Origin of the sequence: Micromonospora sp. NPDC047812 (assembly GCF_040704175.1) — a bacterium.
Classification (GTDB): domain Bacteria; phylum Actinomycetota; class Actinomycetes; order Mycobacteriales; family Micromonosporaceae; genus Micromonospora.
The window spans coordinates 216,368-330,395 of record NZ_JBEYRY010000004.1 but is presented as its reverse complement, the minus strand read 5'-3'; the positions used below and the strand labels follow the sequence as shown (position 1 = coordinate 330,395).

Here is a 114,028-nt window from a genome sequence, read left to right as displayed (position 1 = left end):
GTCGGCGCAGCGGAAGGCGAGACCGGCCCCGCCACCGCCGCCCGGCCGCCAGCCGGGGTCGAAGGAGCGGACGGTCTCGGCGGTGTCCCAGGCCAGCCGGAGCCCGCCGGGCAGGGTGATCTCCACGTGCGGGTCGGCTTCGGCGTCGGCCGGGATGTCGAGGCCGAGCCGCCGGTAGAAGGCGAGGGAACGGGGCAGGTCGCTGCTGACCATGCCGATGAGATCGAGTGTGGGTGCCATGGCCGTCACGGTAGGACGTCCCCCGGCGCTCGTCTTGAACGAAACGGACAACCGGGCGGAGTGCCGGGTGTGCCCCTCACGATCGGGACGATCGGCGTAGCGTGTCAGACAAGTCCGGCTTTCCGGGCAAATCCCTCAGGGATCCTGCCCGCGTACGCCGATCTCGAGACGCGACGGAAGGAGCGGTCGGTGGAACACCTGGCCTACCTGGACGCGGGGTCCGGCAGCCTGATCGTGCAGGCGGTGGTCGGCGGGGTGGCCGGCGCCGCGGTGGCGGCCAAGCTCTACTGGCGGCGACTGGTCGACCGGTTCCGCCGCCAGCCCACCGACCAGCGCTGACCCCGGCCGATGGCGAACTCCCGCACCGGCCTGCGCGCCGAGCCCGGCTCCTTCCGCGACCCCGCCAACCGGGTCTTCCACCTCGACGGCGACGTGCTTCGCGGGCTGGACGCGCAGGCCGCCGGGGAGTGGCGGGCGCTGACCGCCAGCGAGTTCTTCCCGCCGCTGCTCGCCGCCGGCAAGGTGTGCGGCACGGAGGCGGTCGAGTCGCCGGCCGTGCCGTCGGCCGACCGGTGGGCCGCCGTCCTCCGCCACGAGCGCATCCCGTTCGTCTCCCACCCGTACGAGTGGTCCTTCACCATGCTGCGCGACGCGGCGCTGCTGCACCTGGAGATCCTCCGCGAGGCCCTGCCGGCCGGGTTCACCACGAAGGACGGCTCGGCGTACAACCTCCAGTGGCGGGGCGCCGAGCCGGTGTTCATCGACGTCGGCTCGTTCACCCCGGCGCGCGACGGCGAGCCCTGGGCCGGCTACCGGCAGTTCTGCCAGACGCTGCTCTACCCGTTGCTGATCGGCGCCCACCTCGGGCTGGACTTCCAGCCCTGGCTACGCGCGCGGGTCGACGGCATCGAGCCCGACCAGATGCGCCGGCTGTTCGGCGGCGTCCGGCGGCTGCTGCCCGGCGTGCCCACCCACGTGCACCTGCACGACGCCATGCAGCGGCGCAACGCCCGGGCCAGCACCGCCGACGTCCGGTCCCAGCTGCGGGCCGCCGGCTACTCCCGGGAGCTGGCGCTGGCCACCGTACGCGGGATCGAGAAGCTCGTCCGGCGACTGGAACCCCGCCCGGCGGCCAGCCACTGGGTCGACTACCAGCGCACCTGCGCGTACACCGCCGAAGACCGGGCCGCGAAGGAACGCTTCGTCGCCGAGGCGCTGGCCGACGGGGCACGGCCCCGCCTGGCGCTGGACCTCGGCGCCAACGACGGCCGGTACGCCCGCCTCGCCGCCCGGCACGCCGACTACGTCGTCGCGGTCGAGCAGGACCCCGGCGTGCTGGACGGGCTCTACCGGGACCTGCGCGCGGCGGGGGAGCGGCGGATCCTGCCCCTGGTGATGGACCTCGCCGACCCGTCGCCGGGCGGCGGCTGGCGCGGCGTCGAGCGGGCCTCGTTCGCGGAGCGGGTCGAGGCGGACGCGGTCCTCGCCCTGGCCGTGGTGCACCACCTGGCGATCGGGCGCAACGTGCCGCTGCCCGAGGTGCTGGACTGGCTCGTCGGGCTCGCCGCCCCCGGCGCCCGGGTGGTGGTGGAGTTCGTCCACCCCGAGGACCCGATGGCCCGACGGCTGCTGGCCAACAAGCCCGAGGGGCTCTTCCCCGACTACCGGCCGGCCGAGTTCGAACGGCTGCTCGCCGCGCGCTGCCGGATCGCGCGGCGACTCGACCTGCCCTCGGGCACCCGGACGCTCTACGCGGCGGTCGTGGGTGGCTGAGCCGGCGCCCGCGCCGGACCGCGCGCCCGGCGACCGGGCCTCCGGTGGCCGGCCGTCCGGCGGCCGGGCCTCCGGTGGGCGGCCGGGCGGCTGGCGTACGGAGCTGGGTCGGCTGGCCGAGGTGGCGGGGCTGGTCGGGCTCGTGGTCACCCAGCCGCTGCTGGACGTCCTCGGGCGCAGCCCCGACTTCTTCCTGTTCCACCGCGCGGACCGCCGCGAGATCATGCTGCTGGTGGCGTTGGTAGCGCTGGTGCCCACCGCCGCCGTCGCGCTGCCCGGCGCGCTGTCCCGCCTGGCCGGACGCGCCGCCCGCTCCGCCACGCACACCCTCCTGGTGGGCCTGCTGCTCGCCGCGCTGGCCGTGCAGGTCGGCCGGCACGGTACGCCGCTGCGGGGCGTACCGCTGCTGCTGCTCGCCGCGGTGGTCGGGGCCGCCGGGGCCGCCGCGCACCGGCGCTGGCGCGCGCCCGGGCGGGTGCTGCGGCTGGCCGCGGCCGGGCCGCTGCTGTTCGTGGGGCTGTTCGTGTTCGCCTCGCCCACCTCCACGGTGGTGCTGCCCCGGGGCGAGGGCGGCGCCGCCGGGGTGGCCGGGCCCGGCAACCACCCGCCGGTGGTCGTGCTGGTCCTCGACGAGCTGCCCCTGGTGTCCCTGCTCGGCCCGGACGGGCGTGTCGACGCCGCCCGGTTCCCGCACTTCGCGGAGCTGGCCGGCGGCTCCACCTGGTACCGCAACGCCACCGGCGTCAGCGGCTGGACGCCCTACGCGCTGCCGGCCATGCTCACCGGCCGGTACCCGCAGCGTGAGGCGGCGCCGCACTACTCGCAGTACCCGGACAACCTCTTCACCGCCTTCGGCGGCCTGTACGACGTCCGCGCCGAGGAGAGCATCACCCGGCTCTGCCCGCCCAGCCGCTGCGAGCAGCCGGTCAGCCCCGAGCAGGGGATGGGTGTGCTGATCCGCCAGGCCGGCGGGCTGCTGCGCCAGGTCACCGCCCCGGTCGACAGCCGCGTCGACCCGGAGGACTCGTACCGCGAGCAGACCCGCGCGGAGGCGGGCATCGACGCCGCCGAGCCGGTGCCGGCGGACCCGAAGTTCCGTTGGGACAGCCTCGACGACAACCAGCCGGCCCGGTTCACCAGCTTCCTCGCCGGGCTCCGGCCGGCGCCCCGGCCCACCCTGCACTTCCTGCACCTGCTGATGCCGCACTCGCCGTGGGCGTACCTGCCGTCGGGGGCGCGCTACGACGCCCCGGCGGACCTGCCGAACGACGGCGACGGCTGGGCGGAACTGGCCCGCCGGCGGCACCTGGCGCAGCTCGGCTACACCGACCGGCTGATCGGCGAGACCCTGCGTACCCTGCGCTCCACCGGCCTCTACGACCAGGCCCTGCTGGTGGTCACCGCCGACCACGGCGTCAGCTTCACCCCCGGCGCCCAGGGCCGGGGCATGGACGCCATCCGGACCGCCCCCGGCGAGGTCGCCTGGGTGCCGACGTTCGTCAAGACACCGGGCCAGCGCGCCGGGCGGACCGACGACCGGAACTGGCAGCACGTCGACCTGCTGCCCACCATCGCCGACGAGGCGGCCATCCGGCTCCCGTGGCCCGTCGACGGCCGGTCCGCCCGGCAGGCCCCGCGCGCCGAGGCGGGCAAGGTCTTCTACGACCGCCCAGGCCAGCCGACCCCGATACCCGGCAGCGCGCCGGCCCCGATCGCGCCGCCCGCGCCCCATCCGCTGGTGGGCACCGCCGTCGGCGACCGCCCGACCGGCGGCACCGCCCGCCTCGCCGACCTGGCCGCGTTCGCCGAAGTGGACCCGGACACCGGGCGGCTGCCGGCCGCCGTCTGGGGCGACGTGCCGGACGACGTACCCGACGGCACGCGGCTGGCGATCGCCGTCAACGGCCGGGTCGGCGCGGTCGTCCCGGTGGTGCCCCGCGACCCCGGCGGACGCCGCTTCGCCGCCCTGCTCGCCGACGACCGGCTCTTCCACGCCGGCGCCAACCGCCTCACCGTCTACCGCGTCACCACCGACAACACCCTCCTCCACCTGACCCTCACCTGACCCGGCCCCCGGGCCCTCGCCCGGCCCCCCGCCCCGGGGGCGCTCGGCGCCGTCCCCGCGCCGGATGCTGGTGATCATGAGGTTTGCGCCCGAGAACGCGCTTACCTGAGACGCAAACCTCATGATCACCGCGCAAGGGACCGGGTGGAGGGCCGGGCGTGGTGGGCCGGCGCGGTAGCGTTCCCATGCCTCGTTGGCTCCGGCGCGTCCGGATTGCGCGGGTTTCCCGGCTCGCTGGTCGGGAAACGGGTGACGCATGCCTCACCGTCGAACCACGACGGGCGGTATCTCCTCGACCGTGATTACGGTAAAAGCGAAGGCAATTCAACGCAGATCTGCCGGCGAAGCGAGGGAACCATGACGGAAGTCAAGCTCGATCACCCCGGTGGGCAGCTTTCGATGCCGGTGCAATCCGCGGTCGAGGGCCCCGCCGGCATCGGGGTGGGCAAGCTGCTGAAGGAAACCGGGATGACGACGTACGACCCCGGTTTCGTCAACACCGCCGCCTGCTCGTCCGAAATCACCTACATCGACGGCGACGCGGGGATCCTGCGTTACCGTGGGTACCCGATCGAGCAGCTCGCGGAGAAGTCCTCGTTCCTGGAGGTCTCCTACCTGCTGATCTACGGTGAGCTGCCGACCCAGCAGCAGCTGACCGAGTTCACCGAGCGGATCCGCCGGCACTCGCTGCTGCACGAGGAGATGCGCCGCTTCTTCGACGGCTTCCCGCGCGACGCGCACCCGATGGCCGTGCTCTCGTCGGCCGTCAGCGCCATCTCCACCTTCTACCAGGACAGCCTGGACCCGTTCGACTCCACGCACGTCGAGATGTCCACGGTGCGGCTGATGGCGAAGGTGCCGACCATCGCCTCGTACGCCTACAAGAAGTCGATCGGCCAGCCGCTGCTGTACCCGGACAACTCGCTGGGCTACGTGGAGAACTTCCTGCGGATGACCTTCGGCGTGCCGGCGGAGCCGTACGAGGTCGACCCGGTGATGACCAAGGTGCTGGACATGCTGTTCATCCTGCACGCCGACCACGAGCAGAACTGCTCCACCTCGACCGTGCGACTGGTGGGCTCCAGCAACGCCAACCTCTTCGCCTCGGTCTCGGCGGGCGTGAACGCGCTCTTCGGCCCGCTGCACGGCGGCGCCAACCAGGCCGTGCTGGAGATGCTGGAGAAGATCCAGGCCGACGGCGGCGACGTCGGGTCCTTCGTACGCAAGGTGAAGGACAAGCAGGACGGCGTGAAGCTGATGGGCTTCGGCCACCGGGTCTACAAGAACTACGACCCGCGCGCGGCGATCGTGAAGAAGGCGGCCCAGGACGTGCTCGGCCGGATGTCCAAGCCCGATCCGCTGCTGGACATCGCCATGCAGCTGGAGGAGATCGCCCTCGCCGACGAGTTCTTCGTCTCCCGCAAGCTCTACCCGAACGTGGACTTCTACACCGGCCTGATCTACAAGGCCATGGGCTTCCCGACCAAGATGTTCACGGTGCTCTTCGCGCTGGGCCGGCTCCCCGGCTGGATCGCGCAGTGGCGCGAGATGATCAACGACCCGGAGACCAAGATCGGTCGCCCGCGGCAGATCTACACCGGTGCCCCCGAGCGGGCGTACGCCCCGTTCTCGGAGCGCTGAGCTCCGGCCGTACCGACGACGAAGGCCGCCGACCCGCACCGGGTCGGCGGCCTTCGTCGTGTCGTGCCTCCGGCCCCGTCAGCGCAGGCCGGCGGCGGCCAGCAGGTTGCCCTCGGCGATCGACGGCACGGCGCGAACCCGGGTCACCCGCTCGGCGGCGAACGACCCGGCGGTGGCGATCGCCGCCGCGTAGGCGGCGGCCGTACGCTGCGCGATGGCCGACCAGCCGTACCGCTCGTGCACCATGACGCGGGCCCGGCGGGCGAGCTGGCGGGCCCGCTCCCGGTCCGACAGCAGCGCGTCGACGGCCTCGGTCAGCCCGTCCGGGTCGTGTGGCCGGAAGGTCATCCCGGTCACCCCGGGCTCGACGATCTCGGCGAGCCCGCCGGTCGCGGCGACGGCCAGGGGCGCGCCGGCGGCGGCGCCCTCCAGGGCCACCATGCCGAACGGCTCGTAGATGCTCGGCACGGCGAAGCAGTCCGACGCGGCCATCACGGCGGGCAGGTCGGTGCCGCCGAGGAAACCGGGGAGGCTGACCGTGCCGCCGAGGCCCAGGCGGTGCACCTCGGCCTCCAGTTCGCCGCGGTACGGCCCGTCGCCGACGATGACCGCGCGCAGGCCGGGGTGCCGCTCGCGCAGCCGGGGCAGCCCGGCGATCAGGTGCTGCACGCCCTTCTCGTAGACCAGCCGGCCGGCGAAGGTGATCAGTGGCCCGTCCCCGGCGAAGCGGGCGCGGGCCTGCGCCACCGCGGCGGCCGGGACCCGCCAGCGGTGCGGCTCCACGCCGTTGGGCACCACGTCGACCCGCCCGGCCGGCACCCCGAACAGCCCGGTCACCTCGTCGCGCATGTAGCCGGAGCAGACGATCACCCGGCCCGACTCGCCGGCCAGCCAGTGCTCCACGCCGTGGATGGTGCGGTTCATCTCCTCGGGCAGCCAGCCCTGGTGCCGGCCGGCCTCGGTGGCGTGGATGGTGCTGACGAGCGGGATGTCGAGGTGTTCGCGCAGGGTCATGGCGGTGTGGGCGACGAGCCAGTCGTGGGCGTGGATGACGTCGTAGGTGCCGGCCTCGGTGGCGCGTAGTGCGGCGCGGGTGAGGGTGTGGTTGAAGGCCATGGTCCAGGCGAGCAGGGAGGAGGTGGCCAGGGGGAAGGTGACGGGGTCCTCGGCGGCGCGGACGATGCGGACGCCGTCGGCGTACTCCTCCAGGGGCGCGCCGTCGGTGTGCCGGGTGACGACGGTGACCTCGTGCCCGGCGGCGGCGAGGGCGACCGACAGGGCGTGCACGTGCCGGCCGAGGCCGCCGACGAGGACCGGCGGGTACTCCCAGGAGAGCATGAGGATGCGGCGGGTCTGCGGGGGCGTGCCCGTCGTCCCGGCGTGCGTCGGGACCTGGGGCCGGGAGGTGAGGGTGGGCCGGTGGACCCGGCCCGGGATGCTGGTGGGCTGCTCGCCGACCCGCAGGGTCGTCACATCGATCTCCGTCCATGCATGGTGGAACGCGCCGGCAGCGGTGGCGGCGGAACAGTGCTGAGGGATGGCCGAGGGGGCCGGGCGGGGGCGCGCGGGCGCGCCCCGCGAACAAGCAAAGGGCATCCCGACCGATCCCGCATCTCGAAAGGGGCCAAGGTGACGGAGGACACCCGAAAGTCCCGGGTCGTGTCAGTCGGGTGGATTCCGGTCATCGTCCGATCAGGCGAACGGACGGGCCTGGTCCGCCTCACGCACCCGTCCGCGCCGATCGACATGCTCTACACCGCGATCTCCACCGTCCGGCGGGCGTCGGCGTGGGAGCCACGAAGGACGCCGGCCGCCGACCCCGCGAAACGGGTCGGCGGCCGGCGTCGTCGGGCCCGCTCAGTGGTGGTGCTCCTCCTCGTGGGCGGTGTCCGGCAGGTCGCCGAGCACCTTGTCGATCACGTGGATCCGCGCGCCGGTCGCCAGGTAGTCGGCGCAGACCGTCTGGGCCCGGTCGGCCAGCCGAACCCCCGACCCGGCCGGGGTGACGGCGAGGGTGGTGCCCGCCAGGGTGGTGACGGTGCCGGCGGACGCCAGGTCGGCCACCGGGCGAGCCCCGGCGACCAGGTGCTCCCTCAGCAGCCCCCGCAGCGTCGCGGTGTCCTTGAGCAGCAGCTGGTCCACGTTGGCGGTGGAGAACTTGGTCCGGAAGGCGTCGTCGGTCGGGGCGAGGATGGTGAGCCCGCCGGCGGCGGACAGCTCCTCGGCCATCCCGGTGGCCCGCACCGCCGCCTCGAACGTGGTGAGCACGGGAATCCAGGTCAGGGCCTGGGCGGGGGACCGGTCCACCAGCGAGCCCGGGCTGCCCGGCTCGGTCCCCGAGGGCAGCACGTCGCACAGCGGTCCGGTGACCGCGACCGGTGTGCTGTCGCCGGTGCGCTCCGCCGTGGCGGGCCGCTCCGGCGAGTTGGTGCATCCGGTCGCCGCGACCAGGAGGGCCAGGGCCGCCCCGGCCACCGCCCGTCGGCGGCGGGCGGCCCGGGACGCGGGGCCGGGGATGAGGGTCTCGGACACGCTCTCTCCACTCCAGAACCGGTACGGGAGGCGCCGGCAGGTCGGCGGTGGGCCGACCTGCCGGCACCTCGGGCGGGACTCAGCAGGTCACAGCTGGGCGCACTGGCTGAACTTCGGACCACTCACGGAGTTGGCGACCTCCATGTTCGTCGGGGCGGGGGAGTTGCCGGTGCAGGTCAGCGGGCCGTTGACGGTGTTGCCGGCCACCAGCGGGGCGACGACCCCGCTGCCGACCACGCCGACCGGGCCGGTCACCTGGTTGCCGACCAGGACGACCGGGCCCTGGGTGCCGGTGGCGCGCACCGGGCCGTTGACCCGGCTGTCGGTCAGGACGAACCCGGCGGCGCCGTTGGCGTCGACGGGACCGTCGATCGAGCTGCCGTTGACGATCAGCGCGGCGCCGGGGCGCACCTGGACCGGACCCCGGACGGTGGCCCCGTCCAGGCAGGCGACGCCGGAGACGACCAGCGGGCCGTTGCGGGTGCCGGTCAGGGTGGGGGCGACCCGCTCGCCGGCGACCAGGCCCTCGACGGCCTGCTCGTCGAGCAGCAGCGGGATCAGGCCCCGCTGCGGCTGGGACAGCGGCACCAGGTAACTGTCGCCGACCTTGATCACCTTCCAGCCGTGGGCGGCGAGCCGCTGGGCCACGGTGGTGCGCTGGCCGGTCGGGCCGTCGGTGCGCTCGCCGTGGTACTGCTGCTCGGTCAGCCGGTAGGCGCACGGCGGCTGTTCGAGGATCCGCTCCGGCGTGGGGGCGTCCGCGGGCGGCGGGGCCTCACCCGGGTGCGGGGCCGGGTACGCCTCGATCTCGCGGGAGCCCCGGAACACGATCCGTCCCTCGTTGGCGGACTGCGACGTGATCGCCTCGGCGCGGGCCTTCGTGATGGCCTGGACGCTGGCGCCGTGGTAGCGCAGGAACTCGGTGAACGTCCACAGCGCGGAGTAGGTCTTGCGCCGGCGGTTGTTGGCGGTGTTGGACTCGTCGGGCCGCGTCGGGCCGCCGGAGCTGCGCAGCTCCAGCAGGGAGTTGACCACGTTCTTCAGACCGAGGGTGTTGCGCAGGATGGTCTCCTCGCTCAGGCCCACGGTGGCTCCGGCGGTGCACCCGTACGGGCAGGCCCACCAGCCGTCCCGGGCGCCCTGCGAGTACATGTGACCCTCGATCATCTTCTGCGACTCGTCGAAGATGCCCTGCGCCACGTTCTGGTGCCGCGGCGGCAGCATCGGCAGGTCACCGGTGTTGGCGTTGCCGTACTCGTGGCCGTCGTAACCGGCGATCGGCCGGTAGTCGCGGACCATCTCGGCCAGCGCGTGGGTCTCCGGCTGGCGGATCAGCGAGTGGTCCCGGTTGAGGTCCTGACCGGTGGAGTTGCCCCGGGTGTTGGCCGCCCGGCCGTCGCCGTTGAGCGTCGGGACGATCAGCATGGTGGTCTTCGACAGCAGGTCGAGGGTCCTGGCGTCCTTGGTGAAGGCGAGCTGCCGGGCCATGATCAGGCAGGCCTCGCGGTCGCCCGGCTCGTTGCCGTGCACGTTGCAGTTGACCATCAGCGGGTTGGTCGCGGCCACCGCCTCGGGCGTCGCCGCCGGCCGGGGGTAGCCGATGACCAGCATGTTGATCGGCCGGTTCTGCACCGTACGGCCGATCTCCACCACGCGGACCCGGTCGCTGGCCCCGTCGAGCGCGGCGGTGTACGCGTACTCGTTGACGTCGCTGGTGTACTGCGCGCCCAGCGTCTCCTCCCACTGGGTGCGCAGGTTCTCGCCCGGAGTGCCCGGGTCGCCCCAGTGGCCGCGGGTGGTGCCGCTGACCGGCGCCGAGTAGGGCTGGGCCTCGGTGCCGAGGCGGGCCCGCACCCGCCACTGGAAGCCGTTGCCCGGGGCGAAGCCGGCATCGGCGAAGGTCGGCTCGTCGTTGTTGACCTGCCGGTTCGGGCGCCACACGCCGACGATCACCGGCGTGCCGGGTGTGCCGTCCGCGGCGAGCGGGGTCCGCTCGATCTGGTAGTCGGTGGCCCCTTCCACCCGGGTCCACGCCAACGTGGCGTACCCGTCGCCCTGCACGACCGTGAGGCCCTGCACCTGGTTCGGCTCCGCCTGCTGCAGGGCCGCGCTCGGCCGCCCCTGCGCCTGAGCGGGAACCGCCGTCGCCACGAGGGCGGCGGCGAGCAGCGCGGAGAACACACCGGCCGTTGTCCGTCTGTATCTCAAAGGGATCTCCAAACAGGAGGGATGGCTGGGTGCGCCCAGCACACCCGCAGTCGGCCCACCGTAGGCGCACAACCTGCGATTCTTGAGGATCACCTGAGATTTCCGGGCCGGTCACCGGCCGGATGCGCGACGCCGCCGCGATCAGGACCGCGGCGGCCGGCACGCCGGTCGCCCGGCCGCTCACCGGCGGTCGTCAGCCCGCGCGCAGCCGGTAGCCGACGCCGCGTACGGTCTCGACCAGGCCGGCGTCGTCGAGCTTGCCCCGCAGGGCCGCGACGTGGACGTCGAGGTTGTGCCGGGTGCCCCAGGTGGTCTGCCAGACGTCCAGCTGCAACCGGTCCCGGGGCACCACCGTGCCGGCCTGCCGGGCCAGCGCCACCAGCAGGTCGAACTCCTTGCGGGCCAGGCCGACCTCCCGCTCGCCCAGCCAGACCTGCCGGGCGTGCACGTCGATGCGCAGCCTGCCGACCCGCAGCTCGCTCGTGCTCCGGACGCTGCGGGCGGTACGACGCATCACCGCCTCGATGCGGGCCTGCAACTCCACCATCGAGAACGGCTTGACGACGTAGTCGTCGGCGCCGGCCCGCAGGCCGGCCACCCGGTCGTGCTCCTCGGCGCGGGCGGTGACCGCGATGATGGCGACGTCCTCGTCGGCCTGCCGCAGCCGCCGGCACACCTCCAGGCCGTCGCCGTCGGGCAGGTTGAGGTCCAGCAGGACCAGGTCGACGGCGCCGGCGCGGACCGCCTCGGCGGCCGTCAGCGCCGACACCACCTCGTGTCCCCGGCGGCGCAGCGCCTTGCCGAGGGCAGACGCCACGCGTAGGTCGTCTTCGACCAGGAGCACCCGCACGCACATCCCCCCGGACCTCGTCACCGCCGGATCATGCGAGTCTTGCCGACGATCATCGACTTGACCAGTGCGGACGCAAGATCGTGACCGCAGCATGATCCGTTCCGGACCCGACAGCGGGGCCACGGTGACCGGGCGCGTCGAAACGTCCACCCGCTATCAGTCGGGTGCATTCCGGTCATCCACCGATCGGGTGGATTGACGGCGGAACGCGCGGGGCAATACCCGCACGCGCGCCACCGGCCCCGCCGTGTGGTGCGCTCATGGTGCGGTGCGCGCTCATGATCTTGCGCATAGGGAGCGACATGCAGGTCTGGCCGGGTGAGCGGTACCCCCTGGGGGCCACCTACGACGGGATGGGCACCAACTTCGCCATCTTCTCCGAGGTGGCCGAGCGGATCGAGCTGTGCCTGTTCGACGAGTGGGACACCGGGGCGGAGCGGCGGGTCGAGCTGCGTGAGGTCGACGCGTACGTCTGGCACGCGTACATCCCCGGCATCGAGCCGGGGCAGCGCTACGGCTACCGCGTGCACGGGCCGTACGACCCGGCGAACGGGGTGCGGTGCAACCCGGCCAAGCTGCTGATCGACCCGTACGCCAAGGCGGTCGACGGCGACGTGCGCTGGGACCCGGCCGTCTACGACTACGAGCACGGCGACCCGGAGCGGATGAACACCACCGACTCGGCGCCGTTCATGCCGAAGTCGGTGGTGGTGAACCCGTACTTCGACTGGGGCAACGACTCCCCGCCCCGCATCCCCTACCACCACTCGGTGATCTACGAGGCGCACGTGCGCGGCCTGACGATGCGCCACCCGGACATCCCCGACGAGCTGCGCGGCACGTACGCCGGCATCGCCTCCCCGCCGATGATCGAGCACCTGACGAAGCTCGGCGTGACCGCCATCGAGCTGATGCCGGTGCACCAGTTCGTGCACGACCACCGGCTGATCGACCTGGGGCTGCGCAACTACTGGGGCTACAACACCATCGGCTTCTTCGCCCCGCACCACGGCTACTCGGCGCTCGGGCACCTCGGCCAGCAGGTGCAGGAGTTCCGGGGCATGGTCAAGGCGCTGCACGCCGCCGGCATCGAGGTCATCCTCGACGTGGTCTACAACCACACCGCCGAGGGCAACCACCTCGGCCCGACGCTGAGCTTCAAGGGCGTCGACAACGCCAGCTACTACCGGCTCAGCGAGGAGGACCGCCGCTACTACGTCGACTACACCGGCACCGGCAACAGCCTCAACGTCCGCAGCCCCCACTCGCTCCAGCTGATCATGGACTCGCTGCGGTACTGGGTGACCGAGATGCACGTCGACGGGTTCCGCTTCGACCTCGCCGCCACCCTCGCCCGGGAGTTCTACGAGGTCGACCGCCTCTCCACCTTCTTCGAGGTGGTGCAGCAGGACCCGGTGGTCAGCCAGGTCAAGCTGATCGCCGAGCCGTGGGACGTCGGGCCGGGCGGCTACCAGGTGGGCAACTTCCCGCCGGTGTGGACCGAGTGGAACGGCAAGTACCGCGACACCGTGCGCGACTTCTGGCGCGGCGAGCCGGCCACCCTCGCCGAGTTCGCCTCCCGCATCTCCGGCTCCGCCGACCTCTACCAGGACGACGGGCGCCGCCCGTTCCACAGCATCAACTTCGTCACCTGCCACGACGGGTTCACACTGCGCGACCTGGTGTCGTACAACGACAAGCACAACGAGGCCAACGGCGAGGAGAACCGCGACGGCGAGAGCCACAACCGGTCCTGGAACTGCGGCGTCGAGGGCGACACCGACGACGGGGCCGTACGCGCCCTGCGGGCCCGGCAGCGGCGCAACTTCCTGGCCACCCTGGTGCTGTCGCAGGGCGTGCCGATGATCGGCCACGGCGACGAGCTGGGCCGCACCCAGCGCGGCAACAACAACGCCTACTGCCAGGACAGCGAGCTGGCCTGGGTCGACTGGGACGACGCCGACACCGAGCTGCTGGAGTTCACCCGCAAGCTGGTCGACTTCCGCCGCCGCCACCAGGTGTTCCGCCGGCGGCGCTTCTTCACCGGCCTGCCGGTGCGCTCCCGGCTGGTCGACGAGCCCCTGCCGGACCTGGCCTGGTACACCCCCGACGGGCGGGAGATGACCGGCGAGGACTGGGGCAACGACTTCGGCCGCGCCGTCGCGCTCTTCGTCAACGGCGAGGGCATCCGCGAACGCGGCCCGTACGGCCAGCGCCACGTGGACGCCTCCTTCCTGCTCTGCTTCAACGCGCACGACGCCCCACTGGACTTCACCGTGCCCGGCCCCGAGTTCGGGCAGCGCTGGGAACTGGTGATCAGCACCGCGGAACCGGAACCGGAGAAGACCACGGTGGTCGAGGCGGGCGGCACCCTCTGCGTGCCCGACCGGTGCGTGGTGGTGCTGGAGAGGAAGGCCTGACATGTCGACCACCCCTCGACCCGACGCGCCCCGGGTGGGCGCCACCTACCGGGTGCAGGTCCGCCCCGGCTTCGACCTGGACACCACCGCCGAGCTGGCCGACTACCTGGCCGGCCTCGGCGTCACCCACCTCTACAGCGCGCCCCTGCTCACCGCCACCCCCGGCTCGGCGCACGGCTACGACGTGGTCGACCACCGCGCCGTCAACCCCGAGCTGGGCGGCGAGGCGGCCCGGCAGCGGCTGCTGCGGGCGCTGCGCGCCGCCGGGCTCGGGCTGGTCGTCGACATCGTGCCCAACCACGCCGGGGTGGCCGTGCCCGCCGCGAACCCCGCCTGGTGGGACGTGCTGCGCCGGGGCCGGGACTCGGCGTACGCGGCCTGGTTCGACGTCGACTGGGACCGGGGTCGGCTGCTGCTGCCGGTGCTGGCCGACTCCCCGGACGCCCTCGACGACCTCAAGCTCGCCGACGGGGAGCTGCGCTACCACGAGCACCGCTTCCCGGTCGCCGACGGCACCGGCGACGGCACCCCCCGCGAGGTGCACGACCGGCAGCACTACGAGCTGGTCTCCTGGCGGCGCGGCGACACCGAACTCACGTACCGCCGGTTCTTCGCCGTCTCGGACCTGGCCGGGCTGCGGGTGGAGGACCCGGAGGTCTTCGCCGCCACCCACGAGCAGGTCCTGCGGTGGGCGGCGGCCGGCGAGGTCGACGGCATCCGCGTCGACCACCCGGACGGGCTGCGCGACCCCTCGGCCTACCTGGCCCGGCTGCGCGCCGCCGCGCCCGACGCGTGGCTGGTGGTGGAGAAGATCCTGGAGTACGGCGAGGAGCTGCCGGACTGGCCGGTGGACGGCACCACCGGCTACGACGCCCTCGCCGCCGTCTGCGGGCTCTTCGTCGACCCCGACGCGGAGGGCGACTTCACCGCCCTGGACACCCACCTCGTCGGCCGGCACACCTCCTGGCAGGACCTCACCCACGACACCAAGCTCGCCGCGGCCACCCGGCTGCTGTCGGCCGAGCTGACCCGCCTCGCCGCGCTCGCCCCCGACGTCGAGCACGACACCGCGCGGGCGGCGCTGGCCGAGCTGGCCGCCGCCTTCGCCGTCTACCGGGGCTATCCGCCGGAGGGCGCCCGGCACCTGGCCGCCGCCCGCGCCGAGGCCGGCCGCCGCCGCCCCGACCTGACCGGCGCGCTGGACGCGCTCACCCGCCGGCTGCGCGACCCGGACGACGAGCTGGCGAAGCGCTTCCCGCAGTTCACCGGCGCGGTCATGGCCAAGGGGGTGGAGGACACCGCCTTCTACCGGTGGAGCCGCTTCGTCGCGCTCAACGAGGTCGGCGGCAGCCCCGCGCACTTCGGCGTGCCGCCGGCCGAGTTCCACCGCTTCGCCGCCGCCCGGCAGGTGCGCTGGCCGGCGAGCATGACCACGCTCTCCACCCACGACACCAAGCGCTCCGAGGACGTGCGGGCCCGCCTCGCCGTCCTCAGCGAGCTGCCGGGGCGCTGGGCCGACCTCGTCGCCCGGTGGACGGCCCGCGCGCCGCTGCCCGACCCGGCCTTCGCGCACCTGCTGTGGCAGACCGCCGTGGGCGCCTGGCCGATCGAGCGGGAGCGGCTGCACGCGTACGCCGAGAAGGCCGCCCGGGAGGCGTCGGCCGCCACGAGCTGGGCCGACCCCGACCCGGTCTTCGAGCGGGCCATGCACGACGTGGTCGACGCGATGTACGACGACCCGCAGCTGCACGCCGAGCTGACCGCCTTCGCCGACGAGATCGCCCCCGCCGGTTGGTCCAACTCGCTCGGGCAGAAGCTCGTGCAGCTCGCCATGCCCGGGGTGCCCGACACCTACCAGGGCACCGAGCTGTGGGACAACTCGCTGGTGGACCCCGACAACCGCCGCCCGGTCGACTTCGCCGTACGCCGGGAGCTGCTGGCCCGCCTCGACGCCGGCCCGCCCCCGCCGGTCGACGCCGGCGGCGCGGCGAAGCTGCTCGTGGTGTCGCGGACCCTGCGGCTGCGCCGCGACCGCCCGGAGCTGTTCGGCGGCTACCGGCCGGTGCCGGCCCACGGGCGCGCCGGCCGGCACGCGCTCGCCTTCGACCGGGGCGGCGCTGTCGCGGTCGCCACCCGGCTGCCGCTCGGCCTGGCCCGCGCCGGCGGCTGGGGCGACACCACCCTGTCACTCCCCGTTCACGAGGTGACCGACCTGTTCACGGGCCGGTCCTACAGTGGCGGGCAGACCCCCCTGGCCGACCTGCTGGCCACCTATCCCGTCGCGCTGCTGGCTCCCACCACCGAGTCCGTGGAGGCTTCGTCATGACCGAGTTCACGGTGTGGGCGCCGGAGGCCGCCCGCGTCCGGCTGCGCCTGCCGGGCGTCGCCGACCACGAGATGCGCGCCGGCCCGGACGGCTGGTGGCGGGTCGAGGTGCCCGCCGCCGGCCCCGGCACCGACTACGCCTTCCTGCTCGACGACGACGAGCGGGCGCTGCCCGACCCCCGGTCGGCCTGGCAGCCGGCGGGCGTGCACGGGCCGAGCCGGCGCTACGACCACGCGGCGTTCGAGTGGACCGACCAGGCCTGGTCCGGCCGGCAGCTGCCCGGCGCCGTCCTCTACGAGCTGCACGTCGGCACGTTCACCCCCGAGGGCACCTTCGACGCCGCCATCGGCCGCCTCGACCACCTGGTCGACCTCGGCGTCGACATGATCGAGCTGCTGCCGGTCAACGCCTTCAACGGCGAGCACAACTGGGGCTACGACGGCGTCTGCTGGTATGCCCCGCACCAGTCCTACGGCGGGCCGGACGGCCTGAAACGGCTGGTCGACGCCGCCCACGCCAGGGGCCTGGGGGTGATCCTCGACGTCGTCTACAACCATTTCGGGCCCTCCGGGGCCTACGCGCCGATGTTCGCGCCGTACCTCACCGAGCAGAGCAACACCTGGGGCCGCACCGTCAACCTCGACGGCCCGCACTCCGACGGCGTGCGCCGCTACATCGTCGACAGCGTGCTGATGTGGCTGCGCGACTACCACGTCGACGGGCTGCGCCTCGACGCCGTGCACGCCATGCCCGACTCGCGCGCCACCCACCTGCTGGAGGAGGTGGCCGTCGAGGTCGAGGCGCTCTCCACCCACCTCGGCCGGCCGCTGTCGCTGATCGCCGAGTCCGACCTCAACGACCCCACGCTGATCACGCCCCGCGAGGCCGGCGGCTTCGGCCTGCACGCCCAGTGGAACGACGACGCCCACCACGCCCTGCACACCCTGCTCACCGGCGAGCGGCAGGGCTATTACGGCGACTTCGGCTCGCTCGAATGCCTCACCGACGTGCTGACCGGCGGGTTCTTCCACGCCGGCACCTGGTCCAGCTTCCGCAACCGTCACCACGGCCGGCCCGTGGACCGGCAGCGCACCCCAGGCCACCGGTTCGTCGCGTACCTGCAGAACCACGACCAGATCGGCAACCGGGCCACGGGCGACCGGATCTCCGCGACCCTCTCCCCGGGGCTGCTGCGCGTCGGCGCGACGCTGCTGTTCACCGCCCCGTTCACCCCGATGCTGTTCATGGGGGAGGAGTGGGCGGCCAGCACCCCGTGGCAGTTCTTCACCAGCCACCCCGAGCCGGAGCTGGCGACCGCCGTCGCCACCGGCCGCAAGCGGGAGTTCGCCGCGCACGGCTGGCCGGAGGGCGACGTGCCGGACCCGCAGGACCCGCAGACCTTCGTCCGCTCCCGGCTCGACTGGGCCGAGCTGGACAAACCCGAACACCGCGAGATGTACGAGTTCCACAAGCGGCTCATCGCGCTGCGCAAGAGCCGGGCCGACCTGTCCGACCCGAGGCTGCACGCCGTGGACGTACGCCCCGGCGACCAGTTCCTGGTGATGCGGCGCGGCGGGACGCTGGTGGCGGCGAACCTGGCCGCGAAGCCGCAGCGGATCACGCTGCCGGGGGTGGCGCGCCGGGTGCTGCTCGCGACGGGGGAGGGGGTCACGGTGATGCGCGACCGCATCGAGCTGCCGGCGGAGTCGGCGGCGATCGTGGCGCTCTGACGGCGCTCGGCGTCGCTTCGCCGCCGGCAGTGGTGCCGCTGCCGGCGGCGATCGGCCCGCCCCCGCCGGTGGTGGTCAGCCGGCGTCCAGCACCTCGCGCAGCGTGGCCGCGAACTCGGCGGGCTTGCCCGCGTAGCCGAACTCGCCGCCGAGGAAGCCGCCGTGGTGGCTCGGGAACACCACGGCCTCCTGGCCGAGCAGCGCAGCGGTGGCGACGGCCGTACGGGCCGTGTACGTCCCCGCCGTCTCCTCGCCGACCGCGATCACGATCCGGGTCGGCGCGGCCGTGAGAGCCTGCGCGTCGGGCCGGTAGTCGATGACCGCCTGGGAGGCCTTCGACAGCAGCGGGTCGTCGCGGGAGCCGTCGTCCTCGGTCGGCAGGCCGAACGCCGCCGGGTCGGGCGTCGGCTGGTCGAAGTAGGCGTCGGTGTACTCGCCCTGCCAGGACGTCATCGCGATGAACGCGGCCATGCCCGCGCCCTGGCCCTTCGCCTGGTAAGCCTCGTGGACGGCGGCCTGCGCGCGCTCGGCCGCCGCCGCGTCGGGGAGCACGGCGTTGATCGGCGGCTCGTGCGCCACCAGCGTGGCGACGTCGCCGGAGTGGGCCGCGACCAGCTCCAGCGCGGTCACCGCGCCGCCGCTGCTGGCGAACACGTCGACCGGGCCGCCGCCGAGCGCCTCGATCAGCAGGTGCAGGTCGGCCGCCTGCTGCTGCGGCGTGTGGTCCGACCGGCCGTCGCTGCGGACGCTGCGGCCCAGGCCGCGCGGGTCGTAGGTGACGACCGTCCGGTCGGTGAAGTGGGCGGCGAGCGCGTTGAAGCCCTCCGCCGTCATCGGCTGGCCGATCATGAGTAGCGTGCGGTGGTCACCGGAGGCCGACAGCGGACTGCGCACGTCGTAGACCAGGTCGACGCCGGGCGCGGCAAGGGTGTGGGTCTCCATTTTCGTCATGCCGGCGAGCCTACGACCGACGGGTGACATAGCAAGTGCCACACGCGGAGGCGGCATCCAGCTTCATGGTCACCGGCACCGACTCTAGGATCTGCCGTGTGGAGCTTGGCAGAAAGAGGCTGCGGCGCCTTCCGGCTGTGCAGCGGAGTCCATAGATCTCCTGGTAGGGAAGGGCTGCGCTCCGGTTCACGGACCGGGCGAGGATCGCAACGACGTCACCGATGGCAACCCCAACGGCGACCCGACCGGCCGCGTACGGCCACGGACGGGGCGAGGACCGCAACGTGGGCAAGCAGACCACGTCGCAGCAGGCATCGGCGGCGCTTGTCTAGCCGACCGGCTCGGCGTTCAACAGGTCCACTGCTTGTTCCAAAGTGGCGGCGAAGTCGTCTGGGAGGACCCTGGCGATGAAGAATTTGCCCAGGTCATCAGGAAAAGGATGCGCGGCCCGTTAGAACGCAAAGCCGATCACCAGATTGTCGCATAGGTATGAATAGCAGGACACGTTGTCGACGATTTCGCTCCAGCGCATGAACCAGTGCTGCTCGCGGAGGTCTGTATCGTCCGCCTCAAGGCGCCGGAAGACCTCCTCGGGCGGACGTTCCGGGATGGGCAGGGCGGAACGTCGCGCTGCCGCACTCGCGCGGCGGCTGCCAGCATGTAGTGGCAGAGGGACGGCACGTAGACCACGTTGTCGTCGGTTGTGAGCCGTTTGCCTGCGGCCCAAAGGTCGACGACGCGAAGGCTGGGGGACAGGGCCTCACCAACTTCAACGGCAAAGGTGTTCCGATCACCGAATCGTCGTGTCAGCAGCCCGGCAGGTTAGCAGCAAGCCAGCGCTGTTGTTGGCGACGTGATGGGCGAGGGGGCAGGTCATGCCTTGTGGCCGTCTTCCAGGGCCGGGCTTTGTGGAGGGCCAGGCTTTGTCGACGACGCGCGGGACTGCCGTGGCTCACGCGGCGGACCGTGCCGCTGGTCACCGCCCATCGGATCATCGCCTCGGCTTTCTGGCCGGGGGACGACAGAGTGGCTGGAGGCCGCGCGACCTCGCGGTGTTACTCAAAGGGGTGTAGACGTGTACGGTCCGACTGGGACGTAATCGGCGAAAGCTGATAGTCATTGCCCCAGCCGTCTACCTGGGAAGCAGACGAAACCATGGTCAAGAATGCCGACACCATCGGTGCGAGGATCCGGTACTGGCGGATGCGTCGCGGAGGTATGACACAGGCCGTTCTTGCTGGGCTCGCGGGTGTCAGCCAGTCCTACGTATCCCAGGTCGAGTCCGGTCGGAAGACCATCGACCGACGCTCCACACTGGTCGCCCTCGCCGCCGCCCTTCAGGTCACGGTGGCCGACCTGCTCGGGCAGGGCACCGAGCCTGGCGATCCTGCCCGCGACGGTGCCGCCGAATGTGTACCGGCGATCTGGTCCGCCCTGATCGAGATCGAGGACGGCGAGCGCCGTTCGTCGACCTGCACGAGGGAGCAGCTTGCCGCTGAGATCGCCCGCAGCGATCAACTCCGCACCAGCTGCAACTATCCGGCTATGGCCCGTCTGCTCCCCGGCCTGCTGTTGGAGGCTGCGGCCGCCGGGGGCGTCGTGCTCGCCCAAGTGGCCTACCAGGCCTCGACGTGCCTCCGGCATCTCGGATACCGGCATCTGGCCCTCAACGCGGCCCGGGTCGCTGTGTCGGCTGCGGAGGACGTGGGAGACCCGGCATGGACCGGGGCAGCCCGGTTCGCCTACGTGCAGAGTCTGCCGATCGAGTCCGCGCCGCTCGCCGCGAGAGCGGCGGACCGTTCACTGGCGGAACTTCAGGCTCACGCCGCCGACACCCGGGTCCGGCAGATGCTGGGTCAGCTGCATCTTTCGGCCGCGTTGACCTCCACGGTGAGCGGTCGTCCGGATGTCGCCCGCGATCACCTGACCGAGGCAGGGCGGGAGGCTGGGAGCCTCGGGGATCCGTCCGACGGGGCCGGCTTCAACGGCTGCTGTTTCGGGCCGACAAACGTGGGGCTCTGGGAGATGTCCATCGCGGCGGAGCAGGGTGAGGCTGGCCGCGTGATCGAGCTCTCCCGGCGAGTGCGCCCACAACTTCTTATGGCGTCGACTCGTCAGCTGTCCTACTGGCTCGACCTCGGCCGTGCCTTTGCGGACAACGGCCGCCGGGACGCCGAGGCGTTGGCGGCGTTCGTGCAGGCCGAGCGGGCGGCGCCGGTCCCGTTCGTGCTGAACCCCCTCGCCCGGGACGCAGTGGTCGCGCTGTCGCAGCGGGCGAAGCGTCGGGCTGTTCCTGACGAACTGCGGTCGCTTGCCAGCCGCATGGGCATCAACCTGGCCGTATAACTAGCGGTAATTACTCCATCACTGACTCGCTCTAGTGTCCGCTCTGAGGGGCGACCGCCTCTCGGAGTTCGGGCACGGCGATGAGATGTCGCCGCTGCGCCAGCGGAGGCAGAGTGGACGATCAGGGAAGCGGGTCGGCGAGCCGGGGCGAGCAGGTCGAGGCGGCGGAGCGGGAGGCGGCCAAGCGACGTCTCCTGGACCAGGCCGAGGCGGAGCGCGTACCGGTGGAGGAGACCACCCGGGCGGTGCCGGACCGGCGGTGGCGGCGTGACCAGCGTTGACGAGCCGATCGGTCGCCGCGTCGCCCGCTGGCGGGCGCGGCGGCGGATGACGCAGCAGATGCTCGCCGACCGGCTCGGCAGGTCGAAGAGCTGGGTGGACAAGACCGAGCGGGGCGTACGTCCGCTGGACCGGTACCCGGTGATCCAGGAGATCGCCCGGGTGCTGCGGGTCGACCCGCTGGTGCTGCTCGGCGAGCACCGCCCGCCGCCGGTCGGGGCCAGCCCGGTGGACGGGATCGACGGGATCCGGGCCGCCCTCGCCCGCTACGACGAGCACCGGGCGACGGCGTCCGTGGCGGAGACGGGTCGGCACGTCGCGCACGCCTGGCTGACCTACCAGCACGCGCACTACGCCCAGGTGGTGCGGCTGCTGCCGAGGCTGCTGCACGCCGCGCAGGGCGTGCGGGCGCAGGAACCGGGGCTGCTGGTGCAGGCGTACCGGATCACCTCGTCGGTGCTGGTGAAGCTCGGCGAGGCCGACCTCGGGTGGCTCGCCGCCGACCGGGCGGTGGCCGTGGCCGGCGGCGACGCGGCGCTGGCCGGGGCGGCGGCCGTGTCGGTCGGTCAGGCGCTGCGCGCGCTGGGTCGCGACCGGCTGGCGCTGGTGGCGACGCTGGCCGCCGCGCGTCGCGTCGCGCCCACGTCGGAGGCGGTGCACGGGACGCTGCTGATCCAGGCCGCGCTGGCCGCCGCCGGCTGCGGCGACGCCCACCGGACCGAGGAGCTTCTCGAGCGGGCCGCCGAGCTGACGGCGCGGCTCACCGGGGACGACCCGCACCGGACCGGCTTCGGGCCGGGCGCCGTCGAGGCGGCCCGGGTGGTGGCGGCTCTCGAGCGGGGGGACGCCGGGGAGGCGGTGCGCCGGCACGAGCAGGCGGTACGGGGGCAGGCGTGGCGGCGGCTGCCGGCCGAGCACCGGGCCGCCTACCTGGTGGACGCCGCGCGGGCGTACCTCCAGGTCGGCGACCTGCCCGGGGCGGGGCGGGCGCTCGTCGACGCGGACGGCGTCGCGCCCGCCGAGGTCCGGTGCCGGCCGTTGGCGCGTACGGTCGTCGCGGAGGTCGTCCGGGCCCAGCCGGCGCCGGCCGGCGTGGCGCGCCTGGCGACGCTGGTGGGCCTGATCCGCTGACCGGCCGGGCACTTCCGTTCGACGGACGACCGGCATGCCGCCGGCGGTGACGGCTCAGCCGTTGGTGAGAAGCTCGCGGATCGCGACGAGGCTGGCGCCGTCGCCGACGGCCACCAGCGAGTCACCGGACTGGAGGGTGAGGTCGGGACCCGGCGACGGGATCACGCGACCGTCGCGGACCACCGCGACGATCGACGCGCCGGTGCGGGTCCGTGCGCGCGTGTCACCGAGGTCGCGCCCGAGATACGGCGACCGGGCGGGGATCGGCATGCGTACGGTCTCGACGCCCTCCAGGGGCGGGACCAACTCCGTCAGGTTGTCCATGACCAGCGGAAGGCCGAGCAGGTCGGCGATCGTCCGCGCCTCCGTGCTCTCCAGCGTCAACGTGTGCTGGACGGCTTCGGGGTCGGCGGGGTCGTAGAGCACGACGTCGCGCCGGCCGTCGAAGTGCACGATGACCGCGCCTCGCTGACCCGTCCCCGTGACGAACGCGTACGACTCCCCGACACCGAACAGCCGGGTCCTCTCCAGGTCCACGTTTCCACCTTCCGAGGACGAGGCGCCGCGGTCGAACACCTTGCCGCCCAGACTAGTGCCCCCGCCGGGATCATGACGATGGCTCGGTGGAGGCGTGCCGGAGTGGTGGCGGTGCGGGCCCCGGCTCCGGTGACGGCACCGGCCGCGTGTCCGGTCACCCGGGGGCGTCAGGTGTTGACCGGGCGGCGGGCGACCAGGCGCACGTGGGTGACCGGCCAGTCCAGCGGCTCGCCGGCCGGGGTGCTGAGGGCGGCCACCGGGGCGAGACGGTTGGTGACGATCCAGTCGTTGCGGGACGTTCCGCTCGCGGCGTCGATCTCGAAGCCGACGTCGGTGAGCAACGACTTCCAGTCGGCGTACTCCAGGCCACAGAACTGTTCCTGGGTCTCCGACAGCCAGTTGTCGGTGTAGTCCTTGCGGGTGAGGAAGTCCATCGCCGCGCCGAGGGTCAGCTCGACCACGCCGTCCGCCCCGTCCACCGGGCGGTACGCGAACGGGAACCGGTAGTCGACCGCGAACTGGTCCAGCCGGGCCCGGGTCGACAGCGCCCCGACGTACGCCGCCACCTCACCGGGCGGCCCGGCCGCCAGGTCGGTACGCGGCCCGGGCGGGTTGACGCCGTCCGTCGTCGCCAGCCGCAGGTGCACCGTCCGGTCCTGACCGTCCGGCCCGCACACGTCACTGTTGATCCACACCCCGCCGGGCACGGTGTGGTCGTAGAGGGCCTGCACGAACCGGCGCAGCGAGGCCATCCGCTCGCCGTACGACCAGATCTCGTGGGTCAGCGCGAAGGTCATCGTGGTGTCCACCGAGCGCGGCGCGAACACCGCCCCGCCGAGAACGTTGCGCCGGTAGAAGAAGACGTTCGGGTTGCTGAACACGCCCTGCGCCTTCTTGTGGACGCACTCCTCGAACAGGTGCCGGGCCACCTCGACGCCGATCAGGTCGCTCTCCCGCAGGGCCGGCTCCCGGTCGGCCAGCTCCAGCACCGCGCCCGCGCCACAGCCGACGTCGACGATCCGCCCCGGCCGCACGTGCTCGCGCACCGCGTCCCACTTGCGCTGTGCGGCGTCGCTGAACGCCTCGGCGTACGTCCGGTAGTCGCGGGTGGCGGTCAGTCCGCCCTCGTCGCCGACCACCGGGTCGTTCACCACCGAACGGACCAGCTCGTCGAGCCGGTAGCGGCGGTACACGTCGACGGTCGCCGGGTGGGCGAGCTCACGCCACGACGGGTCGTCGTCCGCCAGCCGCAGCAGGACGTCCCACGGCCGGACCGGTGTCGGCTCGACATCGGCCTCCACGCCGGCGATCCGGAAACCGAGCCGCTCGTACATCGCGGCGACCTCCGGCGTCGAGCAGGCGACCACCGTGTCCGCCGGGGTCAGCTCCAACCCGGTGGACGCCGCGACGGTCTTGAGGGTCACCTCGGCGAACCTGTCCGTCGGTACGGTGTCGAAGACCGGTACCACCACGGACCGGAGCCCGGCGAGCACGCTGAACCGCTCGATCGCCGCCTCCCGCCGGTGGTACGGGACCGGGTTGCGCCGGGTGTTCTCGTGGTTGGCCGAGGTGACCGCCCACACCACGGTCGCCCCGCCGGCGTCCTCGCCTCCGGTCGCGCCGTCACCGTCGGCGAGCGGGGCGTCGCCCTGCGCCGCGAGCTGGCGGAGGTACGCGGCCTGGAAGCGGGTCAGCAGGTGGTGGCGGCCGGGAAAGAGCAGGTAGCGGGGCATGTCACGTTCCTAGCCGATGCCTGGCGGGCGGTGCGCGGCAGGGGTGGGTGCCACGACCGGCTGAGGGCCGGCCGTCGCACGTGGCCCCGCCTGCGCGTCAGTGCGGGTGGCGCCACCACCGGAGTCGCAGCGGGTTGGTGCGGCAGCCGTTCGAGACGGAACCGGCGGGCGGGTATAGACCCGATGGGGTATCCGCCTCTGTCGATGAGAGGGCGTCGCGGTCGCTGTTGTGTCGATGTGAGTTCGCCGAGAAGTGGCCGTGAGCGCCGGCCTGGCCGCACAGGTCTTGCCTGGCGACCGTACTTCTCGGCGATGTGCGGGTCTGCTGGCAGACGCTGATTGTCGGCGGGCTACAGGTTGTTGATTCGGGCCAGTAGGTCTGCCTCGGTCAGGTTTTCCAGGACCGCGTCCTGCTTGCGGGCCAGGACCGCCAGCAGCTTCTCCTTCTCCAGCTTCTTGGCCGCCGCCGCCTTTGCCGCCTGGTCCTCCGTGAGGCGGACGGCGATGACGTGCTTGACGACCTCCAGCTTGGTCTCCAAGGTTGCCTTGGCGGGATTGGCCTCGGTGGCCACGAACGACTCGGTGTCGACGGCCTTGAGCTCGGCGTTGACCGCCTTGGCCACATCATCGAGGCTGAAGCCGGACTTGGCGGTCAGCGGAAGCTCCCACAGCTGTTCAGTGGTCAGCAGTCCCTTGGCCGACGGATAGCGGAACTTCTCCCGTGTGGCCGTTTCGAAAATGGTCACGGTAGCCTCTCTGGAATATCTGGGTAGGGAATCAGAACTGGATGCTGATGAGGCGGCGCCGGCCGCCGGTCATGGTCACCTTGGCGACCACAGAGCTGCGGACCGTGGAGCTGAAGCCGAGGCCGGAAAGCTGATCCGGGGACGGCTCGCACTTGGTGCGGTCGCCGAGAACCTCGAACACCTTGCGGTGCGGTTGCAGGTCGCTGCGGAGGAACTCGTTGTAGATCCCCCGCGTGGGCTGGTCGTTCACGCACCCCTTCAGGATGAAGAAGTAGTGCCGGTTGCCGACCTCGTTGTCGTCGAAGTAGTTCGGCGAGTACATGATGGTGGACACCGGTACGAACTGTTCGGTGGTAATGCCCCACAACTCCTTGCCCGCACTGCCCGGCTGCACGTCCTTACCCGGCCGGAAAGCGGTGATCACCCCGCCGGCAACCGTCATCCGGCCCACCTCGACGGTCTCCTTGTGGCCGACCGCGCGCTCGTGGCTGTAATGCTCGATCTTCCCGTTGCTCTCGGTCTCGATCACGAAGCCGACCTGGGTGCTGTCCCGCTTGCGGTACTGGTTCACCTCGATGCGGTACTCACCGTCGGGGACACGGTCGGTCCAGGTGACGTTCTCCACCGGCTCGCGGGAGAGCGTCCCGCCGGCGTTCATGTCGACGTCCAGCTTGTTGCGCTTCTCCTGGTACCAGATGTGGTCGCCGTTGGGTTCGTACACGTGCAGGTCCAGGTCGTCGTGGTTGAACCAGGACAGGCTCACCCGCAGCTTGCCGGTGACGTTGCCGCCGGCCCGCTTGACCTTCTCCCTGATCGAGTCGGTGACGTTGCCGCCGTACGACCAGCCGAAATCGTTGTCCCACTTGAACAACCGCGGAGCAGCCGGGCACCTGCCGGTGGTGAGGCTGACGAGGTGCGGCTCGTGGGTGTTGGCGACCCACAGGTCGATGGTGGCGGCGCCGGGCAGGATGTCCTTCATGAAGGAGACCACGGGAATCTCCTCCGGCTTGGCGTCGCGTAGGAGCGCACCTGACGACCGGGTGGTGGCCGCCTGCATGAGCAGCCCTTCGATGCCGTCCTTCATCCGTGCCTGGGTGTCGTTGTCGACCCACAGCACGTTGGTGACCGACACGTCGGACAGCCGGGCGAACCGTCGCTGCAACGACTCCTCGATACCCAGCTCGGCAATGGTCCTCATGGCGGCCTTGACCATGCTCGGGGTGATCAACGCCGTGGGGCGCTGGTAATTCTGCGGCGCCACCTTCGCCTCGAACGACCGGACCGCCTGCTCCAGGTCGACGCCCGCGGAGAGATCCTGGACGAGGGTGCCGATCACCGTGTTGCGGAACCGGGCCGCCGGGTTCAAGGCGTTGGCGAAGACGAAGGCACGTCGGTCGGTCGCCTGGGTCCACCGGTTCTGCAGCGAGCGAAACTCGGTCACCGCCCGGCGATGCTCCGCGCCGCGGTAGAGGGCGTTGTCGTCGACGAGGTCGACGACGGTGTCCAGAGCGTGCCGGGTCAGCTCGGCCAGGCCACGCTGGAAGACCTGCACCGCGGCGTCAAAGTTGCCCTGTGCCGCGCCGACGTCCTCGACGCGATGCCGCTTCTCCACCCGGCCGTGCAGGTGGTGCCACACCTCGACCCGGCCATCGCGCAGCGTTCGGGTGGTCTTCGTCCCGTACTGCGCCTGAGTGGACCGGAAGATGGTGGACAACGGCAGCGAAAGAACGAACTCGTCCAGAGCGGCGGCGACGACGGAGAAGACCGGGTCGGATGCCGACACCCCGGACCAGACGGTACGGACCCGCCCGTCGTGGATCTCGACGACGTTGCCGAAGTGCTTGATGAAACCGCGGCAGGTCGAGCAGTCGTACTCGGATCGCTCACGGAACCGCAGATTGGTGCCGGCGGGGAAGGAATCGAGAAAGGTGAGCCAGAGTGAGTCCCGGTCGAGACCGTCGCCGACGGCGTACAACTCACCCCTGGACATCGTGGACAGACGCGAAGTCACATCCGTCACGAACTGCTGGAAATCGCCCACCGTTTCATCTCCCTTGATCGCCGGAGATCCTACGCAGCGAACGCCAACCGGAGAAACGCGGTTTCCGGCTGTCCGCACGGTCACAGACGGGCGCCGGTGGCCGGCGGTCAGTCGACCGGAGCGCGTACGGCGGTGGGGTGCCGGGCCGGCGGTCAGCAGTTCCCGTCAGTTGGCCGGTGGCGCCGTTGAGTACATCTTGACTCACGCTGTGGTTGCCTTCCCGGGCACCGACAAGCCTGGGTGGTCGAACAACTTCTCAGGCACGCCAGGCTCGCACCGAGGGACCGTGTGAACGCGCGCTCGATCAGGTGCTAGAACTCAGCGAGACTGATCGTGATCTTGACGCGCTCTAGCGGGTGGCCTTCGAACTCCGTGTTGACCGCCAGCGCCTCGGGATCACGCGGTGGCCTGGTACTCCAACGTCACCTGTGCGGGCTGGGCCAATGATCGGACCAGGCGCTCGCCGTCAGGCCACGCGCCGAACCCGGTCTTGGAGTCCAGGTGCCCGACTGCGCCCGCGTCGAACAGTTCCGAGCCCCAGTCTCGTGCGTACGCTTCGAATTGCTCGAACGTGGTAATTGGGTCGTTGTGACTGGCGACCAGGATCGAGCGAAAGGGCAGTGGCTCGCGTGGCACGTGGCCGATGAAGACATCGACGGTCTCGTGAGGGTCGGGAGTCCAGTCCGGATCCAGGTACGGTGGCGTGACCAGCAGGGCGGCACGGACGGGACCGACGTGCTGGCTGGCCCAGACGGCGACGGTCAGGCATCCCGCACTGTGCGCCACGAGGATCGCCGGCTCATCGTCGGCGCTTATGGCAGCGTGCAGCGCGGCGACCCGTTCGGCGGCGACGTACGGTGGCCCGGGCGGTTCGGGCGCCCACTGGTACTTCGGGTGATCCCTGACCCAACTGCGCGACCAATGGTCGGGGAATGGAACGCCTCGACCGGGCACGACAAGGTAACGCGTCATGCTGGGGAGGGTAGCGCGACGTTCCCCGGACTCGTGCGGTGCCAGACGCCGTGGTTGAGTCGAGGGCCGGAGTGTTGAGACGAATGCGAGCACGCTGATCACCACGATCATCCTGCGGCCGATGTGGGAGATAGATGCACGCTTCTGCCGCGGGCCGATCCTGCGCAATACCTCGGTGTTCGGATGGACCGGCATGCCGCCACCCTCCGGCTCAAGCACCTGGCCCCCACGGCGGGGATCCGGATGCCGAGGATGTACCCACATCCGCTGCGGCACAGGTTCGTGACGACGATGTTCGACGCCGGCGTCAGCCTGCGTGACGTGCGGATCGCCGCCCGTCACGCCGATCCGCGCACCACCATGCGCTACGACCGCGCCCGTAAGGACCTCGACCGGCACCCTAACTACATCCTGGCGACCCTACATGGCCTCCGGGGGACGTAGCCAGCGCTCGCGCCTTTGCCGAATCGGGTGCGGTCAGCGTCTTCGAGTCTCCCAGATCGGCCTCTGAGGCTCGTCGTTGTGCACGACGATGTCGGCGTGATCGGTCGGGCGGACCGTAGCGAAGTACAACTGCTGGGAGGGGAGGTAACGCTCGCGCCAGCGCCGTTCGATTTCAGCCCGGGACGACGCCCGGCGCTCTCGGGTCACGGCACGGTCCACGGTCTTCTCAGGCGCGGTCGACACGAAGACGCGCAGGTCCCACCTGTCGATCAGCTCCGGACGCATGAGGAAGACGCCGTCGAAGACCAGTACGGCGTCGACGGCGGCAGTGGTGACCGGCGGGGACAGCGCAGCATCCGCCGTGCGGTCGTAGACCGCGTGTTGAAAGCGTCGATCCCCGCCCGGGCCGAGCGGATCGAGCAGGACCCGGTTCAGCGCGTCGTAGTCGTGGGCGTCGAAGTAGCAGCCTTCGGCCGAGTACTCGCCGCGTGGATAGCGCTGTGCCCGGGGGAAGAGGAAATCGTCGATCGACGCGCGGATGACGTCGCGGCCCTGGTCGCGCAGGATGACGGCCAGTTCGTCGGCGAGGGTGGTCTTGCCGGCGGCGGGCGGCCCGTCGACGGCAACCCGCGTCGGGTGTGCGACGGTGATGGACCCGACCGCCTCAGCCAGGCGGCCGAGCACCTCGTTGCGGGTGCCTTGGTCCATGTGCTGTCCAGTCCTGTCCTCGCGAAGGCTGCCGGTCGAGCCGACCTTATGCGCGTCAGCCCTTCCGCGCCCGCCCCTGCCCGGGCGAGCGAGATTGCCGCGTGCGAAAGTGCTCGGGCGACCGACTGCGCGCCGTGCTGCTCGATCAACTACGCGCCGCTCCTCAGCAGCCGCTGCACGTCCCCACGCCCACCGCCCCTGCTGCGCGCCGTGTGCGCCCTCCTGCGCGCCGACCGGGCGACAAGCGCACGCTCGCCGACCTCGGCCGTGCGATCGGCGCCAGATGTACCGCCGACTGAACCTCGAACTCCAGTCGTGATCCCGAACGGCCGCTGTCGCACTGACGGGATTCAATCGCAATTCCCATCCGTTGACAGCGGCGAGCGTCCTCAAATCGAGAGTGCGAATTCGCGGCGATGGGATTTGCGAGTCTATTTCGAGGCTTCTGTTCCAGGTGGCGCGCTTTGTTGGGTCGCCGGCGGCGGACCTTTTCGGTCGCCGAAAAGTCAATGTCAACTACTTGTCATTCCATTACGTTGCGATCAAACCTCTTCGATCGCTACGTTTCGCTGGTCCACAAAGGAGTACCCGGAAAAGGGGGCAACTGTTGAGATCAACCCTACGCTGGTCGGCATCGGCCAGCCTGGCGCTCGCGCTGGTGCTGACCGCTCCGGCGGTGGCCCAGGCGAAGCCGACCCCGGTCGAGAAGAACGGCAACACCACCAGCGTCGCCCGCACCAGTGACGGTCGTGCGATCACCAACGAGGCGATCGCCCAGGAGGTCACCAGGTTCTGGACGCCGGAGCGGATGGCGAGCGCCGTCGACCTCGACCTCGCGAAGTCGCCGAAGGCCACCGAGTCGACGACCCGGGCGCCGAAGCCCGACGGGCCGGCGGGCTCGGTCGCGCCGGTGCGACCGAGCGTCGCCAGCGGCGCCGACGTCGGCATCCAGCTCAACGAGTCGGCGGTCGTCGGCAAGGTCTACTTCACCACCCCCAACGGCGGCGGCGCCTCCTGCTCCGCGAGCGCGGTCGCCAGCGGCAAGGCGCGACTGGTCATGACCGCCGGGCACTGCGTGCACCAGGGCGCCGGCGGGCAGTGGTACAGCAACTGGCAGTTCGTGCCGCGGTACCGCGACGGCGCGCGGCCGTTCGGCACGTTCGTGGCGTACCAGCTCGCTGCCCGCACCGCGTGGATCAACAGCAGCAGCTACGACGAGGACATGGCCATCGCCATCATGCACAACGGCGGTAACTGGGGCCTGAAGGTCGTGGAGACCGTCGGCGGCCACGGCATGCGCTGGAACTGGGGCTACAACATCTCCCTGATGACCGCCCTCGGCTACCCGTCCAACCTCGGCGGCGGCGAGAGCCAGTACTTCTGCCAGAGCGGCACCTGGCACGCCGGCAGCCAGCAGATCCGGATGTGGTGCAACATGACCTACGGTTCCAGCGGCGGACCGTGGTTGCAGGAGTACAACGACCAGAACGGCCTCGGGTTCATCAACAGCGTCGTGAGTCACGGCGACAACCCGGGCAACGGCCAGTTCGACGGCCCGTACTTCGACGACGACATCAAGAGCCTCTACGACTTCGCGGAGGGTCTCTCCCCGGCGTAAGGCACGTGACGGCAGAGCCCCGGCCACCGGCCGGGGCTCTGCGCGTGGTGGTGCTCCGTCACCGGCGGGAAGGCTCCCCTTCGGGATACGGAGTCACTTGAACCGGATGAACTTGGAGAACTGGTTGTTGGCGGTCCCCACCGACACCGTCCGGTGGCTGTACCTGTCGGCGGATACGTAGTTGTACTCGTCGATCTCGAACGTGCCGTTCGCGTTCACCCGGGTCACGAACGCGACGTGACCGTAGGTGCCGCCCAGGCGGACCGCGACGTCACCGGCCTTCGGGCTGTTGTACACCGGCACGCCGGCGCGTCCGGCGGCGGCGACCCACTCCTTGGCGTTGCCCCAGCGCGCCTGGCCCTTGTACTGGTTGTGGAAGGCGACGCCGACCCGGCTGCGCACCGCCCAGGTCGCGAAGCTGGTGCACTGTCCCTTGTAGAAGTTCCAGGGATCGATGCCGGAGGTCTGACCCTTGTAGGGGTAGTCGTCCCTGGCCGGATAGCTGGACCCGGCGGAGATCAGCTGGTGGGAGGCGTTGTTGTTCTTCAGCGTGGAGTTGAGGTTCTTCTTCGCCCCGGGCGCGAAGTCCTGGTACGCGTGGGAACCGTTGTAGCCGGTGTTGTAGTAGACGCGCACCGTCTTGCCGGTGCGGTTCCACGCCGAAGCGGCGTTGTTCTTGATGCACTGGCCCTTGCCGCCGCCGGCACCCTTGAACTCGTAGCAGCCCGGCTGGGTCGAGCCGTAGTCGGCCAGCGAGCCGGCGTGATCCGAGATTGAGCCCGCGTGGTCGCTGTTGTAGTAGTAACAGAACTCGCCGGTGTTGCACGCTCCGTCGCGGGAGGCGGCCTGGGCGGGCGCGGCGACCGCCAGGACGCCGAGAGTCGCACTCAGCACGCTCGCACTGAGGGCACCGAGGACGCGAACGGTGACCGTGGGCATGATCACTTCCCTCCTGGGGTGGGTGATGGGGCACTCACGCTATAAGCCATTGATCAACCGCCATACCCCTCAATCGCGGGCGGCGCGCGCACCGCCCGCGCCCAGCCGGTGCTCGTCGGCGCCGTCGTACCGGTAGGCGCGGACCCGGCGATGACGGGGGCGGGTTGTGTGCCGATTCGGGGTTCGTTAGGCGATTCTCGGGCATAGCGTCAGGCGTGGCGGCTTCCCGCCGCCGGGCCGACCGGGGGCGGGTCAGGACGATCTGACGGTGGTGCGACGTGGACGAGACCGATCCGATGATGCTGGATCAGCGGGGACGACGCGGGCAGGGCGCCGGGCTGCCCCGGCTGCTGGGCGCGGTCAGCCTCGCCCTCGGGGCCGGCAGCCTGCTCGCGCCGCGCGCGGTGGCCCGGCTGACCGGCGTGGACGACTCACCCGCCGCGGGCGGGGTGATCATGGCCGTGGGCGCCCGCGAGCTGGTCCACGCGGCGGGCCTGCTCGGTGGCCGCCGGCCAGCCGGCTGGGCGTGGACCCGGGTGGCCGGCGACGCGCTGGACCTCACCCTGCTCGGGCGGGCCTGGGTGGACCGGTGCGGCGAGCGGCGTCGGCGGCTCGGCCTCACCACCGCCGCCGTCGCCGGCATCGCCGCCGTCGACCTGGTCGCCGCCGTGCGTGCCGGACGGGCCCGGGCCGCGCGCCGACGGGTCATCGACATGGAGGTCGCGGTGACCGTGAACCGGTCCCCGGCCGAGGCGTACCGGTTCTGGCGTGACCTGGAGAACCTGCCCCGGTTCATGTCCCACCTGGAGTCGGTACGCGCCGACGACCTGCGCCGGTCGCACTGGACCGCGCGCGGCCCGGCCGGCCGCCGGGTCGAGTGGGACGCGGAGATCGTCGACGACCAGCCGAACCGGTCGCTCGCCTGGCGGTCGCTGCCCGGCACCCGCGTGCCCAACGCGGGCCGGGTCCGGTTCGTGCCCGCGCCGGGCGACCGCGGGACCGAGGTCCGGGTGCGGCTGCGCTACGCCCCGCCGGCCGGCGCGCTGGGCCGGGCCGTGGCGAAGCTCTTCGGCGAGGAACCCGAGCAGCAGGTCCGCGACGACCTGCGCCGCTTCAAGCAGGTCGTGGAGACCGGCGAGGTGGTCCGCTCCGAGGGCAGCCCGGACGGCATCTCCGTACGCCAGCAGGTCATGCAACGTCCCGCCCAGCCGCTGCCCATCGCCCGCCGCTGACCGCCGGCCACCCGAGAGGACGAACGATGAAGGCCACCGCCTGGATGGGCAAGGACAGCGTCAAGGTCGTCGACGTGCCCGACCCGACCATCATGAACGCGCGCGACGCGATCGTGCGGATCACCACGACCGCCATCTGCGGTTCCGACCTGCACCTCTACCACGGCTACATCCCCGCCATGCGCAAGGGCGACATCCTCGGCCACGAGTTCATGGGCGAGGTGGTGGAGGTCGGCCCGCAGGTACGCAACCTGCGCCCCGGCGACCGGGTGGTGGTGCCGTTCCCGATCGCCTGCGGGCACTGCTCCTCCTGTCAGCGCGGGCTCTTCTCGGTCTGCGAGAACTCCAACCCCAACGCCGGGGTGGCCGAGAAGATCATGGGGCACTCGCCGGCCGGCATCTTCGGCTACTCCCACCTGCTCGGCGGCTACGCCGGCGGCCAGGCCGAGTACGCCCGGGTGCCGTTCGCCGACGTCGGCCCGATCAAGGTTCCCGACGAGGTGCCCGACGACCAGGCCGTGATGCTCGCCGACGTGCTGCCCACCGGCTTCATGGGCGCGGAGATGTGCGACATCAAGCCGGGCGACGTGATCGCCGTGTGGGGAGCCGGCCCGGTGGGGCTGCTCGCCGCCGCCAGCGCCCGGATGCTCGGCGCGGAACGGGTGATCGTCATCGACCGGTACCCGTACCGGCTGCGGCTCGCCGAGGAGCACACCGGCGCGGAGACCATCAACTACGACGACACCGACGTGCTCGACGCGCTGAACGCGATGACCGCCGGCCGGGGGCCCGACGCCTGCATCGACGCCGTCGGCCTGGAGGGGCACCACGGCAACACCGCCGTCTACGCGTACGACCGGGCCAAGCAGGCCGCCCGGGTCGAGACGGAACGGCCGTTCGCGCTGCGCCAGGCCATCCTCGCCTGTCGCAGCGGCGGCGTCGTCTCGGTGGTCGGCGCGTACGGGGGATTCGTCGACAAGTTCCCGATGGGCGCGTTCATGAACCGGTCGTTGATCATGCGTACCGGTCAGTGTCACGTCCAGCGCTACACCCGTCCGCTGCTCAACCGCATCCAGCGCGGCGACATCGACCCCAGCTTCATCATCAGCCACCGCATGCGGCTCAAGGACGCGGCCAAGGGCTACAAGATCTTCCAGAAGAAGCAGGACGAGTGCACCAAGGTCGTCCTCAAGGTCTGAGCCGGAAGCGGTGGGCCCGGAGGCCGGCTCGGGTCCGGGGACGGCGGGGCGCCGCCGTCCCCGGACCTGGTCAGGGGCGGCTCAGGCCCAGGGGGCCGTCGGGTACCAGGGGATGATCTCGCGGCGGGCGAGCAGCCGCACGTCCCAGTAGAGGAACGTGAAGGCGCCGGCCACGATGAACGCGACCGCGGTCAGGACCGCCAGGCGGCTCGGCCGGGCGCTGAACCAGCGTTGCAGGCGGGAACCGGCGAGCCAGGCCAGCAGCAGGAACAGCACCGCCATGATGACGATGTTGCCGAGGGACTGCAGCGTGAACGCCGCCGCGCCGTAGAGCGGGTTGCCGCTCTCGGCGGCGTCGCGGAACATCTGCCGGAACAACGCGAAGGGCCGGCCGATCAGGAAGCCGGCGATCAGCGCGCCCATGAAGACCATCGGTGCGTTGGGGAACCGTCGGGCGATCCGGGCGAACGGGTCCGGCACGACGCCCAGCGCGGCCAGACCGAGATAGATCATGATGAGCCCGATCACGCCGAAGACCACCATGGACTGGATGCTCCTCGGCGACAGTCCGCCGGGGGCGTTGGGCGCGGTGGAGAACTGCGGCATCGACGTGCCGACCAGGCCGACGACCGCGCCGTAGGCGGCCGACACCGCCACCATGCCCACCGACATCCAGCCGAGCGGCTTCAGCGGCGCGACGATCCGGCTGAACCTGCCGCCCGTGGTGCCGGTCAGCGGGGCCAGGGCGCCGAACGCGGCGATGTTGCAGGCGGTGAACGTGCCCGCGATGCCGGAGACGAAGGCGAACATGATGCCGGCCGCGATGCCCTGGATGGGCGTCTCCTTGGCGTCGTGGCCGAGCAGCGTGTTGGCGACGTTGTCGCCGATGGTCCGGTCCACGAACTCCGCCGACCAGATGACGGTCAGCAGGAACCCACCGAGGACGCTGAGGAGGACGATCAGCCCTCGCCGCCGGGGAAAGTGCCCGTTGACGAACGCGGACGTCCCGCTCCGCGCGGTGTCGGGGCCGAGCCGGACGGGCGCGTCGGGTCGCTGGGGGGACCTCTGGGTCTGCGTCACATGCGCTCCTCTGGATGGGGGACGGACCGCCGGGGAGGGACCGGGGTGCCGCGTCGACGCTGGCGACGGCCTCCGCGACCGGCACCGGTGGGGACCGGTCGACGCGGACGAGACCGCCCGGGTCGCCGTGTGGTCGGCCAACCGCACGGCCATCCGGGCGGCTGCGCCGGAAGGCGATCGAGCTACGTGCGTCGATGTCCGTGCTTCATCATGGGATGGCCGTCGTTGGCCCGTTTCTTCCAGCGTGCGCAATCTGCCCGTCCGCTTCGGCCGGTTCAGCGTGTCGTCAACTCCGAGACCGGTCGATCGACCGTCTCCATGACAGCCCGGAGGCGTGCCGCTGCGGCTGCCAGGTTCACAGGCAACCTCCCGGGTGCGCGGGCAGCCTCCACGGCGCGGGCAGCCTCCCCGGTCGGGGCAGCCTCCCGCGTCACGCCAGCGCGGGATGTCGCCACCCACCGGCTATCCTGCGGCGGCACGCTGGGGCCGACTGGCGGCGAATGACGGCGGGCCGGCCGCCGCACCGGGTCTGGAGGGTCACGTGACCGTGGAGGAGGCGGGCGCCGAGGCGTGCCGGGTCGCCGTCCGGCAGCTGACGGCGGCGGCGGGCGCGCAGCGCGAGGGCGCCCTGCGGCGGTTGGCGGAACTCGGCTCGGCCGGTCCCGCGCTGCGCCAGAAGACGGCCGACGCGATTTGCGCCTACCTGCGTACACCGCCCGCCTCCGATGGCGCGGACGCAGAGGCGCGACGGACCGTGCTGCGGGCGCTCGCGGGGCTGCTGCGTCCCGCCGACGGGGCGGACGAGGGCGCGATGTCGTCGTGGCCGGACGTCTCGGTGGACCTGTCCGGGGCGACCCTCGTGGATGTCGACCTCGCTGGCCGCGTACTGGCCGGGGCTCGCTTCACCGACACCCGGTTCTTCGGGCCGACATCGTTCGTCGACGCGCGGTTCGTTGGCGACGCGGTCTTCGCCCGCGCGGTCTTCCACGGCGCGGCCAGCTTCGACGGCACCCGGTTCGCCGCCGACGCCGTGTTCGGGCGCACCCGTTTCCGGGGCCCGGCGACCTTCGAGCGGGTCGGCTTCGCCGGCCTGGCCTGGTTCGGGCGCGGCGAGGAGGAGCTGTGGGAGGACGACCCGGCCTGGGACGCGATCGAGGAGGTCGATCCCGCGCCGTGGGACGAACCGAATGAGGACGACCCGGACTGGCCGGTCGCGGTGCTCATGGGCGACTACCAGAGCTGGGAGGAGGGCGGGGACGGGGCCCGCTTCGTCGGGGTGGCGTCGTTCCGGCAGGCCTGCTTCGACGGTCCCGCCTGGTTCTGGAAGGCGCGGTTCGGTGCCGACGCGACGTTCCGCGACGCCCGGTTCGGCGGGCCTGTGCACCTCGACCAGACCGCCGTGGACCTCGCGGGTGCCCGGTGGACCGGCGCGGCCGAGGACGAGCCGGTGTGCTGGCCCCTCGGCTGGGCGCTGCAGCCCGGGCCGGACGGCACGAGCCGACTGGCACCGGACCGCTCCGTCGCGCCGTACGCTCGCCAGCTCGCCGATCCGGATCCCGAGGTCCGCCGTGCGGGACTGCGGGCCCTCGGCGAACTCGGTGACGCGAGGCTGGAGCTGCGCCAGCGGGTGATCGACACCGTGTGCGCGTACCTGCGGGTGCCGCTGGCGTTCGACGTGACCGGCACCCTGACCCCGGCCCGGGCCGGAGAGGTGCAGTTGCGGCGAGACGCCCAGCGGTTGCTCGCCGAGCGGCTGCGCCCGCTGCCCGCCACCCCCGACGGGCCGGGGCCACGGCACTGGCCGGACGCCCACCTGTCGCTCTGCGGCGCGACGCTGCTCGACCTCGACCTCAGCGGCTGCCGCATCGGTCACGCGGACTTCACCGGTGCCCAGTTCCACGGTGTCACCCGCTTCGACGACAGCACCTTCGACGGGGCCGCCTTCCGGCTCGGCGGATCGGAGGGGCGCGCCTCGTTCCACGGCGACGCCAGCTTCGCCGGGGCGCGGCTTGACCGTTGGCGCGGGGCTCGGGACGTCCTCGGCGGTGTCGTGTTCCACGCCGGGGTCGTGCTCGACGACGATTCCGCCGCCGCACCCGTGGAGGAATCGCTGAGCGCGGACGGTACGGGCCCACCGATGGCGGCCGGGTGAGACCCGCGGCGTCGGGTCAGATCATCCCGTAGCCGAGTTCCTCGGCGGCCAGCGACCAGAAGCGGTTCTCGTGCGCCACCGAGACGGCGTCGATCTCGCGGAAGCGGGCGGTGAGCCGCTCGCCGACCGCCTCGAGTTCGTCGTCGGTGTCCCCGGGCAGCGCAGCGGCGACCGCCTGCGCCTGCACGAACGCCTCCGCGCAGGCGGCGAACGCGTCCATTGTCGCGTTCACCGGCTCGGACCCGTCGTCGTCCACCAGGGCGACCATGCCCGTGGCGGGATCCACGACGAGGCGGGACAGCCCGTCGTCCTCGGCGAGGACGACCACTGCCGCCTCCGCGCGGGGGGACGGAAGCCAGACGCCGGGATAGGGCAGCCGCTCCCGCAGGGGAAGGATGCGGGCGAGGGCGGCGTCGATCGTCGCGTCGTCGGTCGGCACGGGTGCCACCCTAACCACTGCCTCGACGCCCGCGATCCCCGCCCGCCCTGCCCCGTCCCCGCCTGCCCCGTCTCGCCCTCGCGCGGGTCTGGGACGCGGGGCGGGCGTGGGGCAGGGGCGGGGGTGCGGTGGGTGGGGTCAGGGGATCGGCCACTCGTGGACCGGCCGGTTGCTGTGCATCAGCGTCACGTAGTGCCGCACCACCTCGCGCAGCGCCTCCGGCCGGTCGAGGTGGTCGGCGGACTCCAGCCGGTGCAGGGTCTCCACCTGCCAGCTCGCCCCGTTGCGCCCGGTCAGGCACCGTTGCTCGATGATGCCGAGCAGCCGGTCCCGCTCGCCCGGGTCCACTCCCCACCGGTCCAGCCCGTGGTGGGCCAGCGGCAGCAGCCGGCGCAGCACCAGCTCGGTGACCGGGAGGTAACCGAGGCCGGGCCAGAAGACCTGGGCGTCGATGCCGTGCCGGGCGCAGGCGTTGAAGTTCTCCTCTGCCGCGCTGAACGACATCTGCGACCACAGCGGCCGGTCGGCCTCGGCGAGCGCCCGGACGAGACCGAAGTAGAAGGCGCCGTTGGCCACGGTGTCGAGCACCGTCGGCCCGGCCGGCAGCACGCGGTTCTCCACCCGCAGGTGCGGACGGCCCTTCAGCACGTCGTACACGGGGCGGTTCCAGCGGTAGACGGTGCCGTTGTGCAGCCGCAGCTCGGCGAGCTTCGGCACGTCCCCCCGGGCCAGGGCCTCGGCCGGGTCCTCCGCGTCGCAGACGGGCAGCAGCGCCGGGAAGTAGCGCACGTTCTCCTCGAACAGGTCGAACACCGTGGTGATCCAACGCTCGCCGAACCACACCCGGGGACGTACGCCCTGGGCCTTGATCTCCTCCGGCCGGGTGTCGGTCGCCTGCTGGAACAGCGGGATGCGGGTCTCCCGCCACAACTCCCGGCCGAAGAGCAGCGGCGAGTTCGCCCCCAGGGCCACCTGGATGCCGGCGATCACCTGCGCGGCGTTCCAGTAGTCGGCGAACTGGGCCGGGCTGACCTGGAGGTGGAACTGGGTGCTCGTGCAGGCCGCCTCCGGGGTGATGGTGTCGGCGGTGACCGCGAGCCGCTCCACGCCGTTGATCGCGATCCGGAGGTCCTCGCCGCGGGCGGCGAAGATCTGCTCGTTGAGCAGCGCGTAGCGCGGGTTGGCCGACAGCGTCTCGGCGGTCAGGTGCTCCGGCCGCAGCGTCGGCAGGATGCCGATCATCATCATGTGCGCGCCGACGTCGCGCGCCCTGGTCTCGGCGGCGTTGAGGCTGGCCCGTACGGTCTCCTCGAACTCCAGGGTGCCGGTGCCGGCCAGCCGACGCGGCGCCACGTTGATCTCGACGTTGAACTGGCCCAGCTCCGTCTGGAAGCTCGGGTCGGCGATGGCGGCCAGCACGTCGGCGTTGCGCATGGTCGGCATCGAGTCGTCGTCGACCAGGTTCAGCTCGATCTCCAGCCCGGTCATCGGCCGTTCGACGTCGAACCGGGACTCCCGGAGCATCTCGGCGAAGACGTCCAGGCACCGCCGCACCTTCTCGCGATAGCGGGCCCGGTCCTCGCGACTGAAGGTCCGTACGCCGACGTCCTCGCCCATGGTCACCGCCCTGTCACCGTTGGTTCCCCTAACCTCGCACGTCCGGAGCGGGCCGGGGAAGACCCGAAGCTTCTTGTACGTACCCACCTCGGGCCCGCGTGATCCCCGTCGCCTCCACCGCTCGTGCGACCGAACGGGCCGGCGGGGTGGCTAGCATGTGCGGCAACCGGTGGGGGAGTGACGATGCGCGAGAAGATCACCAGGCTCTTCGTGGCGGCGGCGATCGCCGAGGCCTGCTCCTGGCTGGCCCTGCTGATCGGCATGGCGGTCAAGTACGGCCCCCCGGGCAACGAGATCGGCGTGAAGATCTTCGGCCCGATCCACGGCGCGCTCTTCGTCGCGTACGGCCTGCTGGTCCTCGCGGTGGCCCGGCTGCACCGGTGGCGGCTCTGGCCCACCCTCGTGGCCCTGGCCTGCGCCGTACCGCCGTTCGCCACCCTGGTCTTCGAGCGCTGGGCCGCCCGGCGCGGGATGCTGCGCGCCGCGGGCGAGCCGGACCGGCCGCTGACCCCCGTCGGCTGACCGGCTGCGCCCGCACGCCGGGGCGTCGGCCGGCAGCCGCGCGGTCAGCCCGCGAGGAAGTCGGCCAGCACGGCGGCGAGCTGCTCCGGGGCCTCCTCGGCCATGTGGTGGCCCGAGTCGACCGAGGCCACCCGCACGTCGTCGGCCCAGTCCCGCCAGATGGCCGCCGGGTCGCCGTACAGCTCGACCATGTCGTCGCGCTCCGACCAGCAGAACAGCACCGGGCAGGCGATCCGCCGCCCGGCGGCCCGGTCGGCGTCGTCGGCCGCCCGGTCCGGGCCGAGCCCGGCCCGGTAGTCCTCGCACATCGCGTGCACCGTCGCCGGGTCGTGGATGGCCCGACGGTAGTCGGCGTACGCCTCCTCGCCCATGCTCGCCGGCGACCCGCCGTACCAGGCGTCCGGATCGGCGGTGATCACCCGCTCCGCCGGCTTGTCCGACTGGCCGAGGAAGAACCAGTGCCACCAGCGGGCCGCGAACTTCGCGTCCGCGCGCGCCAGGGCCTCGCCGATCGGCACCCCGTCGAGCACGCCCAGCCGGCTGACCCGCTCCGGGTGGTCCAGCGCCGTGCGCATCGCCACGTAGCAGCCCCGGTCGTGCCCGACCACCGCCGCGCGGTCGTGTCCGAGCGCGTCGAGCAGGCCGACCACGTCGCGGGCCATCGCCCGCTTGGCGTACGCGGTGTGCCCGGGGTCGCTCGGCGGCTTCGACGAGCCGCCGTAGCCGCGCAGGTCCGGGCAGATGACCGTGTGCTCGCGGGCCAGCAGCGGCGCGACCCGGTGCCAGGTCGCGTGGGTGCGCGGATGCCCGTGCAGCAGCACCACGGGTGGGCCCGAACCGCCGTGTCGTACCCGCAGCCGGACCTCGCCGACGTCGATGCGCTCCAGCGTGAATCCCTCGAACATGCTCGCGACGGTGCCCGCCGGCGCGCCGGCGGAAACCGTGCCTGCCGTCAGGTCAGCGCGGACCAGGCCACCACGGCGGCGACCAGCAGCGCGCCCAGCACCGCCTGGAGCAGCAGCGGCGGCCCGAGGTGCGACCACAGGGTGGCGGTGCGCGGGGTGAGCAGCTGGCCCGTCGTCAGGTTCACGATCCGCTCGATCTTCGGCGGCAGGTCCGGGTCGCCCTGCCGCCGCAGTGTGAGCTGCACGTGGTCGGCGGGGTGCAGGGCGCTCTGCGGCAGGTGCCCGTGCAGCTCGACCTCGCAGAGCCGCCCGGCCGTGTCGCGCAGCCGCACCGGGGTCACCAGGTATTCCGGGCCCTTCTTCAGGTCCTTGAACCGCCGACGGGCGGCGCCGGAGCCGGCGGAGAACAGGGATCGGGCCAGCGCCATCAGCAGCCCGGCCACCCCGGCCGCCGCGAGCACCGCCACCAGCACCGGCTGGCCGATGCGCACCTCGCGCGGGTAACCGTCCATCAGCCGGACGATCCGCCCCGTCACGATCCGGTCGGTCGGGTGGACGATCCGCCGGATGTGCAGGTCGCTGTCCATTTCCACCACCCAGAGTCCGGTTGCGTTCACTCATGGTATCGGTCGTCCGGGTTGAACGACATGAATGAAATGCGGTCACGCGCTCGCGGCGGCCAGGTGACAACCGCAGCGGCGCGGGTAAGCGGGGGGCCGAGCTGGAAAGGGGTCGAGCATGCAGCTGTCCTTCCTGCGCCCGCTCTACGACCGGCCGGGACCGTGGGTCTCGGTGTACCTGGACGCGTCCGCCAACACCGAGGACGCCCACCCGGCGCTCGATCTGCGCTGGCGGGCCCTGCGTCAACAACTGCAACAGCAGCGCGCCGACGTGGACACCATCGACGCCGTCGAACGCGTCGTGCGGGGACACGACCCGATGCCGGGCGACTACGGCCTGGCGGTCTTCGGGGCCCGGGGCCGGGTGGTGCTGTCGGAGTACCTCTCCGCCCCGCCGCTGCGGGACCTGGCCGCGTACACCTCGTTGCCGCACGTGATGCCCATGCTGGCGCAGCGCGGCGAGCAGGTGGCGTGGGTGCGGGTGCTGGCCGACCGCACCGGCGCCGACGCCATGGCGATCAGCGCCGGCGGCGTGCCGCGCCGCGCCCACGTGACCGGCCGGGAGGACTTCCAGCTGCGTCGGGTGCAGCCCGGCGGCTGGTCGCAGTCGCACCACCAGCGGGCCGCGATGGAGGCCTGGCACCACAACGCGGGCGACGTCACCGCGGCCACCGTGGAGCTGGCCGAGAAGGTCGGCGCAGAGGTGGTGGTGGTCGCCGGCGACGTGCGCGCCACCGGCGTGATCGCCGCCCAGATGCCGGAACGCTGGCAGGACCTGATGGTGCGCACCGACGCCGGGTCCCGGGGCGGCGGCGCCGACCAGAGCCTGCTCGACGACCTCACCGTGCAGACCATCGCCGAGGTGGCCGACCAGCGGATCTCCGCCGTGCTGGACCGGTTCGGCATGCAGGAGGACGTCGGCGCCGGACTGGACGCCGTGGTGTCCGCCCTGCAACGCAACCAGGTCGAGACGATGCTCATCGTCGACGACCCGTCCGCCACCGGGGAACTCTGGATCGGGCCGGACCCGACCGAGATCGCCACCGACCCGGGGCAGCTCGCCGCCATGTCCGTACGCGACCCGGAGAAGGTCCGCGCCGACGCCGCCCTCGTGCGCGCGCTGGTCGGCACCGACGCCGAGCTGACCGTGCTGGGCCCGGACGAGGCGCCGGAGCTGACCGACGGCGTCGGCGCGGTGCTGCGGTACGTCGACGCCGGCACGCCGGGGCGTGGCGATGGCTGAGCGTACGGTGGCCGACCTGGTGGTCGAGCGACTGCGCGCCTGGCGGGTGCCACGGGTCTTCGGCTACCCCGGGGAGGCCATCGCCCCGGTGGTCGAGGCGTTGGACGCCTCGGGCGGGGACCCGGCGTTCGTGCCGGCCCGGCACGAGGAGACCGCCTCCTACATGGCCACCGGGCACGCCAAGTTCACCGGTGGGATCGGGGTCTGCCTGGCCACCCAGGGGCCGAGCGCCGTCCAGCTGCTCAACGGCCTCTACGACGCCAAGCTGGACAGCAAGCCGGTGGTGGCGATCGTCGGCGAGGACGTCTCGGGTCCGCTCGGCGCCGCCCACCAGGAGATCGGGCTGAGCCGGCTGTTCGCCGACGCGTGCAACCAGTTCGTCCGCTACGGCCGCGACCCCGACGGGGTGCCGGCCCTGCTCGACCAGGCGTTCCGCACCGCCGCCGCCACCCGCAGCCCGGTCTGCGTGGTGCTGCCGCGCCAGTTGCAGGAGGCCGCCGTGCCCGACCTGCAGTCGCACGCGGCCGGGGTGCTCTCGGCGACGCCGGGGGAGCCGCTGGCGCGGGTCCTGCCGCACGACGCCGACCTGGACGCCGCGGCCCAGCTGCTCGCCAACGGCCGGCGGACCGCGATCCTGGTCGGCCAGGGCGGCCGGGGCGCGGCCGGAGAGATCGTCGCCCTCGCCGACCGGCTCGGCGCCGGGGTGGCGGCCTCGCTGCTGGGCAAGCCGGTGCTCGACGAGCGGCTGCCCTTCCACGCCGGCGTGCTCGGCGAGGTCGGCACCCCGGCCGCCGCCGAGCTGATGGGCGGCTGCGACACGCTGCTGCTGGTCGGCACGAACGACCCGTGGACGGACTACTTCCCGATGCCGGGGCAGGCCCGCACGGTGCAGATCGACATCGACGGGCGTCGGATCGGCACCCGCTACCCGGTGGACGTGCCGCTGGTGGGCGACGCCCAGGAGACGCTGCGGGCGTTGCTGGCCCGCGTGCCCGACCGGCCGAACGCCCGGTGGCGGGAGACCGTCGAGGGCTCGGTGGACCGGTGGCGGGCCGAGCGGGCGGACCGGGCCGCCGCCCCCGCCGAGCCGGTGAACCCGCAGCTCGTGCTGCATGAACTCTCCACCCGGGTCCCGCGCCGCGGGGCGGTGGCGGTGGACGTCGGATCGGTCATGTACTGGTACGCCCGGCACCTGGAACTGCCCCCGGGCGTCACCGCGCAGCTCTGCGGCACGCTCGGCTCGATGGGCTGCGCCCTGCCGTACGCCGTGGCGGCCAAGCTCGCCGCCCCGGACCAGCCCGTGATCGCCCTGCTCGGCGACGGCGCGATGCAGCTCAACGGCCTGGCGGAGCTGATCACCGTGGCGCACCACTGGCGGGAGTGGCGCGATCCCCGCCTGGTGGTGCTGGTGCTCAACAACCGGGACCACTCCGGCATGGGCGGCGGCCGTACGCCCACCGACCCGACGCTGCGCCGGCCCGACGTGCCGTACGCCGGCTGGGCGCGCCTGCTCGGCCTGCACGGGGTGCGGGTCGACCGCCCGGAGCTGGTGGGGGCGGCCTGGGACGAGGCGCTGGCGGCCGACCGGCCCTGCGTACTGGAGGCGGTGGTGGACCCGGCGGTGCGGCTGGCGCCGCCCGAGCCCGCGTTCGCGGACCTGCGCGAGGTGTTCGCCGAGGGCGACGCCGCCCGGCGGGTGCGCGACCGGATGCTCGCCGCCGGGGTGGCCGTGGAGGTCGACGACCTCGTTTAACAGCCCACCCGACGGGCACTGAGGACGGGCAGTACGACGTTGGAGGTCACCTTGTCCGAGTCCCCGGATCGCCGGTACGGTCCCGCACCCCTGCCGCAGCCCCGTGGACCGGTCTCGGCGGCGCTGCTGGACGCGCTGCGGCGGGCGCCGCACGACCTCCCGGCGGGGCTCGGCGACGGGCTCGACCCGACCGACCCGCTCACCGACGAGGACCTGCAGCTCACCCTCTTCTGCTGCTACGAGCTGCACTACCGCGGCTGGCGGGGCGTCGACGAGGGCTGGGAGTGGCAGCCGTCCCTGCTCGCGCTGCGCGCGTACGCCGAACGCCACTTCGAGGCGGCGGTGCGCGCGCTGGTCGGGCCCCTGCCGGCGGCGCTGCCCGGCGGGGTGCCGGCGGCCCTGGCCGACGTGGTCGCCGCCGACGACGGGCCCTCGCTCGCCGGCCACCTGCAACGCCGGGCGTCGCTGGCCCAGTTCCGGGAGTTCGTCACCCACCGCTCGATCTACCACCTGCGCGAGGCCGACCCGCACAGCTGGGCCCTGCCGCGCCTCGGCGGGCCGGCGAAGGCCGCCCTGGTGGAGATCCAGATGGACGAGTACGGCAACGGGCGGCTGGACCGGATGCACGCCGAGCTGTTCCGGGTCACCCTGGGCGAGCTGGGCCTGGACACCGGCTACGCCGCCCACCTGGACGCCGTGCCGGCGGTCACCCTGGCCACCAACAACCTCATGTCGCTGTTCGGGCTGCACCGGCGGCTGCGCGGGGCGCTGCTGGGGCACCTCGCCGCGTACGAGATGACCTCCTCGCTGCCGAACCGCCGCTACGGCAACGGGCTGCGCCGCCTCGGCCTGGACGGGCCGGCCACCCGCTTCTACGACGAGCACGTGGAGGCCGACGCGGTGCACGAGCAGATCGCCGCGCACGACCTGTGCGGGGGACTGGTCCGGGTGGAGCCGGGGCTCGCCCCCGACGTCCTCTTCGGCGCCGCCGCCGCGCTGGCGGTGGACCGGCTCTTCGCCGCGCACCTGCTGGACGCCTGGACCGCCGGCCGCACCTCCCTGCGCGCCACCGCCGCACCGATCCGCATCGACCTGCGCGACCGCCCGCGCCCCGCCGACCTCCCCGCCGCCGTAGCCTGACCCCGCCCCGCCCCGCCCTTTGCCACCGCCCCCGGGGCGGTGACGGCCGTCGATTGCAGTTGTGGTGCCCCGCAAAGGCCGCACAGCGCTGCTTTCCGCCCACCACAACTGCATGATCGACGCGCAGGGGCGGGGGAACGGCGGGGTGGTCAGGGGGTGTCGCGGGTGGTGCCGGCGCGGAAGTTGACGGCCTTGTGGGTGCCGTCGCAGAACGGCTTGAGCGCCGACTTCCCGCAGCGGCAGAGGGCCACCGTGCCCCGCCGCGCGTCGATCGTCTCCCCGTCGGGGGTGACCAGGGCGAAGTCGCCCCGGACCAGCAGCGGCCCGTCCTGGTAGGGGGTGATGGTGGCCGCCGCGGGAGTGTCGTCGTCGGTGCGCATGGGCGCTGAAGTGCCCCTTGCTGTGGCACTGAAACCCCTGCTCACCGGCGTGCCGCCGCGACGGTTGACCGGTGGCGTCGCCCGGTTCGGCGGCTCGGCGGCGGCCCGCCCGGGATCTTCTGATTACTCCCGCCCGGTGGGGGATGCCCCGTTTGAACCCCATCGGGACGGGAAGCCGGGCCGCGTGGTGAGCGAACGAGGCAAGGTGGAGCCGGGGCCCAAGGTGCGCAAGGGGCTCACGGCCGACGGTGCCGGGCTGGCGGGCGACCGGGTCGTGGCCGCCGGCAGCGCCGCGCGGGTCCTGGTGGCCGCCACCGCGCGGGCGCTGCGCGGCACCGACTGCGCCGACCTCGGACACCCGGGACACCCGGGACCGCTGTCGCGGTTCGTCGGCGCGCCCGAGCCGGTGCGCCGGGCGGCGCTGATCCGGGCGGCCGGGCGGGTGGCGCTCACCCCCGGCCAGACCGCCGAGGTCGACGCGGGCCGGGTCGCCCGCTGGTTCGCCGACCAGTACCCGCGCCGCCGCTACCCGGGCGCCCTGATCGGCTCCCCGCACGGCGCGCTCGCGCACCTGGCGATGGCGCTCGGCGTGCCCTGGCTGCCGGCCGGGTTCGAGATGACCGTGCACTGGGCGCAGGGCGCCGTCGACCGGCCGCAGGCCGCCCTGGACCACGGCGCCGCGCTCACCGCGCGCCTGCTCGGCGGCAACGCCGACCTGCACGTCCGGCAGGTGCACTGCCCCGCCAGCCGGGGCGCGCTGGCCGGCGCCACGGTGTCGCTGGCGGCCCGGTGGCGGTCCCTGCCGGCCGCGTACGCGCGGTTCCTGGCCGACCGGCTGGAGCCCGGCGCCCCGGTGCTGCTGCTGCGCGACGCCCGCACCTGGCCGGTGTTCGACTCCGCCCCGGGGCACAGCTTCCAGGTCGGCTGCCCGGGCAGCGGCCTCGACCCGGTCGACTTCCACCCGGACAGCCACGCCCTGCGCCAGGTGCTCCGCTCGGCCGGCGGGGACGGCGCGCACTGGGAGCCGCCGGAGGTCGCCGCGCCGCCCGAGCCGGCGGAACACGGCGTGGAGTCCGGTTTCGAGGCCGGCGTCCAGGCGTGGACCGCCGGGCACGGCCACCCGCTGCACCGGGTCCTCGTGCCGCGGCCGGAGGCGCTCAGCGCCGCGACCGCCGACCTGTACCGGCGTTGGCTGCGCGCGGCCGGCAAGACCGGTGACCGGCTGGTGGTGGAGTGCGGCCGGCTGCTCGACCCGTGGCAGGTGGTGCGCGCCGGCATGGTGCCGTACTGGTGCGAGAACGCCACCCGGCGCAGCGTGGAGGGGGTGGAGTGGTGGCTCGCCGGGAGCGAGCCGTTCAGCTCGGTGGACGTGCTCCCCGAGCCGCCCGGCCTGCGGTCGCCGGCGCTGGCCGGGCTGCCGCAGTGGCTGGCCGTCGCCGGCTTCGGGCGCCGCCGGCGGGCGCTGGACCGCACCTCGGCGCGCGGCTACCCGATCACCTCGGTGCCCACCCGCCGGGCGACGGAGGTGCTGCGGGCGCAGCCGTACGACCTGCCGACGCCGCCGCCGATGACCGTCCCCGAGGCCCTCGCGGCGCTGCGCGACGGCGGCGGTCACCAGGGGTTACTGCTCTGTTGAGTCGGCCCTTTCGAAACATCCTCGCGAACCCCGGGTCCCGTGATTGAGTACCTACGGAGCGGGAACACCGCTGGCTGCGACGGCCTGATCACGCCGTCCGGCGTGGCGCCGTCGCCCGCTGACATCCCAGTCATGTGACCCATTTTCCGGCCCGGGCGTGGTGCGACCACGCGCGCGCACGACCGGTTTCCTGAATCCGGGCGGGGGACCTTCCTGAGGGAGGCGCGGATGTTCGGACAGACCACCACGACCACACCACCTCCGACCGATCGGGGCCTGGAGGACCTCGATGCGGCCGCACTGGCGTACGCGGCCCGGATCGAGGGCCTACCGCCCGAACGACGCCAGGAGGCACGTGACGACCTGGTCCGCTTCGCCCTGCCGTTCGCGGGCCGGCTGGCCCGCCGTTACCGGGGGCGGGGCGAGCCGCTGGAGGACCTGGAGCAGGTCGCCCGGCTGGGCCTGGTCAACGCCGTCGACCGGTACGACCCGGAGCGGGGCTCCTTCACCGCGTACGCGGCCATCACCATCGTCGGCGAGATCAAGCGGCACTTCCGCGACCGGACCTGGGGCGTGCACGTGCCGCGCCGGCTGCGCGACCTGATCCTGGAGGTCGGGCAGGCGACCTCCGCGCTGACCAGCGAGCTGTCCCGGGCCCCGACGGTGGCCGAGCTGGCGGAGCGGCTGGAGACGCCGCAGGAGGAGATCCTCGCCGCGCTGGAGTCGGCCGCCGGCTACAGCCCGGCCTCGCTGAACGCCCCCGTCGGCGGGGAGAGCTCGGCCGAGTTCGGCGACCTGGTCGGCGAGTCCGACAACGCGCTGGAGTCCGTCGACGACCGGGTGACGGTCAGCGGGCTGCTGCACCGGCTGCCCTGGCGGGAGCGGCGCATCCTGGCCATGCGCTTCTACGGCAACCAGACCCAGGCGGAGATCGCCGCCCGCTTCGGCATCTCCCAGATGCACGTCTCCCGGCTGCTGTCGCGGGCGCTGACCTGGCTGCGCCAGGCGATGCTCGCCGACGCCCCGCCGCCGTGGCAGAGCGGGGCCGCCGAGTCGGAGCCGGCGAAGACCCGGATCTCGGTGCGGCACAACGGCGACCGGGTGGTCGTGGAGGTCGGCGGGGAGGTCGACCGGGACGGCGCGGACCAGCTGCGCCGGGCGATGCTGGAGGCGGTGACCGGGCAGCCCGCCGAGGTGGTGGTCGACCTGGTGGGCGCCGGGGGCTTCGACGCCGGCGGCATCGCCGCGCTGATGGCGGGCCGCGAGGCCGCCGCCCGCACGGGGGTCCCGCTGCGGCTGACCCGCGTCCAGCCGGCCGTGCGCCGCTCGCTCACGGCGGCGGGCCTGGCGGCGGCCCGCGAGGGCTGACCACATGGGAGAGGGCCGGCACCCCGCGGGTGCCGGCCCTTCTCCGCGCGTACGCCCGCTCAGCGCTCGGGGGTGTCGCCGGGCCCGCGCGGGTGCCGCCAGCGGTCGTTGGCCTGCGGCTCCCGGTCGGCGCCGAGGCGGGTCTCCTCCGGCTCGTCGGTCTGCTCGAAGCTGGGCCGACGGATGTCGTCCGGCTCGGGGACGTCCACCGGCCGGGCCCCGGACTGCGCCGCCGGCTGGTACGCGGCGGCCTCCCGCGCGCCGTGCGCCCCCTCGGCGGCCGGCGCCTCGGGCACGTGCTTCTCGCGGTGCAGCTCGTCGCGGAAGTCCTGCGGCGGCTTGGTGCTGCGCTGGGGCAGGTCCCGACCGAGGTCGGCGACGAGCGGGCCGTACTTGGCGTCGAAGGCGGGGCGCTCCGAGCGGATGCGGGGCATCCGGTCGAAGTTGCGCAGCGGCGGCGGGCAGGTGGTGGCCCACTCCAGCGAGTTGCCGAAGCCCCAGGGGTCGTCGACGTTCACCATCGCCCCGTAGCGCCAGGACTTCCAGGCGTTCCACATGAAGAAGAGCGTGGACGCGCCGAGCACGAAGGCGGAGATGCTGGAGATGGTGTTCAGGGTGGTGAACCCGTCGCTGGGCAGGTAGTCGGCGTACCGGCGGGGCATGCCCTCGTTGCCCAGCCAGTGCTGGACGAGGAAGGTGCCGTGGAAGCCGAGGAACATGGTCCAGAAGTGGGCCTTGCCGAGGCGGTCGTCCAGCAGCCGCCCGGTCATCTTCGGCCACCAGAAGTAGAAGCCGCCGAAGAGCGCGAAGACCACCGTGCCGAACAGCACGTAGTGGAAGTGCCCGACGACGAAGTACGTGTCGTGGGTGTGCCAGTCCGCCGGCGGGCTGGCCAGCAGCACCCCGGTGAGGCCGCCGAAGAGGAAGGTGACCAGGAAGCCGATGGCGAAGAGCATCGGCGTCTCGAAGGTGATCTGCCCCTTCCACATCGTGCCGATCCAGTTGAAGAACTTCACCCCGGTGGGCACCGCGATCAGGTAGCTCAGGATGCTGAAGAACGGCAGCAGCACCTGGCCGGTGGCGAACATGTGGTGCGCCCACACGGTCATCGACAGCACGGTGATCGCGATGGTGGCGAGCACCAGGCCCGTGTAGCCGAAGATCGGCTTGCGGGCGAAGACGGGGATGATCTCGGTGATGATGCCGAAGAACGGGATCGCGATGATGTAGACCTCGGGATGGCCGAAGAACCAGAAGAGGTGCTGGTAGAGCATCGGGCCGGCGGTCATGGGGTCGTAGACGTGGGCGTTGAGCAGCCGGTCCGCGGCGAGCGCCAGCAGCGCGGCGGCGAGCAGCGGGAAGACCAGGATGACCAGCACGCTGGTGAACAGCATGTTCCAGGTGAAGATCGGCATCCGGAACATGGTCATGCCGGGCGCGCGCAGGGTGAGGATCGTCGTGATGAGGTTGACCGCCCCGAGGATGGTGCCCAGTCCCGAGACCACCAGGCCGATCACCCACATGTTGGCGCCGACGCCGGGGGAGTGCTCCTGGCTGCTCAGCGGCGAGTACGCGGTCCACCCGAAGTCGGCCGATCCGCCCGGGGTGAGGAAGCCGCCGATCACCATCAGGCCGCCGAACAGGTAGAGCCAGTACGCGAGGGCGTTGAGCCGGGGGAACGACACGTCCGGGGCGCCGATCTGGATCGGCACGATGTAGTTGGCGAACCCGAACGCCGCCGGGGTGGCGAACAGCAGCAGCATGACCGCGCCGTGCGAGGTGAAGAGCTGGTTGTACTGCTCGGAGGAGAGGATCTGCATGCCGGGCCGGGCCAGTTCGGCCCGCATCAGCATCGCCTGGATCCCGGCGACCAGGAAGAAGCCGAACGAGGTCAGCAGGTAGAGCAGGCCGATCTGCTTGTGGTCGGTGGTGGCCAGGAACCGGGTCAGTTTGCCGCCGGGGAGCGCCTTGCGCAGCGGCCCGGGGTAGCCGCCGAAGCGTGCCGGTGCCAGGATCGCCGGTCCTCGGTCGCGTGGTTCCGTGGTTACCCGCTTGGGCATGTGACTCTCACCCCGCCAGACGACAGATAGGACGGCGCGGCTACCCGCCCCTCATCCCATGAAACCAGGCGACAGCGGTTATTCAGGCGAGAGTGGTAAATTCGGTCAATTCGCGGGCAGTATGGCCCAGACGACCTTTCCGTCGCCGGCCGGGGCGCTGCCCCACCGCTGGGCCGTCTCGCGGACGAGCATCAGCCCCCGGCCGCCCTCGGACCGCAGGTCGGCGGCGCCGGCCCGGACCGCGGTCCGGCTGCCGTCGGCGACCACCACGTGCAGGTACGGCCGGCGCAGGGTCAGCGTCACCTGCATCGGCGTGCCGGCGTGCCGGACGACGTTGCCGACCAGCTCGCTGAGCACCAGCGACGCCGGCCCGACGGTCTCCGGCAGGTTCCAGCGGGCGCACGCGTCGGTGACCAGTTCCCGCGCCCGCCGGCAGGCCTCCGCCACCGGTTCGAGCCGGGCCCGCAGCCGGGGCGCCGCCGCCGCGTTCGCCACCCGGGTCGCCTCGTCGCAGTCGCAGCGCACGGGCACCACCCGGCAGGCGGTCGACTGGGCCAGCCAGGTCGCCGCCTCGCCCGGCGGGGCGCACAGCACGACGGGCACCGCCGGCCAGCCGGCCGCCCGACGGGCGATGGCGGCGAAGACCGAGAGGGCGAGCCGGTCACGGATGGTGACGTCGGTGAGGTCGACCACGAGCGCGTCGGGCTGGCTGGCGAGGCAGCCGTCCAGCGCGTCGTGCACCGCGCGCATCGTGCCGAGGTCGAGGTCGCCACGAAGGCGCACGACGGTCACCGGCGACTCGTCGTGCACCTCGCAGGTGATCCGGCTCGGCATCGGGAGTCCTCGTTTCGCGTCGTCGGGGATCTGCGAATTACCCGGACGCGCGGAGGTCAAACGGACCGGCCGGGGCGTCGCGCCCCGACCGGTCACGGTGCGTCATCGTCGGGTGCGGTCCCGCGTGGTCAGGATGCCGAGCGCGATCATGCCCAGGCCGAGGAACAGGTGCAGCCAGTTGTCGGCGTTGTTGACCGGAATGAAGTTGGCCGCGCTGTCGTGGTCGATCACCAGGCCGTAGAGCCAGAGCACCAGGTAGATCGCGCCGCCGCCGACGAGGTACGTCCGCGCGCCCGTGACGGTGCGGGCCAGCAGCAGCCCCGCCACCCCGAAGAGCAGGTGGACGATGTTGTGCAGCACCGAGACCTGGAACAGGCCGAGCAACCTGGCCTCGGAGTCGTGCCCGGCGAAGCGCAGGTCGCCGAAGTTGCTCGTGATGCCCGGCACGAAGCCGAGCACGCCGACCAGGAGGAAGACCACCGCCACGGCGGTGGCGGCCCGCCGGACGGGAGCCCTGCCGTCAGCCGGGTTGTGCCGGGCGCGGGAGCGCGCCATGGGACCGGTCACCGCAGTCTCCTCACTGTGCGGGAACGCTGAGCGGATGGCGCCTTCCCGCTGCTCCCACCGCCAAACCCCGCCGTCGGGCGATCGCCCCGATCCACCCGATCCGGGCACCGGCACGGAACGGGGCCGGCCCACCGTGACGGCGGGCCGGCCCCGGGACGCGTATCGCCGGTCAGGCCGGTTGCAGGCGCGGGGCGGCGGCGAGCTGCCGGACCCGCTCGTAGAGACCCACGTACTTCTCGGCCATCACCGCGGGGGTGAAGCGGACGGCGGCCTCGCGTCGGCACTCGTCCGGATCCAGCAGGCTTGCGGCCAGCAGCAGGTCGCCCAGTTCCTCCTCGTCGGTGGTGAGCAGGCCGGTGCGGCCGTGCTCGATCAGCTCGGGCAGGCAGCCCCGGGCGGTGGCCACCACCGGCGTGCCCAGGGCCAGCGACTCGACCACCGCCGTGCCGCCCGGCTCCTCCCAGCGCAACGGGAACAGCGAGGCCCGGGCGCCGGCCAGCAGGTCGTCGCGTTCCTGCCCGGCCACGGTGCCCACCCAGCGGACCAGGTCGCCGTCGACGTGCGGCGCCACCTCGTCGTAGAAGAACCGGACGTCCGGGTTCTGCCGGGCCTCGTCCCCGGCCGCGGCCAGGTCCTCCGGCCGGTGGTACGGGCCGACAGGCCCGGCGAGCACCAGCGGCACCCCCACCCGCTGGGCGAGGCGCGCGCCCACGTCCTGACCCTTGCCCGGGTTGATCCGGCCCAGGATGATCAGGTAGTCGCCCTTCTCCGCCCGGGGCCGACGGTCCGCGTCGACGGCGAGCGGGGTGGACAGGTGCACGTGGCCCACCGAGTGCTCGCGCAACGCCCGGGGCGCGCGGGCCAGCTGCGAGGCGGAGACCCCGTTGACCCGGACCCGGTCGCCGCCGTCGACGTTGCCGTAGAGCGCCGGGTGCTTGGCGAGGTCCCAGTGCAGCGTGTGCAGGGCCGGCGGGGCGTCCGGGCCCATCGCGGCGAGCGTCGCCAGGCCGACCGCCTCCACGTGGTCGTGCACCAGGTCGATGTCGTCGCGCGAGTGCAGCGCGCGCACCACCCCGTTCAGGTGCGCCTGCGAGATGCCGCAGACCTGGTTGTACGGCCGTTGCAGGGCGTGGAACTGCCCGTCGGGGAAGACGGAGAACTTCTCGTCGACCGGGAGGGTGCTGCTGTCGACCGACGCGAGCACCACCCGGACGCCGAGGCGGCGCAGCTCCGGCACCAGCGTCGCGATCACGTTCTCGATGCCGCCGTAGCCGGGCGGCGGCACGGACAGCCACGGACCGGCGTTCATCAGGACGGTGAGGCTCATGCGGGATTCCTTCCCTCGGCGGGGGCCTGGGCCGTCCGCGCCCGGTCGTACACGGTCACGGGGGGTCGCGTGGTCACGCCGCGGCGACCCGTCGGCGGGGGATCCGGTGCCGCAGCTCGGCCAGGGGCGGCCGCTCCTCGACGGAGACGTCGCTGACGACGATCTCCCGGTCCAGGTTCGGCAGGGCGTCGGAGCCGCCGCGCCGGAACTGGGTCAGCAGGGCGGCGGGCATCGCGCCCGGTGCCGCCCAGCCGCGCCGCTGCAACCGCGACCAGGCGGTGAGCATGATCTGGGCCGACATCCGGCCCAGCGCGGCGGTGTCCTGGTGGCGGTGCTTGCGCTCGCCCAGGTCCACCTGGGCCAGCGCGTCCAGCCCGACCAGCTCGAGCAGGTCGATGAGCATCGCCGTCTCGACCCCGTAGCCGGAGACGAACGGCACCCGCTCCAGCACCTCCCGGCGGCCGGCGTACTCGCCGGCCAAGGGTTGCACGAAGCCCGCCAGCTCGGGCCAGAACAGATTGAGCATCGGCCGTGCCATCAGCTCCGTCACCCGCCCGCCGCCGTCGGCCTCCACGCTCGACGCCCCGACCAGCGGGCGGTGGTAGAAGCCCTTCACGAAGTCCACCGAGGGATCGGTCAGCAGGGGACCGATCAGCCCGGTCACGAAGTGCGGGCGGAACTCGCGCAGGTCGGCGTCGATGAACGCCACGACGTCACCCTCGGCCGCGGCCAGGCCCGCCCACAGCGCGTCGCCCTTGCCCGTCAGCCGGGGCAGGCCCCGGGTCATCGCGTCCTGGCTGACCACCTCCGCGCCGGCGGCGCGGGCCACCTTGGCGGTGCGGTCGGTGGACCGGGAGTCCACCACGATCAGCTCGTCGACCAGCGCCACCCGTTCCATCAGGTGCTCGCGGATCGTCGACACGATCGCGCCGACCGTCGCCTCCTCGTTGCGGGCCGGCAGGACCACGCTGACCCTGCTGTCGCCCTTGGCGCGGATCAGGCGCCGCGCCGGCCAGTCACCCGCCGACGTGGTGCGGTAGGTGGCCCACGCCTCCACCACCGGTGACACCATCGTTTCCGTGTTCCGCACAGGCACCCCCAGATCGTGGCGGAAAGAAACCTTCCCTGTTTTTCCCACTACCGCGCTCGCGCTAACCGCAGCATGCCTAACAGCTTGATCACGACAGCGACGTGACCGGGTTCCGCCCTGGTGAACGTTTGGTTGCGTCCACGCGGGGGGAGTGCAGTGTCGAACGCGAAACTGTGGCGAAGGGGCTCTTCATGCGCACGTGCCGGGTGGGACTGGTTGGGGCCGGCGGGGTGGCGCAACGCCACGCCCGGGTGTTGGGCGGCTTCGCGGACGTGGAACTGCTCGGGGTGACCGACGTGGTGCCGGAGGCGGCGGCGGAACTGGCGCGGGCGCACGGGGCCCGCACCTTCGGCGACGTCGACGAGCTGCTGGCCGCCGGGCCGGACGCGGTCTACGTCTGCGTGCCGCCGTTCGCCCACGGACCGGCCGAGGAGGCGGTCGTCGCCGCCGGGGTGCCGATGTTCGTGGAGAAGCCGGTCGCCGTGGACCTGGTGACCGCCGAGCGGATCGCCGACCTGGTGGCCCGGCGGGGGCTGCTCACCGGCGTCGGGCACCACTGGCGGTACCTGCCGGTGGTGCAGCAGGCCCGGGAGCTGCTCGGCGACCGTCCGGTGCGGATGGTCAGCGGCGCGTGGTGGGACAAGGTGCCCCCGGTGGCCTGGTGGTCGCAGCAGGCCCGCTCCGGCGGCCCGGTGGTCGAGCAGGCCGCCCACGTGCTGGACCTCATCCGGTGCCTGGTCGGCGAGGCCACCGAGGTCACCGCGTACGGCAACGGCACCCCACCGCCCGTCGACGGCGCCGACATCGACTCCGTGACCACCGCGACGCTGCGCTTCGCCGGCGGTGCGGTCGGCACGCTCACCGCCGCCTGCGTGCTCGGTTGGAAGCACCGCGCCGGACTGGAGATCCTCGCCGACGGGCTGGCCCTCTCGCTCAGCGAGGACGGACTGGTCGTGCGCGACGCCGACGGCGAACGCCGCTTCGACGCCGACCCCGAGGCCGCCCGGGTGGCCGTGGACCGGGCCTTCGTCGACGCGGTCCGGGGCGTCGGCGACGACGTCCGCGTGCCCTACGCCGAGGCCCTCGGCACCCAGCGGCTCGCCCTCGCGGTCGCCGACTCCGCCCGCACCGGCCGGCCCGTACGGCTGGACGCGCCCGCCGCGCCGGTCGCCACGGGGGTGACCGTCGATGCGTGACCGCGTGGTGGTGGTCAGCGGCCCGGGGCGGGTGGAGCTGGTCGAGCAGGACGCCGCCGAGCTGACCGACGGCACGTTCCGGGTGGAGACGCTGTTCAGCGGCGTCTCAGCGGGCACCGAACTGAGCTACGTCAAGGGCACCAACCCCTACCTCAACGTCACCTGGAACGCCGACCTCGGGCTCTTCCAGCCGGGCGCGGCCAGCACGCCGTACCCGGTGACCCGGCTGGGCTACATGCAGGTCGGCCGGGTGGTGGAGAGCCGTACGCCGGCCGTCGCCGTGGGCACCGTCGGCGCGATGACGTACGGCCACCGCACCGGCTGGGTCGCCGACCCGGTCGCCGAGCGGTTCGTGCCGCTGCCCGAGGACCTCGACCCGCTGCTCGGCGTCTACGTCGCGCACATGGGGCCGATCTGCGCCAACGGGGTGCTGCACGCCGCCGCCGACCTGCACGGCGCCGACGTGCGGTCGCTGGGCGACGGGGTGCGGGGCCGCCGGGTCGCGGTCGTCGGCAGCGGAGTGGTGGCCCTGCTCACCGCCCTGTTCGCCAAGCGGCACGGCGCCGCCTCGGTGGTGGTGCTCGACCCGACACCGCAGCGGCGGGCCGTCGCCGAGGCGCTGGGCCTGGAGACCCTCGACCCGGAGGCCGACGACCCGGCGGTGGTGCTCAAGACCCGGTGGGCGCACGGCCCCGGCGACCGGGGCGCCGACGTGGTGTTCCAGTGCCGGGGGCAGGCGTGGGCGTTGCAGCTCGCGCTGCGCCTGCTGCGCCCCCAGGGCACGGTGGTCGACCTGGCCTTCTACCAGGCCGGCGCGGACGCGGTCCGGTTCGGCGAGGAGTTCCACCACAACGGACTGTCGCTGCGGTGCGCGCAGATCGGCCGGGTGCCGCGCGGGCTCGCGCCCACCTGGGACCGCGAGCGCCTCTCCGCCGAGACGATCGACCTGCTGCGCGCGTACGGGGACGTGATCCGCAAGCACCTCGTCTCGGCGGTGGTGCCGTTCGAGGAGGCGCCGACCCTGCTGACGGATCTCGCCGAGCGGCGCCGCCAGGAGCTCCAGGTGGTGCTGACCGTCTGAGGTCGGGCGTCGCCCCGGGCGGGTGGCGCGGCCCGATACCGTTCCAGCCATGACCGCAGCCGCTCCCGTCACGACCGCCGACGACTCCGTGCCGACCGCCGCCGGCGGTCCGGGCGGGGGCGTGGACGACCGGCGGGTCGGCCTCGCCGCCCTGCTGCCGTACCTGCGCGCCCACCGCGGCACCCTGGCCGTGGTGGGCGCGCTGTCGCTGGCCGGCGCGGCAGCCTCACTGACACAGCCGCTGCTCACCCGCTCGGTGCTGGACGGGCTCTCCGGCAGCCGGGGCGTGGCCGGGTTGGTCGCGGCGCTGGTCGCCCTGGTGCTGGTGGCCGCGGTGATCGGCGGGGTGCGGGACTACCTGCTGCAACGCACGGCGGAGGGGGTCGTGCTGGGCACCCGGCGGCGGCTGGCCGGCCACCTGCTGCGGCTGCCGATCGCCGAGTACGACCGCCGCCGCACCGGCGACCTGCTCTCCCGCGTCGGCTCGGACACCACCCTGCTGCGCGCCGTGGTCACCTCCGGCCTGTTCGAGGTGGTCACCGGCGCCGTGATGGTGCTCGGCGCGGCGGGCGCGATGGTCCTGCTCGACCCGGTGCTGTTCGGGGTGACCCTGCTCGGGGTGGCCGCCGGCATCGCCATCGCGGTCGCCTTCGCCCACCGGGTGCGGGGCCTGGCCCGCGCCGCCCAGGAACGCGTCGGCGAGATGACCTCGGCGGTGGAGCGCGCCATCTCCGCCGCCCGGACGATCCGCGCGGCCCGGGCGGAGCGGCGCGAGGCCGACGCGATCGGCGTCAGCGCCGCGCGGGCGTACGCGGCGGGCCTGCGGGTGGCCCGGGTGCAGGCGTTCGTCGGCCCGGCCAGCAGCGTCACCATCCAGGGGGCGTTCCTGCTGGTCCTCGGGGTGGGCGGGGCGCGGGTGGCGGCGGGCGCGATCACCGTCGGCGACCTGGTCGCCTTCATCATGTTCCTGTTCTTCCTGGTCCTGCCGCTCGGACAGGCCGTGCACGCGTACACCCAGTTGCAGACCGGGCTGGGGGCGCTCCAGCGCATCGAGGAGATGCTCGCCGTGCCGGTGGAGGGTGCGGCCGACCGGCCCGCGACCACCCCGGCCCGGGCGCTGCCCGGCGGGGCCCCGGCGTCCGTCGAGTTCGACCGGGTGGGCTTCGGCTACCCCGGCGGGCCGCCGGTGCTGCACGAGGTGAGCTTCACCGTGCCGGCCGGCACCCGCACCGCCCTGGTCGGCCCGTCGGGCGCCGGGAAGTCGACGCTGCTGGCGCTGGTCGAGCGCTTCTACGAGGTCACCGAGGGGGCGCTGCGCATCGACGGGGTCGACGTGCGGGACCTGCCCCGCGACGCGCTGCGCGCCCGGATCGGCTACGTCGAGCAGTCCGCGCCCGTGCTGGCCGGCACGCTGCGGGAGAACCTCCTGATCAGCGCGCCGGAGGCGACCGAGGCCCGGCTGCGCGCGGTGCTCGACGAGGTCAACCTCGGTCACCTGGCCGAGCGTGCCCCCGAGGGGCTGGACGTGCAGGTGGGCGAGGGCGGGGTGCTGCTCTCGGGTGGCGAGCGGCAGCGGCTGGCGATCGCCCGCGCCCTGCTGGCCGGACCGCCGGTGCTGCTGCTCGACGAGCCGACCAGCAACCTCGACGCCCGTAACGAGGCCGCGTTGCGCCGGGCCATCGACGCGGTGGCCGCCCGGCGCACCCTGCTGATCGTGGCGCACCGCCTCTCCACCGTCGTCGACGCCGACCAGATCGTGGTGCTCGACGGCGGCCGGGTGGCGGCCACCGGCACCCACGACGAGCTGACCGGGAGCAGCCCGCTCTACCGTGAGCTGGCCACCCACCAGCTCCTGGTGAGCTGAGCGGTCCACGCCCGCGACCCGCCCGGTGACGACACCCGCGCGGCGGCGCGCCGGGCGGGCCGCCAACGCGGGCTCCGGTCGCGTACCGTTGCCGCTCATGGGTGTGTCGCAACGCTTGAAGACCAGGTTCCGCCGGTTCCTCCAGCGCCCGGGGACGACGGTCGACCTGGGGCCGTTGGAGAAGCTGCTGCCGGCCGTCGAGGCGCGCGAGGACGAGCTGTCGGCGCTCGACGACGCCGAGCTGACCGAGGCCGCCGGCAAGGCCACGGGCTACGAGGAGATCTGCGCGATCGGTCGCGAGGCCGCCCGCCGCGGCCTCGACCAGCGGCCGTACGACGTGCAGCTGCTGGGCGCGATGGCGCTGCTCTCGGGCAAGGTCGCCGAGATGGCCACCGGTGAGGGCAAGACGCTCACCGCGACCATCGCCGCCTACGGGCACGTCCGGCTGGGCAACGGCCCGGTGCACGTGCTCACCGTCAACGACTACCTGGCCCGGCGCGACGCCCTCTGGATGGAGCCGGTCTACACCCTGCTCGGCCTGACCGTCGGCTGGGTCAACGAGGCGTCCACCCCGCAGGAGCGGCGTGACGCGTACGCCTGCGACGTCACGTACGTCTCGGTCAGCGAGGCCGGCTTCGACTACCTGCGCGACCAGCTCGTCACCGACGTGGAGGACCGGGTGCAGCCGCCGCTGCGCACCGCGATCGTCGACGAGGCCGACTCGATCCTCATCGACGAGGCCCGGGTGCCGATGGTCCTCGCCGGCTCGGTCGCCGGCGAGCAGGACCCGGTGCACGCCGCCGCCGCGCAGGTGCGGGGCCTGCGCAAGGGCAAGCACTACACGGTGGCCGAGGACGGCCGCAGCGTCGCCTTCACCGCCGCCGGCCTGGCGGCCGTCGAGGCCAAGCTCGGCATCGACCTGTACGACGAGGAGCACGTCGCGCAGCTGTCCGCGGTGAACGTGGCGCTGCACGCGCACGCCCTGCTGCACCGCGACGTCGACTACATCGTCCGCGACGGCTCCGTCGAGCTGATCGACGAGATGCGGGGCCGGGTCGCCCAGCGCCGCCGCTGGCCGGACGGGCTCCAGGCGGCCGTGGAGGCCAAGGAGGGGCTGGACGCCACCGCCGAGGGCGAGGTGCTCGGCACCATCGCCGTGCAGGCGTACATCGCGCTCTACCCCAAGGTGTGCGGCATGACGGCGACCGCGGTGCTGGTCGGCGACCAGCTGCGGGAGTTCTTCGACCTCGAGGTGGCGGTGATCCCGCCGAACACCCCGTGCGTGCGCGAGGACGAGCCGGACCGCATCTACGCCACCCGGGCGGAGAAGGAGGAGGCGCTGGTCGACGAGATCAAGCGCCACCACGAGCGCGGGCGGCCGGTGCTGGTCGGCACCCTGGACGTGAAGGAGTCCGAGGGGCTGGCGGCCGGCCTGAACGCCGCCGGGGTGCCCTGCGTGGTGCTCAACGCGAAGAACGACGACGAGGAGGCGACGATCATCGCCGAGGCCGGCGCGTACGGCGCGGTGACCGTCTCCACCCAGATGGCCGGCCGGGGCGTGGACATCCGGCTCGGCGGCAGCGACCAGGCCGACCGCGACCGGGTCGCCGAGCTGGGCGGCCTCTACGTGATCGGCAGCGGCCGGCACGACAGCCGGCGCGTCGACGACCAGTTGCGCGGCCGGGCCGGGCGGCAGGGCGACCCCGGCGGCTCGGTCTTCTTCGTCAGCCTGGAGGACGACCTGGTCGTCCGGCACGCCGGCGACGCCGTCCCCGCCTCGCCCCGGATGAACGCCGACGGCCTGGTCACCGACGACCAGGTCGAGTACGCCGTCGAGCACGCCCAGCGGGTCGCCGAGGGCGTCAACCACGAGATCCACCGCAACACCTGGCGCTACAGCGTCGTCATCGAGCAGCAGCGCAAGGCCCTCGCGGAGCGTCGGGAACGGCTGCTCACCAGCGACGTGGCGGCGCTGATGCTGCTCGACCGGGTGCCCGAGAAGGCCGGCGAGATGGACGAGGACCTGCTCGCCCGGGTCGCCCGCTCGATCGCCCTCTACCACCTCGACCGGCTCTGGACGGAACACCTCGCGGAGCTGTCCGAGGTACGCGAGGGCGTGCACCTGCGCGCCCTGGGCCGGCTCGACCCGCTGGACGAGTTCCACCGGGCGGCGGTGCCGGCGTTCAACAACCTGATCCCGGAGATCGAGCGGCGGACGATCGAGACCTTCGAGGAGACCGAGTTCGAGGACGACTGGGAGCCGGACGAGGCGAAGCTGGTGCGGCCGAGCGCGACCTGGACCTACCTGGTGCACGACAACCCGTTCGGCTCGGAGCTGGACCGGTTGATCGCCTCGGTGGGGCGGCGGCTCAGCTCCGCGTCGCGCTGACGCTCCGGGCCCCTTCCCGGCGCCCTCGGGTGCCGGAAGGGGCCCCCTTTTGCGCCGTTTCGACCCCGGTTTGCGAGGGTAGTAGGCCGGGTCCGAGGAGTCGGGAGAGACCAGACGATGGAACAGGTGACGGCGCCGGTCGGCCGCGCGGGAGCGCGCGCCGGGACGGTGGGGGCAGTGGAGCGGTGAACCTGGAGATGTGGGACCCGGCGGTGGAGCGGCTCGGCGTCCTGGAGACCGCCGCCCTGCTGCGCGAGCTGACGGCCGCGCTGATCGCGGTCGACGACTTCGACGAGGCGCTGGACGCGCTGGTGCGTACCGCCCGCGAGGCGGTGGTCGGCGTGAGCTGGTGCGGCTTCACCGCGCTGCGCGCCGGCGAACCGGCCGGGGTGGCGGCCTCCGACGCGCGCCTGGCGGGTCTGGACGACCTGCGGCACGGCCCCGACTCGCCGGCGATGGACGCGATCCGGCGGCGGGAGATGACCCTCTCCGACCGGCTGGACCGCGAGGAGCGCTGGCCGGCCTGGACGCCGCGCGCACGGGAGCTGGGCGTGCACGGGGTGATCTCCGCACCGGTCGACGTCGACGAACAGGTGATCGGGGCGATCAACCTCTACGCCGGCGCCGCCGACCTGCTCACCCCGGGGCACCAGCTCACCGCGATGCTGCTCGCCGAGCACGCCGGGCTGCTGCTCGCGGCGGTCCGCGACCGGGCACGCAAGGCGGCCGAGGCCGGCGAACTGGACCCCTCGGTGCTCGGCGACGGGGTGATCGGGCAGGCGATCGGCGTGATCATGACCCAGCGCGGCTGCGCGGCCGGGGAGGCCCTCGGCGTGCTGCGCAGCGCGGCCTCGTCGCTGGACATCCCGCTGCGGGAGGTGGCCGACCGGCTGGTCGCCACCGTGTCGCGCCCCCGGGACAACTGAACCCCCTCCCCGGCCGTCCGCCGCCCGTCCGGGCCGGTGGCGGCGGGACCGTCATCACCCGGTCCATCAGCGACAGTCCCTCGAAGGCGTCTGGTGTGGCCGGCGTGACCTCCGGGGCCCGCGTGACCCGCGGGGCCGGCGGGCCGCGTGTCGTTTCGGTGTGCCGGCGCCCGGGTAGCACCCTGGACTGGTGACGCGTGCCTACCTGGGGAGGAAACCATGCAGAGCCGGCTGCGGGTGCAGGGGCACCCGATCCAACCGATGCTGGTGACGTTCCCGTTCGGGCTCTTCGTGAGCGCGACCGTGTTCGACCTGACCGACGTGCTCGGCGGACCGGCCTTCCTCGGCGAGGTGGGCTACTGGACGTCCGTGGCCGCCCTGGTCGCCGCCGCGCTGGCCGCCGTGGCCGGCATGATCGACCTGTGGGACGTGCCGGTCGACCGGACCCGCCGTACGGCGATCACCTTCAACCTGGTGAACGTGGCGATGGCCGCGCTGTTCCTGGTCGCCTGCCTCGTCCGCGCGGACGCGCCGCAGCGGGGCGCCTCCGTCGTGCTGCTGCTCACCGAGATGGTGGCCCTGGGCGTCGGCGCGGTCGGCGTCTCGCTGGGCGCCCGGCTGGTCCGCCGCTTCGACGCCGGCCGCCGCGCCGAGCCCACCACCTTCGACGCCCTCGCCGACGTCTCCGACGCCACCGTCGACCTGGCCCGCCCCCGCCCCGCCCGCCCCTAGCGGCGTCGATCATGCAGTCGTGGTGGGCGACAGCGGCCTGTTCGCACCTTTCGCGGGGCGCCACGACCGCATGATCGAGGCGGTCAGGGCGGCGGGGCGTGTCAGGGGGTGGGGTGGTGTGATTCGGCGTGGTGGGCGGCCAGGACGTCCGCGCCGAAGTCGCTGGCCGGGCGGCGCAGGACGGTGTGCGCGTGGTTGCCGTCGTCGGTGGTGTTGTCGTACTCGATGAGCAGGTCGTCGCCCTGTACGCGGTAGTAGTGGCGCCGGCCGGGCACCGTCGGGCCGGCCCAGGCGAAGTGCAGCTGCCCGGAGTCGAGCCGGCGTGCCTCCCGGACCGCCAGCTCCGGTGGGAGCCGGTCCAGGTAGAGCGCCACGAGCTGGTCCAGCAGGGCCCGCCCGGTGGGCCCGAGCCGGTCGGCGGGCACCCCGAGCGGCTCCAGCGGGCCGTCCACCCGGGGACGGGTGGCGCTGATGATGTCCCCGGGCGCCTCGTCGGCGACGATCGCCGCCGCCCGGTCCGCCGGGCCCATGGCGTCCAGCAGGGCGCGGGCCAGGTCCTCCTCCACGCCCAGCGGCCGGGAGACCGGGCGGCCGGCGTGCCGGACGGTGGCGGGGTTGGCGCCGAGGAAGATCGGCGCGGGGGAGACCTGGTCGGCCACCACGGTCATGCTCACCGAGAGGTGGTGCCCCTCCAGACGCCACGCCCAGGCGTCGTCGCGAGCCGGGTCGCCGAAGACGGCCACCCAGTAGTCGCCGCTGTGCCGGCCCCGACGCCATCCCTCCGCCCGGTCCAGCACCTCCTCCAGCGCGACGATGGCCATCGCCTGGGCGTACGCCGGAGGGCTCAGCGCGGTGGCCAGCAGCCGGTGCGCGGCCTTGCGCCCGGCGCGGTCGAGGTCGGCCAGGCAGACCCCGGGCCGGGGTCGCGGCCGGTACTCGAGCCAGCGGCGGGCCGCCTCGTCGTCGAACCGGTGGGTGGCCTGGGCGCGGGCGGGTTCGCCCAGCGCGGCCAGCAGCGCCGTGGCGGCGGTGCGCATCTGTTCGGGCAGCGGATCCTCCACCGACCCTGTATACCGGGCGCGGGCCCGACGCGCCGGGCGTCGCGGTCAGCCGGGCGTCGCCTTCAACCCGGGCGTCGCCTTCAGGCGGTCGGCGCGGTCAGCAGCGCGAGCATCTCGGGCAGGTCGAAGAAGGTGGCGGTCTCCACCGCCGACGGGTTGCCGTGGTGCGGGTCGGCCCCGGCGGCGAGCAGCGCCCGGACGGCCTCGGTGCTGCTGCGGAAGGTGGCCGCGGCCAGCGCCGTCTGGCCCCGGTCGTTGGTCCGGGCGTGGTCGGCCCCGCGGGCGAGCAGCGCGCCGACGGTCTCGGCATGGGCGTGGTACGCCGCCAGGATCAGCAGGGTGTCGCCCTTGTCGTTGGTCAGGTTGACCGGCAGCCCCGCGTCGACGTAGTCGGCCAGTTCGGCGGTGGCCCCGTCGCGGGCCAGGTCGAACATCCGGTGCGCGAACGCCAGCGTCTCCGCGTCGAGTTCCTCACTCACCGGTCCAGGTTAGTCGGACGCCCGCCTGGTACGTTGCTCGGCCGGCGTGCTGGGGGAGGGGTCGATGGACGACAGGGTGTACGTGGGCAACGCGGGTGTGGACGGAGCGACGAACGCCGGCTGGCTGCTCGGCCACTTCATGCCCCGGGGCGACGCCCGGCACAGTGCCGACGTCGAGGTGAAGTGGGGGGTCCATCCGGCGGGGGAGGCGCGCTCCCGATGGGCCACGCAGGAGCGGCGGACAGCCCTGCTGGTGCTGGTCAGCGGCCGGTTCCGGGTCGAGTTGCCGGACCGGACGGTGGTGCTCGCCGAGCCCGGCGACTACGTGGTGTGGGGGCGGGGCGTGGACCACTCCTGGTACGCCGAGCGCGAGTCGGTCGTGTTGACGGTGCGCTGGCCGTCGGTCCCCGGCTACCGGGTGGATCCGCCGGTCCGCCGCTGACCGCGTCCCAGTTCCTGGGATTGCCTACTAAACCAATAGGGTTTGCAGCCTATGCTGGGTCGACGCACCGCCGAACCGCGAGGACCGCCATGCCCGACCGACGCCCGCCCGACCTGCTCGCCACCGCCCGACGGTGGGCCGCCGACCCCGCCCGCTGGCCGGTGCCGCTGCGCTTCGATCCGGTTTCCCGGTGGTACGCCCGCCTCGCCCACGAACCCGACCACGAGGTGTGGGCGTTGAGCTGGCTGCCCGGCCAGGGCACCGACCTGCACGACCACGGCGGCTGCGGCGGCGCCTTCCTGGTCGTCTCCGGAGTCCTGACCGAGGAGACGGTCGACGGGGGCGTGCTCCGCCCGCACCGGCTGCCGGCCGGCTCCGGCCGTCGTTTCGGCCCGCGGCACGTGCACCTGGTGTCCAACCGGGCCGACGAGCCGGCGGTGAGCGTCCACGTCTACCGGCCCGCGCTGCGCAGGATGACCAGCTACCAGCTCGCCGACGGCCGGCTGCGCGTCGCCGAGGTGGCCGAGGCCGGAGTCGCCTGGTGAGCGCGACGCGGGGCCGCCCGGGCCGTCCGCCATCCCCTGCGCGCCGCCCGCCCCGCACCGGCGGACCGCCGTCGTACGTGAACCGTCAGCAACCAGTGGAGGGAACGACCATGCCGCAGACCGACGATCCGCACGCGTGTCCGGCCCCGGTGGCGCCGCCGGGCTCCCGGGGCATCGACGAGATCCTGGCCGCCGCCCGGGCGCGGCTGGGCCGGCTGGACCCGGAGCGCGCGCACCTGGCGCACCGGGGCGGCGCCCTGCTGGTCGACATCCGCCCGGCCGCCCAGCGGGCCGCCCACGGCACCGTGCCCGGCTCGCTGGTGATCGAACGCAACGTGCTGGAGTGGCGGTTCGACCCCCGCTGCCCGGCCCGGCTGCCCCAGGCCGTCGGCTACGACCTGCGGGTGATGGTCATCTGCCAGGAGGGCTACACCTCGTCGCTGGCCGCCGCCGCCCTCCAGGATCTCGGGCTGCGCCACGCCACGGACGTCGTCGGCGGCTTCGTCGCCTGGCGGCTCGCCGGCCTGCCCGTGCTCGGCCCCACCCCGCCGCAGCCCACGTCCACCCCCGCGCCCCCGGTGACCGCCGGCCGGGCGCCGTCCTGACCGTCACGCTCCACCGGGCGTGGCGGCACCGCCGCCGCAGGAGGCTCCATGTCCGTCGTCGCCATCCCCACCCGACACCATTCGACCGCGCGCCCCGAGCGGATCGGGGCGGTCCGACCGCGTTCCGCCCCGACCGTCACCATCACCCTCGACCTCGCCCCGGGGCCGGTGAGCCCCCGCCTGGCCCGGCTGCTGGAGCTGATCGGCGAACTCGCCGAGTCGGGGGAGGGGCGGCTGGGGCCCGGCGTCGCCGAGCACCGGCCGGCGGCGCCCCGGCCGGTGCCGGCCATCGTGGACCCGCACGCGATCCGGATCGCCACCGACTCGCGGGTGGTCCACCAGGGCTCCCGCGTGATCCCGCTGACCCGCATCGAGTACGACCTGCTGCTGTTCCTGGCGGAGCAGCCCCGCCGGGTGTTCACCCGGCTCCAGCTGCTGAGCCGGGTGTGGGGCTACGAGCACGCGGTGGCGCGCACCGTCGACGTGCACGTCCGCCGGCTGCGGGCCAAGCTGGACGCGGACATGCCGGTGGTGACCACCGTCTACGGCGTGGGCTACCGCCTCGCCGACGAGGCCCGCATCGAGATCGAGCGCAGTCGCTGACGGCGCCACCCGCGCGGCGTGCCCGGCCCCGGGCGCGCCGCGCCGCCGTGTCCGGGCCCGGCGTCCCGTCCCCGGTACGCCGCGCGCCACCCCGGTCGCGTGCCCGCGGCCCTCCGACGGGCCGACCCGATCCACGTTCATCCATTCGCCGCGCACCCGCGCCGACCACCGTGAACCGGGCGGGCACCCCCCTATCGGGTCAACCCGGCGGCTCTGCTGTAATCATCAGGCTTCGTACGCAGAGCGAGCATCCGGCTCCGATGCGTTCGTCAATTGTCACATTCATGCAACGCAGCCGCCCCTTGACCCTCGCCCGGGCGCCGGGAAGCATCGATGGAGCGGCGTCCCGGGCCGTGGGGAGATACCCGGACCAGCCAAGGAGGACCATGTCGGTCAGCCCCGCCTCGTCGCGCGCCGGATGGCATACGTCCCAGCCCGCTGTGCCCGGTCGACCCCCGGGCGGCCAGCGTCGCCCCGCCAACACCGCCGCACCGATGCTCACGGTGACCCTGAACATCCCGTTGGCATCCGAGGAGTCGCTGACCCCGCCCGCCCGACGGCTGCTGGAGGCCGCCCGGGAGATGCTGGAACGCGGCGAGGGCACCATCATCACCGCCACCGTGGAACGCCGCCCCGACCCGGTGCCCGCCGGCCGTGCGCCGTCGCGCCCGGTCGCCGCCACCATCCCGACCCTGCACATCCTCGCGTCGTCCCGGTCGGTGCTGCGCGACGGCGAGCCGCTGCCCCTGACCCGGCTGGAGTTCGACCTGCTGCTGCACCTCGTCGTCCACCCCCGCCGGGTCTTCACGCGGTTGCAGCTGCTCAACGCGGTCTGGGGCTACGAGCACGCCGGCGTGCGCACGGTCGACGTGCACGTCCGCCGGCTGCGCGGCAAGGTCGGCGTCGACGTCCCGCTGGTCACCACCGTCTACGGGGTCGGCTACCGGCTCGCCGACGACGCCCGCGTCACCATCGACCGCAACGGCTGACGCGGCCCACCGCCCACCGCGCGCTTAGCGCCCACCGCGCGCTTGGCGCCCACCGCGCACGCGGCCGCACGGGCCCTCCACGCGGCCGCACGGGGGCCCTCCACGGGCGGGCGGCCCCTACACGGGCGGGCGGCGGCCTTCCTTGGCCGCTCGGCGGCCGACCGCGTCACCACCGCCCGCTGCGTCCACCGCCCGCCGTGGCCGACGTCGCCCGCCGCGAGCCGTGCGGGCGGGCCCGTCCGCGACGGACGGCGGGGCACCATGGTCGGATGCGGATACGACCCATCTCCCCGGAGCTGCTCGTCGCCGAACTGACCGAGCGCCTCGCCGGCACCGACGCCCCCGGCCGGCTGCGGGTGGCCGTCGACGGGGCGCCGGCGGCCGGCCCGGACGAACTCGCCGCCGCGCTGGTCGACCCGCTGCGCGCGCTCGGCCGGCCCGCCCTGCACGTGCGCGCCGCCGACTTCCTCCGCCCCGCGTCGGTGCGCCTGGAGTTCGGCCGGACCAACCCCGACGCGTTCTACGAGGGCTGGGTCGACGAACCGGGGCTGCGCCGGGAGGTGCTCGACCCGGCCGGGCCCGGCGGCTCGGGGCGGGTGCTGCCCTCGCTGTGGGACGCCACCGCCGACCGGGCCAGCCGCGCCGCGTACGTCGACCTGCCGCCCGGGGGCGTCCTGCTGGTCAGCGGGGCGCTGCTGCTCGGCGGGGGCCTGCCCTTCGACGTCACCGTCCACCTGGTGCTCTCCCCGGCGGCTCTGGCCCGACGCACCGACCCCGCGCAGCGGTGGACGCTGCCCGCCTTCGCCCGGTACGCCGACGAGGTCGCCCCGGCCTCGTTCGCCGACGTCGTGGTCCGCGCCGACGATCCCCGGCACCCGGCGCTGGTGGAGTCCCCGGTGTCGTCCTGACGCCGTGGGGAGGCGGAAAATCGTCGGTTTGAGCGTCGGCCCGCCGGGGTATTCGCCCGGCTCACAGAGCGCGGGTGATCCGCCCGCGCACAGACCACCACGGGGCTGGGCGCACGTACCGGTGCCCCGGCGGATCTTCAGGCCAGAAAGGCAGGCAGCGATGCTCGTCCACGACACGATCGGTACGGGCCGATCCCAGGCGGAGATCGACCAGATCCGGCGCTCCCTGCAGGCCCGCTACGACGAGCTGTCCGCGGAGTACGAGCAGGCGGTGCTTCAGAGCCAGGTGCTGCGGCTGGTGGAGGTGGGCGACACCGCCGGCGACGACCAGGCCGACAGCGGCACCAAGACGGCGGAGCGGGACACCGCGCAGTCCCTGCTGCGGACCATCCTCGACCGCCGCGCCCAGTACGAGCACGCCCTCACCCGGCTGGAGGAGGGCACCTACGGCTTCTGCGAGGGCTGCACCTCGGCGATCCCCGTCGAGCGGCTGGAGATCTTCCCTTCCGCCACCACCTGCGTGCAGTGCAAGCAGAACCGGGAGCGTCGGGCGGCCTGATCCCCGTCAGCGGTTGCCGGTCGGTCCGGAACGCGGCGAGGTCGACTGATGGGTGAGATCAAGGTCGGCACCGCCTCCTGGACCGACCGGACGTTGCTGGACTCCGGCTGGTATCCGCAGACCGCCGACAACCCGGAGAAGCGGCTGGCGTACTACGCCCGCCAGTTCCCGCTGGTCGAGGTCGACGCCACCTACTACTCGCCGCCCGCCGAGCGGACGGCGAGGCTGTGGGCCGAGCGCACCCCGGCCGGCTTCACCTTCAACGTCAAGGCGTTCAGCCTGCTCACCGGGCACCCGACCCGGGTCGGCGCGCTCTACAAGGACCTCCGGCCGGACACCGGGAAGAAGAACCTGTACCCGGACGACCTGCCGCCGCAGGCGTACGAGGAGGTGTGGACGCGTTTCCTCGCCGCGCTGGACCCGCTGGTGGAGGCGGGCAAGCTCGGCGCACTGCTGTTCCAGTTCCCGCCCTGGTTCACCATCAAGCGGGACAACAAGCAGTACCTGCTGGAGGTGGCGAAGCGGTGCGCCCCGCTGCGTCCGGTCTACGAGTTCCGGCACGCCTCCTGGTTCGACGGCGACAACGCCGGGGAGACCCTCGCCTTCCTGCGCGAGCACCGGCTGGCGTACGTCTGCGTGGACATGCCGCAGGGGCACCGCTCGTCGGTGCCCCCGGTGCTGGCCGCCACCGCGGACCTGGCGGTGGTCCGCTTCCACGGGCACAGCGACAAGTGGACCAGCAAGGACATCCACGAGAAGTTCGGCTACCGCTACACCGACCGGGAGCTGCGCGACTGGGCGCCGAAGCTGCGCGAGCTGGCCGACTCCACCGGCGAGACCCACGTGCTTCTCAACAACTGCTACCGGGACTACGCGCAGACCAACGCCGCCACCCTCGCCGGGCTGCTCGACGCCGACTGAGCCGGGCGTTTCACCCCGTCGGGGTGAGGGCCGCTCATCCCGACGCCGCGCAGCATGGACGGTGTGTGCGGTCGACCGTGGCCGCGGAAGGCGACACCACGGAGGTGGGTGGAGATGACGGTTCGGTTGGTACCGGGTCGACGACCCGGCGCCGTGCTGCACGTCGTCGGGTCGTCCGCCGACGCGCGGTGGGCACCGCGCCCCGCCCGGGTCGGCCCGACCCGGCAGCCGCGCGGCCCGGTGGGGCCGCCGCGACGTGACGACGACCGACGGTGGGAGACCGACGTACGGGGGTGGACAGATGGCTGAGCAGCTGCATTCCGCGTTCGAGTCCTCGATGGACAAGACCAACCTGATCCTCAAGGACATCGAGCAGGCCTACGGATGGCCCAAGGAGCAACGCAACCAGTCCTACTGCGCGCTGCGCACGGTGCTGCACCTGCTGCGCGACCGGATGCCGGTGCAGGAGAGCGTGGAGTTCGCCGCGCAGCTGCCGGTGCTCGTGCGCGGGATCTACTTCGACGGCTGGAAGCCGTCGGACGTGCCGATCAAGCTCAACCGGGACGACTTCCTGCTGGAGGTCCGGCAGGGCTTCCCGTACGACGTCGAGGGCGGCCCGGAGCGCGTGGTGCAGGTGGTGCTCGACACCCTGCGCCGGCACGTGACCCAGGGCGAATGGGACGACGTGAAGGCCACCATGCCCAAGGACATGGCCAACATCATTCCCTGACGCGCCGCTCGTCCGCGACGGTCCGCTCCGCCCCCGGTGGAGCGGACCGCGTGCCGTTCACGCCGGCGCGCTCGGCGCCACCGCCTCGCCCCGGTCGTCGGGAACCTGCGGCGTCGTCGCGGGCACGCGGCTGACCGACCGGCCGGCCCGGCGGGCGAGCGCGGCGAAGGCGGTCGCGTCGACGATGGCGGCGCCGCCGGGGTCGTTGTTGAAGTAGACGTACGCGGGCTCGTCGTCGCCGAACGCGTCGGCGAGCCGGCGTACCCAGGAGGCGAGCGAGGTGCGGCCGTACCGGGGCCAGGGGTTGGCCCGCCCCTCGTGCAGGCGCAGGTAGCCGAAGTCGGCGGTGCGCCAGCGGGGTGCGACGGGCCGGCCGAGCCGGTCGGCCCAGACCAGTGCCGCCCGCCGCCGTTCCAGCACCGCACGGGTGGCGTCGGTCCACCACGACGGGTGCCGCGGCTCGACGGCGACCCGCACGTCGGCGGGGAAGAGCCGCAGCGTGGCGTCCAGCGCCGCCGGGTCGGCGGACAGGTTCGGCGGCAGCTGCACCAGCACGGGCCCGAGCCGGTCGCCGAGCGCGGTGGCCCGGCCCAGGAAGCGGGCCACCGGCTCGGCGGGGTCGCGCAGGCGCTTGACGTGGGTGAGGTAGCGGCTCATCTTCACCGCCACGCAGAAGTCGTCGGGGGTGCGGGCCCGCCAGGCGGCGAAGGTGTCGCGCTCGGGCAGCCGGTAGAAGGCGTTGTTCACCTCCACCGTGGCGAACCGGGCGGCGAAGTGCTCCAGCCAGAGCCGCTGCGGCAGCCCGGCCGGATAGAAGGGGCCCCGCCAGTCGCGGTACTGCCAACCCGAGGTGCCGAGCAGGATCATCCGTCGTCCCTACTGAGGACCGAAGTGGAAGACCTCGAAGGCGGCGCCGTGGCGGACGCCCAGCCGGTCGCCGACGGGACGGCTGAGTCCTTCGAGGAACTCCTCGGGGTCGAAGCCGCCGTCGCCCAGCCCGGTCAGGTAAGCCTCGTGCGCCCGCAGCGAGGCCACGCCCCGCGCGAAGGTGTCGGTGACGTCCACCCCGTGCGTGGCGAGGGGCGAGGAGTCGGCCCAGACCTGGCGCACCCCGTTCCACGGCTCCACCCCGTCGACGAGCTGCTCCGGGAACACCCACCGGTTGCCGGCGTCGCGGACGGCGTCCAGCACCGCCCGGCCGGTGGCGATGTGGTCGGCCTGGTTGAGGGCGTACGCGCCGTCCCAGGTGTCCCGGAAGTTGTTGGTGATGACGATCTCGGGCCGGTGCCGGCGGACCGCCCCGGCCAGGGCGCGACGCAGCGGCACGCCGTACTCCAGGATGCCGTCGGGAAGGCCGAGGAACTCCACGGTCTCCACCCCGACCAGGGCCGCGGACTCGCGCTGCTCCCGCTCCCGGACCTCCCTCGCCCGCGGCGGGGGCATCGCGTCGATGCCGGCCTCGCCGCTGGTGACGAGGCAGTAGCCGACCTGTTTGCCCTGCGCCGTCCAGCGGGCGACCGCGGCGGCGGCGCCGAACTCCAGGTCGTCGGGGTGCGCCACGATCGCCAGCGCGCGCTGCCACTGCTCGGTCACCGGCTCCAGCGGGCGCGGCCCGGTCGGCTCGGTCATCGTCACCTCCTGGTCGGGCAGGACCATCCTGTCACCGTCGGCGCCGCCGCGCCGGGCGGCACGACCCCGGCGGACGGCACGACGCCGGACACCTGGGCGTCCGCCCTGCACCGCGCGCCGCGCCGTGCCTCCGGTCGGCCGGGGACCGGGCACGGCGAACCGCCGGTGTGAACCGGAACGGGCGTCTACGGTGTGGTTAGAGAAGATCGCGTGTGGGGTACCACCCGCTGCACGACGGACCCCGGCGTAACGGCGGGGCGGCACATCCCTAGGGAGCACCGATGGCACTCAACGACGACGACATGCAGACCACCAGCGGTGGCGGCCTCGAGGGCCCGGCCGACGGCGGCGCGACCCCGGGCCAGCAGGACGGTGGCGCCGACGGTGGTGCCGACCGCGGCGCCGAGCGCGGTGCCGACCAGGGCGCGGACCAGGGCGCGGAGGGTCCCGCCGACGGCGGCGCGACCCCGGGCCAGCACGACGGTGGCGCCGACGGCAGCGCGGAGGGTCCCGCCGACGGCGGTGCCACTCCGGGCCAGCACGACGGTGGCGCCGACGGCAGCGCCTGACGGACCGCCATGACTGACATCGACCCGCCGGGCGGCGACGGCCGCCCGGCGGTTCCGTCCGAGGCCTCCGCCGCGCTCGCCCGCTGCGTGTCGGTCGAGCCGGCGAAGTTCGCCGCCGCCCACTGGGGACGCACGCCGCTGCTCTCCCGCGCCGACGAGCTGCCCAACCGGGACGGCTTCACCGACCTGCTCAGCCCCGCTGACGCCGACGAGCTGCTCAGCCGCCGCGGCCTGCGTACCCCGTTCCTGCGGATCGCCAAGGACGGCCAGCTCGTGCCGGCGGCCCGCTTCACCGGCGGCGGCGGTGCCGGCGCCGAGATCGCCGACCAGGTCCTCGACGAGCGGGTGCTGGAGCTGTACGCCGGCGGCGCCACCCTCGTCCTGCAGGGGCTGCACCGCACCTGGCCGGCCCTGACCGACTTCACCCGCGAGCTCGGCACCGCCGTCGGGCAGCCGTTGCAGGTCAACGCCTACCTGACCCCGGCCGGCAGCCAGGGTTTCGCCACCCACTACGACACCCACGACGTCTTCGTCCTCCAGGTCGACGGCCGCAAGCACTGGCGGATCCACCCGCCGGTGCTGCCGGACCCGCTGGAGAAGCAGCCGTGGGGCGGCCGGGCCGACGAGGTCGCCGCCACCGCCGACGGGCCCGCCGCGCTGGACGTGGTGCTCGCCCCCGGTGACGCGCTCTACCTGCCCCGCGGCTGGCTGCACAGTGCGCAGGCCCAGGAGTCCAGCTCGCTGCACCTGACCGTCGGCGTCCGGGCGCTGACCCGCTACGCCATGGTCGAGGAACTGCTCGCCCTCGCCGCCGAGGACCAGCGGCTGCGCGCCACGCTGCCGTTCGGCACCGACGTCGCCGACCCGGACGCGATCGAGCCGGAGCTGACCGAGACGGTGGAGGCGCTGCGGGACTGGCTGTTGCGGGCCGACCCGGCGGCCGTCGCCGCGCGGCTGCGGCAGCGCGCCTGGCCGGCCGCCCGGCCCGCGCCCATCCGACCCCTGGCCCAGGCCGCCGCGCTGGCGGCGCTGGATGCCGACACGCGGCTCGCCCCGCGGCCCGGCTTGCGCTGGCGGCTCGCCCCGCGCGGTGACCAGGTCGCGCTGGTGCTGTTCGACCGCACGATCACCCTGCCCGCGTCGTGCGCGCCGGCCGTGCGTGCCCTGCTCGGCGCCGGGTCCGTCCGGGTCGGCGACCTGCCGGGCCTGGACGACGACGCCGACCGGCTCAGCCTGGCCCGCCGACTCCTGCGCGAGGCGGTGCTGGTCCCCGCCTGAGCGGGGCCGCGCCTCAGCGGCGCACGGTTCAGCGGCGGGGCCACGCTTCAGCGGCCGGCCTCGGTTTCAGCGGCGGGCCTCGGTTCAGCGGCGGGGTCGCAGGCTCAGCGGCCGGCGACCAGCAGCGCGACGGTGGTCACCAGCCCGGCGACGAGCACGACGGTCATCGGCCGGGGGCCGAGCACGGCGTGCCGGCGGTCGGCGAGGACCTTCGCCGGCACCAGACCGACCAGCGGGCCCAGCAGCGTCACCACCAGGGCCAGCACCGGCAGCCCGACGGCCAGCTCGCCGCCGTACCGGTCGCCGGCCGCCCGGGCCGCGCCGCCGAGGGCGTACGCGAGCACGGCGCCCGCCACCCCGCACAACGCCAGCAACGGGTTGACCGAGCCCGGCAGGTCACCCGGCTGGCGGGTGCGGTTGAGCAGGTCCCGCACGCCGGCCAGCAGCGGAGCCGGGTCGCCCGTCGCGCCGGGCACCGGCGCCGGTGGCCCGCCCGCCCGCCGGCCCGAGCCGCCGAGCCGGCCGCGCAGCAGCTGCCACAGGTCGGCGACCTCGGCGTCCACCCGTTCCTGCTCCTCGCGGGCGTCGACCAGTTCCCGCTCCGCGCGCCGCAGCTCGGCCTCCGCGTCGGCGACGGCCCGCTCGGCCGCGGCGCACTGCTGGGCGTGCCAGGTGTGCGCCTCGGCCCGTTGGACGCGCACCCGCGCGCTCAGCTCGGCCAGCCGACGGATCTGGGCCGCGTACGACTCACTGGTCACCGGTTCGTTCATCGCGCCGGTCCGTAGGGGATGATCACCTGACCGGTGCGGTGCACCGCCCGGTCGAAGAACAACCCCCGCCAGGGGCGGGGATACCAGTCCGGGCCGCCGGTGCCCGGATACAGCGACGAACCCAGCTCGCCGCCGTGGGCGTCCAGGGCCACCCAGGCGCCGATCTGGTCCGTCCGGGCCGCCGGGCCGCCCAGGTCCGCCCGCATCCGGGCGACGCCGCGCCACCAGGCCAGCACGTGGGTGCGCCGCTCCGGCCCGTCGTGCAGGATCCGGCGCAGCTCCTCCAGCCCGGTGCGCCGGCCGATCCGCGCGGCCAACGCCCCGGCCGCCGCGTCGACGGCGAACAACAGCAGGTAGTGCGGGCTGCCCGGCGCGCCGAGCCCCTCGGCGGTCTCGGCCATCAGCTCGCCGACCGTCTCCTCGTCGTACCAGGCGGCGTCGTCGGCGAGATCCTCGTAGAGGGACCGGGCGGCCGGGTCGGCGTCCGGGTCGAGGCAGGCGATCGAGAAGCGGGCCGTGCCGGGGCGGTGCTGGCGGGCCAGGGAGCGGGCCGCCGCGTCGAGCACCGCGCACGCCTCGTCCACCCGGGTGCCGAGCACCGCCAGGTTGCGGCCGGGAGCCCGGGGCAGCCGCAACGCCGCCGAGCGGGACTGCACGTCGATGATCTCGCCGAGCAGCGCCACCGGCGTACGCGGGTGCCCCGCCTCCGGCGCGCTCAGCGCCCGGAAGTCCGGCGCGTCGGCGAGGCGGGGGATCGCGTCGCCGTCGAAGAGCCGGGCCGGCGCGGCGTCCTGCGGGCGCATCCGCCACAGCCGGTGCTGCAACTCGCTCCACGTCTCCCAGTCGCTGGCCGACGGGATCCGGGCCACCTGGTTGCCCTCCGCCATGCCCGACTCCGCGTTGACCACGGCGTGGTGGCGCGGCAGGGACTGGGCGGCGTCGTTGCGCTCGGCGAGGATCCGCAGCGCCTTCGGCAGCGCGATGCGCAACGTGAACTGCGCGACCAGGGCCGGCCGGCCCCACAGCGCCTCGATGCCGCGTACGTCCTGCGAGGCGAGCACCAGGTGGATGCCCTGGGACCGGCCGCGCCGGGCCAGGTCCTCCAGCAGGTCGGCGGCCTCCCGGGCGACCACGTCCCGCCCGGCCAGCAGCATCTGGAACTCGTCGACCACCGCGACGATCCGCGGCCAGTGCCCCGTGGGGTCGACCGCGCGCAGCTCGGCGAGCTTGGTGACCTCGTGCTTCTTCGCGGCGTCGGCCCGCCGGCGCAGCTCCTCGGCGAGGAAGCGGAGCAACGCCAGGCCGAACTCCCGGTCGGTGTTGACGTTGATCCCGACGAGCCGCATGTGCGGCAGCCAGCTCGGGTCCCGCCGGCCCTTGGCGAACCGGGCGAAGGACACCCCCTCCTTGAAGTCCAGCAGGTAGAACTCCAGCTCGGCGGGGGAGTAGCGGGCGGCCAGCGCCCCGATCCAGGCGAAGATCAGGTTCGTCTTGCCGGTGCCGGACGGGCCGCCGATCAACGCGTGCGGCGGGTAGTCGCCCAGGGTGAGCAGCACCGGCCGGCCGTGCGGGCCCTCGCCGATCGGGGCGGTCAGGCCGGTGGCGGAATCCTCCCGCCACATCTGCTCCACCGGCGGCAGCAGGTCGGTGAAGGGGGTCGGGGCGGGGCCGGCGTTGACCCGCGCCGCCACCTCCCGGCAGGTCTCGGTGACCAGGACGGGTGGGGGCGGCGGGTCGAGGCGTACGGGCAGGCCGGCCGGCCCGCCGATCCGGGCGCCGTCGGCGTGCGCGCCCACCCGGGTCACGGTGGGATCCTCGGGCAGCGACACGCCCCGCACCACCAGGTGCACGCCGCAGGCCGCCCCGGTGCGGACCACCCGGTCGAGCTGGCCGCGTTCGTGCCGCGACAGCTCGTCCCCGCCCAGCAGCACCGCCACCCGCCACGGCTCGGGCCGGCGACCGGTGGCGGCGGCCAGCTCGCGCAGCGAGACGTACTCCCCGGCCAGCACCGTCTCGTTGATCCGGCGGATCTGCTCGACCAGGTCGTCGAGCAGCCGGGCCAGCCCGCCCGGGCCGACGAAGGTGAGCAGCCCGGCGGTGCCGAGGGGGGCGAAACCGGCCAGGCCGCCGCCCAGGTGCTCGGGGTCGTAGCCGACCAGCCGGACGGCGCCCGGGTCGGCGCGCCCGACGCCGCGCAGCAGCAGCGCCGACACCACCGCGTCGCAGCCCTCCCGGTCGTCCCCGGTCAGCTCGACGTGGCCGGCGTCGAGCAGCGGCACGAGCGCGGGCACCGGCTCGGCGCCGGGGATGCGTACCGTGCCGATGCGCAGCGCGCCCGGCGGCTCGGCCCGCCGGGTCGGGGTCGGTCGCCACCGCGTCCAGTCCGCCGAGGCCGCCCCGGGGGCCTCCCGCTGCGCCGCGTCCGCGGCGCGCCGGGCCAGCTCCGCGATCCGTGCGGCGTGCCGATCGTCGATCTCGGCCAGCCGCCGGTCACGCTGCGCGCCCACCCGCTCCGGCACCACCGCCGCGGCCCGCCGGACCTTCGCCAGCCGCTCCCGGGCGGTGGTCAGCTCCGCCTGCGCGGTGGACAGCCGGGTCCGGGTGGCGCCGAGGGCCTCGCCCAGCATGCCCCGGACCCGGGTGACCAGCTGGTTGCGCCGGTCAGCCATCGACGCCCCGCCCGCGCGGGTCCGCGGTGCCGCCCGACGGCCGCCGGCCCGAGGGCGGGCTCGACCAGACGCGGCCGGCCGATCCGGGCCGTCCCGCGACGCTTGCGTCGGCGGCCGGTGCACCGCGTCGCGCCGCCGTGCCGCCGGAGCCGGTCGCGCCGCCGGAGCCGGTCGGCCCGCCGGGCCGGCCGTGCGTCGGCCGGTCCGGCGTCGGGTCGGGCCGGCCGTGCGTCGCCGCCCGGTCGGCCGTCGGGCCGGGCTGGCCGGGGGTCGCCGCCCGGTCCGGCTTCGACGCGGCCTGGGCGGCTGTCGCCGCCCGCTCCCGGGCCGCGGTCGCCTGGTCGTGTGCCGCCTCCGCCCGGTTCTGGGCCGCCGCGACCCGCTCGCGCGCGGCGGCCACCCGGCCCTTCGCGGCGCCGGCGCGTCGCTGCCACTCGGCGTCGTCGGCGCGGTCGCGGGCGGTCTCCGCCTGCCGGTCCCGCTCGGCGGCGGCGCGTCGCTCCCGGGCCTTCTCGGACTGCCGGGCCCGCTCGTCGTCGGTGGGCAGGTCCCGGCCGAGCCGGGCCAGCAACACCCCGGTGAGCACCCCCGCGGTGACGGCCGGGTCGGCGGCGTGCGGCTGCTCCGCCTCGTCGCGCCGGGGCGGGGGCATCCGGCAGATCCGGGTCAGCAGCGTGTCCAGCACCGCGGGGGGCAGGCCGGGCAGCAGGTCCCGCACCCGGCCGTCCAGCTCGCGGTGCAACCGTCCCAGGTCCTCGGCGCGCGGGGGGTGCCCGAGCAGCTCCCCGGCCAGCTCGCGCAGCAGCGGCGGGGCCACCGCCGCCAGGCCGAGGCCGACGTCGGCGTGCGCGCGACGCAGCTCGGTGTGCAGCCGGTCGCGGTCGCCGGCACGGACCCCGCCGACCACCCGGCGCAGCAACTCCCGGGCGTCGTCGACCTTCTCGTCGGGCTGCTCGGGCGGGCCCTCCCGGCCGCCCGTCAGCTCGGCCACCCGCACGGCCCACCAGCGGCGGGGCGCCACCTCGGCGGCCGGCTCCGGCGCCGGAGCCCCCGGGGCCGCCTCGCGCGGCGCGTCGTGGGCGGGCCGGCGCCGCTGCTCCTGCGGCCCCGGGGCCGGGGAGCCGTCGCCGGCCAGCCCGATCGCGGCCAGGTACGCCGAGAGCTGCTCCTGCGCGACGCGCAGCGCGTAGCCGGCGGTCTCGGCGTGCTCGGTGGCGGCGGAGAGTTCCGGCACCCCCATCGGGTCGGCCGACTCCTGGCGGACCCAGCGCAGCCGCTCGGCGGCCAGCCCGAACTTCTCCAGCGCCAGGGCCAGCTGCGCGAGCGGCAGGTCATCGGCGGCGGCGCGGACCTGTGCGCCGACGTCCTCGACGATGGACACGGCCGAACCTCAGAGCGTCGCGACGTAGAGTTGCGCCTGCTCGACGGCGACGAGTGTCGCGGCGAGGCACTCCTCCAGCTCCTGGCTGGCCTGGGTCAGCGAGGACTGGGCCGCCTCGACCGTCTCGTGCCCGCTGCCCTCCAGCGCGCCGGCCAGGGTCTGCTGCGCCTCGGCCAGCTTCTCGCCGGCTGCCTGCACGGCACTCTGGCCGTCGCCGATCTGTTGGAGCGCGACATCGATGGCTGCCTTGAGCTCGGCGACGCTCGCCACGGCGAAACCTCCTGGGGGCGGGGAGGCCTCCATTAGAGCCTATCCCTCACGGTGAGAGAACATCCGCCCTGTCAGTGTTCCTGCCCCGCTGACCGGTTGTCGACCGCAAGCGCCGGTGGTCCGGTTGACGGGACTACCCGGGTGGGGCCGGCCGGTCCCGCAGCCAGCGCGGTCCGTACACCTCGGCGCCCTGCGCGGTGACGCGTTCCCGCAGCTCACGGTCGGCGGTGACGACCAGCCGCCGGCGCTGGGGCGCGGCGGCGACCAGGTCGACGACGGCGTCGTCCCCGGATCCGGGCGCGGCGACCACCCGGACCCCGGCCGTACCCGGCACGTCCCGCGCCCGGCCCTCCACCACCAGCACCACCTCCACCGGGGGCGGCAGCTGCGGGGGCAGCCCGGCGGCGGCCACCGGGGCCAGCGAGTCGCGCAGCCGGGCGGTCGCGCCCGAGCGGTCCCGCCACCAGCCGTCCGGGCGGGATCCCACCACGTTGGCGGCGTCCACGATGAGCAGCGGCGTCGTCGGGTCCATGCCGCCAGCCTGCCACCCGTCCGCCCCGCCGGCGCGCACGGCACCCTCACCGGCCCCGGGCGGCGGCGAGACGCCCGCCCGCCCCTTGGTGGCGGCGAGGTGCCCTGCCCGCCCCGTGGTGGCGGCGTTTGTCGCGACGGTCGCGGGGTAGCCCCTGGCGACCGTCGCGCCCGACTGCGGAGGACAGACATGATGGGACCCGGTGACTTCGGCTCCGACCCCTGGGACGAGTTCCTGGCCCGGTACTTCGGCCGGGGCGAGGGTGGGCGCCGACCCGCGCACCGGGTCGACATCACCCGGCTGATGACCGCCGACGCCAGGGAGATGCTGGCCGACGCGGCCCGCCGGGCCGCCCAGCGGCAGAGCAGCGACCTCGACACGGACCACCTGCTCTGGGCCGCGCTGCAACGCGAACCGCTGCGCGACCTCGTCCGCCGCGCCGGCGCCGACCCGGACACGCTGCTCAACGCGCTCGGTGGGCGCGGCGACGGCGCGCCCAAGGGCGAGGTGCCGCCCAACCTGTCGCTCACCCCCGCGGCCAAGCGGGCGCTGCTCGACGCCCACCAGCTGTCGCGGGCGATGGGCGCCAACTACATCGGGCCCGAGCACATCCTGATGGCGCTGCCGCTGAACCCGGAGTCCCCGGCCGGCCGGATGCTCGCCGCCGGCCGGATCCAGCCCGAGTCGTTGCAGGCGGCCAGCGCCGAGCGCGGGCCGATGACCGGGCCCCGGCCCGACCGTGGCACGCCCACCCTCGACCAGTACGGCCAGGACCTCACCGACCTGGCCCGCAACGACCAGATCGACCCGGTGATCGGCCGGGCCGACGAGATCGAGCAGGCCGTCGAGATCCTGTCCCGGCGGACGAAGAACAACCCGGTGCTGATCGGCGAGGCCGGCGTCGGCAAGACCGCGATCGTGGAGGGCCTGGCGGAACGGATCTGCGACGGCGACGTGCCGCAGACGCTGCTCGGCAAACGGGTGGTCCAGCTCGACCTGGCCGGCCTGGTGGCGGGAACCCGGTACCGGGGCGACTTCGAGGAGCGGCTGAAGAAGGTCATCGACGAGATCCGGGCGCACCGCGACGAGCTGATCGTCTTCCTGGACGAGATCCACACCCTGGTCGGCGCGGGCGGGGCGGGCAGCGAGGGCGGCATGGACGCCTCGAACATGCTCAAGCCGGCGCTGGCCCGGGGCGAACTGCGGGTGATCGGCGCGACCACGCTGGACGAGTACCGCAAGAGCATCGAGAAGGACGCGGCGCTGGCCCGCCGGTTCCAGCCGGTGTTCGTGCCGGAGCCCACCGTCGACGACACCGTGGCGATCCTGCGCGGGCTGCGCGACCGCTACGAGGCCCACCACCAGGTGCGGTTCACCGACGAGGCGTTGGTCGCCGCGGCCGAGCTGTCCGACCGGTACGTGACCGACCGGTTCCTGCCGGACAAGGCGATCGACCTGATCGACCAGGCCGGCGCCCGGGTCCGGCTGCGCACCCGCACCCCGGCCTCCGACGTGCGGGAGCTGGAGACGCAGCTCGACGAGGTACGCCGGGACAAGGAGCAGGCCGTCGCCGACGAGCAGTACGAGAAGGCGTCCGCGCTGCGCGACCAGCTCGCCGAGCTGGAGGAGCAGATCCGCCGGGCCCGGGGCGACGAGGGCGGTTCGTCGCAGGTGCCGGCCGTCGGGCCGCAGGAGATCGCGGAGGTGGTCTCCCGCGCCACCGGCATCCCGATCAGCCAGCTCACCGAGGAGGAACGCGACCGGCTGCTGCGCCTGGAGGGCCACCTGCACGAGAAGGTGGTCGGCCAGGAGGACGCGGTCACCGCGGTCGCCGAGGCGGTCCGCCGCTCACGGGCCGGGCTGGCCGACCCGGACCGCCCGATGGGCAGCTTCCTCTTCCTCGGGCCCACCGGCGTCGGCAAGACCGAGCTGGCCCGGGCCCTCGCGGAGGCGCTGTTCGGCGAGGCCGACCGGATGGTCCGGGTGGACATGAGCGAGTTCCAGGAGCGGCACACGGTCAGCCGGCTCGTCGGCGCCCCGCCCGGGTACGTCGGCTACGAGGAGGCCGGCCAGCTCACCGAGGCGGTCCGCCGCCGCCCGTACGCGGTGGTGTTGCTCGACGAGATCGAGAAGGCCCACCCCGACGTGTTCAACATCCTGCTCCAGGTGCTCGACGACGGGCGGCTCACCGACAGTCAGGGCCGTACGGTCAACTTCAAGAACACCGTACTGATCATGACGAGCAACCTCGGCTCGGAACTGATCACCGGCGCCCAGCGCGCCGTCGGGTTCGGCACCGGCGCGGACGGCGGCGAGCAGGAGCGCGACGAGCTGCGCGAGCGGCTGATGCGCCGGCTCCAGGAGAATTTCCGACCGGAGTTCCTCAACCGCATCGACGAGGTGATCATCTTTCGCCGGCTGGAGGCCGAGCAGCTGCGCCAGATCACCGGCCTGCTGCTGGAGGAGACCCGCCGCCGCCTGCACGCGCAGGACATCCAGGTGCACTTCACCACCGCCGCCGTCGACTGGATCGCCGAGCACGGCTACCAGCCGGAGTTCGGCGCCCGGCCGTTGCGCAGGGTCATCCAGCGGGAGGTGGACAACCAGCTGTCCCGGATGCTGCTGGAGTCGGCGGTCTCACCCGGCCAGAAGATCACCGTGGACGCCCGCGACGGGAAACTCGCCTTCGACGTCACGGCCGGCGAGCGCGGCTACACCCCGGCCACGACGTCCCATCCCCGATGACCGGAGGGCGGACATGAGCGAACCCCAGGAGAGCCGGGACGAGAGCGAGCGCACCGATCCGATCGTGGCCCCGCCGACCGCCAACCCCACCCGGGTGCGGATGCCGCCGGAGGACGTGGGCCAGCAGGGCGACGACCCGGAGCCGGCGGAGTCCGACCGCCGCCGTCGAGAGGAGGGCTGATGGTACGCGAGCAGCGGCTCGAACCCGATGTGGAGGTGCTCTGGGACGACTTCCACGCCCAGGTGAACGTCCCGTCGGAGCAGTTGCGGCAGTGGTTGCTCACCCGCGGCTCCGGGGAGGAGTCGTTCGGGCCCGACCCGGATCTCGACCTGCCCGGGTTGGGCCGGCGGATCCTGCGGGTGCTGACCAAACGCAAGGTCGACCTCACGCCGGAGGACATCCGGGTGATGCGGGACGCGATCGACGAGATCCAGTCCCTGCTGGACGAGAAGCCGCCGCGCGGCAACGCCGACGACGAGTGGCGGCACTCCCTGCTCGACCTGGGCCACGACGTCCTCGTCGAACGCTGAGCCCGCGCAGGAGGCGGCGCCCGGGAGGACCCGGGCGCCGCCGGCCGTGGTCAACCGTGGTCGCTCTCCAGGCTGCCGATCGTCAGGCCCGCGGCGTCGGCCGCCGCCTCGCGGTCGGCGCGCGCCCGCTCCTCGCGGGTCAGCAGGTTGGCGTACTCGGTGACGTCCGCCGGGTCGGGCACCTCGGGCAGGCGACGCAGGAACGCCTCCACGTCGCGGGCGGCGGCGGTGTGCGTGGCGGCGGCCTGCCGGAGGATCTCCCGGTCGTCGGCGGCGGGGTTGGCATCGGTCATGTCCGCCTGATACCCGGCGCTACGCGGTTCGCACCCCGTCGGCCCCGGCGGCCGTCAGCCTCCGCGCCCCGTAGCCCGGGTTCCGCAACAGCCAGGCCAGGTACTCCGGGTGGGCCGCCAGCGAGTCGGTGTACGCGGCCAGCGCGGTCTCCAGCACCAGTTCGGCGTCGCGGGCGGCGGGGGAGTCGGGGTGCCAGCCCAGCATCAGCCGCCAGCGCAGCGGCGTCCCGGCCAGCATCCGGGTGACCAACCCGGCGACCGGGCGGAAGGTGGCCTGGCAGAGCGCGATCGCCTCGCCGGAGTCCACCATGTCGATGCAGCAGCGCACGTCGGTCTCGTACACCTTGCGGGGGGTGAAGCCGGCGCGGGCGCAGGCGGCGGCGAAGCAGTCGCCGAAGCAGCCGTCGCCGGGCGCGGCGACCCACTGCTCGCGGCTCAGGTCCACCAGGCTCACCTCGGCGTGCCCGGCCAGCGGGTGCTGCTCCGGCAGCAGCACCAGCACGGGGTCGACCGCCACCTCCCGCCAGCTCAACCCGAGCTCGGCGGGCGGGGCCGCGTCGCCGCACACCCCGATCAGCGCGAAGTCCAGCCGGCCGCCGGCGACCAGCTGGGCCAGCTCGTCGGCCGACCAGGAGGCGTGGGTGGTGATCTGTGCGGGTGGGGGCTCGGCGGCGAGCCGGTGCACGAGCCGGCCGAGGATGGGGCTGTTCACCCCGCCGAACCGGTACCGGCGCGGCGTGTCCCCCGCGCCGGCCAGCCGGGCCGCCTCGTCCTGCAGGCCCTTCATCGCCGGCAGCAGCACCCGCGCCCGGGCGAGCACCAGCTCGCCGAGGGCGGTCGGGCGCGCGCCGCGGCGGTCCCGTTCGAACAGGGGCCCGCCCAGGGTCCGCTCGATGCGCTGGAGCTGGGCGGTGAGTGCCGGCTGGGCCAGGCCGAGCGTCGATGCCGCCTTGGTCACGCTCCCCGTCTCCGCGATCGCGCAGACCACCCTCAGGTGTCGCAGCTCCAGATTCATACCGTGACGGTATGACCCCGTAGCGGCCGACGGAAGGCCCCGAACGGATCAACGCTTTCCGATGTGTGCGCGATCTGCTCCGACCGCGCCCGCCGCCGGCTCAGCCCGGCGGCCGTTCGGTGAGGTCGGCTAGGTACGTGGGGCGGCCGGTGACGGCGTCGCGGACCTTGTCGACGACGCCCACGGCGGGCTCGACGACCCGGTTCCACGGCGGGGTCGCCGGGGTGCCGGGGTGCGGACGCGTCGGGGCCGCCTCCTCGGCGATCTCCAGCCGGTTGCCCAGGCGGATCAGCTCCTCGGCGCTGGCCACCTCGCGCAGCGCCGCGACGAGCGCGCCCGCCTCCTCGACGTGGCGGTGGACCCGCGCGGCGACGTCGGCGAGCCCCTCGTCGGCGAGCCCCTTCAGGGCGGTCAGCAGGGCCCGGTCGTCCGCGATGGCCCGGTCGATCCGGTCCGCCGCGTCGGGCAGCGCGCTCCGGACGGCGGGCAGCAGGTACTGCTCCTCGGCGGAGAGGTGCCGGGACAGCGCCGCCGTCAGCACCTCCAGGCCACGCTCGGGGGCGGGCTCCGGGCCCGGGTCGGTGAGCCGCCGCAGCAGCTCCCGCAGTTGCCGGTGCTCGGCGTCGAGGATGTCGGCGATGCTGCGCCCGCCCGGTCGGAAGCCTTCGTCCTCTCCGGTCGGCGGCAGCGGTGGCAGGGGAACGGTCATGGTGCCCTCCTCTTTGGCGGGCGGCGCACGTGGTGGGGAGCGGTCGCGAGCGGCGGTACCCGGCCGTGTCGGCGGCGAAACCGGGCCCGGTCGCCGGCCGTGCCCCGCCGCCGGCGTCGACCAGGCGGGGCGGGGCGACCGCAGCGGGCCCGTGGGCTGGTATGAAGAACCGATGACGACCGACGCCGCCGCCGCCCGACCCGATCCCACCGACGAGGTCGTCGACCTCTGCCGTGACCTCCTGCGGATCGACACCACCAACACCGGGGACAACGACACCAGCGCCGGGGAACGCCTCGCCGCCGAGTACGTGGCGGAGAAGCTGGCCGAGGTGGGCGTCGAGTCCGTCATCCACGAGTCGGCGCCCGGCCGGGCCAACCTGGTCGCCCGCATCCCCGGCACCGACCCGGGCCGCGGGGCGCTGCTGGTGCACGGCCACCTCGACGTCGTCCCCGCCGACGCCGACGAGTGGTCGGTGCACCCCTTCTCCGGGGAGCTGCGCGACGGCTACCTGTGGGGCCGGGGCGCCATCGACATGAAGGACTTCGACGCGATGGTGCTAGCCGTGGTGCGGCACTGGCAGCGCACCGGGGTCCGCCCGCCCCGGGACATCGTCCTCGCGTACACGGCCGACGAGGAGGCGGGCAGCGACTACGGCGCGCACTTCCTGGTCGAGCGGCACCGCGGTCTGTTCGACGGCTGCACCGAGGCCATCGGCGAGGTCGGCGGCTTCTCGTACTCGGTCAACGACAGCCAGCGGCTCTACCTCATCGAGACCGCCGAGAAGGGCATCGACTGGCTGCGCCTGCACGCCAAGGGCCGCCCCGGGCACGGCTCGATGATCCACGACGACAACGCGGTCACCGCGCTCGCCGAGGCGGTGGCCCGGATCGGCCGGCACCGTTTCCCCGTGGTGGTCACCGACACCGTGCGGGCGTTCCTGGAGGAGGTCTCCGACCTGCTCGGCGTAGAGCTGGACCCGGAGGACCCGGAGACGGCCATCGCGAAGCTCGGGCCGATCGCCAACATCATCGGCGCGACGATCCGCAACACCGCCAACCCGACCCGGCTCGCCGCCGGCTACAAGGACAACGTCATCCCCGGCCGGGCCACCGCCACCATCGACTGCCGCAGCCTGCCGGGGCAGTCGGAGCTGCTGGAGCGGCAGCTTCGCGAGCTGGTCGGCCCCGACATCGTCATCGAGTACGTCCAGCGCCAGCCGGCGCTGGAGACGACGTTCGACGGCGACCTGGTCGACGCGATGTCCGCCGCGCTGCGCGCGGAGGACCCGGGGGCGCGCCCGGTGCCGTACATGCTCTCCGGCGGCACCGACGCGAAGGCGTTCTCGCAGCTCGGCATCCGCTGCTTCGGCTTCGCGCCGCTGCGGCTGCCCGCCGACCTGAACTTCTCCGCGCTGTTCCACGGCATCGACGAGCGGGTTCCGGTGGACGGACTACAGTTCGGCGTGCGGGTTCTCGACCGGTTCCTCCGCACCTGCTAGCCCCCCGCCAGGAACCCGGTGTTCCGGCGGGAACCTCTGATCGTGAAGGGACTGACCCACATGACCGACCAGCACGGTGAGCTGGACGCCGCCCTCGAGCGCGTGATCGATGCGGCCCGCCACCACCTGGCCGCCGTCCGCGCCGCGCAGGGCCGCATCGACGACGACGACGTCTGGCAGGCGTACGTCGCGCTCAACAACGCGTCCTTCGCGTACGACGAGCAACTCCTGGACGCCTTCGGCGAGGTCACCCCGTGGGACGTCGAGTCGATCGACCCCGAGGAGGCCGACCAGCGCTTCGGGGCCGCGGAGGGCGTGGAGCCCACCGACCCGCACCCGCGCGTCATCTCGGTGCGCCAGCGGCGCGACTACCGGGTGCCGAGCGTGTCGGCGCTGATCCGGGTCGCCGAGGCCGCCCGGCGGGAGGGCACCCCGGAGGAGGACGAGCCGGAGCCCGTCGAGGGCGTCGGCGAGGCCGTGCTGGAGCTGCTCCAGAGCGGCGACGGCTCGCTCGGCGCGCTGGACGTGCCGGAGCTGGAGCCGCTCGACGGCGTGGTGATGGTCAGCGAGGTCGGCACCCCGGTGGACCTGGAGTCCTTCGACGACGACGACCCGGTGGGCCCGTTCCAGCCGGCCGCCGACGACCGGCTGGTCGGCCGGCTCGACGAGCACCCGTTCATGGAGCTCGACGAGGAGCACGACCACGCCCACTAGGCGGTGACGGCCCGCCGGTCAGGCGGTGCGGGCCCGGGGCCGACCGAACGGTCGGCCCCGGGCCTTCGTCGTGGTCAGTACGACAGCCCCGGCTGCGGCTGGTTGACCCTGCGGCGACGCAGCACCACCTGCCGCGTGCCGTCGCGGTACAGCCGTACCCGCGCCAACTCCCACCCGGAGAACTCCGCCTGGATCGCCAACTGCGCCGCGGCGGTCAACCGGTCGACGTTCGGCGGCAGCCGCAGCGGCGCGTACTCGTAGTCCATGACCTCCATGCTGCCCAGCCCGGGATGCCTTCGCCACCCCCTCGCCGGTGACCCGCGCCGCTGCGCGGCGTGACCGTCCGGCCTGCCGACGATCGCCGAACCTATTGACTTTCGATAGGTTGAGAGCGATAGTCGATGCATGTTCAACGAGCATCGAGCGGTAGCCCCGCTCAGAGTCTTCCTCGTGGTGCTGTTCGGGATCCTGGTCATGCTCCAGACCTTCTCGCTGCCCGGGCAGTTCGCGCACATGGCCGAGGAGTCCCCGGAGCAGGCCTACCTCAGGTGGCCGATGACCGCCGTCGCGGTGTTCTGGGTGCTGTGTGTCCAGGTGGTGGTCGTGTCCACCTGGAAGCTGCTCACCCTGGTGAAGAACGACCGCATCTTCAGCGACGCCTCGTTGAGGTGGGTGGACGCGATCGTCTGGGCGATCCTCGCCGCCTGGGTGGTGCTGCTGGGCGTCTTCCTCTACGTCGGCTTCAACGCGTCGGACCCCGGGCTGCCGCTCCTGCTGTTCCTGATGCTGGTGGGCGTCGCCGTCCTGGGCCTGCTGATGGTGGTGATGCGCGCGCTGCTGCGGCAGGCCACGACGCTGCGGACCGACATGGAGGCGGTGATCTGATGCCCATCGTCGTCCGCATCGACGTCGAACTGGCCAAACGCAAGATGAGCGTCGGCGAGTTCGCCGAGCGCGTCGGGCTCACGCCGGCGAACGTGGCGGTGCTGAAGAACGGCCGGGCCAAGGCCGTCCGGTTCAGCACCCTGGAGGCCATGTGCCGGGTGCTCGACTGTCAGCCCGGCGACCTGCTCGAGTGGGTCGACGAATGAGATTCCGGTCCGCTCTCAAGGAGATGCCATGACGTACCTGATCGCCCTCCTCGTCGTCGCGCTCGGCGTCGCCGGCATCGTGCTCGGCGGGGCCGACGACTCGCCGGGCCTCCAGCTCCTGGGCGTCCTGCTCGTCGTCGGCGCGGTCGTCTACGCCGTGCGGCTCGCCCGGCGCGGCCGGCGCGCCCGGTAGGGGTACGGCCCGCCCTCCGGCGGTCAGCCGGTGGGCGGGTTCGCCGCCAGCAGGGCGGCCAGCGACGACGCCCCCAGGGCCAGGGCGCGCGGGGTGCCCGCGTCCACCACCAGCCCCCACGCCGGGTCGGGCCAGTCCGCGAGCAGGTCCGCGCAGGGCACGGCGACGAACGGCACACCCTGTCCGGCGAAAGCGGTCAGCGCCTCCGGGGAGGTGAAGACGGGCAGCAGCGGCGCCCCGGTCGGGTCGGTGACGATCGTCCACGGCACGCCGCGTTCCGGCCCCGGCTCCGCCGCCAGCGGTACGCAGACCGCCGCGGCGGCGAGGATGCCGAGGTAGCCGGGCAGGTCCCGCCGCGCGCCGGCCTCGCTGAGCAGGTCGAGCACGGACGGGCCGCCTGGGTCCGCCCCGTCCCGCTCCTCGTCCCCGGCCGGCTCGGAGGGTAGGTCCGCAGGCAGGCCCGCAGTCGGTTCTGCGGGCAGCTCCGAGGGCGGCTCCCCAGGCAGGTCCGCGGGCGGTTCCGCGGGCAGGTCCGCGGGCGGTTCCGCGGGCGGTTCCGCGGGCGGCGGGGCGGACACGCGCGCGGTGCCGGCCCCGGCGACCGGCTGCTCGGCCCCGGGACCGGGCTGCGCGGCCCCGGCGACGGGTTCGGCGGCCCGTACGCGGGGCACCGGCGGCACGGTCGGCTCCGGCCGCACCCGGGGACCGGTGGGCGGGAGGACCTGGCAGGACAGCGCGCCGGGCTCCGTGGTGAGCACCGTGGCGGCGGTGCGCGCCGCGAACCCGCTCCACCAGCGCAGGCCCTCGGCGGTGCGCGGCGTCTCGTACCACCAGCCGCCGGCCCCGCGCGGCGCCTGCCAGCCGAGTTCGGCCAGGCGCGGCTCGTCGTAGGGCGGGCAGACCCCGCGGACGGTGTCACGGCGCACCATCAGGTGCAGCCGGCGGGGGCCGGCGGCGAGTTCCAGGTCGGTGTCGCGGTCGCAGCCCGACAACGTGTCATGGAGCCGGGCGACGATCTCTGGCCAGCCCGGCGACGTCATGCCGGCGGCCCCGGCAGGCGGCCGTCGAGCCGGCCGAGTCGTCCCATGGCCTCCTCCAGGCGGCCCAGCGAGGCGAAGTCACCGGGGGTGCCGAAGATCCCGTTCAGGCCCGCGCCGAGCGTCGCGTCGAGACCCCCGGTGCGCTCGTCGAGCTGCTCGGTCGCCGCCGTGCGGGCCTGCCGGTACGCCTGCAGCACCATGGCCGCGAGGTCCTCGGTGCCCACCCGCAGCGCGGTCGGGGCCAGGCTCAGGTCGGTCAGCTCGCCGGTGGCGTCGACGGTCGCGGACACCAGGCCGCTGTCGTCGGTGGCGGTGGCGCTCAGCTCGTCCAGGTCGTCCTTGAGCCCGGCGAAGCGGCGTTCGATGTCGGCGAGCCGTCCGGCGAGGGCGTCGAACGCGGACAGCGGGTCAGACATGAGAACCTCCCGTGCGCGGTGCCGTCCGGGGTGGCGCCCGGCGGCGGCATGATCGTATCGTCGTCCCGCCGGGCGAGTGGGGGAGGAACGGCGTGCCTGACATCGACGTCGACGTGCAGGCGGTGCGTCGGCTGGAGGCGGCGGCGAAGCGGGTGGCCACCTCGCTGACCGCGCTGGAGAGCCGGATCACGTCCGCGGGCGACATCCCGGACGGCGCCTTCGGGCACCTGCCGTTCGTCAGCGACATGCTCCGCGAGAAGTACGCCGAGCAGGTCACCGGGGGGATGGAGCTGTTCCGGTCCGGCCACGACGCGTTCGAGCGGGTCGGTGGCGCGCTGGGCGGGACGGCCGAGGCCTACGAGCGCAACGAGCAGGACATCGACGCCTCCTTCCGCGCCATCGGCGCCGGGATGCCCCGGTGAGCGGGCCCGCGGGCACCGCCGTCGAGCTCTGGAACGGCATCGACAACGCCCTGTCCGGCGTGGACAAGGTGGTCGACAGCGTCTGCCGCACCCTCGCGTGGCCGCTGATCCAGCTCGTCGACCTCGTCGACGGCGAGCCGGCCGCGCTGCGCGCCAAGGCCACGGAGTGGGACGCGCTGGCCGTGCAGGTGCGCGAGCTGGCGATGAACCACCGCGGCGTGCGCGAGGCCGAACAGGCCGGCTGGCGTTCCCCGTCCGGCGAGGCGTACGGGCGGCGGATGGCCGAGGTCGAGCAGCAGCTGCTGGGCGTCGCCGAGCAGTTCGCCGCCACGGCCGAGTACCTGCGCGGCGTCGCCGACGCGTTGCAGACCGTGCACGACGTGCTGGTCGACATCTGCGTCGAGTTCGTCAACTTCCTGCTCGTGACGCTGGTCACCGCGCTGCTGATGGCCCCGTTCACGGCCGGGGCCTCCTGGGCGGCCGGGGTGGCGCTGGGGGTCACCCGGGGCATGATCGCGCTGACCCGGATGTTGAAGATCATCCGGCCGCTGGCGACGCACCTGCAGAAGGTCATCCGGCTGCTGCAACGGGTCCTGCTCTACCTGCGCAAGCTGCGCAACCACCTGGACAAGCTGGTCGACAAGCAGAAGGCGCTGCGCGCCGGCCAGAAGTACGCCGACAAGCGCCGGGCCGCCGGCGACGCCGACAAGTGGTTCCACAGGTTCATGGACCCGGCGAAGGGCAGCTGGAAGCTCGGCAAGTCCGGCACGCCCTTCGACATGAGCACGTTCGAGCGCCTCGGGGCGCTGCGGACGCACGGCATGGCCGACGGGGCGCGGATGATCGGCCGGGACTGGGCCACCAACCTGCCGTGGAACATCCCGAACTCCGTCGTGCACGGCGCCACCTGGGGCACCGTCGCGATGGTCTCCGGCCTGTCGGTGCCCGGCATGGACCAGGTCGGCGACAAGGTCGACGCGGCGGTGCAGGGCGGCGCCGAGTGGATCGACCAGAATGTCTTCGGGCAGCCGCCGGCGGAGCAACCGGCTGGCAGGTGACGGTCGATCGAGGGGGTGGGGCGTGTCCGAGGGGCGCAGCCGGCTGGGCCGGCTGACCGACGCGGTGCTGGGCGGTGCGCGGGTCGCCCGCGACAAGGCCCGTGAGCTGCGCGACGAGTTCCGCACCACCGACGAGCCCGAGCGTGCCCTGGTCGCGCCCCTGCTGCCCGGCGAGGAGATCCGCTACGTCGGCCTCGCGCCGGTCCGGGCCCCGGAGAACCACCGGGTTGGCAGCCAGCTCGCCGACCGGGTGACCGCGGAGGTCGCCGAGGCGCTCGACCCGCGCGCGCTGTTCGGGCTGCTCAACATCGTCAACCCGGTCGCCTGGGTCGACGCCGTGCTGACGCCCGTCCGGATCGCCGCCGGCGTCCTGCTGCTGCCCGGCAAGGCCGCCGTCCTCGCCGCGGGCACGCCCGAGGCGGCCGAGCCGGAGCCCGCGCCGGGCGCCGCGCCCCGGGAGCCCCTGCCGCTCACCGACGAGCAGGAGGCGTTCCGGGCGCTGTTCCGGCTCAGCCGCTACCGGCCGCTGGCCGACCAGCTCGCCGAGATCGCCTACCGGCGGCGGTACGTCTTCAGCGGCGACCTGGCCACCCTCGCCGGCAGCCTGCTGCTCTTCCTCGAGCGCTACACCGGCACCCCGCTGGCGGTCACCGACACCCACCTGCACCTGCTGCGGATGGGCCGGCGCCCCGACCCCGACCGCGAGGACCGGCGGCGCCCCCAGGTGCTGTGGAGCGTGCCGCGGCGGCGCATCGCCCGGATCGACTCCGACCACGGCGCGGCCCGCCTCATGCAGTTCCCGTCCACCATCGTGTTCGACGACGGGTCGTGGATCCGGATCGTCAACCCGGCCACCCGCGACGACCAGTCCCGCTTCCTCGCCGCCGTACGCGACCTGCCCGGCCAGCGCCCCACGGCCTGACCGCGCCCCCGTCCCCGCGCGTGCGGGTCAGCCGTCGCGCTCGGGGTAGCCCACCGGGACGGCCGACACGTCGTCCAGCGCGGTGACGATCTCCTCCGGCAGGGTCATCCGCTCGACCTGGAGCGCGCCGAGCAACTGCCCGACCGTCCGCGCGCCGAGGATCGGGGCCACCACCCCGGGCCGGTCGCGGATCCAGGCCAGCGCCACCTCCGTGGGGGAGACGCCCAGCCCGCCCGCGGCGATGGCGACCGCCTCCACGATGCTGGAGCAGCGCGGCTCCAGGTAGGTGGCGACGAACCGCTCGAAGTGCGGCGAGGCCGCCCGCGAGTCGGCGGGCCGGCCGTGCCGGTACTTGCCGGTGAGCACCCCGCGGCCCAGCGGCGACCAGGGCAGCACCCCCAGCCCGAGGGCCTCGCAGGCGGGCAGCACCTCCCGCTCCACGCCCCGCTCGAGCAGCGAGTACTCCACCTGCGCCGCGACCACCGGGGCCCGCCCCGGCCAGGCGGCCTGCCAGGCGGCCGCCCGCGCGGTCTGCCAGCCGGCGAAGTTCGACACTCCGACGTAGCGGACCCGACCGCTGGCCACCGCGTGGTCGAGCGCCGCCAGCGTCTCCTCCAGCGGCGTGTCGGGGTCGTACCCGTACAGCTGGAACAGGTCGACGTGGTCCGTGCCCAGCCGGCGCAGCGACGCGTCGAGCGTGCGCAACAGGTGCCCCCGGGAACCGTCCCGGCGCCGGCCGCTGCCCGGCCGCAGCCCCGCCTTGGTGGCGATCAGCAGCTCCTCGCGCGGCACCAGGGAGCCCAGCAGCGACCCGATCACCGACTCGGCGTCGCCGTCGCCGTAGACGTCGGCGGTGTCGATCAGGTTGCCGCCCGCGTCGAGGAAACTCTTCAGCTGGGCGGCCGCATCGTCGGCGTCGGTGTCCTGGCCCCACGTCATGGTGCCGAGCGCGAGCCGCGAAACCGCCAGCCCGCTTCGGCCGAGCGGTCGCTGTTGCATGGGTGAACCTTATTTCGAACGAGGGCCCGCCGATATCCTCGCTCCCGTCAAGTGTGGCGGGCGCGTCGCGTTTCCGACCGTCCGGGCGCCGCCCCCGGTTGTGGCGACCGGTGGACGGGCCGCCTCCCGGCATTGCGTAACCTGATGCGACCTGTGGTGCGGATGGGGGAGGACCTAGTGCGACTCGGGCTCAGCCTCGGATACCAGACGGCGTGGAGCACGCCGGCCGATCACCTGGCTTTCGCCCAGGAGGCGGACCGACTCGGCTACTCGGTGGTGTGGGCGGCGGAGGCCTACGGCTCCGACTCGCCGAGCATGCTCGCCTGGATGGCCGGGCAGACGGAGCGGATCGACCTGGGCAGCGCGGTGATGCAGATCCCCGCCCGTACCCCGGCGATGACCGCGATGACCGCGGCGACCATCGACGCGCTGTCCGGCGGCCGGTTCCGGCTGGGCCTCGGCGTGTCCGGCCCGCAGGTCTCCGAGGGCTGGCACGGCGTGCGGTTCGCCAAGCCGCTGGCGCGGACCCGCGAGTTCGTGGACATCGTGAAGCTGGCCGTCGCCCGCAAGGCTGTCGCGTACGACGGCGAGTTCTACACGCTGCCGCTGCCCGACGGCCCGGGCAAGGCGCTGAAGCTGGGCTTCCACCCGCCGCGCGAGCACATACCGATCTACCTCGCCGCCGTCGGCCCGAAGAACCTGGAACTGGCCGGCGAGATCGCCGACGGCTGGCTGGCCGTCTTCTACGCCCCCGAGTTCGCCGAGGAGCAGCTCGCCTCGGTGCGCGCCGGTCGGGCGAAGGCCGGCAAGGAGCTGGCCGGCTTCGACGTGGTCCCGTCGGTGCCCGTGGTGGTCGGCGACGACATCGCCACCTGCGCCGAGCTGGTCCGCTGGTACGCGGCCCTCTACGTCGGCGGCATGGGCAGCCGCCAGCAGAACTTCTACAACCAGCTGGCCACCCGCATGGGCTACGGCGACGCCGCCCGCGAGGTGCAGGAGCTCTACCTGGCCAAGCGGCAGCGCGACGCGGCCGCCGCGGTGCCGATGGAGTTCATCGACCGCACCTCGCTGCTGGGCCCGAAGGAGCGCATCGCCGAGCGGATGCGGGAGTACGCCGCCGCCGGCGTCACCACCCTGTCCGTGAGCCTGTTCGCCGCCGACCGGGACAGCGGCGTGCACACCCTGCGTACCGTCGCCGAGGCGCTGGACCTCTCGGGAGTCGGGGAGTGACCTGGATCGAGGCCATCGTCCTGGGCATCGTCCAGGGACTGACCGAGTTCCTTCCGGTCAGCTCGTCCGGTCACCTGCGGATCACCTCGGCGATCTTCTTCGACCAGGACGCCGGGGCGTCGTTCACCGCGGTCACCCAGCTGGGCACCGAGGCGGCGGTGCTGATCTACTTCGCCAAGGACATCTGGCGCATCACCCGTACGTGGCTGGTCGGCATCCGGGACAGGTCGGTGCGCTCCAGCCTCGACTACCGGATGGGCTGGTACGTCATCGTCGGCTCGATCCCGATCGGGCTGTTCGGTTTCCTGTTCAAGGACCAGATCCGCACCGCCGGCCGGAACCTGTGGCTGGTGGCCACCACCCTGATCGTGTTCGCGTTCGTGCTCGCCTTCGCCGAGTACTGGGGGCGGCAGAGCCGGACCCTGGAGAACTTCCGGATGCGCGACGGCGTGGTGATGGGTTTCGCCCAGGCGATGGCGCTGATCCCCGGGGTGTCCCGCTCCGGCGGCACGCTCACCGCCGGGCTGCTGCTCAACCTCACCCGGGAGGCGGCGGCGCGCTACTCGTTCCTGCTCGCCATCCCGGCGGTGGTGATGTCCGGGATCTTCAGCGTCGGTGACGTGTTCGAGCCGGCGGCCCCCGGCACGTCGGTGCCGAGCGTGGCCCAGATGATCGTCGCCACCATCATCGCCTTCGGCGTGGGGTACGCGGCGATCGCCTGGCTGCTGCGCTACGTCGCCCACCACACCCTGTACGTCTTCGTGCTGTACCGGGTCGCGCTGGGCACCCTGGTGCTCGCCCTGCTGATGACGGGCACCATCAGCGCCACCTGATCCGCCCGCGCCCGCCGGCCCCCGGACCCCGTGCAGGGTCCGGGGGCCGCCGTCGCCAATGCCCGCTAATTCGGGCGGACGGCGCGACCCCACGCACCCGGGCGGACGACCGACGCCGGGCGCAGGTCATAGGGTGGTCCCGTGGCGACCCTTCTGCTTCTGCGACACGGCCGGACGACCGCGAACGCGGACGGCGGGCTGGCCGGCCGCCAGCCCGTGGAGCTGGACGAGACGGGCCGGGCCCAGGCGAGCGCGGTCGGTGAGCGGCTGCGGGCGGTGCCGCTCGCGGCGGTGGTGACCAGCCCGCTGATCCGGTGCCGGCAGACCCTGGACCTGGCGCTGCCCCAGGCCAGCCCGGTGGTGGAGGAGGGGCTGATCGAGTGCGGCTACGGGGCCTGGGAGGGGCAGCCGCTGAAGAAGCTGGCCAAGGAGCCGCTCTGGCCGGTGGTCCAGCAGCACCCGAGCGCCGCGGTCTTCCCCGAGGGGGAGTCGATGGCGGCGATGGCGGCGCGGGCGGTCGCCGCGGTGCGTACGTGGGACGCCCGGATCACCGCGGAGCACGGCCCCGAGGCGGTCTGGCTGGCGTGCAGCCACGGCGACGTGATCAAGGCGATCGTGGCCGACGCGCTCGGCGTACACCTGGATCTGTTCCAGCGGATCGTGGCCGACCCGGCTTCGGTGACGGCGATCCGTTACACGCCGCTGCGGCCGTTCCTGGTGCGGCTCAACGACACCGGCGGCGACCTGGCCGGGCTGGTGCCGCCGCCGCGCAAGCGGCGCCGGCGGGCGGCGAAGGCGGCCGGCGCGGCCGACTCCGACGCCCCGGTCGGCGGCGGCGCGGGAGCGGGCCGGTGACGGGCCGGCGGCGCCCCGGCCCACGGCCCCACGGCACGGCACGGCCTCCGGCGGGGCGCTGCCGGGGCGTGGCGGTCCCGTCCGCGACCACGTCACGGTGCGGGCCGGGAGCCTCGTCCGCGACCACGTCACGGTGCGCGCCCGGGCTCCCGCCGGCCGCCACGCCCGGGTGTGGCGCGCCGTGCGCCGGGCGCGGCGGGCGGACGGCGATTCGCGTCGGTGGGGTGCGCGGCGCCGTGGTGCGCCGGATAGGGTCGTGGGTATGACCCACCAGGTGCACGCCTTCGAGCCGCCGGAGCGGTTCGTCGCCGGGACGGTCGGCCCGCCGGGGGAGCGCACGTTCTTCCTCCAGGCGCGCGGCGGTGGCCGGCTGGTCAGCGTCGCGCTGGAGAAGGTCCAGGTGTCGTTGCTGGCCGAGAAGCTCGAGGAACTGCTCTCCGAGGCGCAGCGCCGCTTCGGCGTGGAGCTGCCCGAGCCGGTGGCCGTCGTCGGGGACAACGACCCGCTGGACACACCTGTCGACGAGGAGTTCCGGGTCGGCACGCTCGGGCTGGCGTTCGACGTGGACACCGCGACCGTGGTGATCGAGGCCATCGCCGTGGGCGAGGCGGAGGTCGAGGTCGAGCTCGGCGAGCCCGACGAGGACGAGGACGCCGAGGACGAGGACGAGGAGCCCGACGAGGATCTCGACCGGCTCCGGGTGCGGCTGACCCCCGAGGCGACCCGCCAGTTCATCGAGCGGGCCCGGCGGGTGGTCAACGCCGGTCGTCCGCCCTGCCCGCTCTGCGGCCAGCCGCTGGATCCCGCCGGGCATCTCTGTCCGCGCCACAACGGTTACCACCGGTGACGTCGTCGGATCTCCAGCCCCGGCAGGACGGTGAGGCCGCGCTCCGGTTGCTCCGGGACGGCCAGCTGGACCTGGAGGGGCGGCTCGTCGACGCCTCCAACACGACCCTGCGGGGCATCCTGACCCTCGACGGGGTCACGGCCCGCTGCGTCTACAAGCCGGTACGCGGCGAGCGCCCGCTGTGGGACTTCCCGGACGGCACGCTGGCCGGCCGGGAGGTCTCGGCGTACGTGGTCTCCCGGGCCACCGGGTGGGACCTGGTGCCGCCGACGGTGCTGCGCGACGGCCCGTTCGGGCCGGGATCGTGCCAGCTCTGGATCGACGAGCCGGAGGAGGCCGAGCCTCTGGTCGGGTTCGTGCCGGCCGACGCGCTGCCGCCCCGCTGGTTCGCGATCGCCGCGGCCCGCGACGACGACGGCACACCGTACGCGTTGGCCCACGCCGACGATCCGAGGCTGGCCCGGCTCGCGGTGCTCGACGCGGTCATCAACAACGCGGACCGCAAGGGCGGGCACGTGCTGGTCGGTCCGGACGACCGGATCTACGGCGTCGACCACGGGGTGAGCTTCCACGTCGAGGAGAAGCTGCGCACGGTGCTCTGGGGCTGGGCCGGCCGGCGGCTGCCGGCGGACGCGGTGGAGATGCTCGACGGGCTCGCCGGCCAGCTGCCCGGGGCGCTCGGCGCCGAACTGGCCGACCACCTGACCCTCGGGGAGGTCGCCGAACTGGCGGCCCGGGTCGACCGGCTGCGGCACACCGGCCTGTTTCCGCAGCCGTCGCAGGACTGGCCGGCGGTGCCCTGGCCCCCCATGTGAACGCGCGTCGCGCGGCGATCCGGTCCCGCCGACGCGCCCCGAGGCTGTCATGATGATCACTGTGGGCCGGTCCTGCCGCACCGCGTCGGCTGGTTAGGCTGACGGTCATGGACTCTTGGGCGGGACATGAGGTGCCGCGGCTGCCGGGCAGGGGCCAGCCGCTGTCGTTGTTCGACTCGGCGCGGCAGGGCACCCACACGAGCGATCCGGCCGGCACCGCGACCATGTACGTCTGCGGCATCACCCCGTACGACGCCACGCACCTGGGCCACGCCGCCACCATGATCGCGTTCGACCTGGTGCAGCGGGTGTGGCGGGACGCCGGCCGGGACGTGCGCTACGTGCAGAACGTCACCGACATCGACGACCCGCTGCTGGAGCGGGCCGAGCGGGACGGCGAGGACTGGAAGGTCCTGGCGATGCGGGAGACCGCGCTGTTCCGGGAGGACATGGAGGCGCTGCGGATCATCCCGCCGGCGCACTACGTCGGTGCGGTGGAGTCGATCCCCGACATCGCCGACAAGGTCCTCCTGCTGCTCAAGGACGGGGCCGCGTACCGCCTGGACGACGGCACCGGCGACGTCTACTTCGACCTCGCCGCCTCCCCCCGCTTCGGCTACGAGTCCAACCTGACCCGCGAGCAGATGCTGGAGATCTTCCCCGAGCGCGGGGGCGACCCGGACCGGGCCGGCAAGCGCGACCCGCTCGACCCGCTGCTGTGGCGCGGCGCCCGCGAGGGCGAGCCGTCCTGGCCGGGCGGCGAGCTGGGTGCCGGCCGCCCCGGCTGGCACATCGAGTGCGCGGTCATCGCGCTCAACCTGCTCGGCGACCGGATCGACGTGCAGGGCGGCGGCAACGACCTGATCTTCCCCCACCACGAGTGTTCGGCCGCGCACGCCGAGCGGCTCACCGGCGCGGCACCGTTCGCCGCGCACTACGTGCACGCCGGCATGATCGGCCTCGACGGCGAGAAGATGTCGAAGTCCCGGGGCAACCTGGTCTTCGTCTCCCGGCTGCGCGCCGACCAGGTCGACTCGATGGCGGTCCGGCTGGCCCTGCTGTCCGGGCACTACCGCGCCGACCGCGCCTGGACCGACGAGCTGCTCGCGACGTCGCTGGAGCGGCTGGCCCGTTGGCGGCGGGCCGCCGCCGCGCCCGCTGGCCCGTCGGGCGACGAGTTCCTGGCCGGCGTACGCGCCCGCCTCGCCGACGACCTGGACTCGCCGGGCGCCCTGGCGCTGGCCGACGGGTGGGCCGAGGCGACCCTCGCCGGCACCGCCGACGACCCGGCCGCCCCCGCTCTCTTCGCCGCCACCCTGGACGCCCTCCTCGGCATCCGCCTCTGACTCCACCCGACCCCGCCCCGCCCCGCCTCCGCGGCGTCGATCATGCAGTTGTGGTGCCCCGCGAGAGGTGCGGAACGGCGGTGACCGCCCACCACACGTGCATGATCGACGGGTGGGGGCGGTCAGCCCAGGACCAGGCCGGGGTCCGGGGTGGGGTCGGGGGCCGGGGCGGGGATCTTGTACTCCTCGGTCAGCGTGGTGACCGGACCGGGCCAGGTGGCCTGGGCGACCTCGATCGGCTTGCGGTGGCCGTCGTACGCGACGTGCAGCAGATGCAGCACCGGGGTGTCGGGACGGATCTGGAGGATCTCGGCCTCCTCCCGGCTGGGCTGGCGGGCGCTGATGGTGTCGGTGGCCGAGACGTACCGCCGGCCGGTGGCCTCCTCGGCCTCCTGGTAGAGCGGTCGGCCGAACGCCTCGGCGCGCTCCAGCGAGGTGCCGGCGGCGTCGGCGGGCAGGAACCACGAGGCGCCCACCTCGACGGGGGAGTCCTCGGTGCGCACGAGGTGGCGCCGGCAGAGCAGGTCGGTGCCGTCGGCCACCCCGAACGCGTCGGCCACCTCCGGCGGGGCGGGGGCCCGGCCGACGGAGACGAGCTGCTGCCGGTACCGCGCGGCCAGGTCGGTGTGGTAGCCGCGGAAGCCGCCGTAGCGGCCCCGGGAGAGCCGGTTGAGTCGCCGCCGGGTGCCTCGGACGTACGTCCCGGAGCCAGGCTTGGTGATCAGGATGCCCTCGACCCGCAGCTGGTCGACGGCGCGCTGCACGGTCTGCTTCGCCACGCCGAACATCTCGGCGATGGCCGGGATGGACGGCAGCCGCTCGCCCGGGGCCCAGTCGCCGCGGCGGATCTGGGCCTTGAGCTGAGCGGCGATCTGCCGGTGCGGGAACTCGGCCGCCCCCGGATTGATCTGCATGCCCGCCTCCTCGATCACAGCTAGGTTCCTAGGATGCCCTAGAGGTGGTGACCGCGCCACCCCGGACACGCCAAAACACCGGCCCCGGACGACACGCGTCCGGGGCCGGTGGGACAGGCCGGAGTGCTACCAGGAACCGGCGGTGGGGCCGGCGGAGCCGCCGCGGCGGCGCAGGTACTTCTCGAACTCCTGGGCGATCTCGTCACCCGTCAGCGGGGTGATGCCCGCGTCGCCGACGCGTTCCTCCAACTCGCGTACGTACTCGCCGAGCTCGGCGTCCTGCTCGGCGGCGCTGCGCACCCGCTGCTCCCACTCGGCGGCCTCCTCGGCCAGGTCGGCCATGGGAACCGGCAGGTCGAGCACCTCCTCGACGCGGTGCAGCAGGGCGAGGGTGGCCTTGGGGCAGGGCGGGTTGTTGGCGTAGTGCGGCACGTGCACCCAGAAGGAGACGGCGTCGACCTCGGCCTTGTTGCAGGCGTCGTGCAGCACGCCGACGATCCCGGTCGGCCCGTCGTAGCGGGTGGGGGTGAGCTGGTAGCGCTGGGCGGCCTCCGCGTCGGAGGCGCTGCCGCTGATGGGCAGCGGCCGGGTGTACGGCACGTCGGCCAGCAGCGCGCCGAGCACGACCACCCGCTCGACCTCCAGGCTGTGGCAGATCTCCAGCACCTGCTCGCAGAAGGTGCGCCACCGCATGCTCGGCTCGATGCCCCGGATCAGCACGACGTCCCGTTCGGTGCCCTCGGGGCTGGCCACCATGAAGCGCGTCGTCGGCCACTCCACCCGGCGGGTCTCGCCCTCGGCCATGGTGATGGTGGGGCGGCTGACCTGGAAGTCGTAGAAGTCCTCCGGGTCCAGCTCGGTGACCTGCCGGGCCTGCCACACCTGCTCCAGGTGCTCGACGGCGGCGGTCGAGGCGTCGGCGGCGTCGTTCCAGCCCTCGAACGCGGCGATCGCCACGGGGGACCGCAGCACCGGCAGTCCGTCGAACTCGGTCACGCCGTCACCTCACCCTGCTCGTCGGGGGCGGCGCCGGGACCGGACCCGGTCGTCCGCCCGCCGGGCGTGGTGCTGTCGCTGTAGTCCTTCACGTCCGTCAGCCTACGTGTCGGGGCGGGATGCGGCCCGTCGGCCGCGCCGGTCGGGCCCGGCGGCGGCCGGGCATACCGCGATGAACCGGACAGCGTGATCCCGCTGACACAATGTGGGAAGGCACGTGCGGGGGAATCGGTCGGGCGGCGACGGCACTAACCTGATTCCGTGCGGACCTCATTGCTCGACGTACTGGCAGACCGGATTCTCATCGCCGACGGCGCCATGGGCACGATGCTGCAGGCGGCCGACCTCACCCTGGACGACTTCGAGGGCTACGAGGGCTGCAACGAGGTCCTCAACGCCACCCGACCGGACGTCGTACGCGGGGTGCACGAGGCGTACCTGGCCGCCGGGGCGGACTGCGTCGAGACCAACACCTTCGGGGCCAACCTGGCCAACCTGGGTGAGTACGACATCCAGCACCGCATCCGCGAACTCTCCGAGGCCGGGGCCCGCCTCGCCCGGGAGGCCGCCGACGCGTACGCCACCCCCGAGCGGCCCCGCTTCGTGCTGGGCTCGATCGGCCCGGGCACCAAGCTGCCCACCCTCGGGCACGCCGACTACGCGACCCTGCGCGACGCGTACCAGGAGAACGCCGAGGGCCTGATCGAGGGCGGGTCGGACGCGTTGATCGTGGAGACCTGCCAGGACCTGCTCCAGGTCAAGGCCGCCGTCGTCGGCTCGAAGCGGGCCATGGCCCGGCTCGGCCGGACGGTGCCGATCATCTGCCACGTCGCCGTGGAGACCACCGGCACCATGCTGGTGGGCAGCGAGATCGGGGCGGCGCTGGCGGCCATCGAGCCGTTGGGGGTCGACCTGATCGGGCTGAACTGCTCGACCGGGCCGGCCGAGATGGGCGAGCACCTGCGCTACCTCTCCCGGCACTCCCGGATCCCGCTGTCGGTGATGCCGAACGCGGGCCTGCCGGTGCTGACCGCCGACGGGGCGTACTTCCCGTTGACCCCGGTGGAGCTGGCCGACGCGCTGGAGCGGTTCGTCACCGAGTACGGCGTCTCGCTGGTGGGCGGCTGCTGCGGCACCACGCCCGAGCACATCCGGGTCCTCTCCGAGCGCCTGCACGGCACGCGCCCGGCGCCCCGCGAGCCGCGGCACGAGGCCGGCGTCTCGTCGGTCTACCACCCGGTGCCGTTCGCCCAGGACGCCTCCCTGCTGATGGTGGGGGAGCGGACCAACGCCAACGGCTCCAAGGCGTTCCGCGAGGCCATGCTCGCCGGCGACTGGCGCGCCTGCGTGGAGATCGCCCGTAGCCAGGCCCGCGACGGCTCGCACCTGCTGGACCTCTGCGTCGACTACGTGGGGCGCGACGGCACGCAGGACATGCGGGAGCTCGCGGGCCGCTTCGCCACCGCCTCCACCCTGCCGATCATGCTGGACTCGACCGAGCCGCCGGTGATCGAGGCGGGGCTGGAGATGCTCGGCGGCCGGTGCGTGGTCAACTCGGTCAACTTCGAGGACGGGGACGGACCGAACTCCCGCTACGCCCGGGTGATGCCCATCGTCCGCGAGCACGGCGCCGCCGTGGTGGCGCTGCTCATCGACGAGGAGGGGCAGGCGCGGACCGCCGACTGGAAGGTACGGGTCGCGGGGCGGCTGATCGACGACCTCACGGGGCGGTGGGGGATGGACCGCTCGGACATCCTGATCGACGCGCTGACGTTCCCGATCGCCACCGGCCAGGAGGAGACCCGGCGCGACGGCATCGAGACCATCGAGGCGATCCGGGAGATCGCCCGCCGCTACCCGGGGGTCAACTTCACCCTCGGCATCTCCAACGTCTCGTTCGGGCTCAACCCGGCGGCCCGGCAGGTGCTCAACTCGGTCTTCCTGCACGAGTGCCGCGAGGCCGGCCTGACCAGCGCCATCGTGCACGCCAGCAAGATCCTGCCGTTCAACAAGATCCCCGACGAGCAGCGCGAGGTGGCGCTGGACCTCGTCTACGACCGGCGCCGCGAGGGCTACGACCCGGTGCAGAAGTTCATTGAGATCTTCGAGGGTGTGGACGCCGCGTCGGCGCGGGCCGGGCGGGCGGAGGAGTTGGCCGCGCTGCCGCTGGAGGAGCGACTCAAGCGGCGGATCATCGACGGCGAGCGCAACGGCCTGGAGGCCGACCTGGACGCGGCGATGGCGCAGGGGCGTAGCCCGCTGTCCATCATCAACGACATCCTGCTCGACGGCATGAAGGTCGTCGGCGAGCTGTTCGGCTCCGGTCAGATGCAGCTGCCGTTCGTGCTCCAGTCCGCCGAGGTGATGAAGACCGCCGTGGCGTACCTGGAGCCGCACATGGAGACCGCCGAGGACGGCGGCAAGGGCCGCATCGTGCTGGCCACGGTGCGCGGGGACGTGCACGACATCGGCAAGAACCTGGTGGACATCATCCTGTCCAACAACGGCTACGAGGTCGTCAACATCGGCATCAAGCAGCCGATCAACGCGATCCTGGAGGCCGCCGAGCAGCACCGGGCAGACGCGATCGGCATGTCCGGGCTGCTGGTCAAGAGCACCGTGATCATGAAGGAGAACCTCGCCGAGATGGCGTCGCGCGGGGTCGCGGAGCGCTGGCCGGTGCTGCTGGGCGGGGCGGCGCTGACGCGGGCGTACGTCGAGGACGACCTGCGGGCGATGTTCCCCGGCCAGGTGCACTACGCCCGGGACGCCTTCGAGGGACTGTCGCTGATGGACCGGGTGATGACGGCGAAGCGCGGTGGGGCGCCCGTGATCGACCCGGAGCGGGAGGCGGCGCTGGCGGCCCGGCGGGCGCGCCGCGAGCGGCAGCGGGCGATCGTCAGCGAGTCGCTGCCGGAGCTGGACGACGCCTCGGTCCGCTCCGACGTGGCCACCGACGTGGAGGTGCCCGCCCCGCCGTTCCTGGGCACCCGGGTGGTCAAGGGCGTGCCGCTGGCCGACTACGCGGCGCTGCTCGACGAGCGGGCCACCTTCCTGGGGCAGTGGGGCCTGCGGGGGGCCCGCAGCGGGCAGGGCCCGTCCTACGAGGAGCTGGTGGAGACCGAGGGCCGGCCCCGGCTGCGCTACTGGCTGGACCGGCTGATCGCCGACCAGGTGCTGGAGGCGGCCGTGGTGTACGGCTACTTCCCGGCGTACGCCGAGGGCAACGACCTGGTGGTGCTGGACGAGAACGGGCACTCCGAGCGGGCGCGGTTCTCCTTCCCCCGGCAGCGGCAGGAGCGGCGGCTCTGCCTGGCCGACTTCTTCCGTCCGCGCGGCGACGAGCTGGACGTGGTGGCGTTGCAGCTGGTCACCGTCGGGCAACCGATCAGCGAGTACACGGCGAAGATGTTCGCCCGCAACGAGTACCGCGACTACCTGGAGGTGCACGGGCTGTCCGTGCAGCTCACCGAGGCCCTCGCGGAGTACTGGCACCGGCGGATCCGCGCCGAGCTGACCCTGCCGGGCGGTCGTACGGTGGCCGACGACGATCCGGCGGACCTGGCGGGTCTGCTGCGCACCGACTACCGGGGCTGCCGGTACGCGTTCGGCTACCCGGCCTGCCCGGACCTGGAGGACCGGGCGAAGATCGTGGAGCTGCTGGGCGCGGAGCGCATCGGCGTGCAGCTGTCGGAGGAGTTCCAGCTGATGCCGGAGCAGGCGACGGACGCGATCGTGGTGCACCACCCGGAGGCGAGCTACTTCAACGCCAAGTGACGGGTGCCCTGCCTGAGCTGGGCGGGATACGGCTTCGCCCCCTCCGCTGGGCCGTGGAGGGCCGTCTTGTCGTGCCCGAAGGCGGTGTCGATCGCCCGACGGGTGCGGTCCGCGCTGGTCGGCGGCAGGTGGATGTAGACCCGCAGCGTGAAGCCGGGGTGTCGCTCATCACCGCGCGGACGACCCCGCCGCCTGTCGGCCGGTCTGCCACGCCTGGCATCTCCCGTTGCTGTCGACGGCAGACAGCGGGGACGGGGACGGCCGCCAGCGGCCGAAACCGGGCCATCGCCCGAGGTCGTGTACGGCCGGACGCTGCCAGACGGAGCGCCTGGCACCTCCGAACGAGGGGTCGGAAGGCGTCGATGTCGCGTCTGGGCGTGGCGGATGCCTGGGCGTCAGATCGATGGGACGATCGTGACGTGACAATCGTGCGGCTGCCCGAGGGGTCATGGTGGGACTGGGATGTGCTTGGGTGGAACGGTGCGGAACTGCGCATCGCCGCCGGGCACGACCTGACGTACCACCACGGCTTGGAGCTGGTCTTCACCGACGTCCACTACCTCTCCTGTCCGACCCGGTTCTCTGATCCGCAGTTCCGTGAGCCGACCTCCGACGAGTATGAGACCGTGCTTGCATACGTCGGGGAGGTGCCGCCCGTGGTTGTGGCGTTCGACGTTGAGGCCGTGGCCGGTTGGAAAGTCCTCCCTTGTGTTGTTGCGGCAGCCTCCGTTGGGATCGTGACGGGGCTCGTCTACCGCTACTGGCGAGAGGACCTCAAGGAGGGGGAGCGGTTGGCCTCCTTCTTGCGACGGCCCGACGGGGGTCGGTGACGGAAGCGCAGCAGCGAGGTGCTGCACCCGCCTCATCCACAGGCAACAGGCAACAGGCAACCGAGCCAGACCGGGCCCTGCCGTCGAGCCTGTATCCGGGAGCCCTTGACCACTTGATCTCCATTGGAGCATCCGGATGTCGAGCCGGGTTGCGGGCTCTCTGGACAATGTTGGCATGAGTCAATCTATGAGGCGCGTGACCGGAGTTGTCGGGCAGGTCGGTCGCCCCCGCTGCCAACGCGCTCTTGGCGGTCGTTCGTGCCGCTACTGGCCGATCGTGGGCGACCGTGGGCCCGGTGGGCGACCGTCGGGGTCGCTACACGCGTGGAATCAGGCTGGTGGTTCGTCTCGTCTTCCCCGTTGACGCCTCATATCCCAGAATGGACATCCCGGGACTCTGAATGGAATCATCAGACATCTTGGCGATTGTAGCGATAGCGGCTGCGGTGCTGTCTGCGATCTACAGTTACCGCCTGTCGCGGCGGGCTCATCACACCTCCACCTACTACGGCGTCATCGGTCTCTTCAGGGAGCTGGACAAGACCTTCATAGAACATCCCGAGATTCGGCCGTATTTCTATGACGGGAAGCCTGTCGATGTCGACGAGTCAAATCGCCACAGGGTCCGCGCTGCGGCGGAACTGGTCCTGGATACGTTCGAGTGGATCTGGCATCGGCGGAAGGACTTGAACGCCAAGGGCGAAGAGGGCTGGAGGGCGTACATCGTGGACACTTTTTCTTCCAGTCCGGCGCTGCAGCAGCATTACGTGAGATCCGCGTCCTGGTATCCAGGGATCACCCGTCTGATCGCTGATCATGGGATTGTTCTGAAGGATGGGGCGGTCGACTCTGGCGATGTCAGCGTCGGTGAACGTGGCGGCCGGGGTCGTTTCGACGGTGCGCGCTCGGGAGTGTCCGTCGAGCGGGGCGGCGAATGACGCTCACCTGACCCGTCGCGGTCGTGGCGTACGGCCGGTGGGGGGTTGGCAGCCGTCATCGATTGCGGGACATGTGGCGTCGGTGATCCAGCCTGTGACCTGGCTGTCGCGTGGACCCTGCTGACTGCTGACGGCCGCCAGGCGTTCCGGGAGCGGCTGCCGGTCAATGACGCGACATAAGCGCGCGGGCGTGGCAGGGCCCTCTGGAAGACGCCCGTCAGCTGCACCACATCCTGGGCGGTGCCAGCGGGCCGGTCGCGAGCGGGCTGCGCATCCTCGGCGGGATCTTCACGACTACAGGGCCGGAGGCGTCTGGTGGTCGAGGGCGAGGCGCTGTACGTCCAGCGAGGGGACGTCCCGGCTGTGGCCCCATCGAGGTCGCCTCGAATGGCGCCGGAAGTGGTAGCGCGGGGGCCTGCGGCATCGCCGTGAGCGGGGGACATCTCCATCTTCGCCGCCCCGGCCCACGCCAGACCTCGACCGCTCGGATGCGGCTTCGGTCCTGCCATCCGTCGATCCGTCCGGGGCCGGGAGGTCTCCACAGGACCCGGGGCGGTTCACGCCGGGCGGCCAGCGCACGGCCGATGGATCGTGACGCACCCTCGTGCAGGGGGCGGTCAGTCAAAGTGTTGACACCGGCGAGGAGGGTGCTCCAAAGTTACTGGACTAGTCCAGTATGCCGTGCGGTACTCCACACGAAGGTGGATCAAATGGCCACGAGAACAAGATCGAGAGCGGCGCTGTCGCTGCTGACGGTGGTGACGCTGGCAACCGGCCTGCTGGCGCGGGAATCCGAGGACGCCCAGGCGGCCGGCGTCCAGGCAGTCGGCGAGCAGGCGGCCAGCGCACAGAAGGCCCACGACCAGCCCGGCTCCCGCGACGCCCTGACCTTGCCCAATGGCTACGTCGACCGGGTGAACCACGCGCTGGAGCAGGGATCCGACCACTGGGGCGAGAAGTTGCTCGGCCTGCCCGACGGTCCGACCATGGCCAACGTCAAGCCGCTGCTGGTGCCGGCCAACCACGGCGGTACGACGGACGCCGCCTCGCCCTGGTACTACCTGCCCTTCACCTATCCGGCGCCGGACCCCACGCGGTGGGCGGAGGAGCGGGACTTCTCGCTGCACGTCGCCGACGGCAGCGAGCTGATGTCGCAATGGTCGGACTCGCGGGCGACCCAGCGCGTCCGCTTCTTCGTCGGCGCGAACGGGGCCGAGCGCTACGGCCAGGCCGAGGCGAGGTCGGGTGCCCCCCGCCTGACCGGCGGATACCTGCCGATCCTCGCCAACTCCTATCGTGACGCCGCCGGGGTCCGCTACGAGCGCGAGTCGTTCGTCACCGAGCTCACCCCGGGTGGCCCGGCAGTCAGCATGCTCCGGTTCGTCGTCAGTGGGCCGGCGAAGGCGCGCCCGCGGCTGCGGCTCAACGTGAGTCGTGACAAGGTGGCAGACGTCGTCGCCACGCCCGGACGGCTGACCCTCGACGGGAAGACCGTGGTCGCGTACAGCGGTGCGGCGACCTGGTCCGCGCCCGACCTGAGCTTCACGCCCGACCTGAGCCGCGGGAAGGCCGAGTTCCATCTGGTCGTGCCGAACGAGCCGGCCGAACTTCCCGCCGTACGCCCGTCGGCCAAGCTCTACGACGCCGCGAAGTCCCGCACCGGTGCCTACTGGACGGCGCAGCTCAACGCTGGCGCCAAGGTCCGGCTTCCGGAGCGGTACGCCGCGGACGCCATGCGCAGCACGCTGCTGAACAACCTGGTGATGGGCTTCAACCTGACCGTCGGGAACGGCTACGAGTCGCTGGACAAGTCCTTCGCCTGGGTGCCGGAGATCGCGGCGACGGTCACCTCGCTCGGGGACTTCGGCTACCAGGACAAGGCGCGCGCGAACCTCACCGAGATGCTGCGACGCGGCCAGGGCAGCTTCTTCGTGTCCTGGGAGCGCGGAATCAAGCTGCAGACGGTGGCGACGTACTACCTGCAGAGCAACGACGGGTCGCTGCTGCTGGAGAACCTGCCGACGTTCCGTGACTGGCTCGCCGACTTCAAGCGGCAACGCGCCGCGGACCCGAACGGTCTGCTGGCCAAGACCCGCTACGCCTCCGACATCCCGGAGCCGGTCTACGGCCTGCACCACCAGTCCGAGGTCTGGCGCGGTCTGCGCGACGTCGGTGTCGCGTTGCGGCTGATGGGCCGTGCCGACGAGGCGAAGCCGTTCCTCGACGAGGCGGCCGGCCTGCGCTCGTCACTGCTGGGCGCGGTGGAGAAGTCGAAGACGGTGTTGCCGGACGGTTCGGTGTTCGTGCCGATCGCGCTGCTGGACCCGGCGTCGTCGAAGCCGTACGACAAGGTCACCACCGACTTCCTCGGCAGCTACTGGAACCTGATCATGCCGTACGCACTCGCGACCGGGCTGTTCGAGCCGGGCAGCGCGACGGCGACCGGACTGCGGGACTACCTCTACAAGCACGGGTCGTTGTTCCTCGGCCTCACCAGGTTCAACCTGTCGACCGCCGATCCCGGTGTCTGCCAGAACATCCGGCACAACCAGTGGCCGGCGGCTCCTGGATACAAGTCCAGCGGCATCGACCAGCAGTACGGCTACTCGCTGATGCGGTTCCTGGCCGACAACGCCGAGTCCGACCGCCTCGACCTGAGCTTCTACGGGATGCTCGCGCACAACTTCACGCCGCACACCTTCGTCGGCGGCGAGGGCGCCACGATCTCGCCGTGCCCGCAGTTCGGTGAGTACTACCGGTCGCAGTACTGGCCGCCGCTGTCGCCGAACAACGCCACCTACCTGGAGGCGGTGCGCGGCCTGCTGGTCAGCGAGGACCTGAACGCCGACGGCGTGCCGACCCGGCTGCACCTGGCACCGGCCACGCCGCGGCCCTGGCTCGCGGACGGGGAGCGGATCGAGGTCGCCGACCTGCCGACCTCCTTCGGCCCCGTCGGGTTCGCCTCCTCGTCGGAGCTGGCCGACGGCCGGCTGACCGTGCGGGTCGACGCACCGCGCGCGGCCACCGGACGGGCGCCGCTGACGGACGTGGTGCTGCACCTGCGCGCGCCGCGCGGTCACCGGCTGACCGGGGTCACCGTCGACGGCCGCCCGGTGACTTTCGACGCCGAACGCGAGCTGGTCGACCTCGGCCGGCCGACGACGGCGGTCACGGTCCGGGCGACCTACCGGGCGGTGAAGGTGGCCGACGCGCCGAGCGCGGAGGCCACGAAGGTGACGACCCCGCGCACGTTGCTGGAACCGGGTGAGACGTTTGCGCTGGACCTGGAGGTCGAGGCGCTCGGGCAGCGCACCGTCGGCGGCACCGTCGAGGTCGGCGTTCCCGCCGGGTGGACGGTCCGCGACCCGAAGCTGCCGTTCCGCGTGAGCAGCAACCAGAAACTGGCCTGGTCCGACCTCGCGACCTCGGTCCGGATCCCCACCGACGCGGCGCCCGGGAGCTACCGGATCGACGTGGTCACCCGTCCGTCCGGTGGTACGGCGCGGACCACCTCGTTGTCGGTCCGGGTCGCCCGGCCGGATCCGGCGGACTACGCCGACCTGGTGAAGCGGGACGCGCCGGTGGGCTACTGGCGGCTCGGCGACGCCCAGGGCCAGCCGGTGGTCGATGCCTCCGGCAACGGAAACGCTGGTGCCTACCGTGGCAGCGTCGGCCGGTCCCAGCCAGGGGCGATCGCCGACTCCGCCGACACCGCGGTCCGGTTGGAGGACGGCTACGCCGAGATTCCGGACAGCGCCTCGCTCAGCATCACCGGTGCCTACACGCTGGAGGCGTGGGTCAAGGATGCGGCGGGTGGACCACAGGGCATCGTCGAGAAGTACGACGGCGGCGACTGCCTGCCGTCGCGCAACGGCTACGCCCTGCGCCTGGTCAACGGCAACAAGCTGCAGGCGCTCACGATCGCCGACGAGGCGCAGACCGGCGCGTCCAGCCCTCGCAGCGTCCAGCAGGTGCGATGGCACCACGTGGTGGCAGCGTATGACGGGACGACGCTGCGGACGTACATCGACGGGCAGCTGCAGACGTCGACCCCGGTGGCCAAGGCGCCGACCGACGGCAGGGGCAGCCTCAAGCTGGGGGCCCGTGGAGACGACGCGGCGGACCGTTTCTTCGGCGACCTGGACGAGGTCGCGATCTACCACAAGGCCCTGACTCCGGGCCAGATCGACTCGCACTACGTCAAGGGTGTGCTCGGCAACCCCGGCCCGTCGCCCAGTGCACAGCGGTCCGGGGGGAGTGCCGTGCAGGCCAGCTCGTCGCCGGCTCCGGCGGGCTCGGCACCCAGGCAGACGTCGACGGGCAGGCAGCCGGCGGTCACCGCCCAGTCCTCCTACGCGGCGCAGGTGCTGGCCGACAAGCCGGTCGGCTACTGGCGGCTGGGTGAGAGGTCCGGCACGAGCGCCGAGGACTCCTCCGGCACCGGCAACCGTGGCGCGTACACGGACGCAGTGGCACTGGGCCGCCCGGGTGCGCTGACGGGCGATCCGGACACCGCCGCCGAGTTGACCGGCGGCCACGTCGCCGTACCGGACTCGGCCTCGGTGAGCGTCAGCGGTTCGTTCACCCTCGAGGCGTGGGTGAATCTCAATGACGTCTGCGGTCAGTACGGCGTGGTCGAGAAGTACGACGCGCCCGCCTACAACGGCTACGCGCTGCGCGTCCTGCCCGGAGGCAGGATCAGCGCCCTCACGTTGGGTACGGCCGGGCAGCTGGCGTCGGTCGAAGGGCAGACGGTGGTCACGCCGGACAAGTGGCATCACGTGGCCGTGGTCTACGACGGGTCGACCCTGACGGTCTACCTCGACGGACGCCCCGACGGCTCGGCCGCCACGAAGGTGAGCCCGACCGACGGGGCCGGAAGCCTCAAGCTGGGGGCCCGTGGTGACGACGCCGGTGCCAGGCTCGCCGGGCTGCTCGACGAGGTTGCCGTCTACGACCACGCTCTCACCGCCGACGAGGTCGCGCGACACCACTCGGCCGGCACGACGGGCTGACTCTCGACGTCACGTGTGGGGCGTGGCGCAGGCATGAGGGCGGCCACCGCACGATCATCTGACGGTCCGTGAGGACCACCGGAGATCGTGCGGTGGCCGCGGCCACGGCGTTGACCCTGGCCGGTGGCACGTCATCCGCGACGAGGCGGCAGCGTGTCACCGGCCGCTCTCGTGCGCGTGGAGCCACACCTGGCCGCGATGGCGTTCGCGCAGGCTGCTGTCGACGGTGGAACGTACGACGTGGTTCCTGGCTGAACGCGGGCCCGGCGGCCTTCGACAGGCTCCAGCGGGTGCGCGCGTCGCGGGTCACCGCGATCCGTGGGCGGTGCAGCGCTGCCGTCCCCGATCGTGCGGGACGCCGACGGCGTGCGCGTGCCTGGCTGGTGGAGCACCCCATCACCCGGACGGTGTCCTGATCTCGACGAGGCCGACTCCCTGGATGAGGAGCAGCCAGTCGGGGTGCGGTGGCAGCACACCCGGCGATGCCGGGCGCATCGGGCACGCCCAGGCGGGGTTGTTCCTGGCCTCCGCCTCGCCCCTGGGCCAGAACGCCTCCGCCAGCCAGATCGTGGCGGCCCTGGCCGGGCTGTCGCAGACGATCGACCGCCGGCTCCGCCTGCCCGAGACGACCTGGTGCGACCGGCCGGCCCGAGCCGCGGAGCGGCCGGTGTCGCGGATGGCGGTGCCGTGGCGGCCCTTCCCGGCCCACCGGTGCACCCAGGTGCCCAAGGCGCCGTCCACGACGAGGTCGACCACGGCCCAGGAAACCGGCACCGGCATGATCACCGCGGCGCTGGCCTGCGGCGTACCCGCACAGCGAAGGACCGTCGACGACGTCTACGGCGCCGGGTCTGGGCTCCGGGCTGAGCTGGAGCGTTGCGGCCCGGGCTGGCTCCGTGCGGTCGGCTGCGACCGGCGCCGCACGTCGACGCCGGCCGCACCCCCGCGCGAGTCGACGACCTCGCCGCCCCACCGCTGGGTGGTGGCTGCGCGGCTGCGGACCCGGCGTGCGAAAGGACCCTGCTCGCGGTGCCGCTCACCCGAGCTCGGATCAGATGAAGATCGTGCGGGCCGGGTCGAGAAAGTCGGTCGCGATGACCTGGGCGGCGCCGTACGGCATGGTGTCGAAGCCCTTGTAGTTGTGCCAGGCCTTGATCTGCCCGTCGGACTGGATCAGCGCGATCTCGGACCGGCCGTCGTCGTTGAGATCCATGAACCGCACCCGCGCGGGGTCGGTGAATCCGGTCGCGATGACGACGGTGTAGCCGTACGGCGAGGCGGCGAAGCCGAGGTCGTTGTGCCAGGCCTTGACCTGGCCGTCGGCCTGGATCAGGGCGATCTCGGAGCGGCCGTCGTCGTCCAGGTCGGTGAACACGGTCCGGACCGGGTCGGTGAACCCGGTCGCGATGACGACGGAGTTCCCGTACGGCGAGGCGGCGAAGCCGAGGTCGTTGTGCC

The 114,028-nt window shown here is 73.4% G+C and carries 102 protein-coding genes and 2 pseudogenes (1 of these 104 only partly in view); 60 read left to right on the top strand and 44 right to left on the bottom strand.

Going from position 1 to position 114,028, the window contains the following annotated elements:
• Positions 1-240: the 5' portion of a VOC family protein gene (locus AB0883_RS19315; RefSeq protein ID WP_366642525.1), read on the bottom strand. The gene continues 156 nt to the left of window position 1, outside the view; only the first 240 of its 396 coding nucleotides appear in the window; its start codon is at positions 238-240; the stop codon falls past the left edge of the window.
• 189 nt (positions 241-429) lie between these two features.
• On the opposite strand from AB0883_RS19315, the gene AB0883_RS19310 reads away from it, so the two are divergent.
• From AB0883_RS19310 to AB0883_RS19295, 4 genes are all read left to right on the top strand, one after another.
• Complete coding sequence (locus tag AB0883_RS19310; RefSeq protein WP_165947858.1) at positions 430-579, top strand: hypothetical protein; 150 nt, start codon at positions 430-432, stop codon at positions 577-579.
• A gap of 9 nt (positions 580-588) precedes the next feature.
• Entirely contained in the window at positions 589-2,013 is a 1,425-nt protein-coding gene (locus AB0883_RS19305) for a class I SAM-dependent methyltransferase (protein WP_366642524.1), read from the top strand.
• Positions 2,006-4,078: a sulfatase-like hydrolase/transferase gene (locus AB0883_RS19300; protein ID WP_366642522.1), complete on the top strand. Its 2,073-nt coding sequence runs from the start codon at positions 2,006-2,008 to the stop codon at positions 4,076-4,078. The genes AB0883_RS19305 and AB0883_RS19300 overlap by 8 nt, the downstream gene beginning before the upstream one ends.
• Positions 4,079-4,435: 357 nt before the next feature.
• Complete coding sequence (locus AB0883_RS19295) at positions 4,436-5,719, top strand: citrate synthase (RefSeq protein ID WP_366642521.1); 1,284 nt, start codon at positions 4,436-4,438, stop codon at positions 5,717-5,719.
• Between the two features lie 78 nt (positions 5,720-5,797).
• Here the strand turns inward: AB0883_RS19295 and AB0883_RS19290 are convergent, their stop codons facing one another.
• The 4 genes from AB0883_RS19290 to AB0883_RS19275 all read right to left on the bottom strand — a co-directional run bounded on the left by AB0883_RS19290 (position 5,798) and on the right by AB0883_RS19275 (position 11,315).
• A complete protein-coding gene (locus AB0883_RS19290) occupies positions 5,798-7,192 on the bottom strand; it encodes a glycosyltransferase family 4 protein (RefSeq protein ID WP_366642520.1) in 1,395 nt (464 codons plus the stop codon).
• Positions 7,193-7,576: 384 nt separating this feature from the next.
• A complete protein-coding gene (locus tag AB0883_RS19285; protein WP_366642519.1) occupies positions 7,577-8,251 on the bottom strand; it encodes a fasciclin domain-containing protein in 675 nt (224 codons plus the stop codon).
• An 87-nt stretch (positions 8,252-8,338) separates the two neighbouring features.
• Positions 8,339-10,459, bottom strand: coding sequence for a M14 family metallocarboxypeptidase (locus tag AB0883_RS19280; RefSeq protein ID WP_366642518.1), 2,121 nt, complete (start codon positions 10,457-10,459; stop codon positions 8,339-8,341).
• A gap of 193 nt (positions 10,460-10,652) precedes the next feature.
• Positions 10,653-11,315, bottom strand: coding sequence for a response regulator transcription factor (locus AB0883_RS19275; protein WP_199729305.1), 663 nt, complete (start codon positions 11,313-11,315; stop codon positions 10,653-10,655).
• A gap of 299 nt (positions 11,316-11,614) precedes the next feature.
• Between AB0883_RS19275 and glgX the strand changes: the two genes are divergently transcribed.
• Genes glgX through treZ form a run of 3 tightly spaced genes read left to right on the top strand, consistent with a single transcriptional unit; the run spans position 11,615 to position 17,788 of the window.
• On the top strand, positions 11,615-13,732 hold the full coding sequence (glgX, locus tag AB0883_RS19270) for a glycogen debranching protein GlgX (protein ID WP_366642517.1): 2,118 nt from the start codon (positions 11,615-11,617) through the stop codon (positions 13,730-13,732).
• A gap of 1 nt (position 13,733) precedes the next feature.
• Positions 13,734-16,058 (top strand): malto-oligosyltrehalose synthase, encoded by a 2,325-nt coding sequence (treY, locus tag AB0883_RS19265; protein WP_366642516.1) that lies wholly within the window; start codon positions 13,734-13,736, stop codon positions 16,056-16,058.
• The gene (gene treZ, locus AB0883_RS19260; protein WP_366642515.1) at positions 16,055-17,788 is read left to right on the top strand and encodes a malto-oligosyltrehalose trehalohydrolase; all 1,734 of its coding nucleotides are present in this window, start codon (positions 16,055-16,057) and stop codon (positions 17,786-17,788) included. Before treY ends, treZ begins: the two co-directional genes overlap by 4 nt.
• A gap of 75 nt (positions 17,789-17,863) precedes the next feature.
• Here the strand turns inward: treZ and AB0883_RS19255 are convergent, their stop codons facing one another.
• The gene (locus AB0883_RS19255; RefSeq protein WP_366642514.1) at positions 17,864-18,739 is read right to left on the bottom strand and encodes an alpha/beta hydrolase; all 876 of its coding nucleotides are present in this window, start codon (positions 18,737-18,739) and stop codon (positions 17,864-17,866) included.
• A gap of 1,155 nt (positions 18,740-19,894) precedes the next feature.
• Here AB0883_RS19255 and AB0883_RS19250 point away from each other — a divergent pair.
• The 3 genes from AB0883_RS19250 (at position 19,895) to AB0883_RS19240 (ending at position 22,495) form a co-directional block, all read left to right on the top strand.
• On the top strand, positions 19,895-21,085 hold the full coding sequence (locus tag AB0883_RS19250; RefSeq protein WP_366642513.1) for a helix-turn-helix transcriptional regulator: 1,191 nt from the start codon (positions 19,895-19,897) through the stop codon (positions 21,083-21,085).
• 113 nt (positions 21,086-21,198) lie between these two features.
• Positions 21,199-21,366, top strand: a complete 168-nt coding sequence (locus tag AB0883_RS19245; protein ID WP_366642512.1) for a hypothetical protein — start codon at positions 21,199-21,201, stop codon at positions 21,364-21,366.
• Positions 21,353-22,495 carry a helix-turn-helix domain-containing protein gene (locus AB0883_RS19240; RefSeq protein ID WP_366642511.1) on the top strand — a complete coding sequence of 381 codons (1,143 nt, stop codon included), beginning with the start codon at positions 21,353-21,355 and terminating at the stop codon, positions 22,493-22,495. Before AB0883_RS19245 ends, AB0883_RS19240 begins: the two co-directional genes overlap by 14 nt.
• 54 nt (positions 22,496-22,549) lie before the next feature.
• Here AB0883_RS19240 and AB0883_RS19235 read toward each other — a convergent pair whose 3' ends face one another.
• The 5 genes from AB0883_RS19235 to AB0883_RS19215 form a co-directional block, all read right to left on the bottom strand.
• Positions 22,550-23,032 (bottom strand): TrkA C-terminal domain-containing protein, encoded by a 483-nt coding sequence (locus AB0883_RS19235; RefSeq protein WP_366642510.1) that lies wholly within the window; start codon positions 23,030-23,032, stop codon positions 22,550-22,552.
• 167 nt (positions 23,033-23,199) lie between these two features.
• Positions 23,200-24,765 (bottom strand): class I SAM-dependent methyltransferase, encoded by a 1,566-nt coding sequence (locus AB0883_RS19230; RefSeq protein WP_366642509.1) that lies wholly within the window; start codon positions 24,763-24,765, stop codon positions 23,200-23,202.
• 350 nt (positions 24,766-25,115) lie between these two features.
• A complete protein-coding gene (locus tag AB0883_RS19225; RefSeq protein ID WP_366642508.1) occupies positions 25,116-25,511 on the bottom strand; it encodes a hypothetical protein in 396 nt (131 codons plus the stop codon).
• Between the two features lie 31 nt (positions 25,512-25,542).
• Positions 25,543-27,552, bottom strand: a complete 2,010-nt coding sequence (locus tag AB0883_RS19220) for a hypothetical protein (protein ID WP_366642507.1) — start codon at positions 27,550-27,552, stop codon at positions 25,543-25,545.
• Positions 27,553-27,948: 396 nt separating this feature from the next.
• A complete protein-coding gene (locus AB0883_RS19215) occupies positions 27,949-28,524 on the bottom strand; it encodes an alpha/beta hydrolase (RefSeq protein WP_366642506.1) in 576 nt (191 codons plus the stop codon).
• 183 nt (positions 28,525-28,707) lie between these two features.
• On the opposite strand from AB0883_RS19215, the gene AB0883_RS19210 reads away from it, so the two are divergent.
• A complete protein-coding gene (locus tag AB0883_RS19210) occupies positions 28,708-28,968 on the top strand; it encodes a tyrosine-type recombinase/integrase (RefSeq protein ID WP_366642505.1) in 261 nt (86 codons plus the stop codon).
• 33 nt (positions 28,969-29,001) lie between these two features.
• On the opposite strand, the gene AB0883_RS19205 is transcribed toward AB0883_RS19210, so the two are convergent.
• Entirely contained in the window at positions 29,002-29,676 is a 675-nt protein-coding gene (locus AB0883_RS19205; protein WP_366642504.1) for a uridylate kinase, read from the bottom strand.
• A gap of 607 nt (positions 29,677-30,283) precedes the next feature.
• Here AB0883_RS19205 and AB0883_RS19200 point away from each other — a divergent pair.
• Positions 30,284-31,294 carry a hypothetical protein gene (locus AB0883_RS19200; RefSeq protein WP_366642503.1) on the top strand — a complete coding sequence of 337 codons (1,011 nt, stop codon included), beginning with the start codon at positions 30,284-30,286 and terminating at the stop codon, positions 31,292-31,294.
• Positions 31,295-31,387: 93 nt separating this feature from the next.
• On the opposite strand, the gene AB0883_RS19195 is transcribed toward AB0883_RS19200, so the two are convergent.
• On the bottom strand, positions 31,388-32,188 hold the full coding sequence (locus tag AB0883_RS19195) for a CHAP domain-containing protein (protein ID WP_366642502.1): 801 nt from the start codon (positions 32,186-32,188) through the stop codon (positions 31,388-31,390).
• A 323-nt stretch (positions 32,189-32,511) separates the two neighbouring features.
• On the opposite strand from AB0883_RS19195, the gene AB0883_RS19190 reads away from it, so the two are divergent.
• Positions 32,512-33,465: an SRPBCC family protein gene (locus AB0883_RS19190; protein ID WP_366642501.1), complete on the top strand. Its 954-nt coding sequence runs from the start codon at positions 32,512-32,514 to the stop codon at positions 33,463-33,465.
• 26 nt (positions 33,466-33,491) lie between these two features.
• Entirely contained in the window at positions 33,492-34,664 is a 1,173-nt protein-coding gene (locus AB0883_RS19185) for a zinc-dependent alcohol dehydrogenase (protein ID WP_366642499.1), read from the top strand.
• An 81-nt stretch (positions 34,665-34,745) separates the two neighbouring features.
• Here AB0883_RS19185 and AB0883_RS19180 read toward each other — a convergent pair whose 3' ends face one another.
• Entirely contained in the window at positions 34,746-35,744 is a 999-nt protein-coding gene (locus tag AB0883_RS19180) for a hypothetical protein (protein ID WP_366642498.1), read from the bottom strand.
• 541 nt (positions 35,745-36,285) lie between these two features.
• On the opposite strand from AB0883_RS19180, the gene AB0883_RS19175 reads away from it, so the two are divergent.
• Entirely contained in the window at positions 36,286-37,896 is a 1,611-nt protein-coding gene (locus AB0883_RS19175) for a pentapeptide repeat-containing protein (RefSeq protein WP_366642497.1), read from the top strand.
• 16 nt (positions 37,897-37,912) lie between these two features.
• Here AB0883_RS19175 and AB0883_RS19170 read toward each other — a convergent pair whose 3' ends face one another.
• Both AB0883_RS19170 and AB0883_RS19165 read right to left on the bottom strand, forming a co-directional pair.
• Positions 37,913-38,335 carry an SUKH-4 family immunity protein gene (locus tag AB0883_RS19170; protein WP_366642496.1) on the bottom strand — a complete coding sequence of 141 codons (423 nt, stop codon included), beginning with the start codon at positions 38,333-38,335 and terminating at the stop codon, positions 37,913-37,915.
• 138 nt (positions 38,336-38,473) lie between these two features.
• Positions 38,474-39,952 (bottom strand): glutamate--cysteine ligase, encoded by a 1,479-nt coding sequence (locus tag AB0883_RS19165; protein ID WP_366642661.1) that lies wholly within the window; start codon positions 39,950-39,952, stop codon positions 38,474-38,476.
• Positions 39,953-40,135: 183 nt separating this feature from the next.
• Here AB0883_RS19165 and AB0883_RS19160 point away from each other — a divergent pair, with 183 nt between their 5' ends.
• Positions 40,136-40,474 carry a DUF3817 domain-containing protein gene (locus tag AB0883_RS19160; RefSeq protein ID WP_366642494.1) on the top strand — a complete coding sequence of 113 codons (339 nt, stop codon included), beginning with the start codon at positions 40,136-40,138 and terminating at the stop codon, positions 40,472-40,474.
• Between the two features lie 44 nt (positions 40,475-40,518).
• On the opposite strand, the gene AB0883_RS19155 is transcribed toward AB0883_RS19160, so the two are convergent.
• On the bottom strand, positions 40,519-41,379 hold the full coding sequence (locus tag AB0883_RS19155; RefSeq protein ID WP_366642493.1) for an alpha/beta hydrolase: 861 nt from the start codon (positions 41,377-41,379) through the stop codon (positions 40,519-40,521).
• A 47-nt stretch (positions 41,380-41,426) separates the two neighbouring features.
• Positions 41,427-41,975, bottom strand: coding sequence for a hypothetical protein (locus AB0883_RS19150; RefSeq protein ID WP_366642660.1), 549 nt, complete (start codon positions 41,973-41,975; stop codon positions 41,427-41,429).
• Between the two features lie 142 nt (positions 41,976-42,117).
• On the opposite strand from AB0883_RS19150, the gene AB0883_RS19145 reads away from it, so the two are divergent.
• Genes AB0883_RS19145 through AB0883_RS19135 form a run of 3 tightly spaced genes read left to right on the top strand, consistent with a single transcriptional unit; the run spans position 42,118 to position 46,135 of the window.
• Positions 42,118-43,242, top strand: a complete 1,125-nt coding sequence (locus AB0883_RS19145; RefSeq protein ID WP_366642491.1) for a Vms1/Ankzf1 family peptidyl-tRNA hydrolase — start codon at positions 42,118-42,120, stop codon at positions 43,240-43,242.
• Positions 43,235-44,995 (top strand): thiamine pyrophosphate-binding protein, encoded by a 1,761-nt coding sequence (locus AB0883_RS19140; protein WP_366642490.1) that lies wholly within the window; start codon positions 43,235-43,237, stop codon positions 44,993-44,995. Before AB0883_RS19145 ends, AB0883_RS19140 begins: the two co-directional genes overlap by 8 nt.
• Before the next feature lie 51 nt (positions 44,996-45,046).
• Entirely contained in the window at positions 45,047-46,135 is a 1,089-nt protein-coding gene (locus tag AB0883_RS19135) for an iron-containing redox enzyme family protein (RefSeq protein ID WP_366642489.1), read from the top strand.
• 149 nt (positions 46,136-46,284) lie between these two features.
• Here AB0883_RS19135 and AB0883_RS19130 read toward each other — a convergent pair whose 3' ends face one another.
• Positions 46,285-46,515 (bottom strand): CDGSH iron-sulfur domain-containing protein, encoded by a 231-nt coding sequence (locus AB0883_RS19130; RefSeq protein ID WP_366642488.1) that lies wholly within the window; start codon positions 46,513-46,515, stop codon positions 46,285-46,287.
• A 223-nt stretch (positions 46,516-46,738) separates the two neighbouring features.
• Here AB0883_RS19130 and AB0883_RS19125 point away from each other — a divergent pair, with 223 nt between their 5' ends.
• Together AB0883_RS19125 and AB0883_RS19120 are read left to right on the top strand one after the other, a co-directional pair.
• Entirely contained in the window at positions 46,739-48,151 is a 1,413-nt protein-coding gene (locus tag AB0883_RS19125; protein WP_366642659.1) for a hypothetical protein, read from the top strand.
• A gap of 228 nt (positions 48,152-48,379) precedes the next feature.
• Positions 48,380-49,519 (top strand): SigB/SigF/SigG family RNA polymerase sigma factor, encoded by a 1,140-nt coding sequence (locus AB0883_RS19120; protein ID WP_366642487.1) that lies wholly within the window; start codon positions 48,380-48,382, stop codon positions 49,517-49,519.
• Between the two features lie 59 nt (positions 49,520-49,578).
• Here AB0883_RS19120 and ctaD read toward each other — a convergent pair whose 3' ends face one another.
• The 5 genes from ctaD to AB0883_RS19095 form a co-directional block, all read right to left on the bottom strand.
• Positions 49,579-51,579, bottom strand: coding sequence for a cytochrome c oxidase subunit I (ctaD, locus tag AB0883_RS19115; protein ID WP_366642486.1), 2,001 nt, complete (start codon positions 51,577-51,579; stop codon positions 49,579-49,581).
• A gap of 105 nt (positions 51,580-51,684) precedes the next feature.
• Positions 51,685-52,413 (bottom strand): ATP-binding protein, encoded by a 729-nt coding sequence (locus AB0883_RS19110; RefSeq protein WP_366642485.1) that lies wholly within the window; start codon positions 52,411-52,413, stop codon positions 51,685-51,687.
• Between the two features lie 102 nt (positions 52,414-52,515).
• Positions 52,516-52,968: a DUF4383 domain-containing protein gene (locus tag AB0883_RS19105; protein ID WP_366642658.1), complete on the bottom strand. Its 453-nt coding sequence runs from the start codon at positions 52,966-52,968 to the stop codon at positions 52,516-52,518.
• 181 nt (positions 52,969-53,149) lie between these two features.
• Positions 53,150-54,307: a glycosyltransferase gene (locus tag AB0883_RS19100; RefSeq protein ID WP_366642484.1), complete on the bottom strand. Its 1,158-nt coding sequence runs from the start codon at positions 54,305-54,307 to the stop codon at positions 53,150-53,152.
• Between the two features lie 73 nt (positions 54,308-54,380).
• Complete coding sequence (locus AB0883_RS19095) at positions 54,381-55,397, bottom strand: glucosyl-3-phosphoglycerate synthase (protein WP_366642483.1); 1,017 nt, start codon at positions 55,395-55,397, stop codon at positions 54,381-54,383.
• 191 nt (positions 55,398-55,588) lie between these two features.
• Between AB0883_RS19095 and AB0883_RS19090 the strand changes: the two genes are divergently transcribed.
• From AB0883_RS19090 to AB0883_RS19065, 6 genes are all read left to right on the top strand, one after another.
• Positions 55,589-56,593, top strand: coding sequence for a Gfo/Idh/MocA family oxidoreductase (locus AB0883_RS19090; protein ID WP_366642482.1), 1,005 nt, complete (start codon positions 55,589-55,591; stop codon positions 56,591-56,593).
• Positions 56,586-57,674: a zinc-binding alcohol dehydrogenase gene (locus tag AB0883_RS19085; protein ID WP_366642481.1), complete on the top strand. Its 1,089-nt coding sequence runs from the start codon at positions 56,586-56,588 to the stop codon at positions 57,672-57,674. Before AB0883_RS19090 ends, AB0883_RS19085 begins: the two co-directional genes overlap by 8 nt.
• Before the next feature lie 49 nt (positions 57,675-57,723).
• Positions 57,724-59,538: an ABC transporter ATP-binding protein gene (locus AB0883_RS19080; protein ID WP_366642479.1), complete on the top strand. Its 1,815-nt coding sequence runs from the start codon at positions 57,724-57,726 to the stop codon at positions 59,536-59,538.
• 97 nt (positions 59,539-59,635) lie between these two features.
• Complete coding sequence (secA2, locus tag AB0883_RS19075) at positions 59,636-61,927, top strand: accessory Sec system translocase SecA2 (protein ID WP_366642478.1); 2,292 nt, start codon at positions 59,636-59,638, stop codon at positions 61,925-61,927.
• Positions 61,928-62,112: 185 nt separating this feature from the next.
• Complete coding sequence (locus tag AB0883_RS19070; protein WP_366642477.1) at positions 62,113-62,853, top strand: GAF and ANTAR domain-containing protein; 741 nt, start codon at positions 62,113-62,115, stop codon at positions 62,851-62,853.
• A 219-nt stretch (positions 62,854-63,072) separates the two neighbouring features.
• A complete protein-coding gene (locus AB0883_RS19065; RefSeq protein WP_366642476.1) occupies positions 63,073-63,585 on the top strand; it encodes a DUF2231 domain-containing protein in 513 nt (170 codons plus the stop codon).
• 101 nt (positions 63,586-63,686) lie between these two features.
• Here AB0883_RS19065 and AB0883_RS19060 read toward each other — a convergent pair whose 3' ends face one another.
• The gene (locus AB0883_RS19060) at positions 63,687-64,646 is read right to left on the bottom strand and encodes a DUF3500 domain-containing protein (protein ID WP_366642475.1); all 960 of its coding nucleotides are present in this window, start codon (positions 64,644-64,646) and stop codon (positions 63,687-63,689) included.
• Between the two features lie 80 nt (positions 64,647-64,726).
• Complete coding sequence (locus tag AB0883_RS19055; RefSeq protein ID WP_121397937.1) at positions 64,727-65,125, bottom strand: ankyrin repeat domain-containing protein; 399 nt, start codon at positions 65,123-65,125, stop codon at positions 64,727-64,729.
• A 64-nt stretch (positions 65,126-65,189) separates the two neighbouring features.
• On the opposite strand from AB0883_RS19055, the gene AB0883_RS19050 reads away from it, so the two are divergent.
• The 9 genes from AB0883_RS19050 (at position 65,190) to AB0883_RS19010 (ending at position 71,427) form a co-directional block, all read left to right on the top strand.
• Positions 65,190-65,567 (top strand): signal peptidase I, encoded by a 378-nt coding sequence (locus AB0883_RS19050; protein WP_366642474.1) that lies wholly within the window; start codon positions 65,190-65,192, stop codon positions 65,565-65,567.
• Positions 65,568-65,656: 89 nt separating this feature from the next.
• Positions 65,657-66,112 (top strand): cysteine dioxygenase family protein, encoded by a 456-nt coding sequence (locus AB0883_RS19045; protein WP_366642473.1) that lies wholly within the window; start codon positions 65,657-65,659, stop codon positions 66,110-66,112.
• A 110-nt stretch (positions 66,113-66,222) separates the two neighbouring features.
• Positions 66,223-66,717, top strand: a complete 495-nt coding sequence (locus AB0883_RS19040) for a rhodanese-like domain-containing protein (protein ID WP_366642472.1) — start codon at positions 66,223-66,225, stop codon at positions 66,715-66,717.
• A 48-nt stretch (positions 66,718-66,765) separates the two neighbouring features.
• The gene (locus AB0883_RS19035) at positions 66,766-67,320 is read left to right on the top strand and encodes a winged helix-turn-helix domain-containing protein (RefSeq protein ID WP_366642471.1); all 555 of its coding nucleotides are present in this window, start codon (positions 66,766-66,768) and stop codon (positions 67,318-67,320) included.
• A gap of 386 nt (positions 67,321-67,706) precedes the next feature.
• Positions 67,707-68,309, top strand: a complete 603-nt coding sequence (locus AB0883_RS19030) for a winged helix-turn-helix domain-containing protein (protein ID WP_366642470.1) — start codon at positions 67,707-67,709, stop codon at positions 68,307-68,309.
• 269 nt (positions 68,310-68,578) lie between these two features.
• Positions 68,579-69,217, top strand: coding sequence for a uridine kinase (locus AB0883_RS19025; RefSeq protein WP_366642469.1), 639 nt, complete (start codon positions 68,579-68,581; stop codon positions 69,215-69,217).
• 160 nt (positions 69,218-69,377) lie between these two features.
• Complete coding sequence (locus AB0883_RS19020) at positions 69,378-69,776, top strand: TraR/DksA C4-type zinc finger protein (RefSeq protein WP_089000644.1); 399 nt, start codon at positions 69,378-69,380, stop codon at positions 69,774-69,776.
• A 48-nt stretch (positions 69,777-69,824) separates the two neighbouring features.
• Entirely contained in the window at positions 69,825-70,697 is an 873-nt protein-coding gene (locus AB0883_RS19015; RefSeq protein WP_366642468.1) for a DUF72 domain-containing protein, read from the top strand.
• A 301-nt stretch (positions 70,698-70,998) separates the two neighbouring features.
• Positions 70,999-71,427, top strand: a complete 429-nt coding sequence (locus tag AB0883_RS19010) for a DUF2267 domain-containing protein (RefSeq protein WP_357876791.1) — start codon at positions 70,999-71,001, stop codon at positions 71,425-71,427.
• Between the two features lie 57 nt (positions 71,428-71,484).
• Here AB0883_RS19010 and AB0883_RS19005 read toward each other — a convergent pair whose 3' ends face one another.
• A complete protein-coding gene (locus AB0883_RS19005) occupies positions 71,485-72,294 on the bottom strand; it encodes a DUF72 domain-containing protein (protein WP_366642467.1) in 810 nt (269 codons plus the stop codon).
• Between the two features lie 9 nt (positions 72,295-72,303).
• Positions 72,304-73,083, bottom strand: coding sequence for a PIG-L deacetylase family protein (locus tag AB0883_RS19000; protein ID WP_366642466.1), 780 nt, complete (start codon positions 73,081-73,083; stop codon positions 72,304-72,306).
• Between the two features lie 254 nt (positions 73,084-73,337).
• Between AB0883_RS19000 and AB0883_RS18995 the strand changes: the two genes are divergently transcribed.
• Together AB0883_RS18995 and AB0883_RS18990 are read left to right on the top strand one after the other, a co-directional pair.
• Entirely contained in the window at positions 73,338-73,625 is a 288-nt protein-coding gene (locus tag AB0883_RS18995) for a hypothetical protein (RefSeq protein WP_088993704.1), read from the top strand.
• 9 nt (positions 73,626-73,634) lie between these two features.
• Positions 73,635-74,903: a cupin domain-containing protein gene (locus AB0883_RS18990; protein WP_366642465.1), complete on the top strand. Its 1,269-nt coding sequence runs from the start codon at positions 73,635-73,637 to the stop codon at positions 74,901-74,903.
• A gap of 104 nt (positions 74,904-75,007) precedes the next feature.
• Here AB0883_RS18990 and AB0883_RS18985 read toward each other — a convergent pair whose 3' ends face one another.
• The 5 genes and pseudogenes from AB0883_RS18985 to AB0883_RS18965 all read right to left on the bottom strand — a co-directional run bounded on the left by AB0883_RS18985 (position 75,008) and on the right by AB0883_RS18965 (position 80,525).
• The gene (locus tag AB0883_RS18985) at positions 75,008-75,673 is read right to left on the bottom strand and encodes a hypothetical protein (protein WP_366642464.1); all 666 of its coding nucleotides are present in this window, start codon (positions 75,671-75,673) and stop codon (positions 75,008-75,010) included.
• Complete coding sequence (locus AB0883_RS18980) at positions 75,670-78,342, bottom strand: FtsK/SpoIIIE domain-containing protein (RefSeq protein ID WP_366642463.1); 2,673 nt, start codon at positions 78,340-78,342, stop codon at positions 75,670-75,672. Before AB0883_RS18980 ends, AB0883_RS18985 begins: the two co-directional genes overlap by 4 nt.
• A gap of 367 nt (positions 78,343-78,709) precedes the next feature.
• Positions 78,710-79,723 (bottom strand): annotated as a pseudogene (locus AB0883_RS18975) (hypothetical protein); the annotation flags it as partial.
• A 9-nt stretch (positions 79,724-79,732) separates the two neighbouring features.
• On the bottom strand, positions 79,733-79,993 hold the full coding sequence (locus AB0883_RS18970) for a hypothetical protein (protein WP_089000636.1): 261 nt from the start codon (positions 79,991-79,993) through the stop codon (positions 79,733-79,735).
• 133 nt (positions 79,994-80,126) lie between these two features.
• Positions 80,127-80,525, bottom strand: coding sequence for a hypothetical protein (locus AB0883_RS18965; RefSeq protein ID WP_366642461.1), 399 nt, complete (start codon positions 80,523-80,525; stop codon positions 80,127-80,129).
• Between the two features lie 189 nt (positions 80,526-80,714).
• Between AB0883_RS18965 and AB0883_RS18960 the strand changes: the two genes are divergently transcribed.
• The 3 genes from AB0883_RS18960 to AB0883_RS18950 are packed head-to-tail and all read left to right on the top strand — an operon-like array spanning position 80,715 to position 83,801.
• On the top strand, positions 80,715-83,270 hold the full coding sequence (locus tag AB0883_RS18960) for an ATP-dependent Clp protease ATP-binding subunit (RefSeq protein WP_366642459.1): 2,556 nt from the start codon (positions 80,715-80,717) through the stop codon (positions 83,268-83,270).
• A gap of 13 nt (positions 83,271-83,283) precedes the next feature.
• Complete coding sequence (locus AB0883_RS18955; protein WP_366642458.1) at positions 83,284-83,451, top strand: hypothetical protein; 168 nt, start codon at positions 83,284-83,286, stop codon at positions 83,449-83,451.
• On the top strand, positions 83,451-83,801 hold the full coding sequence (locus tag AB0883_RS18950; protein WP_121397951.1) for a DUF3140 domain-containing protein: 351 nt from the start codon (positions 83,451-83,453) through the stop codon (positions 83,799-83,801). The genes AB0883_RS18955 and AB0883_RS18950 overlap by 1 nt, the downstream gene beginning before the upstream one ends.
• Before the next feature lie 50 nt (positions 83,802-83,851).
• Here AB0883_RS18950 and AB0883_RS18945 read toward each other — a convergent pair whose 3' ends face one another.
• The 3 genes from AB0883_RS18945 to AB0883_RS18935 form a co-directional block, all read right to left on the bottom strand.
• Complete coding sequence (locus tag AB0883_RS18945; RefSeq protein WP_366642457.1) at positions 83,852-84,094, bottom strand: hypothetical protein; 243 nt, start codon at positions 84,092-84,094, stop codon at positions 83,852-83,854.
• Positions 84,095-84,113: 19 nt separating this feature from the next.
• Positions 84,114-85,109 (bottom strand): LysR family transcriptional regulator, encoded by a 996-nt coding sequence (locus AB0883_RS18940; protein ID WP_366642456.1) that lies wholly within the window; start codon positions 85,107-85,109, stop codon positions 84,114-84,116.
• A 100-nt stretch (positions 85,110-85,209) separates the two neighbouring features.
• Positions 85,210-85,818 carry a hemerythrin domain-containing protein gene (locus AB0883_RS18935; RefSeq protein WP_121397954.1) on the bottom strand — a complete coding sequence of 203 codons (609 nt, stop codon included), beginning with the start codon at positions 85,816-85,818 and terminating at the stop codon, positions 85,210-85,212.
• Positions 85,819-85,990: 172 nt separating this feature from the next.
• Between AB0883_RS18935 and AB0883_RS18930 the strand changes: the two genes are divergently transcribed.
• Both AB0883_RS18930 and AB0883_RS18925 read left to right on the top strand, forming a co-directional pair.
• Positions 85,991-87,319 carry a M20/M25/M40 family metallo-hydrolase gene (locus AB0883_RS18930; protein WP_366642455.1) on the top strand — a complete coding sequence of 443 codons (1,329 nt, stop codon included), beginning with the start codon at positions 85,991-85,993 and terminating at the stop codon, positions 87,317-87,319.
• Between the two features lie 60 nt (positions 87,320-87,379).
• On the top strand, positions 87,380-88,033 hold the full coding sequence (locus AB0883_RS18925) for a hypothetical protein (RefSeq protein WP_366642657.1): 654 nt from the start codon (positions 87,380-87,382) through the stop codon (positions 88,031-88,033).
• A 74-nt stretch (positions 88,034-88,107) separates the two neighbouring features.
• Here the strand turns inward: AB0883_RS18925 and AB0883_RS18920 are convergent, their stop codons facing one another.
• Positions 88,108-88,299 carry a DUF5703 family protein gene (locus AB0883_RS18920; protein WP_013734349.1) on the bottom strand — a complete coding sequence of 64 codons (192 nt, stop codon included), beginning with the start codon at positions 88,297-88,299 and terminating at the stop codon, positions 88,108-88,110.
• A gap of 184 nt (positions 88,300-88,483) precedes the next feature.
• On the opposite strand from AB0883_RS18920, the gene AB0883_RS18915 reads away from it, so the two are divergent.
• Genes AB0883_RS18915 through AB0883_RS18905 form a run of 3 tightly spaced genes read left to right on the top strand, consistent with a single transcriptional unit; the run spans position 88,484 to position 89,317 of the window.
• Positions 88,484-88,918, top strand: a complete 435-nt coding sequence (locus AB0883_RS18915) for a DUF2975 domain-containing protein (RefSeq protein ID WP_366642454.1) — start codon at positions 88,484-88,486, stop codon at positions 88,916-88,918.
• Positions 88,918-89,124 carry a helix-turn-helix transcriptional regulator gene (locus tag AB0883_RS18910; protein ID WP_026874506.1) on the top strand — a complete coding sequence of 69 codons (207 nt, stop codon included), beginning with the start codon at positions 88,918-88,920 and terminating at the stop codon, positions 89,122-89,124. The genes AB0883_RS18915 and AB0883_RS18910 overlap by 1 nt, the downstream gene beginning before the upstream one ends.
• A gap of 28 nt (positions 89,125-89,152) precedes the next feature.
• Positions 89,153-89,317 (top strand): hypothetical protein, encoded by a 165-nt coding sequence (locus AB0883_RS18905; protein WP_366642452.1) that lies wholly within the window; start codon positions 89,153-89,155, stop codon positions 89,315-89,317.
• A gap of 23 nt (positions 89,318-89,340) precedes the next feature.
• On the opposite strand, the gene AB0883_RS18900 is transcribed toward AB0883_RS18905, so the two are convergent.
• Together AB0883_RS18900 and AB0883_RS18895 are read right to left on the bottom strand one after the other, a co-directional pair.
• Positions 89,341-90,357 (bottom strand): SseB family protein, encoded by a 1,017-nt coding sequence (locus tag AB0883_RS18900; protein WP_366642451.1) that lies wholly within the window; start codon positions 90,355-90,357, stop codon positions 89,341-89,343.
• Complete coding sequence (locus AB0883_RS18895) at positions 90,354-90,773, bottom strand: YbaB/EbfC family nucleoid-associated protein (RefSeq protein ID WP_366642450.1); 420 nt, start codon at positions 90,771-90,773, stop codon at positions 90,354-90,356. The genes AB0883_RS18900 and AB0883_RS18895 overlap by 4 nt, the downstream gene beginning before the upstream one ends.
• Positions 90,774-90,865: 92 nt before the next feature.
• On the opposite strand from AB0883_RS18895, the gene AB0883_RS18890 reads away from it, so the two are divergent.
• From AB0883_RS18890 to AB0883_RS18880, 3 genes are read left to right on the top strand one after another with little or no spacing between them, the layout of a single operon-like run.
• On the top strand, positions 90,866-91,195 hold the full coding sequence (locus AB0883_RS18890) for a hypothetical protein (protein ID WP_121397959.1): 330 nt from the start codon (positions 90,866-90,868) through the stop codon (positions 91,193-91,195).
• On the top strand, positions 91,192-92,253 hold the full coding sequence (locus tag AB0883_RS18885; RefSeq protein ID WP_366642449.1) for a hypothetical protein: 1,062 nt from the start codon (positions 91,192-91,194) through the stop codon (positions 92,251-92,253). Before AB0883_RS18890 ends, AB0883_RS18885 begins: the two co-directional genes overlap by 4 nt.
• 22 nt (positions 92,254-92,275) lie before the next feature.
• The gene (locus tag AB0883_RS18880) at positions 92,276-93,175 is read left to right on the top strand and encodes a hypothetical protein (protein WP_366642448.1); all 900 of its coding nucleotides are present in this window, start codon (positions 92,276-92,278) and stop codon (positions 93,173-93,175) included.
• A 27-nt stretch (positions 93,176-93,202) separates the two neighbouring features.
• On the opposite strand, the gene AB0883_RS18875 is transcribed toward AB0883_RS18880, so the two are convergent.
• The gene (locus AB0883_RS18875; protein ID WP_366642447.1) at positions 93,203-94,174 is read right to left on the bottom strand and encodes an aldo/keto reductase; all 972 of its coding nucleotides are present in this window, start codon (positions 94,172-94,174) and stop codon (positions 93,203-93,205) included.
• A gap of 177 nt (positions 94,175-94,351) precedes the next feature.
• Between AB0883_RS18875 and AB0883_RS18870 the strand changes: the two genes are divergently transcribed.
• From AB0883_RS18870 to mshC, 6 genes are all read left to right on the top strand, one after another.
• Complete coding sequence (locus AB0883_RS18870; RefSeq protein ID WP_121397963.1) at positions 94,352-95,404, top strand: LLM class F420-dependent oxidoreductase; 1,053 nt, start codon at positions 94,352-94,354, stop codon at positions 95,402-95,404.
• Positions 95,401-96,237, top strand: coding sequence for an undecaprenyl-diphosphate phosphatase (locus tag AB0883_RS18865; protein WP_366642446.1), 837 nt, complete (start codon positions 95,401-95,403; stop codon positions 96,235-96,237). The genes AB0883_RS18870 and AB0883_RS18865 overlap by 4 nt, the downstream gene beginning before the upstream one ends.
• A gap of 141 nt (positions 96,238-96,378) precedes the next feature.
• Entirely contained in the window at positions 96,379-97,092 is a 714-nt protein-coding gene (locus AB0883_RS18860; RefSeq protein ID WP_366642445.1) for a histidine phosphatase family protein, read from the top strand.
• Between the two features lie 262 nt (positions 97,093-97,354).
• A complete protein-coding gene (locus AB0883_RS18855; protein WP_366642444.1) occupies positions 97,355-97,939 on the top strand; it encodes a DUF3090 domain-containing protein in 585 nt (194 codons plus the stop codon).
• A complete protein-coding gene (locus AB0883_RS18850) occupies positions 97,936-98,754 on the top strand; it encodes an SCO1664 family protein (protein WP_366642443.1) in 819 nt (272 codons plus the stop codon). The genes AB0883_RS18855 and AB0883_RS18850 overlap by 4 nt, the downstream gene beginning before the upstream one ends.
• A 107-nt stretch (positions 98,755-98,861) precedes the next feature.
• Complete coding sequence (gene mshC / locus AB0883_RS18845) at positions 98,862-100,100, top strand: cysteine--1-D-myo-inosityl 2-amino-2-deoxy-alpha-D-glucopyranoside ligase (RefSeq protein WP_366642442.1); 1,239 nt, start codon at positions 98,862-98,864, stop codon at positions 100,098-100,100.
• Between the two features lie 122 nt (positions 100,101-100,222).
• Here mshC and AB0883_RS18840 read toward each other — a convergent pair whose 3' ends face one another.
• Complete coding sequence (locus tag AB0883_RS18840; protein ID WP_121399255.1) at positions 100,223-101,014, bottom strand: GntR family transcriptional regulator; 792 nt, start codon at positions 101,012-101,014, stop codon at positions 100,223-100,225.
• A gap of 126 nt (positions 101,015-101,140) precedes the next feature.
• Complete coding sequence (locus AB0883_RS18835; protein ID WP_101409578.1) at positions 101,141-102,010, bottom strand: PAC2 family protein; 870 nt, start codon at positions 102,008-102,010, stop codon at positions 101,141-101,143.
• A gap of 261 nt (positions 102,011-102,271) precedes the next feature.
• On the opposite strand from AB0883_RS18835, the gene metH reads away from it, so the two are divergent.
• The 5 genes and pseudogenes from metH to AB0883_RS18810 all read left to right on the top strand — a co-directional run bounded on the left by metH (position 102,272) and on the right by AB0883_RS18810 (position 112,570).
• A complete protein-coding gene (gene metH / locus AB0883_RS18830) occupies positions 102,272-105,787 on the top strand; it encodes a methionine synthase (RefSeq protein WP_366642441.1) in 3,516 nt (1,171 codons plus the stop codon).
• Positions 105,788-106,206: 419 nt separating this feature from the next.
• A complete protein-coding gene (locus AB0883_RS18825; RefSeq protein ID WP_366642440.1) occupies positions 106,207-106,617 on the top strand; it encodes a hypothetical protein in 411 nt (136 codons plus the stop codon).
• 419 nt (positions 106,618-107,036) lie between these two features.
• Positions 107,037-107,555, top strand: coding sequence for a hypothetical protein (locus tag AB0883_RS18820; RefSeq protein WP_366642439.1), 519 nt, complete (start codon positions 107,037-107,039; stop codon positions 107,553-107,555).
• A gap of 39 nt (positions 107,556-107,594) precedes the next feature.
• Positions 107,595-107,732 (top strand): annotated as a pseudogene (locus tag AB0883_RS18815) (phosphotransferase); the annotation flags it as partial.
• Positions 107,733-108,265: 533 nt separating this feature from the next.
• Complete coding sequence (locus AB0883_RS18810) at positions 108,266-112,570, top strand: LamG-like jellyroll fold domain-containing protein (RefSeq protein ID WP_366642438.1); 4,305 nt, start codon at positions 108,266-108,268, stop codon at positions 112,568-112,570.
• A gap of 396 nt (positions 112,571-112,966) precedes the next feature.
• On the opposite strand, the gene AB0883_RS18805 is transcribed toward AB0883_RS18810, so the two are convergent.
• Both AB0883_RS18805 and AB0883_RS18800 read right to left on the bottom strand, forming a co-directional pair.
• Positions 112,967-113,350 carry a hypothetical protein gene (locus AB0883_RS18805; RefSeq protein ID WP_366642437.1) on the bottom strand — a complete coding sequence of 128 codons (384 nt, stop codon included), beginning with the start codon at positions 113,348-113,350 and terminating at the stop codon, positions 112,967-112,969.
• A gap of 271 nt (positions 113,351-113,621) precedes the next feature.
• Positions 113,622-114,028 (bottom strand): FG-GAP-like repeat-containing protein (locus AB0883_RS18800; protein WP_366642436.1); only part of this gene is annotated, 407 nt, incomplete at its 5' end.

Coding starts and splice junctions, on each gene's coding strand:
- AB0883_RS19010 (WP_357876791.1), top strand. CDS start 70,999: ATGGCTGAGCAGCTGCATTCCGCGTTCGAGTCCTCGATGGACAAGACC.
- AB0883_RS18810 (WP_366642438.1), top strand. CDS start 108,266: ATGGCCACGAGAACAAGATCGAGAGCGGCGCTGTCGCTGCTGACGGTG.
- AB0883_RS18945 (WP_366642457.1), bottom strand. CDS start 84,094: ATGACCGATGCCAACCCCGCCGCCGACGACCGGGAGATCCTCCGGCAG.
- AB0883_RS19045 (WP_366642473.1), top strand. CDS start 65,657: ATGCCCGACCGACGCCCGCCCGACCTGCTCGCCACCGCCCGACGGTGG.
- AB0883_RS18855 (WP_366642444.1), top strand. CDS start 97,355: ATGACCCACCAGGTGCACGCCTTCGAGCCGCCGGAGCGGTTCGTCGCC.
- AB0883_RS19040 (WP_366642472.1), top strand. CDS start 66,223: ATGCCGCAGACCGACGATCCGCACGCGTGTCCGGCCCCGGTGGCGCCG.
- secA2 (WP_366642478.1), top strand. CDS start 59,636: ATGGGTGTGTCGCAACGCTTGAAGACCAGGTTCCGCCGGTTCCTCCAG.
- AB0883_RS19205 (WP_366642504.1), bottom strand. CDS start 29,676: ATGGACCAAGGCACCCGCAACGAGGTGCTCGGCCGCCTGGCTGAGGCG.
- AB0883_RS19050 (WP_366642474.1), top strand. CDS start 65,190: ATGGACGACAGGGTGTACGTGGGCAACGCGGGTGTGGACGGAGCGACG.
- AB0883_RS19305 (WP_366642524.1), top strand. CDS start 589: ATGGCGAACTCCCGCACCGGCCTGCGCGCCGAGCCCGGCTCCTTCCGC.
- AB0883_RS19090 (WP_366642482.1), top strand. CDS start 55,589: ATGCGCACGTGCCGGGTGGGACTGGTTGGGGCCGGCGGGGTGGCGCAA.
- AB0883_RS19005 (WP_366642467.1), bottom strand. CDS start 72,294: ATGATCCTGCTCGGCACCTCGGGTTGGCAGTACCGCGACTGGCGGGGC.
- AB0883_RS19020 (WP_089000644.1), top strand. CDS start 69,378: ATGCTCGTCCACGACACGATCGGTACGGGCCGATCCCAGGCGGAGATC.
- AB0883_RS19120 (WP_366642487.1), top strand. CDS start 48,380: ATGTTCGGACAGACCACCACGACCACACCACCTCCGACCGATCGGGGC.
- AB0883_RS18920 (WP_013734349.1), bottom strand. CDS start 88,299: ATGGACTACGAGTACGCGCCGCTGCGGCTGCCGCCGAACGTCGACCGG.
- AB0883_RS19160 (WP_366642494.1), top strand. CDS start 40,136: ATGCGCGAGAAGATCACCAGGCTCTTCGTGGCGGCGGCGATCGCCGAG.
- AB0883_RS19255 (WP_366642514.1), bottom strand. CDS start 18,739: ATGACGAAAATGGAGACCCACACCCTTGCCGCGCCCGGCGTCGACCTG.
- AB0883_RS18895 (WP_366642450.1), bottom strand. CDS start 90,773: ATGTCTGACCCGCTGTCCGCGTTCGACGCCCTCGCCGGACGGCTCGCC.
- ctaD (WP_366642486.1), bottom strand. CDS start 51,579: ATGCCCAAGCGGGTAACCACGGAACCACGCGACCGAGGACCGGCGATC.
- treZ (WP_366642515.1), top strand. CDS start 16,055: ATGACCGAGTTCACGGTGTGGGCGCCGGAGGCCGCCCGCGTCCGGCTG.
- AB0883_RS18980 (WP_366642463.1), bottom strand. CDS start 78,342: ATGGCTGACCGGCGCAACCAGCTGGTCACCCGGGTCCGGGGCATGCTG.
- AB0883_RS19130 (WP_366642488.1), bottom strand. CDS start 46,515: ATGCGCACCGACGACGACACTCCCGCGGCGGCCACCATCACCCCCTAC.
- glgX (WP_366642517.1), top strand. CDS start 11,615: ATGCAGGTCTGGCCGGGTGAGCGGTACCCCCTGGGGGCCACCTACGAC.
- AB0883_RS19035 (WP_366642471.1), top strand. CDS start 66,766: ATGTCCGTCGTCGCCATCCCCACCCGACACCATTCGACCGCGCGCCCC.
- treY (WP_366642516.1), top strand. CDS start 13,734: ATGTCGACCACCCCTCGACCCGACGCGCCCCGGGTGGGCGCCACCTAC.
- AB0883_RS19295 (WP_366642521.1), top strand. CDS start 4,436: ATGACGGAAGTCAAGCTCGATCACCCCGGTGGGCAGCTTTCGATGCCG.
- AB0883_RS18955 (WP_366642458.1), top strand. CDS start 83,284: ATGAGCGAACCCCAGGAGAGCCGGGACGAGAGCGAGCGCACCGATCCG.
- AB0883_RS18935 (WP_121397954.1), bottom strand. CDS start 85,818: ATGACCGTTCCCCTGCCACCGCTGCCGCCGACCGGAGAGGACGAAGGC.
- AB0883_RS19165 (WP_366642661.1), bottom strand. CDS start 39,952: ATGGGCGAGGACGTCGGCGTACGGACCTTCAGTCGCGAGGACCGGGCC.
- AB0883_RS19100 (WP_366642484.1), bottom strand. CDS start 54,307: ATGAGCCTCACCGTCCTGATGAACGCCGGTCCGTGGCTGTCCGTGCCG.
- AB0883_RS19275 (WP_199729305.1), bottom strand. CDS start 11,315: ATGTGCGTGCGGGTGCTCCTGGTCGAAGACGACCTACGCGTGGCGTCT.
- AB0883_RS18925 (WP_366642657.1), top strand. CDS start 87,380: ATGACCGACCAGCACGGTGAGCTGGACGCCGCCCTCGAGCGCGTGATC.
- AB0883_RS18900 (WP_366642451.1), bottom strand. CDS start 90,357: ATGACGTCGCCGGGCTGGCCAGAGATCGTCGCCCGGCTCCATGACACG.
- AB0883_RS19105 (WP_366642658.1), bottom strand. CDS start 52,968: ATGGCGCGCTCCCGCGCCCGGCACAACCCGGCTGACGGCAGGGCTCCC.
- AB0883_RS18940 (WP_366642456.1), bottom strand. CDS start 85,109: ATGAATCTGGAGCTGCGACACCTGAGGGTGGTCTGCGCGATCGCGGAG.
- AB0883_RS19000 (WP_366642466.1), bottom strand. CDS start 73,083: ATGGTCCTGCCCGACCAGGAGGTGACGATGACCGAGCCGACCGGGCCG.
- AB0883_RS19155 (WP_366642493.1), bottom strand. CDS start 41,379: ATGTTCGAGGGATTCACGCTGGAGCGCATCGACGTCGGCGAGGTCCGG.
- AB0883_RS18840 (WP_121399255.1), bottom strand. CDS start 101,014: ATGCAGATCAATCCGGGGGCGGCCGAGTTCCCGCACCGGCAGATCGCC.
- AB0883_RS19080 (WP_366642479.1), top strand. CDS start 57,724: ATGACCGCAGCCGCTCCCGTCACGACCGCCGACGACTCCGTGCCGACC.
- AB0883_RS19030 (WP_366642470.1), top strand. CDS start 67,707: ATGTCGGTCAGCCCCGCCTCGTCGCGCGCCGGATGGCATACGTCCCAG.
- AB0883_RS19085 (WP_366642481.1), top strand. CDS start 56,586: ATGCGTGACCGCGTGGTGGTGGTCAGCGGCCCGGGGCGGGTGGAGCTG.
- AB0883_RS18965 (WP_366642461.1), bottom strand. CDS start 80,525: ATGGACCCGACGACGCCGCTGCTCATCGTGGACGCCGCCAACGTGGTG.
- AB0883_RS18950 (WP_121397951.1), top strand. CDS start 83,451: ATGGTACGCGAGCAGCGGCTCGAACCCGATGTGGAGGTGCTCTGGGAC.
- AB0883_RS18875 (WP_366642447.1), bottom strand. CDS start 94,174: ATGCAACAGCGACCGCTCGGCCGAAGCGGGCTGGCGGTTTCGCGGCTC.
- AB0883_RS19210 (WP_366642505.1), top strand. CDS start 28,708: ATGGACCGGCATGCCGCCACCCTCCGGCTCAAGCACCTGGCCCCCACG.
- AB0883_RS18930 (WP_366642455.1), top strand. CDS start 85,991: ATGACGACCGACGCCGCCGCCGCCCGACCCGATCCCACCGACGAGGTC.
- AB0883_RS18995 (WP_088993704.1), top strand. CDS start 73,338: ATGGCACTCAACGACGACGACATGCAGACCACCAGCGGTGGCGGCCTC.
- AB0883_RS19025 (WP_366642469.1), top strand. CDS start 68,579: ATGCGGATACGACCCATCTCCCCGGAGCTGCTCGTCGCCGAACTGACC.
- AB0883_RS19185 (WP_366642499.1), top strand. CDS start 33,492: ATGAAGGCCACCGCCTGGATGGGCAAGGACAGCGTCAAGGTCGTCGAC.
- AB0883_RS18910 (WP_026874506.1), top strand. CDS start 88,918: ATGCCCATCGTCGTCCGCATCGACGTCGAACTGGCCAAACGCAAGATG.
- AB0883_RS19230 (WP_366642509.1), bottom strand. CDS start 24,765: ATGCCCCGCTACCTGCTCTTTCCCGGCCGCCACCACCTGCTGACCCGC.
- AB0883_RS19140 (WP_366642490.1), top strand. CDS start 43,235: ATGGCTGAGCGTACGGTGGCCGACCTGGTGGTCGAGCGACTGCGCGCC.
- AB0883_RS18960 (WP_366642459.1), top strand. CDS start 80,715: ATGATGGGACCCGGTGACTTCGGCTCCGACCCCTGGGACGAGTTCCTG.
- AB0883_RS19110 (WP_366642485.1), bottom strand. CDS start 52,413: ATGCCGAGCCGGATCACCTGCGAGGTGCACGACGAGTCGCCGGTGACC.
- AB0883_RS19250 (WP_366642513.1), top strand. CDS start 19,895: ATGGTCAAGAATGCCGACACCATCGGTGCGAGGATCCGGTACTGGCGG.
- mshC (WP_366642442.1), top strand. CDS start 98,862: ATGGACTCTTGGGCGGGACATGAGGTGCCGCGGCTGCCGGGCAGGGGC.
- AB0883_RS19215 (WP_366642506.1), bottom strand. CDS start 28,524: ATGACGCGTTACCTTGTCGTGCCCGGTCGAGGCGTTCCATTCCCCGAC.
- AB0883_RS19145 (WP_366642491.1), top strand. CDS start 42,118: ATGCAGCTGTCCTTCCTGCGCCCGCTCTACGACCGGCCGGGACCGTGG.
- AB0883_RS19015 (WP_366642468.1), top strand. CDS start 69,825: ATGGGTGAGATCAAGGTCGGCACCGCCTCCTGGACCGACCGGACGTTG.
- AB0883_RS18990 (WP_366642465.1), top strand. CDS start 73,635: ATGACTGACATCGACCCGCCGGGCGGCGACGGCCGCCCGGCGGTTCCG.
- AB0883_RS18985 (WP_366642464.1), bottom strand. CDS start 75,673: ATGAACGAACCGGTGACCAGTGAGTCGTACGCGGCCCAGATCCGTCGG.
- AB0883_RS18905 (WP_366642452.1), top strand. CDS start 89,153: ATGACGTACCTGATCGCCCTCCTCGTCGTCGCGCTCGGCGTCGCCGGC.
- AB0883_RS19065 (WP_366642476.1), top strand. CDS start 63,073: ATGCAGAGCCGGCTGCGGGTGCAGGGGCACCCGATCCAACCGATGCTG.
- AB0883_RS18805 (WP_366642437.1), bottom strand. CDS start 113,350: ATGCCGGTGCCGGTTTCCTGGGCCGTGGTCGACCTCGTCGTGGACGGC.